This is a genomic window from Robertmurraya kyonggiensis, from assembly GCF_005116465.1.
Taxonomy (GTDB): domain Bacteria; phylum Bacillota; class Bacilli; order Bacillales; family Cytobacillaceae; genus Robertmurraya; species Robertmurraya kyonggiensis.
In genome coordinates this window covers 403,701-519,043 of record NZ_SWBM01000001.1, presented here as the reverse complement: position 1 = coordinate 519,043, position 115,343 = coordinate 403,701, and the positions used below count along the sequence as shown (strand labels likewise).

Annotated in this window: 108 protein-coding genes and 3 pseudogenes (2 of these 111 cut by a window edge); 18 read left to right on the top strand and 93 right to left on the bottom strand. The window is 38.7% G+C overall.

Annotation, left to right across the window (positions count from 1 at the left end):
* From FA727_RS02570 to FA727_RS02520, 11 genes are all read right to left on the bottom strand, one after another.
* Window positions 1–769: the 5' portion of an electron transfer flavoprotein subunit alpha/FixB family protein gene (locus FA727_RS02570; RefSeq protein ID WP_136829163.1), read on the bottom strand. Its footprint begins 257 nt before the window's first position; 769 of the gene's 1,026 nt are visible here — the first part of the coding sequence; its start codon is at window positions 767–769; its stop codon lies off the left edge, out of view.
* Between the two features lie 36 nt (window positions 770–805).
* Window positions 806–1,624, bottom strand: a complete 819-nt coding sequence (locus FA727_RS02565) for an electron transfer flavoprotein subunit beta/FixA family protein (protein WP_136829162.1) — start codon at window positions 1,622–1,624, stop codon at window positions 806–808.
* Between the two features lie 567 nt (window positions 1,625–2,191).
* Window positions 2,192–2,431, bottom strand: a complete 240-nt coding sequence (locus FA727_RS02560) for an aspartyl-phosphate phosphatase Spo0E family protein (RefSeq protein WP_136829161.1) — start codon at window positions 2,429–2,431, stop codon at window positions 2,192–2,194.
* A gap of 174 nt (window positions 2,432–2,605) precedes the next feature.
* Entirely contained in the window at window positions 2,606–3,097 is a 492-nt protein-coding gene (locus FA727_RS02555) for a methylated-DNA--[protein]-cysteine S-methyltransferase (protein ID WP_136829160.1), read from the bottom strand.
* Window positions 3,098–3,118: 21 nt separating this feature from the next.
* Window positions 3,119–4,588 (bottom strand): PAS domain-containing sensor histidine kinase, encoded by a 1,470-nt coding sequence (locus FA727_RS02550; RefSeq protein ID WP_136831001.1) that lies wholly within the window; start codon window positions 4,586–4,588, stop codon window positions 3,119–3,121.
* A 239-nt stretch (window positions 4,589–4,827) separates the two neighbouring features.
* Window positions 4,828–7,122, bottom strand: coding sequence for a thiamine pyrophosphate-dependent enzyme (locus tag FA727_RS02545; RefSeq protein ID WP_136829159.1), 2,295 nt, complete (start codon window positions 7,120–7,122; stop codon window positions 4,828–4,830).
* Window positions 7,122–8,135 (bottom strand): 2-oxoacid:acceptor oxidoreductase family protein, encoded by a 1,014-nt coding sequence (locus tag FA727_RS02540; protein WP_136829158.1) that lies wholly within the window; start codon window positions 8,133–8,135, stop codon window positions 7,122–7,124. Before FA727_RS02540 ends, FA727_RS02545 begins: the two co-directional genes overlap by 1 nt.
* A 328-nt stretch (window positions 8,136–8,463) precedes the next feature.
* On the bottom strand, window positions 8,464–9,180 hold the full coding sequence (locus FA727_RS02535; RefSeq protein ID WP_136829157.1) for a LutC/YkgG family protein: 717 nt from the start codon (window positions 9,178–9,180) through the stop codon (window positions 8,464–8,466).
* The gene (locus tag FA727_RS02530) at window positions 9,180–10,607 is read right to left on the bottom strand and encodes a LutB/LldF family L-lactate oxidation iron-sulfur protein (protein WP_136829156.1); all 1,428 of its coding nucleotides are present in this window, start codon (window positions 10,605–10,607) and stop codon (window positions 9,180–9,182) included. Before FA727_RS02530 ends, FA727_RS02535 begins: the two co-directional genes overlap by 1 nt.
* A gap of 33 nt (window positions 10,608–10,640) precedes the next feature.
* Window positions 10,641–11,357 carry a (Fe-S)-binding protein gene (locus FA727_RS02525; RefSeq protein ID WP_136829155.1) on the bottom strand — a complete coding sequence of 239 codons (717 nt, stop codon included), beginning with the start codon at window positions 11,355–11,357 and terminating at the stop codon, window positions 10,641–10,643.
* Between the two features lie 360 nt (window positions 11,358–11,717).
* Window positions 11,718–12,443 carry a FadR/GntR family transcriptional regulator gene (locus FA727_RS02520; protein ID WP_136829154.1) on the bottom strand — a complete coding sequence of 242 codons (726 nt, stop codon included), beginning with the start codon at window positions 12,441–12,443 and terminating at the stop codon, window positions 11,718–11,720.
* A 394-nt stretch (window positions 12,444–12,837) separates the two neighbouring features.
* Here FA727_RS02520 and FA727_RS02515 point away from each other — a divergent pair, with 394 nt between their 5' ends.
* Both FA727_RS02515 and FA727_RS02510 read left to right on the top strand, forming a co-directional pair.
* Complete coding sequence (locus tag FA727_RS02515) at window positions 12,838–14,529, top strand: L-lactate permease (RefSeq protein WP_136829153.1); 1,692 nt, start codon at window positions 12,838–12,840, stop codon at window positions 14,527–14,529.
* A 351-nt stretch (window positions 14,530–14,880) separates the two neighbouring features.
* Window positions 14,881–16,626 carry a B12-binding domain-containing radical SAM protein gene (locus tag FA727_RS02510; protein ID WP_136829152.1) on the top strand — a complete coding sequence of 582 codons (1,746 nt, stop codon included), beginning with the start codon at window positions 14,881–14,883 and terminating at the stop codon, window positions 16,624–16,626.
* A gap of 30 nt (window positions 16,627–16,656) precedes the next feature.
* On the opposite strand, the gene FA727_RS24320 is transcribed toward FA727_RS02510, so the two are convergent.
* The 3 genes from FA727_RS24320 to FA727_RS02505 form a co-directional block, all read right to left on the bottom strand.
* The gene (locus FA727_RS24320) at window positions 16,657–16,803 is read right to left on the bottom strand and encodes a hypothetical protein (protein WP_170209231.1); all 147 of its coding nucleotides are present in this window, start codon (window positions 16,801–16,803) and stop codon (window positions 16,657–16,659) included.
* Window positions 16,803–16,964 carry a protein YkzP gene (ykzP, locus tag FA727_RS24315; RefSeq protein WP_170209230.1) on the bottom strand — a complete coding sequence of 54 codons (162 nt, stop codon included), beginning with the start codon at window positions 16,962–16,964 and terminating at the stop codon, window positions 16,803–16,805. The genes FA727_RS24320 and ykzP overlap by 1 nt, the downstream gene beginning before the upstream one ends.
* Window positions 16,965–17,049: 85 nt before the next feature.
* Window positions 17,050–18,405, bottom strand: coding sequence for a TrkH family potassium uptake protein (locus FA727_RS02505; protein WP_136829151.1), 1,356 nt, complete (start codon window positions 18,403–18,405; stop codon window positions 17,050–17,052).
* Window positions 18,406–18,521: 116 nt separating this feature from the next.
* On the opposite strand from FA727_RS02505, the gene FA727_RS02500 reads away from it, so the two are divergent.
* The 4 genes from FA727_RS02500 (at window position 18,522) to FA727_RS02485 (ending at window position 23,071) form a co-directional block, all read left to right on the top strand.
* Window positions 18,522–19,622, top strand: a complete 1,101-nt coding sequence (locus tag FA727_RS02500) for a CdaR family transcriptional regulator (protein ID WP_136829150.1) — start codon at window positions 18,522–18,524, stop codon at window positions 19,620–19,622.
* 129 nt (window positions 19,623–19,751) lie between these two features.
* Complete coding sequence (gene glcD / locus FA727_RS02495; RefSeq protein ID WP_136829149.1) at window positions 19,752–21,164, top strand: glycolate oxidase subunit GlcD; 1,413 nt, start codon at window positions 19,752–19,754, stop codon at window positions 21,162–21,164.
* Window positions 21,161–22,486, top strand: coding sequence for a (Fe-S)-binding protein (locus FA727_RS02490; protein ID WP_136829148.1), 1,326 nt, complete (start codon window positions 21,161–21,163; stop codon window positions 22,484–22,486). The genes glcD and FA727_RS02490 overlap by 4 nt, the downstream gene beginning before the upstream one ends.
* Before the next feature lie 384 nt (window positions 22,487–22,870).
* On the top strand, window positions 22,871–23,071 hold the full coding sequence (locus tag FA727_RS02485; protein WP_136829147.1) for an alpha/beta-type small acid-soluble spore protein: 201 nt from the start codon (window positions 22,871–22,873) through the stop codon (window positions 23,069–23,071).
* A 52-nt stretch (window positions 23,072–23,123) separates the two neighbouring features.
* Here FA727_RS02485 and FA727_RS02480 read toward each other — a convergent pair whose 3' ends face one another.
* The 10 genes and pseudogenes from FA727_RS02480 to tgl form a co-directional block, all read right to left on the bottom strand.
* Window positions 23,124–24,230, bottom strand: coding sequence for an anti-sigma factor domain-containing protein (locus FA727_RS02480; protein ID WP_136829146.1), 1,107 nt, complete (start codon window positions 24,228–24,230; stop codon window positions 23,124–23,126).
* Entirely contained in the window at window positions 24,227–24,979 is a 753-nt protein-coding gene (gene sigI / locus FA727_RS02475) for an RNA polymerase sigma factor SigI (RefSeq protein WP_246041669.1), read from the bottom strand. Before sigI ends, FA727_RS02480 begins: the two co-directional genes overlap by 4 nt.
* A gap of 180 nt (window positions 24,980–25,159) precedes the next feature.
* On the bottom strand, window positions 25,160–26,335 hold the full coding sequence (locus tag FA727_RS02470; protein WP_136829144.1) for a DUF5667 domain-containing protein: 1,176 nt from the start codon (window positions 26,333–26,335) through the stop codon (window positions 25,160–25,162).
* Between the two features lie 234 nt (window positions 26,336–26,569).
* Window positions 26,570–27,040 carry a hypothetical protein gene (locus tag FA727_RS02465; protein ID WP_136829143.1) on the bottom strand — a complete coding sequence of 157 codons (471 nt, stop codon included), beginning with the start codon at window positions 27,038–27,040 and terminating at the stop codon, window positions 26,570–26,572.
* A gap of 117 nt (window positions 27,041–27,157) precedes the next feature.
* A complete protein-coding gene (nhaC, locus tag FA727_RS02460; RefSeq protein WP_136829142.1) occupies window positions 27,158–28,537 on the bottom strand; it encodes a Na+/H+ antiporter NhaC in 1,380 nt (459 codons plus the stop codon).
* 574 nt (window positions 28,538–29,111) lie between these two features.
* Window positions 29,112–30,692, bottom strand: a complete 1,581-nt coding sequence (locus FA727_RS02455; RefSeq protein ID WP_136829141.1) for a peptide chain release factor 3 — start codon at window positions 30,690–30,692, stop codon at window positions 29,112–29,114.
* 191 nt (window positions 30,693–30,883) lie between these two features.
* A pseudogene (locus tag FA727_RS24880) lies at window positions 30,884–30,967 on the bottom strand (YjcZ family sporulation protein); the annotation flags it as partial.
* A 75-nt stretch (window positions 30,968–31,042) separates the two neighbouring features.
* Entirely contained in the window at window positions 31,043–31,147 is a 105-nt protein-coding gene (locus FA727_RS02445) for a YjcZ family sporulation protein (RefSeq protein ID WP_136829139.1), read from the bottom strand.
* Between the two features lie 267 nt (window positions 31,148–31,414).
* Entirely contained in the window at window positions 31,415–31,630 is a 216-nt protein-coding gene (gene ymaG / locus FA727_RS02440) for an inner spore coat protein YmaG (protein ID WP_136829138.1), read from the bottom strand.
* 96 nt (window positions 31,631–31,726) lie between these two features.
* Entirely contained in the window at window positions 31,727–32,452 is a 726-nt protein-coding gene (gene tgl, locus FA727_RS02435) for a spore coat transglutaminase TGL (RefSeq protein WP_194138500.1), read from the bottom strand.
* 178 nt (window positions 32,453–32,630) lie between these two features.
* Here tgl and FA727_RS02430 point away from each other — a divergent pair, with 178 nt between their 5' ends.
* Complete coding sequence (locus FA727_RS02430; RefSeq protein ID WP_136829137.1) at window positions 32,631–32,906, top strand: YqhV family protein; 276 nt, start codon at window positions 32,631–32,633, stop codon at window positions 32,904–32,906.
* A 42-nt stretch (window positions 32,907–32,948) separates the two neighbouring features.
* Here the strand turns inward: FA727_RS02430 and FA727_RS02425 are convergent, their stop codons facing one another.
* The 3 genes from FA727_RS02425 to FA727_RS02415 form a co-directional block, all read right to left on the bottom strand.
* A complete protein-coding gene (locus FA727_RS02425; protein WP_194138499.1) occupies window positions 32,949–33,671 on the bottom strand; it encodes an exonuclease domain-containing protein in 723 nt (240 codons plus the stop codon).
* 6 nt (window positions 33,672–33,677) lie between these two features.
* Window positions 33,678–34,655, bottom strand: coding sequence for a DUF294 nucleotidyltransferase-like domain-containing protein (locus FA727_RS02420; protein ID WP_136829136.1), 978 nt, complete (start codon window positions 34,653–34,655; stop codon window positions 33,678–33,680).
* 110 nt (window positions 34,656–34,765) lie between these two features.
* Window positions 34,766–36,058, bottom strand: coding sequence for an ammonium transporter (locus FA727_RS02415; protein ID WP_136829135.1), 1,293 nt, complete (start codon window positions 36,056–36,058; stop codon window positions 34,766–34,768).
* 402 nt (window positions 36,059–36,460) lie between these two features.
* On the opposite strand from FA727_RS02415, the gene trhA (FA727_RS02410) reads away from it, so the two are divergent.
* Window positions 36,461–37,108, top strand: coding sequence for a PAQR family membrane homeostasis protein TrhA (gene trhA / locus FA727_RS02410; protein WP_136829134.1), 648 nt, complete (start codon window positions 36,461–36,463; stop codon window positions 37,106–37,108).
* 302 nt (window positions 37,109–37,410) lie between these two features.
* On the opposite strand, the gene FA727_RS02405 is transcribed toward trhA (FA727_RS02410), so the two are convergent.
* From FA727_RS02405 to FA727_RS02335, 15 genes are all read right to left on the bottom strand, one after another.
* Window positions 37,411–38,583: a toxic anion resistance protein gene (locus tag FA727_RS02405; RefSeq protein ID WP_136829133.1), complete on the bottom strand. Its 1,173-nt coding sequence runs from the start codon at window positions 38,581–38,583 to the stop codon at window positions 37,411–37,413.
* Window positions 38,580–39,221 (bottom strand): 5-bromo-4-chloroindolyl phosphate hydrolysis family protein, encoded by a 642-nt coding sequence (locus FA727_RS02400; protein WP_136829132.1) that lies wholly within the window; start codon window positions 39,219–39,221, stop codon window positions 38,580–38,582. The genes FA727_RS02405 and FA727_RS02400 overlap by 4 nt, the downstream gene beginning before the upstream one ends.
* A gap of 223 nt (window positions 39,222–39,444) precedes the next feature.
* The gene (locus tag FA727_RS02395) at window positions 39,445–39,969 is read right to left on the bottom strand and encodes an aromatic-ring-hydroxylating dioxygenase subunit beta (protein ID WP_136829131.1); all 525 of its coding nucleotides are present in this window, start codon (window positions 39,967–39,969) and stop codon (window positions 39,445–39,447) included.
* Window positions 39,966–41,315, bottom strand: a complete 1,350-nt coding sequence (locus FA727_RS02390; protein ID WP_136829130.1) for an aromatic ring-hydroxylating oxygenase subunit alpha — start codon at window positions 41,313–41,315, stop codon at window positions 39,966–39,968. The genes FA727_RS02395 and FA727_RS02390 overlap by 4 nt, the downstream gene beginning before the upstream one ends.
* 12 nt (window positions 41,316–41,327) lie before the next feature.
* On the bottom strand, window positions 41,328–42,632 hold the full coding sequence (locus FA727_RS02385) for a TRAP transporter large permease (RefSeq protein ID WP_136829129.1): 1,305 nt from the start codon (window positions 42,630–42,632) through the stop codon (window positions 41,328–41,330).
* Window positions 42,622–43,194: a TRAP transporter small permease gene (locus FA727_RS02380; protein ID WP_136829128.1), complete on the bottom strand. Its 573-nt coding sequence runs from the start codon at window positions 43,192–43,194 to the stop codon at window positions 42,622–42,624. The genes FA727_RS02385 and FA727_RS02380 overlap by 11 nt, the downstream gene beginning before the upstream one ends.
* A gap of 22 nt (window positions 43,195–43,216) precedes the next feature.
* Window positions 43,217–44,284: a TRAP transporter substrate-binding protein gene (locus tag FA727_RS02375; RefSeq protein WP_136829127.1), complete on the bottom strand. Its 1,068-nt coding sequence runs from the start codon at window positions 44,282–44,284 to the stop codon at window positions 43,217–43,219.
* A gap of 196 nt (window positions 44,285–44,480) precedes the next feature.
* A complete protein-coding gene (locus FA727_RS02370) occupies window positions 44,481–45,656 on the bottom strand; it encodes a 4-hydroxybenzoate 3-monooxygenase (protein ID WP_136829126.1) in 1,176 nt (391 codons plus the stop codon).
* A 69-nt stretch (window positions 45,657–45,725) separates the two neighbouring features.
* Window positions 45,726–46,574 (bottom strand): DODA-type extradiol aromatic ring-opening family dioxygenase, encoded by an 849-nt coding sequence (locus FA727_RS02365; protein WP_136829125.1) that lies wholly within the window; start codon window positions 46,572–46,574, stop codon window positions 45,726–45,728.
* A gap of 105 nt (window positions 46,575–46,679) precedes the next feature.
* On the bottom strand, window positions 46,680–46,865 hold the full coding sequence (locus FA727_RS02360; RefSeq protein ID WP_136829124.1) for a 4-oxalocrotonate tautomerase: 186 nt from the start codon (window positions 46,863–46,865) through the stop codon (window positions 46,680–46,682).
* A 26-nt stretch (window positions 46,866–46,891) separates the two neighbouring features.
* Window positions 46,892–47,680 carry a 2-keto-4-pentenoate hydratase gene (locus tag FA727_RS02355; protein ID WP_136829123.1) on the bottom strand — a complete coding sequence of 263 codons (789 nt, stop codon included), beginning with the start codon at window positions 47,678–47,680 and terminating at the stop codon, window positions 46,892–46,894.
* Between the two features lie 42 nt (window positions 47,681–47,722).
* Window positions 47,723–48,733, bottom strand: coding sequence for a 4-hydroxy-2-oxovalerate aldolase (gene dmpG / locus FA727_RS02350; RefSeq protein ID WP_136829122.1), 1,011 nt, complete (start codon window positions 48,731–48,733; stop codon window positions 47,723–47,725).
* 22 nt (window positions 48,734–48,755) lie between these two features.
* A complete protein-coding gene (locus FA727_RS02345; protein ID WP_136829121.1) occupies window positions 48,756–49,643 on the bottom strand; it encodes an acetaldehyde dehydrogenase (acetylating) in 888 nt (295 codons plus the stop codon).
* Between the two features lie 24 nt (window positions 49,644–49,667).
* Window positions 49,668–50,444, bottom strand: a complete 777-nt coding sequence (locus tag FA727_RS02340; protein WP_136829120.1) for a 2-keto-4-pentenoate hydratase — start codon at window positions 50,442–50,444, stop codon at window positions 49,668–49,670.
* 23 nt (window positions 50,445–50,467) lie between these two features.
* Window positions 50,468–51,931 (bottom strand): aldehyde dehydrogenase, encoded by a 1,464-nt coding sequence (locus tag FA727_RS02335; RefSeq protein ID WP_136829119.1) that lies wholly within the window; start codon window positions 51,929–51,931, stop codon window positions 50,468–50,470.
* A 262-nt stretch (window positions 51,932–52,193) separates the two neighbouring features.
* Here FA727_RS02335 and FA727_RS02330 point away from each other — a divergent pair, with 262 nt between their 5' ends.
* The 3 genes from FA727_RS02330 to FA727_RS02320 all read left to right on the top strand — a co-directional run bounded on the left by FA727_RS02330 (window position 52,194) and on the right by FA727_RS02320 (window position 55,532).
* Window positions 52,194–52,976 (top strand): IclR family transcriptional regulator, encoded by a 783-nt coding sequence (locus FA727_RS02330; RefSeq protein WP_136829118.1) that lies wholly within the window; start codon window positions 52,194–52,196, stop codon window positions 52,974–52,976.
* Window positions 52,977–52,996: 20 nt separating this feature from the next.
* Window positions 52,997–53,932: an amidohydrolase family protein gene (locus tag FA727_RS02325; protein WP_136829117.1), complete on the top strand. Its 936-nt coding sequence runs from the start codon at window positions 52,997–52,999 to the stop codon at window positions 53,930–53,932.
* 142 nt (window positions 53,933–54,074) lie between these two features.
* Window positions 54,075–55,532 carry an aldehyde dehydrogenase family protein gene (locus tag FA727_RS02320; protein WP_136829116.1) on the top strand — a complete coding sequence of 486 codons (1,458 nt, stop codon included), beginning with the start codon at window positions 54,075–54,077 and terminating at the stop codon, window positions 55,530–55,532.
* Between the two features lie 158 nt (window positions 55,533–55,690).
* Here FA727_RS02320 and FA727_RS02315 read toward each other — a convergent pair whose 3' ends face one another.
* From FA727_RS02315 to FA727_RS02300, 4 genes are all read right to left on the bottom strand, one after another.
* The gene (locus FA727_RS02315) at window positions 55,691–56,482 is read right to left on the bottom strand and encodes a GNAT family N-acetyltransferase (RefSeq protein WP_136829115.1); all 792 of its coding nucleotides are present in this window, start codon (window positions 56,480–56,482) and stop codon (window positions 55,691–55,693) included.
* 137 nt (window positions 56,483–56,619) lie between these two features.
* Window positions 56,620–56,922 carry an iron-sulfur cluster assembly accessory protein gene (locus FA727_RS02310; protein ID WP_126408360.1) on the bottom strand — a complete coding sequence of 101 codons (303 nt, stop codon included), beginning with the start codon at window positions 56,920–56,922 and terminating at the stop codon, window positions 56,620–56,622.
* A gap of 81 nt (window positions 56,923–57,003) precedes the next feature.
* A complete protein-coding gene (gene trhA, locus FA727_RS02305) occupies window positions 57,004–57,642 on the bottom strand; it encodes a PAQR family membrane homeostasis protein TrhA (protein WP_136829114.1) in 639 nt (212 codons plus the stop codon).
* Window positions 57,639–58,235: a DUF1836 domain-containing protein gene (locus tag FA727_RS02300; RefSeq protein WP_136829113.1), complete on the bottom strand. Its 597-nt coding sequence runs from the start codon at window positions 58,233–58,235 to the stop codon at window positions 57,639–57,641. The genes trhA (FA727_RS02305) and FA727_RS02300 overlap by 4 nt, the downstream gene beginning before the upstream one ends.
* 208 nt (window positions 58,236–58,443) lie before the next feature.
* Here FA727_RS02300 and ilvD point away from each other — a divergent pair, with 208 nt between their 5' ends.
* A complete protein-coding gene (gene ilvD, locus FA727_RS02295) occupies window positions 58,444–60,123 on the top strand; it encodes a dihydroxy-acid dehydratase (protein WP_194138498.1) in 1,680 nt (559 codons plus the stop codon).
* Window positions 60,124–60,233: 110 nt separating this feature from the next.
* On the opposite strand, the gene FA727_RS02290 is transcribed toward ilvD, so the two are convergent.
* The 3 genes from FA727_RS02290 to FA727_RS02280 all read right to left on the bottom strand — a co-directional run bounded on the left by FA727_RS02290 (window position 60,234) and on the right by FA727_RS02280 (window position 63,069).
* Complete coding sequence (locus tag FA727_RS02290) at window positions 60,234–61,934, bottom strand: methyl-accepting chemotaxis protein (protein WP_136829111.1); 1,701 nt, start codon at window positions 61,932–61,934, stop codon at window positions 60,234–60,236.
* 116 nt (window positions 61,935–62,050) lie between these two features.
* Window positions 62,051–62,605, bottom strand: a complete 555-nt coding sequence (locus FA727_RS02285) for a putative ABC transporter permease (protein WP_136829110.1) — start codon at window positions 62,603–62,605, stop codon at window positions 62,051–62,053.
* A gap of 113 nt (window positions 62,606–62,718) precedes the next feature.
* Window positions 62,719–63,069, bottom strand: a complete 351-nt coding sequence (locus tag FA727_RS02280) for an Rrf2 family transcriptional regulator (RefSeq protein WP_136829109.1) — start codon at window positions 63,067–63,069, stop codon at window positions 62,719–62,721.
* A gap of 13 nt (window positions 63,070–63,082) precedes the next feature.
* On the opposite strand from FA727_RS02280, the pseudogene hmpA reads away from it, so the two are divergent.
* Both hmpA and FA727_RS02270 read left to right on the top strand, forming a co-directional pair.
* Window positions 63,083–64,210, top strand: a pseudogene (gene hmpA / locus FA727_RS02275) (NO-inducible flavohemoprotein); the annotation flags it as partial.
* A 124-nt stretch (window positions 64,211–64,334) separates the two neighbouring features.
* Window positions 64,335–65,228 carry a DMT family transporter gene (locus tag FA727_RS02270; protein ID WP_136829107.1) on the top strand — a complete coding sequence of 298 codons (894 nt, stop codon included), beginning with the start codon at window positions 64,335–64,337 and terminating at the stop codon, window positions 65,226–65,228.
* A gap of 16 nt (window positions 65,229–65,244) precedes the next feature.
* Here the strand turns inward: FA727_RS02270 and FA727_RS02265 are convergent, their stop codons facing one another.
* The 6 genes from FA727_RS02265 to FA727_RS02240 form a co-directional block, all read right to left on the bottom strand.
* Window positions 65,245–66,264 (bottom strand): sulfate/molybdate ABC transporter ATP-binding protein, encoded by a 1,020-nt coding sequence (locus FA727_RS02265; RefSeq protein ID WP_136829106.1) that lies wholly within the window; start codon window positions 66,262–66,264, stop codon window positions 65,245–65,247.
* Between the two features lie 4 nt (window positions 66,265–66,268).
* On the bottom strand, window positions 66,269–67,108 hold the full coding sequence (gene cysW / locus FA727_RS02260; protein ID WP_136829105.1) for a sulfate ABC transporter permease subunit CysW: 840 nt from the start codon (window positions 67,106–67,108) through the stop codon (window positions 66,269–66,271).
* 12 nt (window positions 67,109–67,120) lie between these two features.
* A complete protein-coding gene (gene cysT, locus FA727_RS02255; protein WP_136829104.1) occupies window positions 67,121–67,957 on the bottom strand; it encodes a sulfate ABC transporter permease subunit CysT in 837 nt (278 codons plus the stop codon).
* A gap of 14 nt (window positions 67,958–67,971) precedes the next feature.
* Window positions 67,972–69,072 carry a sulfate ABC transporter substrate-binding protein gene (locus FA727_RS02250; protein WP_438646600.1) on the bottom strand — a complete coding sequence of 367 codons (1,101 nt, stop codon included), beginning with the start codon at window positions 69,070–69,072 and terminating at the stop codon, window positions 67,972–67,974.
* A gap of 93 nt (window positions 69,073–69,165) precedes the next feature.
* Complete coding sequence (locus FA727_RS02245; protein WP_136829102.1) at window positions 69,166–69,369, bottom strand: YezD family protein; 204 nt, start codon at window positions 69,367–69,369, stop codon at window positions 69,166–69,168.
* Window positions 69,338–69,793 carry an RrF2 family transcriptional regulator gene (locus FA727_RS02240; RefSeq protein WP_136829101.1) on the bottom strand — a complete coding sequence of 152 codons (456 nt, stop codon included), beginning with the start codon at window positions 69,791–69,793 and terminating at the stop codon, window positions 69,338–69,340. Before FA727_RS02240 ends, FA727_RS02245 begins: the two co-directional genes overlap by 32 nt.
* Window positions 69,794–70,109: 316 nt before the next feature.
* On the opposite strand from FA727_RS02240, the gene FA727_RS02235 reads away from it, so the two are divergent.
* Window positions 70,110–70,469 (top strand): Lin0512 family protein, encoded by a 360-nt coding sequence (locus FA727_RS02235; protein ID WP_136829100.1) that lies wholly within the window; start codon window positions 70,110–70,112, stop codon window positions 70,467–70,469.
* A gap of 228 nt (window positions 70,470–70,697) precedes the next feature.
* On the opposite strand, the gene xylF is transcribed toward FA727_RS02235, so the two are convergent.
* The 17 genes from xylF to dppA all read right to left on the bottom strand — a co-directional run bounded on the left by xylF (window position 70,698) and on the right by dppA (window position 90,754).
* Window positions 70,698–71,780 (bottom strand): D-xylose ABC transporter substrate-binding protein, encoded by a 1,083-nt coding sequence (xylF, locus tag FA727_RS02230; protein ID WP_136829099.1) that lies wholly within the window; start codon window positions 71,778–71,780, stop codon window positions 70,698–70,700.
* 10 nt (window positions 71,781–71,790) lie between these two features.
* Window positions 71,791–73,332, bottom strand: coding sequence for a response regulator (locus FA727_RS02225; RefSeq protein ID WP_136829098.1), 1,542 nt, complete (start codon window positions 73,330–73,332; stop codon window positions 71,791–71,793).
* Window position 73,333: 1 nt separating this feature from the next.
* Window positions 73,334–74,770 carry a sensor histidine kinase gene (locus tag FA727_RS02220; RefSeq protein WP_136829097.1) on the bottom strand — a complete coding sequence of 479 codons (1,437 nt, stop codon included), beginning with the start codon at window positions 74,768–74,770 and terminating at the stop codon, window positions 73,334–73,336.
* A complete protein-coding gene (locus FA727_RS02215; RefSeq protein ID WP_136829096.1) occupies window positions 74,767–75,744 on the bottom strand; it encodes a sugar ABC transporter substrate-binding protein in 978 nt (325 codons plus the stop codon). The genes FA727_RS02220 and FA727_RS02215 overlap by 4 nt, the downstream gene beginning before the upstream one ends.
* Window positions 75,745–76,070: 326 nt before the next feature.
* Window positions 76,071–77,243 carry a sugar ABC transporter permease gene (locus FA727_RS02210; RefSeq protein WP_136829095.1) on the bottom strand — a complete coding sequence of 391 codons (1,173 nt, stop codon included), beginning with the start codon at window positions 77,241–77,243 and terminating at the stop codon, window positions 76,071–76,073.
* Between the two features lie 12 nt (window positions 77,244–77,255).
* Window positions 77,256–78,776 carry an ATP-binding cassette domain-containing protein gene (locus FA727_RS02205; RefSeq protein WP_136829094.1) on the bottom strand — a complete coding sequence of 507 codons (1,521 nt, stop codon included), beginning with the start codon at window positions 78,774–78,776 and terminating at the stop codon, window positions 77,256–77,258.
* Between the two features lie 76 nt (window positions 78,777–78,852).
* The gene (locus FA727_RS02200; protein ID WP_136829093.1) at window positions 78,853–79,968 is read right to left on the bottom strand and encodes a sugar ABC transporter substrate-binding protein; all 1,116 of its coding nucleotides are present in this window, start codon (window positions 79,966–79,968) and stop codon (window positions 78,853–78,855) included.
* 541 nt (window positions 79,969–80,509) lie between these two features.
* Window positions 80,510–81,283, bottom strand: a complete 774-nt coding sequence (locus FA727_RS02195) for a serine hydrolase (RefSeq protein ID WP_136829092.1) — start codon at window positions 81,281–81,283, stop codon at window positions 80,510–80,512.
* Complete coding sequence (locus FA727_RS02190) at window positions 81,280–82,296, bottom strand: ABC transporter ATP-binding protein (protein WP_136829091.1); 1,017 nt, start codon at window positions 82,294–82,296, stop codon at window positions 81,280–81,282. Before FA727_RS02190 ends, FA727_RS02195 begins: the two co-directional genes overlap by 4 nt.
* A gap of 17 nt (window positions 82,297–82,313) precedes the next feature.
* Window positions 82,314–83,222 (bottom strand): C40 family peptidase, encoded by a 909-nt coding sequence (locus FA727_RS02185; RefSeq protein ID WP_136829090.1) that lies wholly within the window; start codon window positions 83,220–83,222, stop codon window positions 82,314–82,316.
* Entirely contained in the window at window positions 83,215–84,315 is a 1,101-nt protein-coding gene (locus tag FA727_RS02180; RefSeq protein ID WP_136829089.1) for a dipeptide epimerase, read from the bottom strand. The genes FA727_RS02185 and FA727_RS02180 overlap by 8 nt, the downstream gene beginning before the upstream one ends.
* Window positions 84,316–84,332: 17 nt before the next feature.
* Entirely contained in the window at window positions 84,333–85,250 is a 918-nt protein-coding gene (locus FA727_RS02175; RefSeq protein ID WP_136829088.1) for a S66 peptidase family protein, read from the bottom strand.
* A 70-nt stretch (window positions 85,251–85,320) separates the two neighbouring features.
* The gene (locus FA727_RS02170; RefSeq protein ID WP_136829087.1) at window positions 85,321–86,952 is read right to left on the bottom strand and encodes a peptide ABC transporter substrate-binding protein; all 1,632 of its coding nucleotides are present in this window, start codon (window positions 86,950–86,952) and stop codon (window positions 85,321–85,323) included.
* A gap of 71 nt (window positions 86,953–87,023) precedes the next feature.
* On the bottom strand, window positions 87,024–88,022 hold the full coding sequence (locus FA727_RS02165; protein WP_136829086.1) for an ABC transporter ATP-binding protein: 999 nt from the start codon (window positions 88,020–88,022) through the stop codon (window positions 87,024–87,026).
* A gap of 7 nt (window positions 88,023–88,029) precedes the next feature.
* Window positions 88,030–88,986, bottom strand: a complete 957-nt coding sequence (locus FA727_RS02160; protein ID WP_438646599.1) for an ABC transporter permease — start codon at window positions 88,984–88,986, stop codon at window positions 88,030–88,032.
* Window positions 88,986–89,918 (bottom strand): ABC transporter permease, encoded by a 933-nt coding sequence (locus FA727_RS02155; RefSeq protein WP_136829084.1) that lies wholly within the window; start codon window positions 89,916–89,918, stop codon window positions 88,986–88,988. Before FA727_RS02155 ends, FA727_RS02160 begins: the two co-directional genes overlap by 1 nt.
* 11 nt (window positions 89,919–89,929) lie before the next feature.
* On the bottom strand, window positions 89,930–90,754 hold the full coding sequence (dppA, locus tag FA727_RS02150) for a D-aminopeptidase DppA (protein WP_136829083.1): 825 nt from the start codon (window positions 90,752–90,754) through the stop codon (window positions 89,930–89,932).
* Window positions 90,755–90,996: 242 nt separating this feature from the next.
* On the opposite strand from dppA, the gene FA727_RS02145 reads away from it, so the two are divergent.
* Window positions 90,997–92,406, top strand: a complete 1,410-nt coding sequence (locus FA727_RS02145) for an amino acid permease (RefSeq protein ID WP_136829082.1) — start codon at window positions 90,997–90,999, stop codon at window positions 92,404–92,406.
* Window positions 92,407–92,434: 28 nt separating this feature from the next.
* Here the strand turns inward: FA727_RS02145 and FA727_RS02140 are convergent, their stop codons facing one another.
* Window positions 92,435–93,526: an AbrB family transcriptional regulator gene (locus tag FA727_RS02140; protein WP_246041664.1), complete on the bottom strand. Its 1,092-nt coding sequence runs from the start codon at window positions 93,524–93,526 to the stop codon at window positions 92,435–92,437.
* A gap of 226 nt (window positions 93,527–93,752) precedes the next feature.
* Here FA727_RS02140 and FA727_RS02135 point away from each other — a divergent pair, with 226 nt between their 5' ends.
* A complete protein-coding gene (locus tag FA727_RS02135; RefSeq protein ID WP_136829081.1) occupies window positions 93,753–95,006 on the top strand; it encodes an ATP-binding protein in 1,254 nt (417 codons plus the stop codon).
* A gap of 43 nt (window positions 95,007–95,049) precedes the next feature.
* Here the strand turns inward: FA727_RS02135 and tatA are convergent, their stop codons facing one another.
* Genes tatA through FA727_RS02120 form a run of 3 tightly spaced genes read right to left on the bottom strand, consistent with a single transcriptional unit; the run spans window position 95,050 to window position 97,739 of the window.
* A complete protein-coding gene (tatA, locus tag FA727_RS02130; RefSeq protein ID WP_136829080.1) occupies window positions 95,050–95,241 on the bottom strand; it encodes a twin-arginine translocase TatA/TatE family subunit in 192 nt (63 codons plus the stop codon).
* Window positions 95,242–95,252: 11 nt separating this feature from the next.
* Complete coding sequence (locus FA727_RS02125; protein ID WP_136829079.1) at window positions 95,253–96,968, bottom strand: GMC family oxidoreductase; 1,716 nt, start codon at window positions 96,966–96,968, stop codon at window positions 95,253–95,255.
* An 18-nt stretch (window positions 96,969–96,986) separates the two neighbouring features.
* Window positions 96,987–97,739, bottom strand: a complete 753-nt coding sequence (locus tag FA727_RS02120; RefSeq protein WP_136829078.1) for a gluconate 2-dehydrogenase subunit 3 family protein — start codon at window positions 97,737–97,739, stop codon at window positions 96,987–96,989.
* Window positions 97,740–97,849: 110 nt separating this feature from the next.
* On the opposite strand from FA727_RS02120, the gene FA727_RS02115 reads away from it, so the two are divergent.
* Window positions 97,850–98,572, top strand: coding sequence for a hypothetical protein (locus tag FA727_RS02115; RefSeq protein WP_136829077.1), 723 nt, complete (start codon window positions 97,850–97,852; stop codon window positions 98,570–98,572).
* Between the two features lie 44 nt (window positions 98,573–98,616).
* On the opposite strand, the gene FA727_RS02110 is transcribed toward FA727_RS02115, so the two are convergent.
* From FA727_RS02110 to FA727_RS02035, 17 genes and pseudogenes are all read right to left on the bottom strand, one after another.
* A complete protein-coding gene (locus FA727_RS02110; protein WP_136829076.1) occupies window positions 98,617–100,167 on the bottom strand; it encodes an acyl-CoA carboxylase subunit beta in 1,551 nt (516 codons plus the stop codon).
* A 3-nt stretch (window positions 100,168–100,170) separates the two neighbouring features.
* Complete coding sequence (locus FA727_RS02105; protein WP_136829075.1) at window positions 100,171–100,950, bottom strand: enoyl-CoA hydratase; 780 nt, start codon at window positions 100,948–100,950, stop codon at window positions 100,171–100,173.
* Between the two features lie 16 nt (window positions 100,951–100,966).
* Window positions 100,967–101,875: a hydroxymethylglutaryl-CoA lyase gene (locus tag FA727_RS02100; protein WP_194138497.1), complete on the bottom strand. Its 909-nt coding sequence runs from the start codon at window positions 101,873–101,875 to the stop codon at window positions 100,967–100,969.
* A gap of 22 nt (window positions 101,876–101,897) precedes the next feature.
* A complete protein-coding gene (locus FA727_RS02095) occupies window positions 101,898–102,110 on the bottom strand; it encodes an acetyl-CoA carboxylase biotin carboxyl carrier protein subunit (protein WP_136829073.1) in 213 nt (70 codons plus the stop codon).
* A gap of 11 nt (window positions 102,111–102,121) precedes the next feature.
* A complete protein-coding gene (gene accC / locus FA727_RS02090) occupies window positions 102,122–103,462 on the bottom strand; it encodes an acetyl-CoA carboxylase biotin carboxylase subunit (protein WP_136829072.1) in 1,341 nt (446 codons plus the stop codon).
* Window positions 103,463–103,501: 39 nt separating this feature from the next.
* Window positions 103,502–105,469 (bottom strand): acetate--CoA ligase, encoded by a 1,968-nt coding sequence (locus FA727_RS02085; protein WP_136829071.1) that lies wholly within the window; start codon window positions 105,467–105,469, stop codon window positions 103,502–103,504.
* A 35-nt stretch (window positions 105,470–105,504) separates the two neighbouring features.
* The gene (locus FA727_RS02080) at window positions 105,505–106,644 is read right to left on the bottom strand and encodes an acyl-CoA dehydrogenase family protein (RefSeq protein ID WP_136829070.1); all 1,140 of its coding nucleotides are present in this window, start codon (window positions 106,642–106,644) and stop codon (window positions 105,505–105,507) included.
* 150 nt (window positions 106,645–106,794) lie between these two features.
* A complete protein-coding gene (locus FA727_RS02075) occupies window positions 106,795–107,367 on the bottom strand; it encodes a TetR/AcrR family transcriptional regulator (protein WP_136829069.1) in 573 nt (190 codons plus the stop codon).
* A 218-nt stretch (window positions 107,368–107,585) separates the two neighbouring features.
* Entirely contained in the window at window positions 107,586–108,242 is a 657-nt protein-coding gene (gene phoU / locus FA727_RS02070; protein WP_136829068.1) for a phosphate signaling complex protein PhoU, read from the bottom strand.
* Window positions 108,243–108,257: 15 nt separating this feature from the next.
* The gene (gene pstB / locus FA727_RS02065; RefSeq protein ID WP_170209258.1) at window positions 108,258–109,061 is read right to left on the bottom strand and encodes a phosphate ABC transporter ATP-binding protein PstB; all 804 of its coding nucleotides are present in this window, start codon (window positions 109,059–109,061) and stop codon (window positions 108,258–108,260) included.
* A 23-nt stretch (window positions 109,062–109,084) separates the two neighbouring features.
* Window positions 109,085–109,909, bottom strand: coding sequence for a phosphate ABC transporter permease PstA (gene pstA, locus FA727_RS02060; RefSeq protein WP_136829067.1), 825 nt, complete (start codon window positions 109,907–109,909; stop codon window positions 109,085–109,087).
* 1 nt (window position 109,910) lies between these two features.
* Complete coding sequence (pstC, locus tag FA727_RS02055) at window positions 109,911–110,825, bottom strand: phosphate ABC transporter permease subunit PstC (RefSeq protein WP_136829066.1); 915 nt, start codon at window positions 110,823–110,825, stop codon at window positions 109,911–109,913.
* A 36-nt stretch (window positions 110,826–110,861) separates the two neighbouring features.
* Window positions 110,862–111,698 (bottom strand): phosphate ABC transporter substrate-binding protein, encoded by an 837-nt coding sequence (locus FA727_RS02050; protein ID WP_136829065.1) that lies wholly within the window; start codon window positions 111,696–111,698, stop codon window positions 110,862–110,864.
* Window positions 111,699–111,955: 257 nt separating this feature from the next.
* Window positions 111,956–113,866, bottom strand: coding sequence for a formate dehydrogenase subunit alpha (fdhF, locus tag FA727_RS25075; protein ID WP_368732005.1), 1,911 nt, complete (start codon window positions 113,864–113,866; stop codon window positions 111,956–111,958).
* A 3-nt stretch (window positions 113,867–113,869) separates the two neighbouring features.
* Window positions 113,870–114,034: pseudogene (locus FA727_RS25070) on the bottom strand (hypothetical protein); the annotation flags it as partial.
* A gap of 27 nt (window positions 114,035–114,061) precedes the next feature.
* Entirely contained in the window at window positions 114,062–114,853 is a 792-nt protein-coding gene (gene fdhD / locus FA727_RS02040) for a formate dehydrogenase accessory sulfurtransferase FdhD (protein WP_246041662.1), read from the bottom strand.
* 51 nt (window positions 114,854–114,904) lie between these two features.
* Window positions 114,905–115,343: the 3' portion of an L-lactate MFS transporter gene (locus tag FA727_RS02035; RefSeq protein WP_136829063.1), read on the bottom strand. Its footprint extends 833 nt past the window's final position; the window shows 439 of its 1,272 coding nt (coding positions 834–1,272); the start codon falls outside the window, past its right edge; it ends in the stop codon at window positions 114,905–114,907.

Genomic DNA, 115,343 nt, shown 5'->3' with positions numbered 1-115,343 from the left:
CATGTGGGAGCCACCCCGCTTCAATGACGTCCCGCGTACCTCCAACGCTAGCACCAATCGTATCTGCTAACTCGTGAATGAGTTCGAACCCTTCTAGGTCCCCCATTCCTTTTCCCCCACAGACAATAACATGAGCATCGGCCAAGCTAGCTGCTTTTGTTACATTCTTCACAATCTCAAGCACTTTTGTACGCATATCTTCTTCGCTTAGCTCAATCATTTCTTCTACCACTTCCCCAATACGAACTCCGTCAAAAGGAAGCGCCTTCATTACTTTCGGTCGAACAGTAGCCATTTGTGGTCGATTCTTCTTACAAAGAATTGTGGCCATGATATTTCCGCCAAATGCCGGACGACTAGCTTCTAGTAATCTTTTTTCCACGTCCACATCAAGCATAGTCGTATCAGCTGTTAGACCCGTACTCAAATCAGTTGCGACTGCACTTGCAAGGTCCTTTCCGTTCGGAGTTGCGCCATATAAGAAGATTTCCGGCCTATATTTAAGCGCCAAATTATTGACACACTTCATATACGATTCTGTACGATAATATTTTAATACTGGATCATCAATCAAATACACTATATCAGCACCATGTCCGATAACTTGTGTAGAAAGCTCTCGCACTTTCTCTCCTAATAATACGCCTGCCAATGGAACTTCTAACTTATCTGCAAGCTGTCGTCCAGCACCAAGCAATTCAAGGGATACGCCTGCAATTTCACCCTCAGATTGCTCAATGAATACCCACACGCCTTGGTATTCCTCCATCCTAGAAAACCTCCAATTTTATATCTAATATGTTACCTATTTCACATTTAAGAGCTCTTTTTGCTCTAAAAGCACTTCCATGAGCTGTGAAACTTGTTCATCACTAGTTCCATCTAGCATTTTTCCACCTTCAAGCTTCGGTGGTGTGAACATTTTTCCAACTACAGTTGGGGACCCTTTTAATCCTAATTGGGTGATATTAACTTCTCCTAAATCACTTACGGACCAAATATGAGATTTGTATCTAGCTGCCTTCAACATATTTGAGAGAGGCGAATATTCAATCTTATTAATTTCTTTCTCAACCGTTAATAAGCAAGGCATATTAGCTTGTACGAGCTCATATCCGTTCGAAAGCTTTCTCTTAATAACAATCGTCCTATCATTACTGTTGACTTCAGAAACCTCGATCACATTCGTAACAGGCGGAATATCTAACCTTCTCGCGATTCCAGGACCGACCTGTCCTGTGTCACCATCAATGGCGTGCTTACCGCAAATCACTAAATCGATTGGATCAACGCTTGCTATTTTCTCAAGCGCCTTAGATAATGCATAACTTGTTGCAAGTGTATCTGCTCCTGCAAAGGCACGGTCTGAAATTAGATATCCTTCATCAGCACCGATTTCTATACATTTCTTAATAACCTCGGTTGCTTGAGGTGGACCCATTGAAAGGACAGATATTTTACCTCTACCCAAAATGGATTTGAGTCTTACTGCTTCTTGTACAGCATGCGCGTCATACGGATTTAAGATGGCAGGTGCACTACGGCGGTCTAGGGTGTTCGTCTTAGGATTGATTTTGATGATTTTTGTGTCTGGGACCTGTTTGACACAAACAACTATGTGCATGCAATAAATCCCCCTTCTAGAATTGTTTTTATTTTGACATGCTCTATCAAAGTTTGATGAAAGCATAGTACAAACAAAATCATGGATGGTGGTGCAATTACTGCTGACTGTTCTGTAGTTGTTAGAAAATAAATAGTGGAGTCATATCTTTGGAGTAATAATTAATTTCGAGAAGATCTAGATAGAATTTGAATAGGTATTTAATTTATTTATATTAATAATAAAGAAAATTTCCATTTTTCCTCTATGATAAAAATCACAATGACACTTAATTTCGAAATATAAATGGCAAAAAAAAGAAGACCTCTTCAAGAGTCCTCATATAACATCATTCATCTAGTTGTCATTAAAAGCTAATGTCATAATATTATTGTTAAAATCCTAAATCCGATGGCCAGCGGCCGATTTTAACGTAATTAAATATGATTTGGTGCACTCTGACTATGTTTGCAAGCTCTTTTCTCATTGTTATAAGGAAAGATATCCCTGAAGAACATAGCTCAGTTCTTTAATTTTGTGGTTCTAAATACAACAAAATATGAGAAAAGAGCCTAATTAAACAATATATTAAACCAACATTTGTGCTTGTGGTAAAATCATTATCATTTGTTTAAAGGCAATTCTAATTTCATCTTGTTGTTGACCAGTTCTTTTAGAGTAGCATTGGTACTCATATATCAATTGATCAAGTTCCTGACTATATCGAATTGTATCATCACTGGTAAACCCTTTTTCTTGAGCTGATTCTATCATTTTTTCTCTCATTTTTCGAATTTCATTCAACTTTTCCCGACAATCGTACTGCACCGCTATCCCCCTAATCTACCTTAAATCCTTAAATCTATTAATGTATCCTTGATGAATTATGCCAAGAAAAAGTTCGAATGTAAATAGAATCGCAATATTAGACAAAACATTCTATAAAGACATGTTTTTTGATAAATCTCTTTTCTATATTCGACATTTTCCGTGATGAACCAACTATTTTTTAAAGAAAGCTCCTTCTAATTCTAGTAGCTTCTCTTTAATATGAACTTGTGTTCCAGCGTAGCCTGTTAATGATTGGTCCTTCCCAATTACTCGATGACAAGGAATGATGATCGGAAGTTTATTTGCTTTATTCGCCTGTCCAATTGCTCGAACAGCTTTTGTATTTCCAATCGCCGTAGCTACATCCTGATAGCTGATTGTTGTACCATAAGGAATCTTTTTTAGCTCATTCCATACTCTTGTTTGAAAAATAGTACCCTTCTCTTGTAAAGGTAAATCAAAGTCCTTCCGCTTACCAGAAAAATATTCATCCAATTGTTGGACAGCTTGCATTAAGAGTGGATGACTACTATTTTTCTGAACCTCTTCTTTTTCTGATTCCAAGAAATCCTCATTGCCGATATGCAGCGCGACAATATGATTTTCATCTGCCACAACATAAATTTCACCGATACTTGATTGATAGATAGTATAATATTTCAATTGTATTCGACCTTTCTACATTCAAACTCTTCTAATAGGAAGTTTTATATAAAAAACGGTTCCTTTCCCTTGCTCACTTTCCACATCTATTTGCCCTTGATGTTCACTAATGATTTTATAGGAAACCATTAGCCCTAATCCAGTCCCTTTTTCTTTTGTCGTAAAAAACGGTTCACCCAATCTTCTTAATTTCTCAGGGTCAATTCCTTCACCTTCATCTTGAATCGATACCAATACTTGATCGCCATCCACTTTTCTAATCGCAATCCGTATAAAACCTCCGTTACTCATTACTTCTATAGCATTCTTTATAATATTGATGAATACCTTTTTTAACTGATTAGGTTCACAATAAATATAAGGAATTTCGGTTTCAAGCGTTAGTTGAAATTGAACATTGTGTAGCACAGCTTGAGGCTTAAGTAATTCAATCGTTTCTTTCATCAATTGAACAATGTCTTTTTCTAAGTATTTCATCGCTTGCGGCTTTGCTAATACTAGAAATTCATTAATGATAGAATCAATTCGATTCAGTTCGTTTTTGATCACTCCGAAATACATCGAATGATCCTCTTTAATTGTATCTTCTAATAACTGAATGAAGCCTTTAAGCGCCGTCATCGGATTACGAATCTCATGAGCAATACCGGCTGCAAGCTGCCCAATTACACTCAATGTGTCTGACTTCCGCAAATGCTCTTCCATTTGCAGTTTGTCTGTAATATCCTTAAATGTAGTCATATTTAAATTCGAAAAGACATTTTTCTTTGTCGCGTACTCCACATGCGTCCTTTCACCTGTTTCCGATACAAACGTGATTACTCCGCATGAATGCTCCTTCGATTTAAAAAGATCGACATGCTCTGACATATCCTCTTCCTTGACATTATACTGTGCCAATATCGATAACAGAGAATGACCAATAATCTCTTCTTTATTTGCATGAAGTAATTTTTCACCAGAAGAGTTTACATCTACGATTTCAAATTTATCATTCCAAAGGATTAAACCTTCAACCGCTCCTTCGAAAATGCTTCGAAATTTACGCTCGCTTTCTCTTAACTCCTGTTCCATTTCATATCGTTCCGTAACATTACGAAAAATCGTCATACGATGACCATTAGCCGAGTGTAGCTTTGTGGTAAATTCCAATATTTTCTTCTGTCCATTCGGCATCAAAAATACAAGTTCATCTCGAACCGAACCTCTGCTATATAGGTCCTTTAATATTCGATTATAATTGCTCGGGTGGCTAAATACAAAGTCTTCTATTTTTTTGTGCTTTAGCTCAGATTCGCTGCTTTCAAAAATTTTGCAGGCCGATTCATTCGCTTCAATGATCCCATCCTCTACTGTCCAAAAGACAATCCCATCTAGCGCCTCAATAAATAAATCTCGATAAAATTCTTCATTTTTCTGTGCTTCTTGATGTACCAATAATTCTTCGGTTTGCATGGAAGATATTTCGTTTCCGGCACTTTTAAATTGCATTTCCTTCACCGTATTCCCACCTTTTATCGCTTTGTCTTGGACTTTGTTTATATAGGATTAACATATGAATAGACACTTGGAAATTTCAAATCAATTTCTTATTCTACAAAAAAGAAAAAAACACCTGCAATAAAAATGAGAAAAAATGGTTTTTTCGTGACAAAAAGACCGTCTCTATGAAACGGCCCCTCAAAATAGGAAAAAAGTTCTATTTCTTAGTAGAGAACTTGTACTATCATTTATAATAATGGATTCTCGTGCTGCGCTTTTAGTCTCTGCCATCTTCTTTCGATTTCCTCTTCAAAATCCGAAAGAATCGTGTTATTTTCTTCTTTTAATAAATGTTTTGTTTTTCCCATATATTTTAGCCAGTCTGAAAGTGGGATTTTCTTTTTCTTTGCTTCAGGATCATAAGTAATAGTTGTTTCCCCTTGTTCCACTTCATATAGTGGGAAAAAATTACAATTGACCGCAGCCTCCATAATCGTATTCCCATAGCGATCCTCTGATTTCCAGTTGAGTGGACAAGTAATGAGAATTTTTCCATAAACAGTTCCAACATTTTGGGCATACCACTGAGCTTTGGCCGCTTTTTTAACCAGATCCTGCGGGAATGCTTCTGTACCTGTAAAGACATAAGGAATATTAGTCGCCGCCATAATTTGCGGTGTATCCTTATGATGGAATGCTTTTCCCTGCTGAGACTTCCCAACATTGGTTGTACTAGTCATATTCCCAATCGGGGTTGAATAGGACATTTGTGAACCTGTATTCATATAGCCTTCATTATCATACTCAAGAATGATTAATTTATGGTTACGAAGAGCCGTGCCGATGGCAGAGCCCATTCCGATATCCATACCACCATCCCCAGTAATCATAACAAAGGTTGCATCGTCCGCTACCTCAATTTCCCCTCTACGTTTCTGTTCAAAAAATGCTTCGAGCGTACCTGATAATGTGGCTGCTCCATTTTGGAACAGATTGTGCATCATTGTTTGCTTATGGGATGTATGTGGATAAGAAGTAGTCGTTACGTAAGCACAGCCTGTTTGAAATAACACAACCACATCTCCTTCAATCCCTTTGAAAAACAACTCTAGTCCACCAAAGATTCCGCATCCTGGGCATGCCCCATGACCTGAAGCAATACGTTTGGGTTTTGAAGTCAATGCTCGCAATGGTGGCATTTTAACCTTCAATTTATTTGTTTCTTCATCCTCTGTGACTTGAATTAAACCTGTTCGATATACATCTCCATGTTGAGGAGTAATAACCGGCTGTATGACGTTTTCTGGGTGACCTGGTACATGCCCGTAATAATCAAAAGGTTTTTCTGCGTAACCCTTTTCTTGCGCATCAATCGCCATTTGGAAAAAGTTTTCCGCATCGTCTGCATAGAAATCCTTCCCACCGAGACCAAACACTCTACTTAACACAATCGTTTGATTTTCCTTATCTTCTTGTAAAACAGACTTTACCTCATGAGTAAGGTTTGGACCATTTGCTCCATAAGAATCAGCTCTCTCTCCTACTAAAAGAGACTTAACGTTCTTTAACGCCTTCCGAATCGCTTCAGCTGGGAAAGGACGAATGATATTTGGACTGATGACACCTGCTTTAATACCCTGTTCTCTAAACTTATCTACTACATCCTTCGACGATTCTGCCGCTGAATTTAATAAGAATAAAGCAACATCCGCATCTTCCATTTTGTATAGATCTAAGACTGGATACTCACGGCCAGACAGCTTTGCATATTCTTCTGACACCTCTTCAAACACTTTGCCTGCAGCATACATAGCTTCAGATTGTTGATAGTGATTATTCGTTAAATCGTCCCCATTCATGTGAGCACCAATTGTTACCGGATTTTTCGGATCACGGGCAAATTGATAATCAAGTGGACATTCTCCTACGAAATCCTGAACAATTTTTCGATCCTTGAAATATTGCACCTTCCGCTTTTGATGGGAAGTAAAGAATCCATCATAAGCCAATATGACGGGCAAGCGAACCTTTGAATGCTCAGCTATTTTTAACGCCATAATATTCATGTCATAGACAGCCTGTGGGGTTCTTGCTGTTAATATCACCCAACCAGTATTGAGTGCAAAATATAGGTCAGAATGGTCACCTCTAATATCTAGTGGTCCACTGATCGAACGTGTCACGAGATTCATCACCATCGGGAAACGAGTGCCAGATTGAACTGGTAGTTGCTCTAACATGTACATGAATCCATTCGCACTTGTCGCATTAAAAACACGTGCTCCTGTTGCAGCTGCTCCATAGCAAATTCCAGCAGAACCATGCTCCCCATCTGCCGCAATTAGTTTAATGTCATGTTCTCTACGAGCCTTCATTTGATCCAAATACTGGGCGACTTCGGTGGACGGAGTAATTGGAAAATAGCCCATAATATGATAGTTGATTTGAGCCGCCGCCATTGCCGCCATCTCGTTCCCAGATTCAAAGGTCATCAACTGCTCAGCTTCCATTCCAGCTGTTAATTCTTTTTCTTTTAATGCCATTAGGAAACACCCCCTGCGATTAACGGAAAGTTTTGCTTCACTTGATGGACTTCTGAATACCCGATGGTTTCACGCAATTCATTCAAAGCTGTTGTTGGACAAGCTTCCACACATTTCAAACAACCCTTACAGTATTGATAATCAATTCCTTGTAGAAACATTTGCTTTCTTCCGCGCTTATCTTCTCCCTCTTCCCATACAAAACAGAAATCAGGACATACGGTGTCACATGAAGCGCAATGAATGCAATCTTCCAGGTTTAAACCAGGTAAATAACCTTGGCGAGAACCACTTAAATCTTTTAAAATACTATTGCCTTGAGCTGTAATTACACCACCAAGTGCCTGAGTTTCATAGCCTAATAGTGGCTGTGGACGGCTAAAGCTCTTCCCAATTGCATCGGCTGGGGCTTCAAACGTTTTAAATTGAACTTCATTATATCCTCTATCAAAAGTGCGAATGTTCGGTTCTACTAAATGCGGATATTTTTTTTCAAAGGTCTTGCGAATGACATTTCGCATAGACTCAGGATCGAGAAAATCACAAATACGGAAAAGTGCTCCTAACATGGCCGTATTGACCTTTGTGCGCTCTTCCACTGCGATTCCTAAAGCATCGACGATGGCCAATGTGCCATATGATAATTGTAGGTCGCTCTTTACATCTTTGAAGTCCCGAGTAGAATTCACTAACACGATTCCATCTGGAATGAGTCCGCTTACAACATCAACTGTTTTATATAGTGCCTCATGAAAAATACCGATAATATGCGGTTGTTCAATTGGACTATGGTCACGAATTTCAACTTCTGCATCACAAAAACGAATGAAGCTTTTTACAGGTGAACCCTTTTTTTCTGATCCATAGGATGAAAAGTTCGAGCCATTCAAGCCCAATCCAAGTACTCCTGCTTCTGCTAACATTTTTCCTGCTAAATTTGCCCCTAATCCACCGATTGATTCAAGACGAATCTCAAAAAAACCTAGATCATTCTTTTTCGGTAAAATAGACATAATCTCCCTCCCTATATGTATGAATAGTGTATTGATACTAATCCCCACTTCATATTGTAGGTGAACTTTTTCATACAATCTGTGACATTTGTTAAACATATAGGAAGAAATTTTGAAACAGTTTATATAAAGGTTGTTGTGCAAGGTCTTGCAATTATATAACAGATGTATTTTTGTTTTATAACAGGAAATTTTCCTTCTATAATAAACACTCCTTTAAAAAGCTGTTCATTTTGACTATTAAATTCAGCCAGCTTCTAGGGTTGTATGAAAAAATTCAAAAAGAAGGTGCCTTTATATAGACACCTTCTTACTATATTTCTATTATTTACATATCTTCAATGACGATATAGGTTGCTTTGATTGGACCGTGAACACCAACGACTAAAATCATTTCGATATCCGCTGAGTTACTTGGACCCGTAATAAAGTTTACACAAGAAGCAACCTGCTCACCATTTGCAACTTTTTCTCGGATAATTTGAGCAGCCTGCGTCATTCTTGGAACGATACTACTTTTCGGAACAAGAATAATCGAAGTTGCTGGTAAGAAAGAAACCGTTCTTCCTTTGTTCTTCCCACTGAATAGCACAGCAGTTCCCGATTCTGCCAGGGTAATATCACTTATCGTAATTCCTACATTTGCATAATTAGCTTTATCAATGTTTTCTTTTCCTTTTGTATGATCCCATTCGTGTAATTCAATGCCTTTTTCTGGCCATTCCTCTTTCATCAGGCTTGTTAAACCATATTGTTCAAAGCGTTCATCCTTCCAAGAAACAATCGGACCGCCACCATAGTTATTTACAACTTCGTTGATAGAAGCGGGGAGCTCCCCAGAAGTTGTCAGCACGAAATTTGTATGAATGTTTTTACATTGTTCTCTTAACACATCTACTAACTCGTCCGGGGTCGCACCTCTTAGAACCTCAACTTGGGGATTATATTTCCAATCAGGTCTTTCAACCTCAGTTCTACGTTCTCTTCCCAATCGACCTGCTAATTTATTCAAAAAAGCTTCTCTATTTTGTATAGTTCCAATCATTACTGTTCCTCTCCCTTTGAACGATTCTTGAACCAATCCCGGAAACGTTCTTTATTTGGTGCTGGGAAGTCACGAACTTCTGTCCATGCTTTTAATGGACCAGGTCCTTTCGTGATTTTTTCCCCATCAGAAAATGGATTCATCGCAGCTGGTGCCATTTTTGAACCAATTTTATAAAGGGCAGGTGAGGAAGCACCAATACCAAATGCTTTCATCAACAGTTTCTCAGAAATCGGTGCACGTCCTTCTTTCTCAACAATTACTTGACGGTGCTTATGGAGAAGATCGTGCAATGGAATTTTCACTGGGCATGCTTCTGTACATGCACCGCATAATGTAGATGCGTATGGAAGCTCCTTATAATCATCATATCCTCCTAATAATGGAGAAAGAACAGCTCCTACAGGACCAGAATAAATGGAGCCATATGAATGACCTCCAACATGGCGATAGACAGGGCACACATTCACACATGCTGCACAACGGATACATTGGAGAATTGATTGGAATTCTCCGCCAAGGATGTCAGAACGACCATTATCTACTATGACAAGATGGAATTCTTCTGGTCCATCTACATCCCCTTCATCCTTTGTTCCTGTCAGTGTTGTGATGTAACTTGTTAGTTTTTGTCCTACTGCACTTCTTGTTAATAAGCTTACAAGTACCTCCATCTCTTCGAAGGTTGGTACAAGTCTCTCCATTCCCATAACAGTAATCTGAGTTTTCGGAAGTGCCGAAACTAAATCCGCATTTCCTTCATTTGTTACAAGGGTAACTGAACCTGTTTCTGCAATAGCAAAGTTACAACCGGTAATTCCCACGTCAGCAGATAAGTATTCTTGACGTAATTTTTCACGGGCATGTAAAGCTAATTCTTCCGGCTCATCAGAATGTTGGTAACCATGTTTTTTATGGAATACATCTCGAATTTGTTGTCTATTTTTATGCAATGCTGGAACAACAATATGAGAAGGTGGCTCATGGTCATCTACCTGAAGAATATATTCACCAAGATCTGTTTCAATAACTTCACAGCCAATATTCTCTAAGCAAGCATTTAAGTTAATTTCTTCTGTAACCATTGATTTTGATTTGACAACTTTTTTTGCGTTCTTTTTCTCAATAACTGCTTGAATATATTCTGTTGCTTCTTCTGGTGTATTTGCAAAAAAAACGTGTCCGCCTCGTTTAGAGACATTTTCGCTTAATTGATATAAGTAGTAATCAATATTATCAAGAACATGCTGACGAATTTCCTCACCATGTGAGCGCCATTCTTCCCAGTTTCCTAGCTCTTCTGCTGCATTTAAACGTCGCGTTTGAAAACGTTCCTGTGCACTGGAAACAGCTCCACGCATAAAGGCATCATTAAGATTTTTTTCAACACGATCATTAAACTTCTCATTGCTTGTTTTCATTCCCATCTGCTATTCCCCCTTTTGTCGATAGTTTCAATTTCATCGACTGTTCAGAACCTCTGCAATATGCATAACCTTAATCTGTTTCCCTTTTCGACCAATTCTTCCGCCAATATTCATTAAACAGCCAGCATCTGCTCCAATTAGAATATCCGCCTCTGTTTCTTCTACATGCTGAACCTTCTCATCAACCATTTGCTCAGAAATATGAGCCATTTTTACAGAGAATGTTCCTCCAAATCCACAGCATTTATCCTTTTCAGGAAGCTCAGTGAACTCTAATCCTTTTACGTTGCCTAATAGTTTCATAGGTGCTTCCTTCACACCTAGTAATCTCGTCATATGGCAGGATGTATGATAGGTTGCTTTACCTTCTAAAGAAGCACCTACATCCGTTACCCCTAATACTTCTACTATAAATTGCGTTAATTCATAAGTTTTATCAGCAAGAGCTTGTGCCTTTGACTCCCAAATTGGATCACCTTTAAAAATATGTGGATATTCCTTAAAGAAATAAGCACATGAACCAGATGGTGATACCACATATTCTGCATGTTCAAATGCCTCAATCATTTTTTTCATCGCTGGTTTTGTTTCTTCTACGTAGCCGCTATTATATGCAGGCTGACCACAGCAAATTTGTGATTCTGGAAAATCAATCTCACAACCAAGTCGTTCTAATAGTTCTACTGTGGCTTTCCCTACATCACCTTGAAACATATCTACTAAACAAGTAGCAAAAAGGGTTACTTTCATTTTCCCCGCTCCTTATGCACACAAAATTTTAGCCCTTCAATTCAATAGGTCACCCGGTCATCTGATGACTAAAATATGGAAGAACTTTATTAACTATTTTTATACTACTACAAACATTCCTACTTTTGAAAGAGTTTTCAAAAAAATAATTTGTATGGAATTAATATCCAAACTCGGTAATGCAACACGCCATTAAAACTATTTTCGAATAATTTATGACAAACTAAATGCGAATTAATACTTAAAATCTATCCTCGTACGTCTTAGGATTAAGCTATTTCGCTATTCTTTTTTCAAGAGAAAAGGACTCTCCCGCTAGGTCATAACACCTTTGCAAGGAAAGTCCTCTTATCAATTCATTTATTTCTGCACGTTTTCTTCGAAATACTTTCTTAGTATTTCCTCTACATTTTCAAGATGAGAAAGCATGGCTTTTCTTGCCTGCTCCTCGTCCCCAGCTTCTATCGCCTTATAGATTTCAACATGCTGTTCATATAATTTCTCACTGGTTGTTTGTTTTGAAAACAACCATAAGCGTCTTGTCTCTCTCTGTGTTTCAAACATGAGTTCAGAAACATGTTCCATGAGACTCGATAAGAGCGGATTTTGGGCTGCAGCAGATAAAGCCAAATGGAATTTAAAATCTGCCTTTTCCCCTAATTCACCATCACCTTGAACCGTCTTCATTTCCTCTAGTACAAGCTTCATCACTTCTAAATCTTCTTCAGTTCGGTTTCTTGCTGCTGCTGCTGATGTACCTGTTTCAATGATTTTTCTAACTTCTAGAAGATTCTCTATATCTTTTTTATTCATCAGAATTGCAGTGGATAATGGAAATGTGATTTGTTTTGCTTCGAACCCTTTGATAAAAGTTCCTTCCCCTTGTTTCATTTCCACCAGACCAATTGCCTTCAAGGCAGACAATGCTTCCCGTATTGCGGAGCGTCCCACTTGAAAGTTCTCCGCTAACTGTTGCACCGAATCTAGTCTATCACCTGGCTTAAGTTGCCCGGTACGAATCATCTCGTGAAGCGCTTCTGCTACTTCTTCATAAATCTTTTTTGGTTTTATTTGTTTATATTGCAAGTAATTTCACCCCATTTAATCCCTATGCCCATAGCAATATTATACATTAAAACCTTCATATCGCTTTGTCTATTATTTTGTTTTATTTAATTTATTTTCATATTAACAAAGACTATACCTTTTATTACTATAAAACTATTTTTCGAGACTTAGTCTGATAACAATCTGGAGTCTTCTAATTTTAGAAAAAAAATAATTTTTTCACAAAAGTGTTGAAATATCTTAATTAACAAAATATAATTTGAAACATCAAGTCATCAGATGACCATATCATCTTATGCTACGAAACAATGAAAACGATTTCTTTAGGGGTTTTGTTCAAAGGGGAGAATGGCTTAAGTGTTTTCAAAAAACATTTAGACCTACTAAATATTTTTCAAATGGGGGAAAAAACATGACATTCACTCAAAACTTTACCGCTGTGGGAGACAACCTAGCTCTCACTGCAATTGTCGCTCTAATTCCAATATTGTATTTTTTCTGGGCTTTAGCTATTAAAAAAATGAAAGGCTACATAGCGGGCTTAACTACTTTACTTGTTGCCCTTGTGCTTGCGGTTGTCGCTTTTAAGGTTCCAATTGGTACCGCATTCATGTCTGGTACTCAAGGGGCTGTATACGGATTATTACCTATTGGTTGGATCATTATTGCATCCGTATTTCTTTACAATCTAACTGTTAAAACGGGACAGTTTAATATTATTCGTCATTCCGTTTTAACGATTACAGAAGATAGACGTATTCAAGCATTGCTTGTTGCCTTCTCTTTCGGAGCTTTTCTAGAAGGAGCTGCAGGGTTCGGAGCACCGGTTGCCATTTCTGCTGCTTTATTAGTAGGACTTGGATTTAACCCATTGTATGCTGCTGGACTTTGTTTGATTGCAAATACAGCACCAGTTGCCTTCGGTGCTATCGGTGTTCCAATCACAGCTATGGAAGGTCCAACTGGAATTTCTGCATTAGAAATTTCTAAAATGGTTGGTCGTCAACTACCATTCCTATCAGTGTTCATTCCGTTTTTCCTAATTGTCATTATGGCTGGATTTAAAAAGGCATTTGAAGTAATGCCAGCTATTTTAGTATCAGGTGTTTCTTTTGCCGTAACACAATTTTTAACTTCTAACTACTTAGGACCTGAATTACCAGATATACTATCTGCATTAGTTTCTCTATTTGCTTTAGCTATTTTCATGAAGTTCTGGAAACCGAAAAACATTTATCGATTCCCTGCAGAACAGGAAATCGCAGCAACTGCAGCTGTAAAACTTACTACTAAACAAGAAACTTTTACAGGCGGCCAAATTTTCAAGGCTTGGTCTCCATTCATTATCTTAACTGGATTCATTTCACTTTGGGGTACACCGGTAATTAAGCAAGCTTTAACTGGTCACTATGAAGGTGCCAATGCGATTTTAAAAGTAGTAAATTCTATTGGACATGCCTTAACATTTATGCCGGAAGTGCCTTTCTTGCACAACCAAGTACTTGATGGTTCTACTGGTGCACCAATTGCTGCTGTTTACAAGCTAGAATTACTAGGCGCAGCAGGTACTGCAATTCTTTTAGCGGCGATAGTGACTAAATTCATTTTCAAAGTGTCCTGGAAAACATGGGCTGTTACTTTTATTGATACGATTAAGGAAATTAAATTCCCACTTATCACAATTTGTGCGGTAGTTGCCTATGCATATGTTGCAAACGTTGCTGGAATGACGACAACACTAGGTATGGTATTAGCGAAAACGGGCTCACTTTTCCCATTCTTCTCTCCTGTACTTGGATGGCTTGGAGTATTCGTCACCGGTTCCGATACATCCGCAAACGTATTATTTGCAAAACTACAGCAAGTAACGGCAACATCTGTTGGTATGGAACCAGTGTTAGCCCTTGCCGCTAACTCTTCTGGTGGGGTAACAGGAAAAATGATTTCTCCTCAATCCATTGCAGTTGCCTGTGCAGCGGTAGGATTAGCCGGTAGAGAATCAGAGTTATTACGTTTCACCCTTAAGTATAGTGTTTTCTTACTATTAATTCTTTGTGTAATCACATTACTACAAGGTACTGTTTTAAGTTGGATGATTCCTTAAGGATTAAAATGAATTGGGTTCACTCAAAAGGTATTTCTTTTGGTGGGCCCTTTTTTATATGCGTTTTTTAGTCAGTTTGGGCTTTTCGATTGACAAATTGATTTGGTTTTTACGTCAACTTGGCAACGACATATCATTTGGCTGACAAATTTACTCTGCTCCAGCTACTTTTTGTCAATGAAACCACTTTTCCCTGACAGAATTACCTCGCTTCAGCTACACTTTGTCACTAAAATCTCTTTTCCCCTCACTGTTACAACATCCCCACCATTTCTGTCCAAATTCCTTCCAATACGTTATAATAGTAAGGTTATTTAACCATCATTTTTGATGAAGGAGTTTTTTGAGAACATGAAGACCATTTGTACCACTTTAAACGCTAAGTACATTCACACGAATATAGCGATCCGCTACCTCAAGGCATATGCCGAACCTGAGTTTGATGTAGAAATAGTTGAATTCACCATTAAGGATCCAACCATGAACATTGTCACGGACCTTATCCAGAGAAAACCTACTATTATCGGGTTCAGTTGTTATATATGGAATATTGAAGAAACGATCAAAGTTGTGAAGATGATTAAAAAAATTGATGCCTCCATTCAAATCGTGATTGGTGGCCCTGAAGTGACCTATGATGTATACGAATGGATGGAACGCGTTCCTGAGTTCGATTTTATTGTTATGGGCGAAGGTGAAGAGACCTTTAAACAACTCCTCACACAACTTCAAGGGGAAAACGATTTTACGCAAGTGAAAGGGATTGCCTATCGTGAAGATGGAAAAATCAAATTCACGCCACAAGGAAATAAGATTGATCTAAGAGAGCTCCCTTCTCCGTTTCGCTTTGAAGAGGATATCCCTCATCTATCAAAACGAGTTATCTATGTTGAAACAAGCCGTGGCTGTCCTTTTAATTGTCAATTCTGCCTTTCTTCTATTGAAGTTGGAGTACGTTATTTTGACAGAGAAAAAATCAAAGACGATATCCGCTATTTAATGAAGAATGGCGCAAAAACAATTAAATTTGTCGACAGGACCTTCAATATTAGTCGTAGCTATGCGCTGGAAATGTTCCGCTTTTTGATTGATGAACATGTACCAGGTACTGTTTTTCAATTTGAGATTACTGCGGATATTATGAGGCCCGAAGTAATCGAGTTCTTGAACACCGAAGCGCCTGCGGGACTATTCCGTTTTGAAATTGGCGTACAATCAACCAATGACGACACCAATGAATTAGTGAAAAGAAGGCAGAATTTCGAAAAGCTAACGCGTACCGTTACAATGGTTAAGGAAGGTGGAAAAATTGATCAGCATTTAGACTTAATTGCCGGTCTACCTGAAGAAGATTACTTCTCTTTCCGTAAAACCTTTAATGATGTATTTGCCTTAAGACCTGAAGAGCTTCAGCTTGGATTTCTAAAAATGTTACGTGGAACTGGACTTAGAATTCGTGCAGACGAACACCAATATATCTATATGGACCATTCTCCTTATGAAATTCTTGGCAACAACGTATTGAGCTTCCAGGATATCATTAAGATTAAACAGGTCGAGGATGTACTAGAAAAGTATTGGAATGATCATCGTATGGATCATACAATCGAATATTTAGTAACCGAGGTCTTCCCTTCTCCGTTTGATTTCTTCCAGGAGTTCGGTGCGTTCTGGGAAAATCGTGGTTGGAGTAGAATTGGTCATCAATTAGAGGATCTATTTAAAAGACTTTATCAATTCCTACATTCGAAGGACATAAATGACCTTGAAGTCATTGACGGGTTAATGAAGCTGGATTATTTATCAAAAGCCAAATACAAGCCGAGAAAACCTTGGTGGGAACAATCTCTTGAGAAAAAAGAAAGATCTGTGATCTATCAAAGTATTTTACAAACACCAACCATCCTTGGCGAAGATTATGTGGAATTAAAATTAAATGAACGCGAACTATACAAGCATACTCTCGTGGAAGATATACATTTTGATCTGCAAGTATACTTGGAGACAGGTAAAGTCATACCACAAAAGGCAACCATGATCGTCTATTTTGATCCAATTAACGAAAAAGCAAACTTTTTCAGTACGAAAAACGCATAAAGAAACACGGTCCTAGGACCGTGTTTTCGTTTATTGTTTTCTTTTATTTTTGCCACCAACATCCTTCTTTTGTCGACTAGCAAATGGGATTTCAATATTTTTCGTATGATTAATTTCTAAAAACTCGGTTCCAAATTCAACTCTACTAGCGTTATCTTTCTGATCTTTTTTTGGCATTATGATTTACCCTTTCTGCCTTTTTTAGAATTGCGATTGAATCCTTTCATATCATTCTCACCGTTTGCAAATTCGCTTGAGAATTCTGTTTCCTCAATATTACGCTTTGGTGTTTTCGAGTGCTTTTCAACAGCATCAAACTGTGCTTTTCTTTTCGCCATTGTAAATTCCTCCTGTTAGGATGTTACGAGCTTATTATTTCCGTAAACGAAAAAAAAATCCAAGGAACCCCTTGGACTTTTTTTCTTATCCTATAATCACACGCTCTACTGGATAATGATAATTCGCCTTCTCTTCTTTTCCACCAATCATGAATAAGAAGGAGGTCATTCCAATACGACCGATGAACATTAGAATCATGATGACACATTTTCCAACTGAAGAGAGGTCAGCTGTAATCCCCATCGACAATCCTGTAGTTCCAAATGCAGAACAAACTTCAAACATGAGTGTAAGTAAAGAATGATCCTCTGTTATGGATAATACAACGAGAGAAATGGCACAAAGAGCAAATGCCAGCATCGTAACAGCTAATGACTTGCGAAGGTCATCTTCATGAAGTTCTCGTCGAAAAATCTTAATATGCCGATTCCCTTTTGCAAAATGATACAGATACAAGATGTTTAATGCAAAGGTTGTCGTACGAATCCCCCCACCAACAGAGCTTGGTGATGCCCCAATAAACATTAAACCGCTCATAATAATAAGGGTCGCTTGGGTAAAGGAACTCACATCCATCGTGTACAGTCCTCCGCTTCTAGTAGAGGCAGACTGAAAGAACGCGTAGAAAAACGATTCATGCCAATTGGCATTTTTTAATGCATGTCCAGATTCTAATAAGAGGATTATCACAGTACCAAAAACCAATAGTGCTAGAAACGTAACAGATGTCAGTTTCGTAAAAAGTGAAAATCGAAAAGCACGTTGATGTTCCCTCTTCATTAAAAACTGTTTGACCTCGATAAGAACCGGAAATCCAATGGCTCCAAGGGTAATTAAAATAATATTGATCAATTGAACAAAGTAATCTTTTGCATATGGTTGTAAGGAATTGCCCGTAATATCGAATCCACCATTTGTGGTTGCACTGACCGAAGCAAATAATGCATGGAAAAAAGCTTCTTTCCAATCTGGATAATAGTTAAGGAAATAAACTCCTAAAATAATTGTCCCCATTAACTCAATCAAAAGAATAATTTTCAGAATATCTTTAATCAAAAGAACAAGTCCAGAAAGATTCGTTTGGTTTTGGTCAATCATGATTAATTGACGTTCTTTCAGGCCGATTTTTCTACCTAACAAAAGCCAGAAAAATGTCCCTAATGTCATGACACCAATGCCGCCAAATTGCAAAATAAGAATTAACATAAAAATTCCAAACACACTATATGTATCAGAGATGTTCATAGTCGTTAAACCAGTTACACTCACTGCACTGATCGCAGTAAAAACCGAATCAATAAACGATACTTCTACTCCCGGTTTATGTACAGCCGGAATTCTAAGCAGCAGAACCGAAATCGTCGTTGCAATCGCATAATAGCCAACGATCACTTGAGCTGGCGTTAATTTTTTCAGAAATACTTTAAATTTTTTCCACATTGGCTTCTCCACACTTCTTTTTTCCTATTTTCCTATCATAAAGAATTCCCGCCAATTTTACAATCGATAATCCTAGGACATAACCGTTATAATGGAATTATTAGGAGGAAATGTTCATGCTAATTCAAGAACTTGCTGAAAAAATAATTACTGAAGTACGGAAATTATTAGATGAAGATATTATCGTTGTTGATACAAAAGGACAAATTATCGCAAGTACAGATCCTATAAGAGTGAACACTTTTCATGAAGGTGCCTTAATAGCTTCTCAAAAAAAGGAAAAACTTATTATCTCGGAAGCAGATCAACAGATATTAAAAGGCGTTAAGGCTGGAATTAATCTCCCTATCTTTTTTCAACGAGATGTTGTTGGGGTGATTGGAATTACAGGCAACCCAGATGCCGTCTCTCCTTTTGGAGAAATTATACGAAAAATGACTGAGCTCCTCATTAGCGAAAGCTACGTGACCGAGCAATTCGACTGGCAATCCCGCTCAATGGAGGCGTTTCTTCTTGACTGGATTCAATTAAAGGAATGGAATGAAGCTTTCTTAGAAAGAGCTAAGCTTTTACACATAGATTTAAATGTGCACCGCCAGGTTATGATTGCTGAAGTAGCAAAAGGCTCCTCCATTCTCCATCGTGATTTATGGCTATCTATTCTTTCATGGCAAGAACGCACAGATACAGATGTCATTACGAGATGGGGAAATAATCGAATCATTTATCTACTTACTTCGGACCAAAATTATCATGATAAAGCAAAGCGATTTCATCAGTTTTTATTAGATCGCTTGAAAATGGAAGTCAGTATGGGGGTTGGATTGAGTGTTCCTCCAAAAGACATCAATCAATCCTTCCATCAAGCAGAACGGGCGCTCCATGCGAAGAATTCAACCTGCGATCTTATATTTGATGAAGATTTAGCTTTAGAAATGATTTTAGACGATATCTCTCAGCAAACAAAAGATGATTTTATCAAAAGAACAATCGCTCCACTCTTAGAAGATGAGGAACTGATTGTGACACTAAAGAAATTAATCGAAAATCATTTTTCTTTGAAAAGAACATCTGAATCATTGCATGTTCACATAAACACCCTACATTATCGACTGAAAAAAATTACTGAAATGACCCATTTGAATCCTAGAAATATCGATGATTTATTCATCCTTTACTTATCTCTACAGTTTTTAGATAAACATCTAAAAATATAATATTTCATCATCAATATTTTGTATTATCATACATAGCGGGTTCCCCCGCTTTTTTTTATACTTAATATAATAAACTGTTTAAGTGTAAGCGCTTTAGACGAAAGATATTTAATTGGGGGAATGGCACTTATGATTACTGAAGAGATAAAGAAAAGGATGATCGCCATCATCGGTCCGGAAAATTATGATGATAGTAAAGTAGGTAGACTTTGTTATTCATATGACGCAACACCAGATTTACAGGCACTACCTGACGCAGTTGTGAGTCCACGTAATACAGAAGAAGTCTCTGAATTAGTGAAGATTTGTAACGAACATAAAATCCCAATCGTTCCAAGAGGTACCGGAACGAATCTATGCGGTGGAACTTGTCCGACAGAAGGCGGCATCGTCTTTTTATTTAAGCATATGAATCAAATTCTTGAATTGGATTTAGACAACTTAACGATGACGGTACAACCAGGTGTTATCACTCTTGATGTTATCAAGAAAGCAGAAGCAAATGGACTTTTCTATCCACCGGATCCAGGCTCCATGAAATCATCTACTATCGGTGGAAATATTAGCGAGAACTCCGGCGGTTTACGCGGATTAAAATACGGAGTTACAAGAGATTACGTCATGGGCTTAGAAATCGTTATGGCCAATGGCGATATTATCCGAACTGGTGGCAAACTTGCGAAAGACGTAGCCGGATACGATTTAACAAGATTGTATGTAGGAGCAGAAGGAACACTTGGAATTATTACAGAAGCGATACTAAAGCTCGTTCCAATTCCAGAAACAAAGAAAACGATTTTAGCACTTTACGAAGACCTTGAGGCTGCTGCAAGAACCGTTTCGAAAATTATCGCCAATAAAATCATTCCTGCAACCCTAGAGTTTTTAGACCAGCCAACGATTGCGGCAGTAGAAGATTATGTCAAAATCGGCTTACCTACTGAAGCAAAGGCAGTCCTTTTAATCGAACAAGACGGCTCACCAGAACAAGTGGAAAAAGATATGGCTAAAATCGCTGATATTTGTAAGTCAGAACAGGCTGTATCTGTACAAATGGCTAAGACAGTTGAGGAAGCAGAAGCTCTGACAACAGCAAGAAGAACTGCTTTATCTGCGATTGCACGAATTAAACCAACTACTATATTGGAAGATGCAACAGTACCGCGTTCTGAAATTGCTCGAATGGTTAAAGCGATTAATGAAATCGCTGAAAAATACAACTTACCAATTTGTACATTTGGTCATTCAGGTGACGGAAACCTTCATCCTACTGTACCAACAGATGCAAGAAACAAAGAAGAAATGGAACGTGTGGAGCAAGCCTTTGAAGAAATCTTTATTAAGGCGATTGAATTAGGTGGAACCATTACCGGGGAACATGGAGTTGGCGTCGTGAAAGCACCTTATCTTGAGTTAAAGCTAGGTGCAGCTGGTATTGAAGCGATGAAAGCAATTAAAAATGGACTTGATCCGAATAACATCATGAATCCTGGTAAGGTATTCGCGAAAGATAGTAGAAAACGTGTGGTGGTAGGACAATGACAACAGTACAGGAACAACAAACAATACAGAATGTTTTCCAAGATAGAATGGATCAAGATGAGCTCTTAAACTGTATGCGCTGTGGCTTTTGCTTACCTAGCTGCCCAACCTATATCACCTCTGGTTACAAGGAATCCCATTCGCCGAGAGGTCGTATTGCCCTTATGAAAGCGGTCGTTGACGGCTTAATTGAACCAGATGAAGATTTTGAACAATCATTAAATCAATGTCTTGGATGTCGAGCTTGTGAACCAGTTTGTCCATCAGGTGTTAACTATGGACATCTACTAGAAGAAGCTCGTGACATTATCAACCAAAATAAAAAACATTCTCTTCCCGTACGTACGGTGAGAAAAGCGGTTTTTGAAGGATTATTCCCTCATCAAAACCGGATGAGAACATTAACTGGATTATTAGGCTTTTACCAACGCTCCGGTCTGCAAAAGGTTGCAAGGTCAACTGGTGTCATGAAACTCTTCCCAGAAAGCTTAACAACAATGGAAAGAGTTCTGCCCAAGGTTCCAACAATGAAGGAAATGAAAAATCGCCCTGAATTTTTACCCGCGGTGGCTCCTAAAACAAACCGTGTTGCCTTTTTCACAGGATGTCTCATGGATACGATGTTTCTTGAAACCAATAATGCAACAATGAAGCTATTGCAATTAGCGGGTTGTGAAATCGTTATTCCGCAAGACCAAAACTGCTGTGGTGCACTTCATGGCCATAGCGGTGAAAAAGATGGTTCGAAGGCGTTAGCTAAGAAAAATATTAAGGCATTCGAGGATTTAAATGTCGATTACATTATTACGAATGCCGGTGGCTGCGGTGCTTTCCTTGTTGATTATGACCACTTATTAAAAGATGATCCTGAATGGAAAGACAGAGCGAAAGCCTTTAAGGATAAAATCAAAGATATCACACAAATCTTATATGAAGTGGATTTTCATAAAAAGGTGAAACTACAATTACCTTATCAAATCGTCACATATCAGGATTCCTGCCATTTACGAAATGTCATGAAAACGTCTGCTGCACCTCGAGCATTGCTTCAAGCCATTGGAGGAATTGACTATACAGAAATGAAAGATGCTGATCGTTGCTGTGGTTCAGCTGGTATTTACAACATTATCGAGTCCGAGATGTCAATGCAGATTCTCGATTACAAAATGGAACAGACAAAAGCGACTCATGCTTCTACAGTTGTAACTGCAAATCCTGGCTGCCTACTTCAAATGAAGCTCGGTATTGAACGAGAAGAACTCAGTGAAAAAATGCGAGCTGTTCACATTGTTGATCTATTAATGGAAGCAGTACAAGAATAATCTTTTAAAAAAACTATGCACCTTTCCTTCGGGAAAAGTTCATAGTTTTTTTATTCTCCGTTTCAAGTCTTTTCCACTCATGGAACCTACGATTTTTCAAATACTATTTTTACAGGGATATTTTATCTCTTATTATAAGGCTCTTTTCGCAAAAATTGTTGTTAGATAAAAATTGATTAAATGACAAACCATATTGCCTCTTAAAAACAATAAAAGTTAGCGAAAAGTGCCGTGCAAAAATAATTTGTAGCACTAAACCACGTAGGAGGTGTAAATGTCGGCTTTAGATTTTTTTCAAAGAAAAAAATTAGGACATTTACGAAAAAACGTCAATCAGTAAGAAAACAGCGTGTTTTTAAGACTATTCATTAGGAGTTGAGAGAAATGGCAAGAAGCAGTAACAAGCTATTAGTTCCTGGTATTGAACAATATATGGACCAGGTGAAATATGAAATCGCTCAAGAATTCGGTGTACAACTTGGTTCTGACACAGCATCAAGAGGAAACGGATCAGTAGGCGGAGAAATCACAAAGAGACTTGTGAAACAGGCTCAGGCAGGTCTTTCTGGTCAAAACCAACAATAATTCAAATTTAATATACCATGGAAAAAGTCCGGCATACTCTGCCGGACTTTTCTCATCTATGATGTTCATTGTTTTTGTAATTTTCGAATGGCTTGAAATAGTTATTGTTATTGAAGTGGTTATTTTGATTATTATTATAGTTATTGAAGTTGTTCTTTCTCTTCTCAATTTCATCGTTCAATTTGCGCTCGATTTCCTTAAGTTGATCATTCTTCTCCAATTCCTTTTGAAGCTTACTTGCTTTATCTTCAATAATCTTTTCGACTTCACCATGTTTTTCCTGAAGTTTATTCTTAACCTCATTCTTAAACTTTTCTTCATTCCATTCAGATTTTTCTATTTTCTTGTTTTGCGATTGATTCTCTTGTTTCTTTGCTTCATTAGTTGGAGTCTTATTAGTAACTCCATTTTGTTCTTTATTCACACTTGGATTTTGAGCCTTTGGAGTTACTTTCGGCGCCACATGTTTATCAGCTTGAGTCGGTTTTTCTGATTGATTGCTCTTCTGCTCAGAAATTAGCTTACCCGCTGTTAAGCCCTTTTCCTGAGCAAGTTCACGCTCTTTTTCAGTTGCTTCATAAGAAATCACTTTTGCCTTTTCATCCGAAATATTTTCTTCTATTTCTTTAAGCGCTTCCTCAAGTTTGCTTTCTATTTTTTCCTTTGATTCACCTGTATGAACAGTCCCGATGACGATTTCTTGTTCCGTTTTAAGATAACCTTTTCCCTTCAGGCTTGCCAAAATTTCTTCTGTCAATGCTTTAAGATCCTTTTTCTTCCAGTTGCCTAATTCTTCAATGAGTGTTCTTCCGCTTTCGTTATAAGGAATAAGCTCAATAACCTTTAAATCTTCATTGACTCCAAGCTCAATACTTGGATTTACGTCTATGCTCATATAAGCATAGACTTCATTTTGATTAAATGGAATAAAGGTAATAAGTGCTAGTATACTGGCAATAGCCACGGCCGCTAATGATTTTCCTTTTAATGAATGAAAAAAAGAAAAATTCGTAGCTTTCTGCTTCTCTGTAATGGGAATTGGTACCTCCTGGCCAATCTCATAATCGTACTTTTGTCGATTAATTTGGAGAAACTCACCATCAGGGGTTAATAATGTTAAAAAACGTTCATTCATATCCATAATAATGCCTTTTCTCACGTTTCCAACACCCCTTTAATATAATCTCTTAAATAAACATAGTCTCCCATCAAAATTAACGAGATGGCCATGATATACTTACGATTTCTTTCAATCGTTTTTCTACTTACCTTAACAGCTTCTTCTAGCTGCTTAATTGGCAGCTTTTTTTTCTCTACTAAGAACTGTTGAAGGGGTTCTTGCTCCACTAAAGCGAGGGCTACTTTCATCGCATTCAGTCTAGCATCTGCATGTTTCGGCGAATTTTTAACAAGTTCATCAAACGAAAGTTCATATTCTCGTAAGAGCTGAGAAAAATGAATGATTTCATTTTTTCGATGCTCAGCCTCTGTTTTCTTTTGGTATTCATCCATTGAAAGTTGCGATTCAATCGAAACCTGTGGACTTTCATCTTCCGTATCCTCGTGTATGTGAAGACTGACGTTTTTATGCTTTGATTGACTTCTAATGTAATCAATAACTCGACGCTTTATTAGCACGTCAGCAAAACTTAACAGAGAGCTTCCTTTAGTTGAATTATATTTTTGTATCGCTTCATTAAATGCAATCAAACCAATGCTAAATTCGTCATCGGCTTCAGTAATGTATCTCTTACAAACGGAAGAAACTGATTTTGCAATAAATGGTTTATAAGTTTCAATAAGTTCGTTTTGTAAAGTATGATCACCTTGCTGCACCAAGTGTACAGTTTCCTCTAGTGATTTTTTCTTTTTTCTTGCCATAAACAATAAACCAAGCAACAGTCTCACCCCTCTCGGATCACATATTATATATTACGCTATGTCTGTCCGTTTTTTAAGGGTAAGGATTTGGAAATGTGAAAATTTCTTGTTTATGAGAGGGATGGGTATTTTCTGGATTTTATAAAAATTGTTCCCAAAGGCTGTAAGGACAGCCTTTGAGTGTATAGACTTTTGATTCTTTTTTTCTTATCTTCCTTGATGGTTCCAATTATTTTCTTGGTGGAAGGAACCTTTGTTGTCAAAATTTTTCTTTTCAATTTTAACAGGGATATGTTTTTCTAGCTTGTTTTCAATCTTTTCCACTTTCTTGTCGATATTAACATCTTGCTTAACTTGCTTCTTAACTTCCTTAATTTCATTCTTTATTTGTTTGACATTTGATTTATGCTCATTTTTCATGTCTTTAATTTTTTGTTTTGTTTCTGTCTGTTTGTTTTTCAATGGTTGCACTTTTTGTGCTTCAACTACTACAGAAGCTTCTGCTTTTGCTTTAGCCTCTGCTATTGCTTTTGCTTCTGCCTTCGCTTTCATCTCAGCTTTTACTTTCTCTTTTGCTTCGACTTTTACATTGCTCTCAGCTTTTACTTCAACTGGAACAAAATCTTTTGAAGCTTCAAGCTCTTTTTTCTTTTCAGCGATTTTTTCCATCTTACGAGCAAGCTTCGCGTAGCTTTTTTCAATATTTCTTTGAAGAGCAACCTTTGCTGCTGGATTTTTCACTTTTTCAAGTGCTGCTTTTAACGCGATGATGTTTTGGGAGATTACCTTTTCTACATCATCAAGTTTTTCATCTTCAGTAATTTCCTCTGATTCAGTAGAATCTGTTTCTTTGTTTGTCTCATCATTAGTTGTTTCTTCTGTATCAGCAGGTTCTTGCGTATCCTGACTTTCTTCAGTTACAGGTTCAGCTGTTTCCCTTGATTCCTCGTCTGTTTTTTCTTCATCTACCATTTCGTCAGCATTCTCCAAATTTTTAAGAGCATCATAAATCGTTTGTAAAGCCTTGTCCTCTTGACCATCCTTAAATAGAGCTTCTGCCTCTTTTAATCTTTCCTGAGCATAAGTTGCAAGTAGCTCCGCTTCCTTTGCATCTTCAAATGTAAGGGCTAATCTAATTTTTTCAAAGGCTGTTTTTACAAAATAGAAAATGCTACCAGGTAATACTGCTGGCTCTTCAGTAGCCACTTCATTTTCTTCATTTGTAATGTTTTCAAGTTCCGTATCAACATTCGTGTTCGTTTCTGTAACCACTTCTAGACCCAAATCTTCAGAGCCTTCATTTGCAAATGCAGTTGTTGTAGAAAATACAATTAATCCTGCTGTAGCTAGTGCCATTACTTTTTTCTTTGTGTTATTCATCATATCTGCACCTCTTGTGTTTTTTAGCGGTAGCCGCCATTCACTAAGAAGGTACGAAATCGCACAAAAAAATGTGGGGGTGGAAAAAAATCGTTGATCATCTGTACAAAAATATTTGATTTCACGTACTTGATACATCAGGAAAATAGTTAGAGGATGATCGTCCTACATACGCTTCCCCCACTAGACCTGACCACTTGTAAAGAATGGGATCCGTCAATATAACCACAAATTCATCTAAGTCTTTCTTATCAATAAAAAAATTTTTCTAAGTATGTGACCAATCAGTAATCCAGGAATAAGTGCCATCATTGGAAAAAAAACTGGGCCTGGAATTACACCAAATATTTCAACCTTAGGTGAATACATTAATCCTACCGTAATAAAATAAGCCCCAAAAACAAAAGGTAAAAAAGTGAGGGTTTCAATTGGAGTTTCTGGAGAAGCACTTCGATAAGCATCCCACATGGCAAACATATATAAGCACGGGTAAAACATAAGCCATTGATAATCTACTATGCGTAAGGCCATTTCTGTTTCCCCTAGAAAGCTATACATAATAGCAGTGTTAAAATGACCCATAACGTTTATCAGAATTTCTAGAAATACAAATAAACTTCCTTTGAAGAGTTGGCCCATCAATAACTGGGCAAAGCCAGGCAAAGCAATACTCCAAAACACCGCTTCAAGCTTTCCAATTTTTTTCATATAATCACCTAGTCTGTATGTATACTACTAGGATTCGCGTTTTTATAAATATTATGTTGTAAAAGATTCTTTGAAGAAAAAAACAGCCTTAGCAAAAATAAGACTGTTTTTTCGCGATTATTTTTTTGTAATTGCAAAGCCTGAAAATCCATAAATTAATGTAATAATTGGACAAAGAAGGCAGAAAAATGTATATGGTAAGTAATCAAATGTTTCCACTCCAAGTACACCTGTTAAGAATATCCCACTAACCCCCCAAGGTACTAACGGATTTATGACAGTACCCGCATCCTCAAGTACCCTTGAAAGATTTTTCATTCGCAATCCTGCTTTTTCAAATGATGGCTTAAACGTATTCCCCGTCAAAAGGATGGATAAGTACTGCTCTCCCACTAAAAAATTGATGCCAATTGCTGTTGAAACGGTTGCTAGAAATAAGTAAGGTACCTTATACAAAAATTGTGAAATAGCATCTAATAAAGCAGGTATGATTCCGAGCGTAAACAATAATCCACCTAATCCTAACGCAAGGATAACTAATGACATGGAGAACATCATACTCTCCATTCCTCCACGATTAAGAAGACTGTCAATTACTGCTACCCCACTATTAATCTCGTAACCTGAAAATAACAGCTTCATCATCATTTGAAAACTAAATTCTTGCTGAACAAAAAAGGCCAGTATTAATGAAGAGAGAATACCAAACGATAAGGTTACAATCGCTGAGATTTTTTTGAAGGCTAAAATGAATAATAAAACAAATGGAATAAGTGAATACCAATGCACTAAATTTAGCGAATTCAACGTTCCCTTAAAACTAGAAAGCTGAGTGAAACTTGCAGATGCTTCTTTTGGCGACATTACAGCAAAAAGAATAAGTGCAACAATGAATGCAGGAATCGTCGTCCACATCATATTTTTGATATGCTCAAATAAATCGACCTTGACTACCATCGAGGCAAGATTTGTCGTATCTGACAATGGAGACATTTTATCTCCAAAAAATGCACCGGAAATAATAGCTCCCGCTGTAATCGGTAAAGAGAGTTCTAATGCACTACTCACACCGATAAAAGCAACCCCTATGGTCGCAGCAGTTGTTAAGGAACTGCCAATGCTTAATCCTACTATTGCCGTTACAACAAACACTATAGCATAGAAAAAATTCCCGTTCACAAATTCCAATGCAAGATAAATAAAAGTAGGAATTGTTCCACTCGCCATCCAGCTACTTATAAGCATCCCGATCAAGAAGAACAACATTATTGCGCCTAAACCCGATTTGGCTCCGTCTATCATCCCTTTTTCTAGTGCCTGAATGGAGACCTTTTTTAGCATTCCATATATTAGTAAAAGAAAAATCGCAAAGAAAATTGGAATATGTGGCACCGCTTCATACTTAATGATCGAAAAACTGACTCCACCCAGTATTATAACCGTAAGTAATAAAGCTTCCATGGTTGAAGGCTTGATTACAGCTTGTTGCTTGTTCATTATTCTGTCCTCACTAGTTGATTATTTTAATATTTTCGCACTTAAACGCTTTTGAGCGTTAAAGCAAAACATTACTATATCAATATATGATTATTTTGCGTAGCTGTCAACAAAAAATAAAAAACGACCAGAATAGGTCGCTTCAAACTGCCGACAAATAGCATTGTCGTTAGAATCCGTTGATTTCCGCTACGGGCACTTGCTTTCCGGGCGTGCGCCGAGCTGTAAGGCGCTAGCGCCAGTAAGTTGATAAATAGGCGAAAAATTCCTCCTAAATCAAAAAATTAACCTCGCTATAAATAGGCGGAAATTTTCCGGTTAAGCTATACATTTTTAGAAATTTGAATGTATTTTGGGTCATTTTAGCGGAAGATCTCCGCCTATTTCACCTAAGACCTATTAATTTTTCAAAATAAACGGAAATCCTTCGGTTAAGTGGGTATACCTGTCGAAAATCAAAAAGTCAACAATGAACAATAACAGGGCATTAAACAAAGAGCGTAGACAAACTCGAAGATTTTCCAGTTTGTCTACGCTCTGAAACGACTTAGAATAGGTCGTTTTAATTACGGGTCTATGAATAGTCATCCATCGGATTATATAATTTAACTTCAGGGTTTTTGTCTTGGAACCATCTTAATGCAAAGTCATTTTCAAATAAGAATGCTAACTTTCCATAGCGATCTTTTACTAGGATGCTTCGAGCAGCCGACAGGTTTTCATTGACCTGTTCATTTTCTACCCAGCGAGTAATCTTTGAACCAAGTCGTTCCATAATGACTTCCACATTGTACTCATTTTTCATACGATGTTCGAACACTTCAAATTGAAGCTGACCAACTGCACCTAGTAGATACTCCTCTGTTCTGACATTTCTGAAGAGCTGAATTGCCCCTTCTTGTACAAGTTGCTCTATTCCCTTATGGAAATGCTTTTGCTTCATGACGTTTTTCGCAGTAACGCGCACAAATAATTCAGGCGTGAACTGTGGCAATCTTTCAAATTGGAATTTATTTTTCCCAATTGTTAACGTATCACCTATTTGGTACGTACCTGAATCATATAGGCCGATGATGTCTCCACTAACCGCCTCGTCCACAGTGCTCCGGTCATCAGCCATGAACTGAGTTGATTGCGCAAGTTTGAGTTGTTTTCCAATTCTCGGAATGTTAACCGTCATGCCTCGTTCAAACTTTCCAGAACAGATTCGAAGAAACGCAATTCGGTCACGGTGAGCAGGGTTCATATTGGCTTGAATTTTAAAGATAAATCCAGAAAACTCTTCGTTTAAAGGATCAATTTTGCCTTCAGATGAGTTTCTCGCCTGTGGTGATGGAGCAAATTGTAAGTAGGTTTCTAAAAAGGTTTGTACACCAAAATTCGTCAATGCACTACCAAAAAAGACAGGAGTTAATTCTCCTTTTTCGATTCTTTCACGAGAGAACTCATTGCCTGCTTCATTCAAGAGCATAATTTCCTCAAGTGTTTGGTCATACAAGCCCGATGTTTTCAGCTGATGATCCCCTTCGATTTCGCCATCCTCATTTAATTCGATATAACGCTTATCTTCATCCACACGGAATTGTTCAATTCTCTTATAGAAACGGTCATAGATTCCTAAGAACTCTTTTCCCATCCCAATTGGCCAGTTCATTGGATACGATTCAATGCCCATAACTTCTTCAAGTTCAGCAAGAAGTTCTAATGGTGCTCTACCTTCGCGGTCAAGCTTATTGATGAAGGTAAAAATCGGAATTCCACGCATACGACAAACCTTGAAAAGCTTCAATGTTTGTTCCTCGATCCCTTTTGCTGAGTCGATAATCATTACAGCACTGTCTACAGCTGTAAGTGTACGGTAAGTATCTTCACTGAAATCTTGGTGCCCTGGTGTATCCAGGATGTTTACGCGACAATTTTGATATTCAAATTGCATCACACTCGATGTTACCGAGATACCACGTTGTTTCTCAATTTCCATCCAGTCACTTGTTGCAAATTTCCCCGTCTTTTTCCCTTTAACAGTCCCCGCATCACGTATAGCACCACCAAATAGCAAAAGCTGTTCAGTCAGCGTTGTTTTCCCGGCATCCGGGTGGGAGATAATTGCAAAGGTACGGCGAGATAAAACCTCATCCTTAAAGTTTTTTGCCATAAATGTTTGTATCCTTTCCATCAAATCAAATTCATATCATTATTTAAAAATCCATCTACACTAATTTAAAAAATACCTGCAACGATATATTATAGCAAATTTCCCACCTTTTATATAGTCCAAAGATCAATCGATTTTGCACGCACACAATAAAAGAAGGCTAGGTTTCCCCAGCCTCCCTTCATTATCTTTTACCATTTAAAGCAAGCTGCTCCAACAATAATCAAGAGAATGAATAGAACTACGATTAGAGCAAATCCGCCGCCGTAACCGCCTCCATAGCCACCACCGTAGCCATAGCCACCGTAACCAAATCCGTACATCATGTCTCCTCCTTTACCGACAAATCCTTAGTAAAAGCCGCCGTAACCCCAAGAAGCACCGATAATAATCAATAAAATAAACAGTACTACTAATAGGGCAAATCCGCCGCCATAGCCGTATTCTTCTGACATATTTTTAGACCTCCTTATCATAAGTCTATATATCCTATTCATCATGGATTAAATGTGGGAATAGACAAATGCACATTTTTAGGTGGTTGTCCGTGAGTCAAAAGTGGAGGGGAAGTATGTATTTGAACAAAACAAGAAGGAAAATCCATTCCTCATTAAATATTAGAAAAAAATCACAGACAATACTCAGCCTGTGATTTCCAATCGATTTATGTAAAGTCTGATACAGCCTTTGATAGGCTAGTATCAGAACTAAGAACTAGGTGGTTAATACCACCATCCTCCCCAATATGGTGGGTAAGGTGGATAAAACGGTGGGCGAATAAGAGATCCTGCAGCTAAACCACCGATAAATCCTAATGGGAAGCCGAATCCTCCGAATCCAAATCCAAAAGGACGCCCGAACGGCCTTCCAAATGGCCTTCTTCCAAGTCTTACATCATATTGTGGCGCATTATATATATAATTAGGTACTTGATGCATCTATTCTCCTCCTCATCTAAAAATGTGTTCCCAATCCTAGAATATGCATATCTCCCGAAAATTTTTGGGTTTATGTCCAGTTTTAGAAAAGAAAATTCAAATCGCAAATTGAGAAAGATAATTGAAATCCAGACGACTATACTGTGATAAAAGATAAGCAGATCTTGTAGCGAAAGGTTTTCGTAATGTATTTAGGGCTCTAATCATATCTTCCTTCGTCCTGATCCCCGTACCATGCCCGAAATACAGATTATCTCCCAAATAGACGGTATTCTCTCCAATCCATTGTGGCTCCTGATGATCAGGATTATGAAAATAAAGGACATCACCCGGAATAAATTCCGTCCCAGCTTTCGTTATAATGCGCAAATCCTCATCATAGCTCCAGTCCCAAACTAACAAATTTTGAAATAATCGATTAAATAGATTGCGGTTTATCGATCTCAATACAGCATAGTAATAAATAATCACAATGGCCGTGGAGCATTCAAAAGCATATTCATGGCCATTTGCATATATATCTTCAATTGCTTCTGAAGGAAGAACATTTGGATTAAGGCGGTAGCCATGAATCGTCTTTGTCCAAAAACGTGGATTGAATCTAGACTCTTCAAATATATTAAACTCAACTGGTACTCTCGCAAGTCGTCTTGCAGCATCTATAATATTTTTTCGCAACAATAATTCAAAATTCAACTGTTTCCGTGACGAATAATAATGAGGCAACTCACTTTTTTGTAGCTCCTCATATATCTTCTTCTCTATATCAGAAAGTGTTGATGCTGGTGGGTCTGAAAGCAAAGTACCCATCATTATAATCATCTTGGGCAGCACTCCTATACTTCTTTTGCTATAGTTTATGCGCCCCTATTTAAAAGGGTTTGTAGGCATCAATGGAAAAACCCACTGCTCCACCATGAAAAATAATTTCACGAACTTGTCCTTCTCTTCTGTTCTTATGCATACAATTAGAATGGAAAAAATACCGAGGGAGGTCATTATGTTTCAGTTTTTAGAAAAAGCAATTATAGGGATGGCTCTTCTCCGAATGTTATCAGGCAGTATTGAAATAATGGCAGCACTTCTTTTTCTAAAGGTTAATAACGTTGAGAAGGCCCTAATCATTAATAGTTCCCTTGCGTTAATCGGACCGATTGTATTAATCGTAACAACGACCATTGGATTAATTGGAATCGCGGAGAAAGTCTCCTTTGCAAAAATGCTGTGGATTTTTTGTGGGGTCGGACTTATTCTTTATGGAGTTAAAAGTTCATAATTAAGCAAAAGGTCAATTCGTTTATCGTTACGAATCGACCTTTTATTTTCTTGCTAGCCGCTCGTACACATCGCTCAACGTACGACAGCCTAATTGCTTCGTTTTCTCTATATACGCACACCACAATTTTGCAGCTAGCTTAGCATCTCCAAGCGCATGATGACGCTCTATAACTTCGATGTCATTGTGAATACATAAATCTTCTAATCTCGTTAATCCTAGGTCAGGATCTGCAATCCGATAAAGAAACGATGTATCTACGATTCGATGCTTAAAGGGGGTCCGAAAAAGCTTCCAGCTAGCATTCTGCAAAAAGTTCTTTTCATGGATGGCGTGATGAGCCACTAAAGTATCATTTTTAACAAAATCAAAAAAACGAAGCAGTATTTCAGATAATGGCTCAGCATTTTTTAAATCAGTCGAAGTAATGCCCGTTAGACTCGCAATTTCTTCAGGCAGTTCTTGTGTATATTGAACAAGTGAATAAAATACTTCATCTTCTACCATTTCGCCATTTCTTACTTTTACAGCTCCTATCGAAATAATTTCATCTCCATGTTCAGGATAAAATCCAGTTGTTTCAATATCGAAAACGACAGCACTCATTTTTTCTAAGGGCACATTCAAAGAGTTTTCCTGCTTTAACTCCTTCTGCATTTGACGCAAAAAGGCAATTTGCTGCGAGTTTTGTAAATTAGCACCTTCCGTTAAAGTAAATCTCCCTTGGATCCCTCTCATTAGTTGCCGAAAAGAATCTAAAGCCACTGCTCATCACCTCCATTCATGCAAAATAAGATCTGAGACATAATGATGAAGTCTTTTCCCATCCTTTAAAATCTGTTTTATTTCCTTTTTCTCCACCCTACTAAGCTTCTTAACTTTTAAAAAATGGGTATCATCATACGTCTTAGATTGATAAAGCGAGGTTCGATATTTCAACAGGTCTAGAAAATGTTTCTTACTTTCCCTCAAGCCTGCTCCATATCCATTTATACGTATTAATTGATCAATTCGGTCAAGTGTTGATGTTTCATAAATTCCCTCTTTGATCGCAAGTAAACGAACGGCATTCACATAAGGCAAAAAGGCTGTATACTTCAAGTTAATTGCCCCTTCGTTGGGACCGTGTTCTTCAACAATAAATTGTCCAAGTGGGCCAACTGCACTTTTAACATGCATGACATTTTCCTTGAACCGTTTTAAAAGGGAGGTATGCTCCTTTTGAAAAAGATAAATCACATCCTTTAGCTCGTGAACAAAGGATTTATTTCCTTGCAAATTACGCGCATCGTAAAAAATTTGCAGATTCCGAACCGTTTCCCATGATGCCTCTTCCATCCAGGCAAGCAGTTGCTGCTTCCAACTATCCAATGATTTGCACCATAACGGATTAGAACTCATTACGTTTCCTTGACAATACGGGTAACCGACTTCATTTAAACCGTATGCGAGTTCCTTCCCAAGTCTTATAAAATATTCGTCATATGCTTCATTCGAGACTTCATAAATCAACCCATGGTCTTGGTCACTAATGGGTCCTTGTTCAAATCTTCCACCACTACCTGTAATAAACCATGAAAACTCGCATGGTGGTTGTGTCTCAACTTGTTCAAGCGCCAATTCGAACACTTTTTTCATCGTTTGATCATGGAACTCATTTAGCTGAGCCGGATCTGAATAATGGAAAGATATATTTTCATCCTTCCATTCTTTTAAACTTGCATATGAGTTTTTTGCATGTATTGACACGATACCCACACCCTTTACATCCTAAGTGGGAAAAAGCCCATTGAAATAGAGGAAAGCCTCTTAAAAGAGGCCTTCTTTCTCGTTTATTTTACCATTTTCCTATAAAGAATTTAGCTTAAATTCACGGAAGGTGATTCAGTTTTTACACTTGTTGAAGCTTCAAATTGTTCTGGATATCCATAGCTTCCATGCTCACTCATATCAAGACCCATGATTTCTTCTTCTTCTGTAACACGAAGACCACCCATGACCTTATCCATGATTTTTAATAAAATGAATGCCACAACAAATGCATATGCACCAGAAGCAACAACACCTAATGCTTGAACGCCTAATTGGTGGAAGCCACCGCCGTAGAATAATCCAGCTTGGCCCCAATCGATATCCGTTGATAGCGCTGGTAGAGCAAACAATCCATTAGAAAGTGTACCCCAAACCCCAACAGTACCGTGAACAGATAATGCAGAAATCAGATCATCGATTTTCGCTTTATCAAACCATTTCATACTGAATACAACCATAATTCCACCTACAAGACCAATGACAACCGCCGCCCATGGAGCAACGAATCCGCAAGAAGCTGTAATTGCAACAAGACCAGCAAGGGCACCATTTAATGTAGTTGGAACATCAGCTTTACCCGTTACAACCCAAGAAGTAAACATCGCCGCAACCGCACCAGCAGCAGCTGCCAATTGTGTATTTAAGATAACGAATCCTAAAAATCCATCAGCTACTCCAAATGTACTAGCTCCGTTAAATCCGAACCAACCTACCCAAAGGATAAGGACACCTAATGCAGTATATACTTGGTTGTGTCCTGCAAGATTGTTTGAAGAACCGTCTTTATTATATTTCCCAATACGAGGTTTTAAGATCAACGTTGCAGCTAATGCTGCCATCGCACCTGTTAAGTGAACAACCGTTGAACCAGCAAAGTCTTGCTTTCCATGGTCTGCTAACCAACCGCCACCCCAAATCCAGTGTGCAACTACTGGGTAAACTAAAGCTGTGAAAAGAACTGCAAATATCACATATGCAGCTAATTTTGCTCGTTCAGCAAATCCACCAAATGCAATAGTCAATGAAACAACTGCAAACATTACCTGGAACGAAAAATCTACTGCAGGAGTTAACCCTTCTTCTACCGTAGAAGCATCTCCATAAAAGAAATTAGATAATCCGATAAATGCGTTCCCATCTCCGTAAGTAAAACCATAACCGACAGCCCAGAAAACCAGTGAACCAAGTCCCGCCGTAAAAACTGTTTTTCCAGCAATATGACCTGCGTTCTTCATTCTTGTGGAACCTGCTTCGAGTAGTATGAATCCACCAATCATAAAAAATACTAAAATTGCACCAATCGCTACCCACAGATTATCCATCAAAACGACAGCATCCATTAAACATTCTCCCCTTTCTATTATTCGTTATATTTCTTTACATCTTAATGTTAGGAAATATAACATCTTGTAATTAATACTAATTTTACTCTATAAATCCCATATGTCAATAACAATTTTAGAGTTTTTTGAATTTTATGTTATAAAACCTAACATGAAAAATTTAATATTGGTCATTGTTAATTTCCACTTCGTGCACTCGCCTTCAACAAGGAATTTCGAGTACGTCGCGGAATATCGCCCCATTAAGTTTCCTTTGTATTGCTACTCCCTCAACAGTTCATACTCTCCGCTCCAATCATCTATTGAAAATAACAAACAAGAATCTATTGACTATTTCGTGAAATATCTATATTATTTTAGGTAGTATTAATAACTACATATAAAAACATGGAGATGATTATGTTGAAGTATATTCGTGAACCTATTAATGGATTAACCCATCTTAGTGGGGCCATTCTATCGTTTGTCGCCTTATTAGCGATGGTTATTAAAGCAGCACTAACCACTTCGTCAGGACTTGCAATCGCAGCCGTGATTGTCTTTGGAATCAGCATGATTTTACTCTACTCTGCATCAGCCACTTACCACATGGTCATTGCTAAAGACAAGGTCATTGCCTTTCTACGAAAAATAGACCATTCTATGATCTTCGTTCTGATCGCAGGGACCTACACTCCGTTTTGCTTAATCAGCTTAAATGGAGTTACTGGATGGGTTCTCTTCTCGATAATTACCTTTTTTGCCTTATCTGGCGTACTGTTTAAAATGGTTTGGTTCAATTGTCCGAGATGGTTATCTACAATGATTTATATCGTAATGGGCTGGATGGTCATCTTCGCTGCCTCTCCTTTGTCAGATGCTTTAAGTTCAACCGGTTTATTCCTGTTGGTACTTGGAGGTATTTTTTATACAATCGGCGGGATTATTTATGGAGCAAAACCAAACTTCTTAAAATCTGAATATATGGGATTTCACGAGATTTTTCATATCTTTATTATGCTAGGGAGCACAGCTCATTTTCTTTGTGTCTATATGTATGTTCTGTAAACAGAAGAAGAAGCTGTCGATTTGACAACTTCTTCTTTATATTTGTTGGACTACTTTTCTTGTTTTCTATCACTATTGTCCTGCATATCACATTTGATAGAGGGCTTCAATAGATCCACTTCATCTTATTGCACAAATTAAACTTGTCGGTCAGCTCGGTCGGATTCTCTCTTATCTTGGCGTACAAATTTGATTTGCCGGTCAATTCGAACGGATTCTCTCTCAACTTGTCGGTCAAACTAGATTGGACGTCCAACTCGCATAGCTTCAGTCGATCCCCCCACACTGTCACGAAAAACCCATTACTCTCCCTTAATCATCAGGAGCTTTTGTTTTAAGTTATTCTCCATCGCCGCTAATTCGTATTCTGCTTGGCGACGTTTATGTCTGCCTTCCTCCTGAATTCGCATTGTTTCTTCAAGAGTCGAAATTAAGTTTTCTTGTGTCTTCTTTAACGTTTCGATATCCACAAGTCCTCGTTCATTTTCCTTTGCCGTTTCAATCGTATTCGTTTTTAGCATTTCAGCATTCTTTAATAAAAGCTCATTGGTTGTTTTCGAGACTTGCTTCTGAGCCTCCATCGCATGTCTTTGTCTAATTAAAGTCAAAGCAATGGCGACTTGATTTTTCCATAGCGGAATCGCTGTAAGGATTGATGACTGAATTTTTTCCACCAAAGCTTGATTCGTGTTTTGGATAAGACGAATTTGCGGCGCACTTTGAATCGTAATTTCTCTACTCAACTTTAAATCATACAAACGCTTATCTAGACGGTCAGCGAATTGAATCATATCATTGACTTCTTGGAATTTCATCTGATCCTGAGTAGCTTCAGCGTCTGCCCGCATGGCAGGTATTGTCTTTTCGTACAGCTCTTCTAGCTTAATTTCTCCAGCTGCAATATACACATTTAAGGCATTGAAATAATCCTTATTGTTTTCATAGAGCTTTTCCAAATAATGAATATCGCTTAAGAGCGTGTTTTTACTTCGATCCAACTGCACACTAATGCGATCAATTTGTGCGCCGGTTTTTTGATATCTCGATAACACCTCTTGAATCGAATCTGAAATTCGCCCAAACATTTTCGCAAAAAAAGAAGGCTTATCTGCTTTTAACTCATCGGGACTTACACTATTCAATTTCTTCATTAAGTTACTGATGATTTCTCCAATTTCCCCAACATCCTGCTTTTGAACATGCTCAAGCATCGTATGGGAGAATGACAAAAGCTTTCCCTGTGCCTGAGAACCATAGGAAATCATTGCTTCATGATTTTTTGGATCAATTTGCTCTGCCAGCTGATAAGCTTTTGCACGATTTTCTTCAGGGATAACATCAATCAATTTAACAGGCTTTTTCTCGGTTGCTTGAAAAACTTCATTCGTATCTTTTTGTTCACCAAATGGATTAGCTAACAAATCGTCGAAGACATTACTCGTATTTCCGTAAAGGGAATCGTTTTTACCACTCATTTTAGTCTCCTACTTTCATCCTGAATTGTATTGATATTTCGTTTCGCCACATCAAGTTCTAGGTGAAGCTGGTCAATATCGTTTGAAAGGACTTGGTCTAAATCCTTTTCCAATGAGTTCCGCATTTCTTCTATTGTTTTACGTGTTTCTTGTAAAGATAATCTTAAGTCAAGATTCTTCGTAGGTTGAGCAGAGAGAAATGAATATTTTTCCGCCAACTCAACAAAGGAATCTAAATGGTAAAAATAAAATCTCTCAGCAAGGTAAAATCTTTTCGGTTCTTTTTTCGTAATGCGATAGATCTTCCTCGTAATTCTGAGAATCTCAAGATTTTGTTTTAACATCGTCAATTGTTTTAATGAAAAAAGAGCTTTATTTAAGCGGTCAATCTTTCTTTTTGCTTCATTTAAATTTTTCTCAATATATTTATATTCACGTCTAGTAAGCCCTTGGCTCTTAAGAAAACGGTGCTTCATGATCGTTTTAGCAATGAGATAAATAATAAAACCTCCAGCTACCGCAAAAGTAGTTGATAACAAAATCGATTGATCGTATCCAAAAAAGCTGATTAGCCATACAATGCCCGCCGTTGGAATCGCAATTAACGTTCGTAACACAAACGAAAGAAATGGATTCATCTAATATCTACCCCTAACATTTAATCCTCTATATAATTACGATAAAATAATAAGAAAGTTTCAACCATAGTTATATATACACGATTTTTCTAACTTTTATCATATCAAACTTCCAACAGATTGACATAGACCCCATATGTAAATGATGCTAAGACCTAAGACTGATTTTATTAAAAATAAATAAAGAGCCAACCGAGTTCATCGATTCGCTCTTTTAAACAATTTATAAAAACATACTCATGTTCATCGTTGTAATAACAGATTGATCGGGATAAACAATGCGGGAGGCAATCTTCCATTGATTATTTTCAAGACGTACCTTATCAACACGCTCTCCAAACATCTCCTCGATGTCAATGGTTGATCCTCTGCTTCGTTTAAATAGAAAATAACTTCTTACCCTGAATTCATTTGGATTCTCTGTACTTTCAATGATGATATTGGTTATAAAATGCCTTTGTCTTGTCGCTGGATTTTCTACCCAGGCTGATTTTGTATACAAGCGATTTACCCGTGTCGACAAGGATTTTATTGTTTCTTCGAAATAGAAAGAGTCATCCGCAATATTTTCTACTCCCACTCCCTCAACTGTTTCCCGTAGCGGCATTTTGTAGCTAATATCGTCAGTGAATAACTCTAACCACTCTTTATATTTCCGATTGTCTAGAAAATAGGCCTCTTGATAATAGAGATTCGTAATTTCCATTTGTAATTCAGGAGTGATTTTCTTTTTCACGTCAGAACTCATCGTGACTCCTCCTTCACAAATAAGTCTTTTGAAATCAACTCTAACCATCTTTCATGCATGCTTCGAGCAATAGAATCGATATAAGTAGTAGGATAGGCAGTTCCTGGACCTGGGAAATTCTCGTCAGGCTCCACTCGTTTATAGCCCATTAAATAGTTACTTACACTATTGTAATTGAGCTCCTTATCCTTCATCATTAACCCTTTACTTACCTCGACGATACGTGCCCATGTTTCGGTATCATCCTGTTCTAGTGTGCCAGACGGACCAAAAGAACCTAAATAGCCCTTATAGGCAGCTTGTTTATACTCTTCAGGCATTGCTTTGTCGATTAAGAACCAACACCAAACTTCAACCTTTTCAGGTGATAACGGTCTCCACATTCTAAAATTCAAGTAGTTGTGGAGATCCCCTTCTGTTCCATGAATCGGACTAACAAAGGAAAGATTAGGATATACACCACCTACAAATACCGTTACTTTTGACTGTATATCTAATTGTTCAGGAGTTAAATGTTGTTCGAATAATGGCCACATCGAATCTGGCGTTCCTTGAAATGGCACTCTCGCCTTCCCTGTTTTGGAAGTTATAACATTTATCCCATGAGCATTTTTCATAACAACTTGATGCCCATATCCTGCATAGAGTGGATCCTCAGGACTAATTCCCATTTCTACTGTTGAGCGATGTGTCGTTTGAACATGATAAGGGTCAGCAGCAAAGTTTTCTGTTGTCGCTTTCCAATTTGCCTTTGCAACCCATCTTTGCGGAAGGCCAATAACTTCCATCCCTCCGCTTCTTCCTAGTAAAATATCAAGATACCATTTCATATCTCCTAAATAATCCTCAAGAGATTCCGCATTCGGGTCGAGATTACCGAAAATCATTCCTTGGTAAGATTCAACCTTTGGAATTGGACGAAGACCCCACTCAGATTTATCCATCTCTTCCCCATACACTTTATTTCCTGCGACAATTCCAATTAAATCCCCATCAAGGTTATAGCTCCAACCGTGATAAGGACATGTAAATGTTTTCTTATTTCCACGATCAGCTGTACATAATTGGGTTCCACGGTGGGTACAAGAATTTAAAAACGCCTTAATTTCACCATTACGGTTTCTCAAAAGAATGACTGGATCATAAACCATCCACCTGGTTACATAACTTCCTGGTTCTTTGATTTCTGTTTCATGACCTAAAAACTGCCATGAGTATCCGAAAATTTTTTCAATCTCCAATTCATAAATATCTGGATCCGTTAAAACCCACTGTGGTAATAGCCCTTCCTCCATTTTTTCTTTCAAATGCTTAAAAGCCTTTTCTTCAAGAGTCTTCTTGATCATACGGGACCTCCTCTACTTAATCATATTAGGTAAAAACGTAACGATTTCTGGAAAGATAACCAATATGATTGTAAATACTATCATTGTCACTATTGCCGGGATAACCCCTTTGAAAATTTTCTCAATCGGTACATCTCTGACAACTCCACTAATGATATAAACACTTAATCCAAGTGGTGGAGTCAACACCCCAATATTGAGAACCATGACCATGATAATGCCAAACCAAAGACCATCAAACCCAAGTTGAGTAATTAACGGGTAAACGATTGGCAAGGTTAACACCATAATCGCAATCCCTTCCATAAACATCCCTAATATAAAGTAAACAACAAGAATCATCGCCATGATCAAATAGGGTGAAACATCCAATGTTCCTACTGTAGAAGTTAAGTACATCGGAATTTGACTCAATGCTAGAAATTTTCCAAATAATGAAGCACCAATCAAGATTATAAAGAGCATAACTGTTAAGCGAATCGATTCATCTAGGGAAGATAATAGCTTTGACCAATTTAATTTTTTTGTAAAAAGGGTTAATAGAAATGCACCTACTGCCCCTATTCCACCAGCTTCACTCGGTGTAAAGACACCAAAATAAATGCCACCAATACTAATAAAGAAGATGACAAGAAATGGCCAAACTCCTCGTAAGGATAGAACCTTTTCTTTAAAAGATGAAACCTCTTTTTTTCTTGGAGCAATAGATGGATTTAGTCTTACTTGAATATTGATCATTAGCATAAAAAGAATTGTCATGATGATCCCTGGAATTAGCCCTCCAATTAACAGCGGACCAATCGGCTCGTTCGTTAAGGCCCCATACAAAATTAGAATTACACTTGGAGGTATCAATATTCCTAATGTACCTCCGGCAGCAACAGCTGCTGTTGAAAAAGTAGTTTTATAGTTATACTCCTTCATTTCAGGAATTGTAATTTTAGCAAGTGTTGCAGTTGTTGCATTGGATGACCCTGAAATTGCCGCAAAAATGGATGCTGCACCAATTGTTGCAATGGCTAAACCACCTCGAAAATGTCCAATCCATTTATCAACAGCTTGGAATAACTCTTTTCCTAAACCTGTATTTGACATAAACATTCCCATTAGGATGAATAACGGGATTACACTTAAGCTATAGTTTTTCGCAGTTCCAAAGGCAGATGTTCCTAGCTGCGAAAGTCCTACATTCCAATCTGACAACCAAGAGACACCTAGGAATCCAACGAGAAATAGAGAAAGCCCTACTGAAACTCTTAATAAAATGAGTACTAATAGTAGCGAGATACCTATGACACCTATAAGTTCAGGACTCATTCTTTTTCACCAACTTTTGTAAAGTTTTCAATACATCTAATAGATAGGTAAGTGTAAAACAAAACGCTCCAACTATAGTGAGACCTGAAAAGATATATAAAGGTAATCCTAAATCACCGCTCGTTTCATGACCAACTAAAATTCTCATCGTATATTCATATAGCTGCCAAGTGGTTAATGCCATGAGAACAGTTAGAATCAAAGAGCCTAGTAAAGCTAGAAAATGTTGTACCTTCAAAGGCATTTTATTCGTTAAGAAATCAATTTCGATATGATCCTTATGAATCTGAGCAGAACCCAAACTAAAGAAAATAATAATAGCAAGTGCCAACCCAGTAAGTTCATACGTTCCTGTTATAGGCTTATTGAAAAAATATCTTCCAATAACATCAGCCAATGTTAGAAACATTAGAATGAACAATACAAAACTAGAAATCTTATGCAAAACGTTATTCATAAACAACGTAATCTTTTCAAATCTCTCAGTCAGTTTTTGAGAAAAAGAGACATCGTTGAGAGCAGGAGCTCCCAACGATTGACTTTCTTGAACCTCTGGTTTCATAACATCACCTCAATTGTTCATACTATTTTCCTTTGATCAATTTCACCGTTTCATCATAAATCTTTTGTCCGTCGATTCCTTTTGCTTCCATATCAGTTAACCATTTTTCGGTTACACCCTCAGCATTATTTTTGAATTTATTTAACTCATCATCAGGCAAAGTAATAAATTCAACTCCAGCTGCCTTTGCATCTTGTTCTGCTTTTTCTTTCTGTTCATCAAATGCTTTACCAGCAAGTTCTGCCATTGGTAGTCCTAGCAATTCATCTTCAATCAACTTTTGATCATCAGCAGAAATCTTATTCCAGCTGTCTTTATTCATTACCACATAGAATAGACTCGTATTGAAGTTTCCTAATGTTACATAATCAACGATATCTGCTAGATTAAAATCTCTAATCGCCGCAACAGGAAGAACACCACCATCTATTACACCTTTTTGTAATGCATCATAAATTTCTGGGGCGGGCAGTGAGACTGGAGTAGCTCCCCAAGATTCAATCATATTCCCTGCTTCTACTGATGGAGTTCTAAGTTTTAAGCCTTTTACATCTTCAAAGCTTCTAACTGCTTTTCCTTTCGTAATGATCGCATAAGGATCAGCGGCGTGAATCCATAATGGCTTAACATCTGTGTATTCCTCCTGAATTTCCGGGAAGGTATCGTATAGCTTTTGAGCTACTACACTTAGTTCAGCCGCAGTTCCATCAGCTAAGAAAGGCAATTGCAAAACTGTATGGACAGTGAATTTCCCAGCATTATAACCATGCAACCCCCAACCGGCATCCATAATCCCCGTTACGATATTATCAAATGTATCAGTTGGTCCACCTAAAGCTCCACCTGGATAAACTTGAAATTTGACTCGACCATCTGTTAATTCTTCTACGTCCTTACTAAACGGCGTCATAGCACCCGTGTCCTGCACATGTTCTGGTGAATTCATATGACCTAGCTTTAATTCAACGGTTCCACCGTTCCCACTAGCGGAATCTCCGTCTCCACTAGAACTATTTGAACAAGCAGTAAAAATTAATATACTAAGTATGGTAAGACATAATAAGGATAATTTAGTACACGTTCTAAACATTTCTATTCCCCCCGATTTTTAAACTTCTTCACACTACAATAAAACGCTTTCATTTCGTAAAAGAATGCACCCTCCTCACTCCCCATTGATTATTTACCAATATTAAGTCTTAACTTTCTTGTATCATATAGAGTCAGTAACTCCAGGACAACAACACAGTTTCTATATATGCAACAGATGAAATTTTTTTATGCTTTTAATACTCTAGAGGTAAACCAACATATTGTTCAGCAAGACTTTTTGCTGCTGAAGCAGAGGATGTCACGAGGTCTAATTCTGCAAGTTGAAGACCATATTCAAAAGGAGAATGGTCAAAATTTCGATGGAGCATTCTGGTCATCCACGCAGAAAAGCGTTGTGCTTTCCACACGTGCCTTGTACAAATTTTAGAGTATTGAGTAAGAAGTTCTGTTTCTTGTTCATGGTAAAAATTCGTCAGTGCCTTTGATAATACTTGAACATCCGCCACGGCCAAATTAAGTCCTTTTGCCCCTGTTGGCGGAACGATATGTGCAGCATCACCCGCTAGATAGAGCCGTCCATATTGCATCGTTTCACAAATAAAACTCCTCATTGGAACGATATTTTTTTGTATAATAGGACCATCATTTAGCTTCCAATCATTTAGATCGACTCGTCTATGCAGCTCGGTCCAAATCCTGTCTTCCGACCAATTCTCGATTATGTCTGTTGGCTCCACCTGAAGATAATAACGTTGAATATCAGAAGACCTTGTGCTAATAAGGGCGAATCCAGTCTCGTGATTACTGTAAATCAATTCAGGATTTGAAGGTAGTGCTTCAGCTAAAATACCTAACCAACTAAATGGATACGTATGTTTAAATTCTTTCCGCACTTGTTCTGGAATCGCTTTTCGACTTGGGCCATGGTAGCCACCACAACCAGCGATAAAATCACACTCAATTTCTTCCTCTACCCCATCTTTTTGGAATCGAATCTTTGGTGAAGAAGTCTCAATATCTAGTAATCTAACATCCCTTACATCAAAAAGGATCTGTCCCCCATCTTGGAGACGTGTGGCAACTAAGTCCTTAATCACCTCATGTTGGGCATATACAGTGATGCTTTTTCCACCTGTAAGTTCATTCATATTGATTCGATGCCTTCTACCCCTAAATTGCAATTCGATTCCATGATGAAGAAAACCTTCCTTCAATAACCGATCAGCAACCCCTGTCTCCTTCAAGAGATCAACCGTCCCTTGTTCTAGGACACCAGCACGAATGGTTTCTTCTATTTCTTTCCTTGAACGGTTCTCCAAAACAATCGATTCAATTCCTTGAAGATGCAGAAGATGCGAAAGCATCAAACCCGCCGGTCCAGATCCAATTATCCCAACCTTTGTACGCATCTATCCACCCCCTTTTATTACTGTAAAAAGGTGATACAGCCATAATTTTATTAAGCGCTTTCAAGTTCTTTACTTCACAAATTCAACGTCTGCTTCTGTCACAAAACGTACCGTCTCTTTTGCTCCGAAGGCAATTAAAGCATTCCAGCTACCCGAGGACTGACCATCGGCAAAATAAGTTGGTTCCCATCCATCCTCAATCATGCTAAAAAGCATCGCTAAATGTCTGCCACCTGATTCAACCTTTGCAAGGCGTGCATATTGAGGAAGCATTTCATATGCTGACTGATAATCTTTTTTAATGATGAAATCTATAAATTCTTTATCCAACGCATGCTCAGATACCGTAGGTTTATTATGTCTGCCTCTTACTAAATTGTGAGAAAGGGCGCCACTTGAAACAAAAATGACTTTCTTATCGCTTTCTCTCAAAACCTTGGCGATCTCTTGCCCCCATTTATACGTCTCTTCTAAGCTAGCTGCTAACGTTACTGATAAATTAATAACAGGAATATCTTCATTTGGAACTAGATATCTCAAAGGAACAACTGTCCCGTAGTCCCAAATATAATAGGGATCATTTACACCTTGTACTTGAAGTCCAGCATCCTCACCTGCTTTAACAAGTTCATTTGCTAATTCTGAATCTCCTGGATAATGATAAGGGACGTCCTTAATCAAATCTGGTGCCTCAAATGCAGTTAAGATCCCTTTATGCTCTGGAGTACAGTCTACATAATGGAAAAAAGTTGACGGCCAATGACAAGAAACTAGTACCACTACATCAGGCTCAATGCTTGCGATTTTTTTCGCCAGTCCCTTCATGGAAGCGACCATATCCTTCTGAAACTCGGGTGCCTGATCTTCATGACAAATGCTTGGTACATGCGGGGCCAATAAACTTAACTCAATCGTCATTATTCATATCCCTCCCTTATAAATTTGAAAGATAAACCATTACAGTTATTATATGTTTCCACTTTGTCGGAGCTTGGCTATGGTTTATCTTTCATTGCTTGAAAATTACTTTTGTGACATTGGTTTACCAGCTTTTCCCCAATGCGTTTTCGGTATTTCTGTCACAATAACACGAATATTCTCTTTTGGTGAATCCAAAGTTTCTGAAACCGTATTCGTGATATTTTGAATTACTTCTGCAATTTTCTCTTCAGACCGACCTTCTAGTAACTGTACATTGATAATGGGCATATGCTCTTATTCCTTTCTTATGAAAGTTATTCAACTACAGTAAAAGAAACTTCACCTAAGCCATCAAATTTGGCACTTACAGAATCTCCATTCTGTAGCTTCACAGCTCCTGTAATTGCACCCGTTAAAATGATATCGCCCTTTTTCACTTTTTCACCTTTTCTTGCCAACATATTCGCAAGCCTCGCAATGGAATTAGCAGGATGTCCTAGCACAGCAGCTCCTGCTCCAAGATCTTTAATTTCTCCATTAATAGTTAAAACACCACCAACTACATCTAGCTCAAATAGTTCAGGCTTTTTTAACGATGTCCCAAACACAACTCTAGAGGTAGAGGCATTATCAGCTATGACATCGGGCAATGTAAAATTAAAATTTTCGTAGCGGCTGTCGATAATTTCGAGAGCTGGTAGCACATAATCCGTTTTCGCTAAAACTTGAGTACCTGTAACCCCCGGTCCCTCAATATCTTCACCAATTACAAAAGCAATCTCTGCTTCTGCTTTCGGATGGATTAAGTCTTTAAGTGAAACTTTCCCACCATCGTCAATTAACATATAGTCAAAGACGTATCCATAGATCGGTTCATTTACACCCATTTGTTGCATTTTCGCTTGACTTGTTAACCCCATTTTCGGTCCAATGATTCGTCTTCCATCTTCGAGCTTAAATTTCACAAGCTCCTCTTGGACAAAGTAAGCTTCCTCAACGGTAAGGTCTTGTTTCATCGTGGATGTGACCTTTTCAATTTCCCTCTTTTCGATTTCCGCTGAGACTAAATGTTTGGCAATATCCTTATAGAGAGCGTTATTCATCCTTTTCCTCCTTTAGGCAACGGTGTAAAAATCAAACTCTATTTATTTTGCATTTGCCAGCTCTGCAGCAACGTCTAAAATCATATCTTCCTGTCCGCCAACAACATTTCTTTTACCTAGTTCAATTAAAATATCCCTTGAATCAATGCCAAACCTTTCTGAAGCTCTTTGCGCATGTAATAGAAAACTAGAGTAGACTCCAGCATATCCTAAGACAAGGCTATCTTTCGTAATTTCCTGTGGCTTTTCAAGAATTGGCGCAACGATATTCTCAGCAATATCCATCATTTTATAAATATCAATTCCGGTTTGAATACCTAATTTATCAAGGACTGACACCAATACTTCTGTTTGTGTATTTCCCGCACCGGCTCCTAAGCAACGAATACTACCATCGATTCGAGTGGATCCCTCTTCAATCGCTGCTAGCGTATTAGCCATAGCTAGAGATAAATTATTGTGGGCATGAAATCCAACATTAATCGTTAAGGCATCCTTTAGTCCTCTAATCCTTTCCTTTACTTGATATGGCAAAAGAGCACCTGCAGAGTCGACGACGTAAACAGTATCTGCTCCATAGCTTTCCATCAATTTCGCTTGTTCTACTAATTTTGCAGTAGGAGCCATATGTGACATCATAAGAAATCCTACCGTTTCAAGACCAAGTTCTTTAGCAAGCGAAATATGCTGTGGAGAGACATCTGCTTCGGTTACATGGGTTGCAATTCTAGCCATTTTAGCTCCTAGACTAGCAGCTTCTTTTAGTTCGGGCATAGTGCCAATCCCAGGTAAAAGGAGTACAGCGATCTTAGCATTTTTTACAACTGAAGCAGCAGCTTCAATTAGTTCCATCTCGTTGGTCAAAGATAAACCGTATTGAAGAGAGGATCCGCCCAATCCATCACCATGTGATACTTCGATATACGGGACATTCGCTTCATCTAAACCCTTTGCAACAGCTACCACTTGGTCAACAGTAAATTGGTGACGAATGGCATGACTTCCATCCCGTAATGCTACTTCTGTAATAAGTACGTCCCTATGTGATTCCATTCCTGTTCAACAACTCCTCTCCTTAGATCAAAGTTACCTTTGAAATCTTATGCTTTGCCCATTCTTCTGCAACCTTTACTGAAGCAGCCGTCATAATATCTAAGTTTCCTGAGTACTTCGGCAAATAATCTCCAGCGCCTTCGACTTCGATGAATACAGTCACTCGATTCCCATCAAAAAATGGCCGTTGTCTTAAGCGATATCCTGGCACATACGATTGAACCTGAACAGCCATTTCATTGACAGATGTAATAATTCGCTCTTCATCAACTACTTGGTCTTCTAGCAATACGTGAATCGTATCCCGCATAATAATAGGAGGTTCTGCAGGATTTAGAATAATGATCGCTTTCCCTTTTTTGGCCCGGCCTATTTTTTCAATTCCACGCGCAGTCGTTTGTGTAAATTCATCAATATTTGCTCTAGTTCCGGGGCCAGCACTTTTGCTCGAAATAGTCGCCACAATTTCCGCATATTCAACTTGTTGAACTCGATTGATGGCATGAACAATTGGAATCGTCGCTTGACCTCCACAAGTAATTAAATTGATATTGTCAGCATCAAGATGCTCGCTTATATTCACCGAAGGAACCACAAAAGGTCCAACAGCAGCTGGCGTCAAATCAAGCACTTTCTTTCCAGCATCACGAAGCAACTTTGCATGGCGAATATGTGCCTTTGCTGAAGTTGCATCAAAAACAATATCAGCGAGTTCCGGTTTTTCTAAAAATCCTTTGATACCTGTATCAATCGTTTCAAAACCAAATTCTCTCGCCATTTTCAAACCATCAGAATTTGGGTCAATCCCGATGACAGTCGTCAATTCCAATATTTCTGAACGTCTAAGTTTAAGCATCAAATCTGTTCCGATATTCCCCGATCCTAGTACAGCTACCTTTACTTTGTTCATAAGCCTCCCCTTTCTACGTATCTATCAAAAACGAACGCTCACTTCCCCAAGATGAGCAAATTTGGCTGTAAAGGCGTCTCCTGCCCTTGCTTCCACAGCGGCTGATAGCGCACCTGATAAAATCACTTCTCCCGCTCGTAAAGAAATATCAAATTCGGATAATTTATTGGCTAGCCACGCAACACAACTCGCAGGATTTCCCAAGGCTGCAGCCCCGACTCCAGTGTTTACGATTTCCCCATTCTTAGATAGGACCATTCCAATTAATCTAAGGTCAACCTCATCAATTTTTGAAGGCTTTCCTCCAAGTACATAAAAGCCAGAAGATGCATTATCTGCAACAGTATCAGATAATTTAATTTTCCAATCTTGAATACGACTGTCGACTATCTCGAGTGCGGGTATGACGTATTCAGTTGCTTGAAGGACATCTAATGTGGTAACATTAGGTCCCTTTAAATCATTCTTGAGAATAAAAGCAATTTCCCCTTCGACTTTCGGTTGCATGACCTTATCAAGGGAAATCTTCCCTCCGTTTTCCACAACCATTCTATCTAACAAATGACCATAGTCTGGCTCGCTTACACCAAGTAAGTTTTGCATAGCTAGTGAGGTTAGGCCTATTTTCTTCCCAACAACCTTTTGTCCCTGCTCAAGCTTCCGATGGATATTCTCAAGTTGAATGGCATATGCTTCCTGAATTGATAATTCCGCATCCATCTCAGAAATAGGAGAAATCCCGATTTTCGTTTCTTCTGCTTCAGCTAGTTGCTTGGCGTATTGAAAAATTTTTTCAGACAATATTCATCCATCCCTTCTGAAACCTATAATTTAATCGTGATATTCGAAAGTTCTGAATAAAAATCAAGACTATGCATACCGCCTGTTCTGCCAATACCACTGTGTTTCATACCACCAAACGGAGTTCTGAGATCACGTAAAAACCAAGTATTGACCCAAATAATTCCTGCTTCGATTTGATGGGCCACCCGATGTGCCTTCTTTAAATTGGTCGTCCAGATTGTTGCACTTAGCCCATAATGGGTATCATTCGCTTGCATGATTACCTCTTCCTCCATATCAAACGGAGAAATCGTAACCACTGGACCAAAAATTTCTTCTCGTACACAACGGGAATTTCGATCTAATCCTGTAATAATCGTTGGCTCAAGGAAGTAACCTTTTTCAAGACCTTCTGGGCGCTTTCCTCCAGTGTGGATGGTTCCACCTTCTTTCTTCGCAATCTCAACATAGCTCATAACACGGTCATAATGCTCCTTGCTCACTAATGCACCTACGTTTGAATCCTTTTTCAATGGATCTCCAACCTTCAACTCTTTTGTTGCCTCTACAAATCTTTGAACAAATTCGTCAAATATTGGACGCTCTACGTATAATCGAGAACCACAAAGACAAACCTCTCCTTGATTAATAAAGCTAGAGCGAAGCGTCGTTTCGATGACATCATCCAAATCACTGTCTGCAAAAATGATATTAGGATTCTTACCGCCTAACTCATAGGAAAGCTTTTTCAAAGAATCAGCCGCCGATTTCATAATCGCTGTACCTGTACTAGGTTCACCGATAAAAGAAATCGCATCAATATCTGGATGCTCAGAAATAGCTCCTCCTGCTGAACTTGGACCAAATCCATGAACAAGATTTACAACACCGTCTGGAACTCCTGCTTCTTTACAAATTTCCATTAAGACGGTTGCAGTCATTGGAGTCCATTCTGCCGGTTTGATAACCGCAGTATTTCCCATCGCCAAACATGGTGCAAGCTTCCATGTAAGAAGCAGTAGTGGTAAATTCCAAGGTTTAATAATTCCTACTACACCAACAGGACGTCGGTAGGAATAGTGCAGCGCCTGATCATCCTGCTGGTAAGCTTCTGTTCCAACCGAAATCATATAATCTGCAAAAAAATGAAAATTGTAAGCTGCTCTTGGTATATCAATTTTATTGGCTAACCACTCTGGTTTACCTGTATCTAGTGATTCTAATCTGGCTAATTCTTCTTGCCTTTCAAGAATCAGGTCACCAATCTTACGGATAATTTTAGAACGCTCCGTTAGGGTCATTGTTTTCCATGGACCATTTAGTGCTCTTCTCGCTGCTCTTACAGCAAAATCAACTTCCTCTTTGCCACCTTCTGCAACTGTGCCCAATACTTCTTCTGTGGCAGGATTGATATTTTCAAAGATTTTTTTATTCTGAGAATCTACAAAATGTCCATTAATAAAATGTAAACAATTGATTGCTTGTACTTTAGTTTCTACTTTCATGAAGATAGTCCTCCTTAACATTGTGGTTTTTTCTGCATTTTCTAAAGATTATGTTAACGTTTGCAAAATTCTTATTCAATGTACTAGTTGCTCTATATGCAACGTAGAATATTTTTTTTAAAAGGTAAAAAATGCTGTACCGTAGGCATGTTGATATAAATATCATAATATTTAAAAAGTTCTTTATTTTATTTTTAATCTCTGCTATATTTCCACTATAGAAACAAAGGTTACTATATAGCGCCAAAAAGGAGGAATGTTTATGACCTTAATGGAGCGAGATGACAATCATCTTTCCTCTGTTAAAAATGCACTACGAATTTTAAAAAGCTTTACCATGGATGAACCAGAAAAAAAGATATCTGACCTATCAGCCACTCTCGGACTAAATAAAAGTACCGTTAGTCGCACGATGAGCACCCTTGCTAGTGAAGGCTTTGTATTCAAAGACCCGGAAACGAAAAAATATCGATTGGGGCTCTCTATCCTTTCTTTAAGTGGAATTGTTAATAGTCATATGGATGTGTACCGTGAATCACAGCCAGTTTTAAATAGACTGGTAGAAAACATCGGGGAAACAGCTCATATTTCCGTATTGGATAATCTTGAGGTCATCTACTTAAATAAAGTTGAGTGTAACCACCCTGTCAGGTTCTTAACACATGTAGGAAAACGGAACCCACCATACTGCACGAGCTCTGGAAAAGTATTACTTGCCTTCTCAAATGATAAAATAGTTGAAAGTGTTATCAGCAAAGGTTTAAAGAAATTTAACAAAAATACAATTACAGAACCCGAGAATCTCCTCCTTCACCTCAAAAAAATTAGACATGATGGATATGCTCACAGCATTGAAGAATTTCTCGAGGGTGTGAATTCAATAGCTGCTCCTATTTATGACTACAAAGGAAAAGTGATTGCCGCTCTTTCTGTCGTAGGACCAAAACAAAGAATTCAAGCCAATAAAATTCCAAGCCTTTCAAAAAGAGTTATTCAAGCTGCAATGGATGTCTCTGAACGCATGGGATATTATCCACGAAAATAACAAATGAAGGGAATGTTGTTATGTACGATTTCCACACTCATTTTATCCCTGAAGATGTTCTTACATGGATAAAGGAACATCAACAAAAAGTGAATACCAAATGGGTTAAAAAAGAGGAAGGCAATAATGAGTTTCTTGTAGTAAATGGAAAATGGGGATTTGAACTAAAGCAAACCTTTATTGACAAACTACTTTTTTTACAAGAACAAGAAACTGTAGGTGTCACACATTCAATGATTTCACCCATCCCTCAATTGTTCATGTATGAATTCTCCTTAGATATTACAACCGATCTATCAAAGGTTTACAATCAATCTTTGGCAAACTTATCCCACACATATTCTGACAATATCTCAGCATTAGGAACTGTTCCATTTACAAATCCAGACAGAGCCGCACAAATCTTAAACGAAGCCATGAATTTAGGACTAAAAGGTGTAATCATCGGTCCGGGACTTAAGGGACATATGTTATCGGATGACTTTTTCATACCATTTTTCGAGGAAGCAAACCGATTAGAAGCAATCGTGTTCATTCACCCTCTCCTTTGTGAGGATCCACGCTTAAAAAGAAGAATGATGCCAAATTTAATCGGTGTGCCATGGGAAACGACTGTTTGTGCAACTGATCTCATATTAAGTGGACTTATTGACCGCTTCCCGAAGGTTAAGATTCTATTTGCTCACGGCGGCGGACTCCTCCCCTACCAAATTGGCAGACTAGATAAAGGATTTGAACAATGGGAACTTGTATCTGCGAATTTACAGGCACGGCCTTCTGAATACTTAAATCGTTTTTGGTACGACTCAGTATTATGGAATAAAGATAGCCTCGATTTTCTGATAAAAATTGTTGGTGAAGAAAGAGTCGTTCCTGGTTCGGACTATCCATTTGATCTTTGCGTATGGCCACCAGAGAATATGGGGGAAAAGGGAGCTCTTACCCTATTAAAATAAATACAATAGATTTTTTAGTCGTTTCATATAATGCAACAGCTAGGTTTACGGTAAATATTCACCCTTGATATGATTTGGGGTAATCAGATAATTGCTAGGCATACTTGAAAGCGTTACCATTTCATTAGAAGGGAGTTTTGTTATGCAAGCAGTTGGAGTTATGAACAAAAGCTTTATTAACGGAGAGTGGACTAAGGGAAAAAGCACGAGGACATATGATATCTTAAATCCATATGATCGTTCTGTTGTTACTTCTGTCCGTCTGGCCACTAGCGAACAACTCGAAGTAGCCTTTAAAATTGCAGAAGCGGCTCAGAAAAAATGGGCCAACTCTACAGTGGTAGAAAGAAAGGAAGTTCTCCACAAAGTTACTCAGTATTTAAAGGACAATCAGGAGGAAATTATACAAACACTAATCCGTGAAACTGGTGGTACCGTCTTAAAATGTCATGTCGAACATCATCTCGCCTTAGAAATTCTTGAAGAATCTTTTAAATACGTTGATGAAATTTACAAGGTTCGTGAAGTAGCGGGGACAGATGAAAAACTGAATCATATTTATCGTTTGCCATTGGGCGTTATTTCATCGATTTCACCTTTTAACTTTCCATTAAACTTATCATTGAGAACCATCGTACCGGCCATTGCCCTTGGAAATAGCGTTGTTCATAAACCAGATATTCAAGTCGGACTTTCGGGTGGTTCTATTATCGCCAAAGCGTTTGAAGCAGCGGGATTACCAAAAGGTGTCTTAAATGTTGTTCTTACCGATATCGAGGAAATTGGCGATGGCATGCTAATAAATCCGATTCCTAAGCTCATTAGCTTTACTGGGTCTTCGGCTGTAGGACGCCATATTGGTGGTATCGCAGGACAGAATTTAAAACGTGTTTCTCTTGAGCTTGGTGGCAACAGCCCATTCGTCGTCTTATCAGACGCTGACGTAGACCAAGCTGTAAACGCTGCTATTTTTGGCAAATTTATTCACCAAGGACAAATTTGCATGATCATCAATCGTTTCATTGTCCATCAAGACAAATACGAGCTTTTTGTTGAAAAATTTGTAGAACGAGCAAAATCTCTCCCGTACGGTGATCCAAGTGACCCGTCAACTGTCATTGGACCTCTAATTAATGAACATCAGCTGGAAAAAGCCTTATTTAATGTGGAAGAAGCAAAACGCGAAGGAGCAACGGTTGCTCTTGAAGGAAAACGTGTTGGGAACGTCCTTACTCCGTGTGTGCTTACCAATGTTGATAACTCTAGCAAACTTGCACAAACAGAGTTATTTGCTCCGATTGCGACAATCATTAAGGCCGCTACAGACGAAGAGGCGATTGCTCTAGCAAGCGATACTGATTATGGTTTAAGCTCATCCATTTTCACGTGCGACTTGAAAAAAGGTGAAGAGTTAGCTCTACAAATCGATGCTGGAATGACTCATATCAATGATCAAACTGTAAATGATGCTCCACATATCCCTTTTGGAGGAAATAAAGCAAGTGGTTTAGGACGCTTCGGAAATCCTTGGGTAGTAGAGGAATTCACTGTAACAAAATGGGTGTCTGTTCAAATGAAGGAACGGCAATTTCCATTTTAATAACGATATGACAATGGTGGTAAGTAAATGAAATAAGGGCTCACCCTTACATCGGGGTGGCCCTTTTTGTGTTTATGGTACTTTCAAAGAGATTGTTGTAACTCTCATCTTCTAAGCCGTATAATTCAATCCCCTCAAATACATCACCAGAATATTCATCAATGTTCAAATGTATACATCATCCAAAACCCGATATCTTGGAAGCCAATTCTCTTATAAATTGCTCCCGCTGATGGATTATCATAAAACAAGCAGAGCTCTTTTCCTTCATTCAAAAGGACCCCGCAAAGCTTCAACATACATGCTGATGCATAGCCTTTTTTCTTGTAATTATCCAATGTTGCAACACCCACAACCATCGCAGATGTAGAATTCTCAGCTCCAGTTGACGCAGTTGAAACCATTTTCCCATCCTCTTCTACAAAAAACGTTCTCGATGTGCCGTCCTCTAATCCCCTACGCTTTCTTTCCACAGTAATAGTGGAATCACTAAATTCAGGAATGCTGTTAAGAATTTCCACAAGAGCTTCAGCATCGTCTGGGATGGCTTGCTTTACAAACGATACATTCACGTCATGTGCCGAAAGGTTCGTACACTTTGCGTAGTACGTCTGTCTTTTTCGAACCATAGCCTTTTTAACAAATGGCTCGATTTTACCGGTAATGTCTTTTAAACCTGACATAAAATAAAAATCAGAATCCGCATCCATAATTTCTGCAAACCCTTTTGCATTGAAATCTCCAGTCGCAAATGGGATATAGTTATTTTCATATTTTAATAGAACTGCAATTAATTCTCCGGCCTCATTAAAATCTCCCCATACTTTTTGAAAATCCTTATCATACCCGTAAGCCTCTATATCTCCAATGATAAAAAGGTTTTCAGCAGGCTGAGAGTTTACTAGTGCAAAGCATTGTTCATGGTCTCTATTCGTTAATCTTCTAATCATGAAAAATCTCCTCCCCTTAATTTTTCTATTTTACCAAAATTTCAAAATAAATGGGTGGAAAATTTTCACAAAACACACAAAGACCCCTTTTAAAAAGACAATAAAAGCCCCTGCAACATGCAAGGGCTCGTCCATTCTTAGTGATGGTGGTGATGATCCTTAGAAGGATTCGTAATTTCAAATTGTTCTTGTGGAACATAGAAATATTTAATCCATACGCCGTCTAAAAACTCTTCGCGCTTATCAACAAGGATTTCAACATCCTTATCTGTCTTAACAATTTCATCGTGCTCTGTTGGAGTATCAAGCTTTAGATCATAATGAGCATGGTCGCCATGCATATGCGTAATGTAGACGCGAATCATTTTACCTTCTGCTTCTTCAGATGCTAGCATTTCCTTCAGAACTTTTGCTGCATTTTTATTGATTTTAACGTTCATGAAAAATTCCTCCATACGTAAAATTCCTAACCTCTATTATTATACAGCAAACAGATGACAAACCTAAAAACTTGCTCAAACTTAAATTAAATAGAGGTACACACAGAAGAAATGAGCCATGCTTCCACCGATCACAAATAAATGCCAAAGGGTGTGATGGAATTTAAAACCTCTCCATACGTAAAAAACAGAACCCAAGGTATACAGTAGGCCGCCAACTACAAGAAGGGCAATGCCATTTGAATGAAGATTATGATAGATCGGTTTCCATGCAAATACGATCAACCATCCCATTAAGACATAGAGAAGGGTCGAATAGAAAACAAATTTTTTCGCAAAAAAGGACTTGAAAACCGTCCCTGCTATCGCAAGTCCCCACACAATTCCAAAAATCGTCCAACCTAACCATCCTTGGATGATGAGAAATAAGAATGGAGTATACGTTCCAGCAATAAAGTAGTAGATGGACGAATGATCAAGGATTTCAAAAATATCCTTCGCTTTTCCCGCTGGCAGACTATGCAACATCGTTGAGCATGTGTACATTAACAGCATCGAACATCCAAAAAGAGTAAAGCTAACTATATGCCATGATGTACCGTGTATCGCTGAAGTGACAATCAATAATACAAGAGCAACAATGCTAAGTATCGCCCCAATTCCATGGGTTATCGCATTAGCAATTTCTTCACCTTTTGTAAACGTATGTGTTTCGCTCAATTCTTCTCCTTCCTTCCATCTTCAATTTCTATAATTTCATCAACCAACTGTTCAGCAGCCCTTCGGTATAGGTTACTCACATTAACAAGTGACGAAATTAATAATACCTTTTCGAGATATTCCGGTTCATTCGTCTCCAAATCCATCACTTCCGAATTTGCCTCTTTCACTCTTTCCTTTATATCTTCCTTGAAATTAGCGACGTTACTATTACAAAGCTCTAAATAGCTACTATAGAAGCGATCAAGTTTAAAGCTTTCGTCCTCAGCCATCATTCTATTTATACCCTTAAAGGTCTCCTTAATATCATGAATCGATAGCGCACCCTTTAATTGATAAATAAGACTAATAAGCAATAAATGTTCCTTCGAGTACTTCTTATTTTTAATCGGGAAAAATAATTTTGACTTCGCATAATTATTAATCATTGTTTTAGTCAGTATTTTTTCATCATCATTGCGAATGGAGTCTTTAAATTTATTTTCAAACAATTGAATAACCTGGTCCATATATAAATCAATTTCTGGAACATCTATAAGCGAAATCTGATTTTGTAAATTTAAACTTTCAATAAACTTTTCTAACTTTTCCATCAAAAAACCTCATTTCATTTAGCTTCAACCTTATATTACCCTATAAACCACCTTATGTAAATGTGAAGAATGTAATATGTAGTTTCCAAAACCATGTAAAACTTTTATGAATAAAAGCATTGAAGCAAAAATCCTATCACTTTCCTCTAAATAATGTTAAAATATGAAAAAGTTTAAAAATTTGCACAAAAAGAGAGAGGGAGTTAAGTTGGCTGAATTAAGAAGTAATATGATTAAAAGTGGATTTGATCGTGCGCCTCACCGAAGCTTACTCCGAGCTGCTGGCGTTTCTGAAGAGGATTTTGATAAACCATTTATTGCAGTAGTAAATTCATATATTGATATTGTTCCAGGACATGTACACTTGCAAGAGTTCGGAAAGATTGTCAAAGACGCCATACGTGAAGCTGGTGGCGTACCTTTTGAAATGAATACAATCGGTGTCGATGACGGAATCGCAATGGGACATATCGGAATGCGATACTCTCTTCCAAGTCGTGAAATCATTGCTGACTCGGTAGAAACCGTTGTAGCTGCCCACTGGTTCGATGGTATGGTATGTATCCCGAACTGTGACAAGATTACACCTGGAATGTTAATGGCTGCCCTTCGCGTTAATATTCCTACTATCGTTGTCAGCGGCGGTCCGATGAAGGCTGGTGTAGATAGTCAGGGCAATGCACTAGATTTAACATCTGTATTCGAAGGTGTTGGTGCATTCCAAGCTGGTAAAATTGATGAAGCTAGATTAACAGAAATAGAGCAAGTAGCCTGCCCTTCCTGTGGTTCATGTTCAGGTATGTTCACAGCGAACTCGATGAACTGCTTAGCTGAAGGTCTTGGACTGGCCCTACCAGGTAACGGTACAATTTTAGCGGTCGCAGAAGAACGCAAGGAATTTGTGAAGAAATCAGCAAAACAATTAATGACACTAATCGAAAAAGACATCAAACCACGGGATATAGTTACGATTGACGCAATTGACAATGCTTTCGCATTGGACATGGCAATGGGTGGTTCAACGAATACAGTTTTACACACACTAGCCTTAGCTCATGAAGCTGAAATTGAATATTCACTTGAGCGCATTAATGAAATCGCCGCTCGCGTGCCTCATTTGGCCAAAATTGCTCCTGCATCCAGCTATCATATCGAGGATGTTCATAATGCGGGTGGCGTAAGTGCCATCATCAATGAAGTATTGAAAAAACCAGGCGCAATGAATGGAGATTGTTTAACAGTAACCGGGAAAACGTTAAAAGAAAATGTAGCAGGATGCGACATTCTTGATCAGGATGTCATTCGCCCATTAGATAATCCTCACTCTGAAAAAGGGGGGCTTGCTGTTTTATTTGGCAACCTTGCTCCAGAAGGTTCTGTTATTAAAGTCGGAGCAGTTGATCCAGTCGTTGGCGGTTACCATCGCGGACCAGCTATCTGCTTTGATTCCCAAGAGGACGCATTGTCTGGCATTATCACTGGCAAAGTAAAAGAAGGCGATGTTGTTGTTATCCGTTACGAAGGACCAAAAGGCGGACCAGGTATGCCTGAGATGCTTGCCCCAACATCTCAAATCGTAGGACGAGGTCTAGGCGCAAAGGTCGGACTTATTACAGATGGTCGTTTCTCTGGTGCATCACGAGGAATTTCTATCGGACATATCTCCCCTGAAGCAGCCGAAGGTGGTCCAATTGCCTTCGTAGAAAACGGAGACATTATCGAGCTTGATTTGAATAACCGTAAGATCACATTAGAGGTTTCTGATGAAGAATTGGAAAAACGCAGAGCAAATTGGCAAGGTTTTGAGCCAAAAGTGAAAAAAGGTTATTTAGCTCGCTATTCTAAGCTTGTTACAAATGCAAGTACTGGTGGCGTAATGAAGGTTTAATTCTTAGTATGGAGGCGAACTTAGTTCGTCTCTTTTCTTGTTTGAAGAGCTTCTTTGTAGATATGTCATTAAAAACGGTCCAAGAGCACCACACTCTCGGACCGTTGTTATTATATTCTAAACTTACCGACCGATTTTTGAAGCTCATCTGCCATCGAAGCCAACGAATTCGCTGACGCAAGTACTTCTTCCATCGATGCAAGCTGTTCCTCAGTTGCCGCAGATACCGTCTGTGTATGTGCCGTCGATTGCTTGGTAATTTCTGCAATTCCGTTTACGGTAGCAGAAACTTCCTCAGCACTAGCTGACATTTGTTCAGATGTTGCAGCTGCTTCAGAAACTTGAATTTCCATAGATTCCATAGCTTTCATAATGCCAACAAAGTTCTCTTCTGTTTTTTCAACAATTCCAATTCCTTTGTCCACATTCACTTTAACCTGTTCCATCGATTGATACGTATCGATCATATCCTTCTTAATCGCGTTGATTAATTCTGAGATTTGCGTTGAAGATTCTTGTGACTGTACTGCTAATTTTTGTACCTCTTCTGCTACTACAGCAAATCCTCGACCATGTTCACCAGCTCTGGCAGCCTCGATAGCCGCATTCAAAGCTAATAGATTCGTTTGATTCGCAATTTCTGAAATTGTATTTGTGATATTGCCTATTTGCTTAGAGCGTTCATCAAGCAATTGTATCGCTGCGCTACTATCATTTACGGATTGGTGGATAGCTCCCATTTGCTGTACTGTATCTCCGACCATAATTCCACCTTGTTTTGCGTGTTCACGTGTATTTTGTGCAGACTCTGCAATGACTGAAGAACTCTCTGCCAAATTATAGATACCTACAGTCACCTCTTCCATTGCCCGTGCCGTATCATCCAAACTATTAGCTTGTTTGTCCGCTCCTTCAACAACCACTTGAATCGATAATGTAATTTGCTCGGTTGCTTTTGCCGTTTGTTCCGCCCCTAATGTTAACTCCTGAGAAGAAGCAACTAGTTGATCAGAAGTCTCTATTACTTGTTGAATCATGTTTTTGAGATTTTCCTTCATAGAATTGTAGCTTTCAGCAAGATGACTTAATTCATCCCCTTTTGTATCTATAACTTCTTTTGTAAAATCCCCTTCTCTCGCATCATTCATAGCATTGGAAATTGAAGAAAGTCGTTTCGTTAAACCTCTTGTAAACCAATACACAATAGCAAAAGAGAAAATAATCACGATCACAAGCACAATAATAAATATTTTCATAAAGGATGCAATTGTATCATCAATAATACTTTGTGGTGCACCAACATAGAAAATTCCGATTACTTCCCCAGTATTATCTGCGATCGGGGTATATCCAGACATATACTTATTCCCCACCACGTTTGCTTCTCCAAAGAAATCCTTATGATCGTTCAAAACAACTTGGGCTACCTCTTCAGAAACTTGAGTTCCTACCGCACGTTTTCCATCAATCATAACATTCGTTGCAACTCGTGTATCACCTTGAAAAATCGTAATGGTATCACCTGTTTTTTCCCCTAATTCATCAACAAGTTCAAAGTTATCTGTGATTTTTTCTGAACCCTTGTATAAATCTCCGCCCTTGATTTCCCAATCACCTGGGTACTTTGCATCCAAATAGCTCTTGCCTAGATTTAAGTCCCCTTTTGCCTTCTCCGTAGCAAATTTTTTAATTCCGTCTGTAACTTGCTCAACAACAACAAATCCAACCACTACAGATAAAAATAGAATGATTCCTAATACAATAAAATTAATTTTCTGTCCAAGCTTCAAACTCCATTTTCTCCTCTTCATGCCAATCTCCTCTTTGTTCCTTAGTGAAATACTTCAATATTATAAGGGGTAAAATTATATCCATCAATGGAAAAAAATGCACAATTCATCAAACTTCGATAAAAATTCACAAAATTTTAACCAATCGTTTCTAAAGATTCATTTTTTCCTATATGTCTTCTAATAGCTAAAAGAATTTCTGCTAGAAAATAAACGAGAATAATCGGCCAAATATAAAGTAAAACGGGCTCCATTTTTTGAAATAAACTCTCTATAGCGGGATGTAGATAATAAACGCATATAATAGAAAGCAAAATCCAACATAACGAGTAAGTAACACAAATATGTCCTTGGATATTAAAACTTATCTCTGAATAATCCCACCATTTTTTTTGCGTTAATTTTTCAAGTAATAAACCACTTACGTATTCAATTAATGTAGGAATAAGGAAGCAAAGAAATAGAGCAATTGGCCAATTGGTTTGTGGTGAAATGAAAGTTATGAGAAGCACAGGTGCAAACCCATACATCGGTTTAAATGGTCCTAGTAAAAAGTTTGGTTTTAAGAAGATTCCTCTAGTAAAAAAACTATGAACATTCTCTAACAACCAACCAAATAAAGAATAAACAGTAAAAAAATATATGATAGGGGCTATCGTATTGGATACTGTCATTAATAATTCGTCTATCATCTTGCATCCACCTTTCGTAGTTTCTCAGAATAGGTTTAGCAGAACCAGGGAATTTATTCCAAACAAAAAGAATCCCCAAACCATTGGTTTTGAGATTCCTTATTTTTCAAAAGCTAATAGTCGTACTTTTGTAATTCTTCTTTGTTCACAACGAGTTCTTCTAATGTATAGCTTGATAGCACGTTTATAAAAGCTTGAAGGGCTTCATGTAACGCATGTTTTAACTTACATGCTGGTGTGAGAACGCAATAGCTTCCCCCTTCTTTAAAACAATCAACCATATAAAAGTCCTCTTCTGTTTTCGAGACCACTTCACCAATATTAATCTCTTTCGGGTCTTTTCCTAAACGGATTCCCCCGTTTCGACCTCTGATTGTTTCTACGTAACCTAACTGTCCGAGCTGATGAATAATCTTCATCAAATGATTTTTTGATATATGATAGGTATCCGCAATTTCCTGGATCGTGCTTAACTCTCAAATGATGTTCACGAATCATCCTGAACTATTGAATATTTTTAACCATGCAAATCAACGTCAAGGAAGACAGCAAACTGCTTTAGCTAATACTGTTTATGCAGCAGCTGCACATATCGACAATCTTGGATCTATTATACCTGTTGTAAAACAAATCGGTGAAAAACACCGCGCATTAGGAATTCTTCCAGAACATTATCCAACCGTCGGTCAAAACTTATTAGCTGCTATTAAAGATGTTCTTGGAGATGCTGCAACAGACGAAATTATTATTGCTTGGGCAGAGGCTTATGGTGTAATCGCTGATGCATTTATCGGCATTGAAAAAGAAATGTACAGGGAAGCAAAAGAACAGCCAGGTGGCTGGGAAGGCTTTAGAAACTTTGTTGTAGCGAAAAAAATGGAAGAAAGTAATGTTATTACTTCCTTCTATTTAAAACCGGAAGATGGTAAAGAGATTGCATCTTATACAGCAGGACAATACCTTACTTTGAAGGTTCAACCTGAGGGCGAAGAGTATACGCACATTAGACACTACAGTCTATCTGATGCTTCTGGTAAAGACTACTATCGCATTAGCGTGAAACGCGAAAATTTAGGTGTTGTTTCAAGCTTCTTACATGATGAATTCAAAGAAGGCGATATTTTAAGAGCGAGCGCTCCTGCAGGAGATTTCTACCTTGAGCAAAAATCAACTCCAGCTGTTTTAATCAGTGGTGGTGTTGGCTTAACACCTATGCTTAGCATGCTACATACGATTGTTGAGCAAGAACCAGAACGTGAAGTATTCCTCATTCATGGCGCATTAAATAGTAACTTCCATGCATTGAAAGACGAGGTAGCTACTCTTGTTGCGAAGCATGATAAAGCTCATAGCTTTGTTGCTTATTCTGAACCAACTGAACAAGACAAAGCAGACATGAATTTTGATAAAGAAGGATTTATCGAAGCAGACTGGTTAAAATCCATCGTGGCTGACAATCAAGCTAATTTCTATTTCTGTGGCCCAGTTCCATTTATGAAATTGGTGTACCGCTCCCTTAAAGACTGGGGTGTACCAGCCGAAAACATCCACTTCGAATTCTTCGGTCCAGCTGGCGAACTAGAAGATGAAGCAGTAACTGCATAATTTTACGAAGAACATTCTACCCTCGTTTTGGGTAGAATGTTTTTCTTTTACAATCAGCAAATTTGTATTTCTCCCTCAAATTGTATAAAATTTCTAATAATTAGAAATTGACAGGAGAATAATTATGAATAGGTGGCTTTATGCAGGATTAATCGTGTTAGCGACAAGTTTAATGGGATCATCGTTTGCGATTGGTAAAATGGGGCTAGCTTATTCATCACCCATTCTACTCGTTGCCTTCCGCTTCACAATCGCAGGATTAATCATGGGTCTATTAGTAAAATTATTAAAACGGCCGCATCCGAAAAAAATCTCAGCATGGAGCAAAATCGCTTTAGTCGGACTGTTTCAAACAGCTGGAGTTATGGCTTGCATCTTTTTAAGCTTAAAAACAATCAATGCTGGAGAGTCGTCCATTTTAACATTTACAAACCCTTTCCTCGTCGTTCTCTTTGGAACCATTTTCGTTAAAGCAAGATATCGAGTACTTCAATGGTTTGGAGTAACAATTGGATTTATAGGAGTGTTTATAACTTTAGGAATGAGCCTGCAATTTGAAATTGGGACCATTTTAGGAATGGCTTCTGCTGTCAGCTGGGCGATTGCCACATTGCTCATAAAAAAATGGGAGCCTGAATTTGATATTTGGGTGTTAACCGCGTATCAAATGCTATTTGGAGGAATCATCCTCTTTGTCTTTAGCTTTATTTTTGAAAAACCAACTTTTACTTTCACTAGTGAATCATTATTTATATTACTTTGGCTAGCAATTATGGCATCGATTGTACAGTTCGGCAGTTGGTTTACTGTTTTGCGAAAAGGTGACCCAGGTAAAACAAGTGCCTTTCTTTTTTTAGCTCCTTTCTTTGGCGTCTTATCCGGCTGGCTTTTGTTAGACGAAGCCTTAAGCTTAAATGTACTAATTGGAGGATGTTTTATCTTTGTCGGGATTTTCTTTGTGAATTGGAATCCATATCTAAAAAAAGAAAAAGATTTAAAGAAGTCTGCCTATATTTGAAGGCAGACTTTTTTGATTATAGAATAGCAGTTAATGGCTCTTTTTGTTCGTTTCCAAAAACGACTAAATTAGAGAATGAGGCGTAGAGAAGGTCTCCCTTTTTCAGAGGACCGATTTCTTGATATTTCTCTGTATTAATTTCTGCTTCAAAAAGAGCATTCGTGTCAAGACGATTTAGTTGGATTCGGACCAACGAACCGACAGAATGAACGTGAAGAACTTTAGCCGGGACGCTATTTCCTTGGGCACTTTTCTTCAATGCAATCTCATGTGGTCGAATGTAACTGATTTCGTTATCTGAATCGCAAAATTCATTTACTCTTCCCAAGAATCGGTAAACAAATGCATTGACAGGGTGATGATACACTTGATCTGGTGAGCCGATTTGCTCAATTTGTCCTTGATTCATCACAACAATTGTATCCGCCATTTCTAGAGCTTCCTCTTGATCATGCGTCACAAAGATAGTTGTTATGTTCAACTTTTCATGAATTTCTCTGAGCCAGTGGCGTAGCTCTTGTCTTACCTTTGCATCCAGTGCTCCAAAAGGCTCGTCAAGAAGTAGCACCTCAGGTTCAACAGCTAATGCTCTCGCCAAGGCAATCCTTTGCTTTTGCCCGCCAGAAAGTTGGGAAGGATAGCGCTCAGCCAAATGCTCCAGCTGGACGAATTTTAATAAATCGTAGACTCTTTCCTTGATTTCTTGCTTGGATGGTCGAATCTTAAATGGTCTAACCTTTAATCCAAATGCAATGTTTTCAAAAATGGTCATATGTTTAAATAATGCATAGTGTTGAAAAACAAAGCCGACTTTCCGTTCTTTTACTGGCTTATTTGAGTAATCAACGCCATTGAAATGAATTTTTCCAGAATCCAAGCTTTCTAGACCTGCAATCATTCTTAGCAAAGTGGTTTTACCAGAACCAGATGGGCCTAATAGAGCGATGAAATCTCCCGATGGAATTTCTAATTGAACATCTTTAATAGCTAGGTATTCACCAAATGATTTTGAAACATTCTCAATTGTAATGCCCATTTTCTCACTCCTTTCTCGACTTCCATTCCACTACGCTCTTCAGCACTAAGGTGAAGAGGGCGAGAATGGCAAGCAATGATGCAACTGCGAAGGCCGCAGTAAAATTGTATTCGTTATACAAAATTTCCACATGAAGTGGAATCGTGTTCGTCATACCACGAATATGACCAGAAACTACTGAGACTGCACCGAACTCCCCCATAGCACGGGCGTTACAAAGAATAACACCATATAGCAAACCCCATTTAATGTTAGGTAGAGTAATGCGGAAAAACATTTGCCAGCCATTTGCTCCTAGTATTCTCCCCGCTTGCTCTTCGTCTGTCCCTTGCTCTTGCATGATCGGAATTAACTCGCGGGCAACAAATGGGAACGTTACAAAAAGAGTAGCAAGAATAATTCCTGGAACTGCAAAAACGATTTTAATATCATTCGCCTCTAGGAATGGCCCTAGCAAACCTTGTGAACCAAACAAGAGAACAAAAACTAGTCCAGCAATAACTGGTGATACTGCAAAAGGAATATCAATCAAGGTAACCAAGATATTTTTACCCCTGAAGGAGAACTTCGCAATGGCATAAGCGGCAATGACTCCAAAAACCGTATTAACTGGTACGGCTATTGCGGCTGTAATTAAAGTTAGTTTAATAGCTGAAAGCGCGTCGGGTTCAGTAAGTGCTGCAAAATAGAGTTCAATTCCTTTCTTGAGAGCCTCTGAAAAAACGGCAATAAGTGGAATGACAATAAATAAGCCTAAGAATGCAAGAGCTATCCCAATAAGTACCCATTTTTTCAACCCTTGCAGGCTGACTGTATTTGCTTGCGCAATTGTTTTAGTATTCATTTTCTATCTCCTCTAAGCTACTTGATGCTTTTTCGCGATTCGCCACTGCCAAAAATTAATCACGAATAAAAGAATGAATGAAAATATAAGCATGACTGAAGCAATGGCTGCTGCCCCTGCATAGTCAAATTGCTCTAGCTTAGTCACGATAAGCAATGGAACAATTTCCGTTTTCATAGGCATATTCCCTGAGATGAATACGACAGACCCATACTCCCCTAGCGCTCTAGCAAATGCGAGTGCAAAGCCTGTTAAAATGGCCGGAAATAACGTCGGTAAAATAATTTTGAAAAAGATCTGAGTCGAGTTTGCTCCAAGTGTGGAAGCCGCCTCTTCAAATTGACGGTCAAAATCTTGTAAAACAGGCTGAACCGTTCGTACAACAAACGGCAGCCCAATAAATGTTAATGCAATCATAATGCCAATAGGGGTAAAGGCAATTCTTACCCCTATCGGTTCAAAAAGTTGACCAATCCAGCCATTTGGAGCGTAAATCGTTGTTAATGCAATTCCAGCTACGGCCGTTGGCAAGGCAAAAGGTAAATCGACAAGCGCGTCTACGATTTTTTTACCAGGAAATTGATATTTTACGAGAACCCATGCAATCAAAGTTCCAAATATAGCATTGACCACCGCTGCAACAAATGATGTGTAAAATGTTAATTTAAAGGAAGCGATGACTCTATCATTCGTTACGGTTTGCCATATATCAGAGAAGCTTAGCGTGGTTGCTTTTAGAAAAAGTACAGCAACCGGAATTAAGATAATGAGACTCAAATAAATGATCGTATACCCCATTGATAGGCCAAAGGCTGGTAATACTCGATGAGGTTTTGACTTATTAAACACGTGATAGCTCCCCTTTAAGGTTGATAAATTTGGTCGAAGACTCCTCCATCAGCAAAATGTGTCTTCTGTGCTATTGTCCAGCCCCCAAACACTTCATCAATCGTGAATAGATTAATTTCAGGGAATTGATCAGCGTATTTCTTTGCAATCTCTTCTGAACGTGGACGGTAATAGTTTTTAGCTGCAATTTCCTGACCTACATCAGTATATAGATACTCAAGATAAGCCTTTGCTACTTCTTCTGTCCCATTTTTTTCAACGGCACTGTCAACAATCGTTACTGGTGGTTCTGCGAGAATACTGACAGAAGGAATGACAATTTCAAATTCATCTTCACCTAGCTCATTTAATGCTAAGAAAGCTTCATTTTCCCAAGCAAGTAATACATCTCCAATTTCTCTTTCAACAAAAGTCGTTGTTGCACCACGTGCACCTGAATCTAATACTGGTACATTTTTAAAGAGACTAGCAACAAACTCTTTCGCCTTTTCTTCATCGTTGTTATTTTGTTGAAGTGCATATCCCCATGCAGCTAGATAATTCCATCTTGCACCGCCAGATGTTTTTGGATTTGGTGTAATAACGGAAACACCTTTCTTCACTAAGTCATCCCAATCCTTGATTTCTTTTGGATTTCCTTTACGAACTAGAAAAACAATTGTGGATGTGTACGGTGAGCTATTATTTTCAAGTCTTGTTTGCCAATCCTTTGCAATCTTGCCTGTTTCTGCAATGGCATCAATGTCATAAGCAAGGGCCAAAGTTACAACGTCTGCATCGAGTCCATCAATAACGGAACGTGACTGAGTTCCAGATCCTCCATGTGATTGGTTGATGGTCACTTTTTGTCCTTTTTCTTTCTCCCAATATTCAGCAAAGCTTTTGTTGTATTCTTCATAAAGTTCACGTGTAGGATCGTAGGAAACATTTAATAGTTCAATTTCTTTTGGATCTTCTGCTTTTTCTCCTTCTTTGTCGTTAGAACCTTCCGTACTTGCCTCTTGGTTGGAGCACCCCGCAACCCATACGAGTAAAAGTGCTGAGAATAATATCAATAATTTCTTTTTCATTTTGGTTGATCCCCTTTTATAATTTTTGATATGGGCTTTTTTCATAAAAAAAACCCAATAGATTTTCACAACGTTACATATCACGTGTTGAAAACTAAAGGGCCTTCGGGCGTCCGATCGGCGGATTATTCATACTTTTTATCTTCTCTTCTGCTGATTTGGTATCTGTTGTCTCACCTTTGCTTGTGCAGGAAAACGATATTTCTCTAAACGATCGATTTGCGTGATTTGGGAATCATGAACTGTGATTTGCACAGTTCCGAATTCCAATCCTTCTAGCAAACTAACAATTTTTTCAAGAACTTGCTGGTCAAGGCGTCCTTTTAGCGACAACAAAATCATCCCCTTCTAGCTTTGTAATTCGATTTTGAAGCAAGTCTTCGAGCGTTGTTCGCTCTAATACATAGGCAATCGTATCTCTAACCAATGTCCAAAGCGGCTTAAGCTGACATCCCCCCTCTAATGCACAAGGTTCATATTTTGTTATAGAGGCACACCCCATCGGTGACAACGGTCCCTCTAAATCCCTGATTACCTCACCAATATTGATATCTTCCGCTTTCAAATGAAGTGTATAACCACCTCTTGCTCCCCTTTTACTCGTTACATAACCCAGCTTTTTTAGCTGTAGAAGCAATTGCTCCAGATAATGAACGCTAACCAAAGTTTTCTCTGAAATCTCTTGTATCCCAAGCACTTTCCCTGGATTATTCCCTAGTAAAATCAATGCTCTTAAAGCATATTCTCCTTTACTTGATACCTTCACGTTCACACCCTCCTCTAATGTTGAGTGTTTCAGTCAACATTCATAGCTAGAAATCCAATTATTTTTTATGTATATGCTTTTACGATCAAAAGGGCACTTATCCCTATATAAAAAAGATAAGCGCCCTTCAGTTCGTCTGATCAGACACGATTTATTTATAATCCCGATTAAAACTATTGGATTAGTTATTTTTTATTATCATAATATGAGTCTCTTTTAAAATCAATAAGTTTTTTAAAAATTTTTATATTTTGTTGGGAGAACGAAAAAGAGATAAAATGGTAGGTGAATGATAACAGATAGGAGATGTTCAATAATGGATCAAATTATGTTTATTGAAACGGGCATGGGTATTGATGTTCATGGTCAAGATATTACGACTGCAGCTGTTCGCGCTATTAAAAATGCAATTCATTTTAATTCCATGCCGGGGATTCGCACAGTCTTAAAAGATAATAACTTGGACAATATGAGAGTAAATGTTAAACTTGCTGTACCTTGTGATAAGGATAAATTAGATATCGATACTGTAAAAAAAGCATTGCCATACGGTGTTGTGACGGTCGAAGTGATGGACGGAGGCATGTTAACAACAAGCGGCATTGTTCTTGAGGAAAAAGGCGACAAAAATGATTTAATGTATATCGTTGTAGCTTCAGTTGAGGTTGGGTATTAAAGGTTCGTACATATAATTTAAATAGCTTCCCGTCAAAGGTTAGTTAAACCACCTAAGACGGGAAGCTTTACTTTTTCTTTAAGTGACTTAGCTCTCAAGTTACTTTTGATTGGCAACTTTTTCTTCTCACTTTTTGGCTTCTTCTTGGCTTTCAAACCATATTTGCAAGTCAACTTGACCCTCCAATAACATCATCTTGGCGGACGAATTTTTCAAAAAACACCTTCCTTATTCCACATTCCGATAAACTTCTTCTCTTAAATGAAATCCATCAACAATAATTGTTTCATCGATATTAGCTTTGTCGACTGAAATAGGAGATAGCAAAATTGAAGGTACCTCAATTTTTCCGTTACTAATTTTAGTATCGGTCTCGATTTTTTCACCTTTCGCTAATCGCACTGCCGCTTTAGCAGCTTCCATTGTTAATGTTTGAATCGGCTTATATACAGTCATCGTTTGAGTTCCCTCAACAATACGCTGAGCCGCTGCAAGCTCTGCATCCTGTCCTGCTACAGGGATTTTTCCTGCAAGCCCCTGCACCTCAAGTGCCTTAATGACCTCTTCGGCTGTTGCATCATTGGCAGCGATGACAGCATCAATATCGTTATTATTTGCTTTTAGAGCTTCTTCCATATTCAAAAAGGCATTAGCAGGGAGCCAATCTTTTGTCCACTGATCATATACGACAGTAATGTCGCCTCGATTTATTAATGGCTGCAGAATGTTAAATACCCCTTTCTTAAATAAATGGGCATTATTATCCGTGTCGGCTCCACCTATATAAACATATTTTCCTTTTGGCACTAGTTTCGTTAGCGCCTCAGCTTGCAATTCCCCTACTCTTTCATTATCAAAAGAAATGTATAAATCAATCTCCGAATTCTTGATTAATCGATCATATGAGATAACCTTAATTCCTGCAGAATGTGCTTTTTGTACAATGGATGCGGCAGCCTCAGCGTTATAAGGTACAACTACTAAGACATCGACTCCCTCATTTATAAGCGTTTCAGCTTGTGAAATCTGCAGTGCTTCGTCCCCATTTGCCTCCATAATTTCTACGCGTGCCCCTAACTCTTCCACCGCATCCAGGAACATCCATCTATCCCTTAACCAACGTTCTTCTTCTAACGTATCCATTGAGAAACCAATTTTGATCTTCTTCTCAATCATTACGTCTTCAACTTCCGCTTCTTCGGACACTGCCTGCTTAGAATAATTCTTCTGAACTACTCCACCTTTACAAGCTGTGACTGCAAGAACAAGAGTGATGACAAAGATTATTAGCTTTATCCATTTTTTCATCATCAACTCTCCCCTAACTATTACTACCAAGTAGCTCTTTTCGGAACTCCTTCGGTGATACATTACAGACTTTTCTAAATACCTTACTAAAATAATTCGGATCGTGATAACCAACTTCAAAAGTAATTTCCTTAATGCTTTTTTCGGGGTTGCATAAAAGAGCCTTTGCTTTTTCAATTCTGCACTCTGTCAAGAAATCTATATAGTTGATCCCCAACTTTTCTTTAAACATTTTACTTATGTAAATTGGACTTAATCCTACTCGGCTGCTCAGTGTATCTAACGAAATGTCTTCATGAGAGTGCTCATATATAAATTGCTTTATATGTTTCATTGTATTAACTTCAAATTGATTATAATGCTCTATGTATGCCTGCTTCATTTTTTCTAATAGATGCGCTGCTTCGACTCGCAGTTGCCGATAATCCTGAGCTTGAAAAGAGTAAAGTGGTGTAATCGTCTCAATTCCCATTTCACTCATTACCCTAGAGATGATCCAAAGTACTTCTAATAATCTTTGCTGTGATTGGATGATGCCTGCTCCTTCCTTCTCAAAGCGCTGGATCAAATCAACGACATTTGTATGGACTTGCTCCCAATTTCCCAGTCGAATTACATCAGAAAACTCTTTTTCACGGAATCTACTTAACTGTTCATTGCCCATATCTTCAAGAACAGGCACATCTGAATAAAACCGATATTTCACAGGCAGCGTTATGTCGATCGTAGCAATCAATGAATCATAATATGATTGTCTTATTTGATCCAATGAACTGCACAGACTTCCAACCCCAATAAACCATTCTTCAGCTTGATTTGATTTCGATATGGAAAGAATATCACGTGCTAGGGACAATGCCTGTAAGCGAAATGATTTATCAGGATCCCGAAAAACGATTATCGGAAGTTGGTTTCCATATAGAGCACCTAGCCAAGCATCCCCACCTTGCCGGGTTTTTTCTTTAATGACCGAGTATAAATTTTCTTGACCCCTTGGGATTAAAACACTCATGACAAACATCTCATTCGTTGAGCTAATGTCTAGCATCTCAACTAACATATCGACATGCACTTCATGGACATGATCGAACAACAGCTGTGTGACGACGTCTGTCTCAACGAGTGCTAAAGCTTTTTGTAAAGCCTCTTGTTGTTGCCTGCTCGTCTCAAGTAATTTTTTTTCTTCCTCAATTTGCTTAATTACTTTCCCTACAGTTAAAAGAATATCACTTACTTTACTCGGTTTAAGCAAATAATCTTTTACTCCTAGCTTAATCGCTGTGCGTAAATATTCAAACGTATCATAGGCTGTCACCATGATAAATTTGATGCTAGAATACTTGGTACTAATTCGCTCAACAGCTTCAAGACCGGTTATTCCAGGCATTTTAATATCCATTAATATTAGATCTGGTTTAAAAATATCAGTCATTTCTATCGCCATTTTTCCATTATTGGCCTGTTCAATCATGATATCTGGATATCCCTTTTGTAAAATGGCTTGCATACCTTCACGTTCAATTTGTTCATCATCTACGATTAGGAGCTTGAGCATTTTATGTACTCCTTTTCTTCAATATTTTAATGATAACCTTCGTCCCTTTCCCCTCTGTGCTCTCAATCATGAGTACATCTTCATAACCATAGAAAAGACGAAGTCGCTTAATAACATTACTAAATCCAATTCCCGTTGAATGTCCTTCCGTTTGAACAGTTCGTTCATTCAAGATCTGCTCGATTTTTTCCTTTGGCATTCCCGTACCATCATCTTCAATTTCGAGCGTTATCCATTCGGCCTGATTGAAGATTCGGAACCAAATTGTTCCACCTTCCTCTTTTGGTTCAACTGCATGTATGACAGCATTCTCAATAATTGGTTGTAATGTTAAGGCTGGAATCTTCAGATCTAGGCATGATTCATCAATTTCTATAAAAAATTTTAAGCGTTGTGTAAATCTTGCCTTTTGAATATCCATATATTGACGTAATACGGCAACTTCCTCTGCAAGGGTAACTGCCCGGTCAATCCGCTTTAAGTTGTAGCGCAGCAAGCTCGCCACACTTACCAATAAATCACTAGTTTCTTCCGACCCTTCCAAATAAGCTTTTTTGGATAGTGTATTCAACGTGTTAAACAAAAAATGAGGATTGATTTGACTTTGTAAACTACGAAACTGACTTTCTTGTAAAAGAAGTTTATTTTGTTGCAGCTCGTGTTCCAGCTGAGCCTTTTGCTTAATTTCAGAAATTAGATTATTAATATTAATTCTCATCCGATCAAACGTTTTGGCGAGAAAGGAAATTTCGTCATTGGTTTCAACCTTGATTTGAATATCAAATTTACCTTGTGAAAGTTCATTTGCTGCTTGAGTCAGCTTATAAACAGGTCGCGTAATACTTAATGAGAACCAATAAGAAATAAAAAGTAAAATAAATGTAATAAGTAAGATAAGCCAAACACCGAGCTTGATTAATTCTTCAGATTGAACAATGATATTTCGATAAAATCGATCATAGGTTTTAAGTTCAGTATCTAGTATAGTAAGCTTCATTTCGGCTATGTAATTCGAAATTCTAGTTGCTTCAGAGAACTCTATTGCTGCAGCCTCCATATCCTTACCAGAGATAAACATAATTAGTCTATCAGTTGTTTCAAGTAAACTATCAATTAAATTAATATAGTTCGTCAAAGCAAAATCATTTTCTTCGTTTCGAAGTGGAAAAATCTCGTATTTTGCCTCTTGAATCTTGTCTTTACTTAAATTCAGCTGTCTTAAATTGCCGGATGACGGAGTAAGCATATAGTTATTTAAGTCGGTAATCACCTGTTGGCTAGCACTGGTCACTTCATTCAAACTTATATACCTTTGTAAAATATCATTGTATTGATTTTGTGTTTTGTAGTTATAGTAAGTGAGTGCTATCCAAATCGTCACCATGATGGCTAGGATGACGGAGGTAAGGATTAAAATTTTTTTTTGAATACTTGTCATTGAACTTCCTTCGCTTTCAAAATACGAATATCTGTAAAATAGCCCTTAAGGTCTAGTGGCACTGTCTCCCCATTCAGCCATTCCATAATCAATTGAACACTTGTTTTTCCCATCATTTCAGGAGATTGCTCGATAATGCCATCAATTTTACCTTGTCTGAGCAATGTAAGGGATTCTGGTCCGTCATCAAAGGAATATATAAAGTACGGCTCTACTTGATAGCGCTTACTTATTTCTTGCACCAAAGCTCCAACAATATTAGCATTCACTGCAATGATTCCATCAACTTCTGGGGTTTTATTCAGCACATCCCTTGTAGCTGTGATAATCTGTTCCCGATCACTTGAGGTTTCCGAATAGATCGTTTTGATATTTGGGTAATTCTTCAATACATCCTGAATCCCATTCAACCTTTGCTTCTGATAATACTCTTGATTAGAATTATATGTCAGAAGAACACTTCCGGAATTTCCCATATCATATAATAATTGCTTTGCTATCATACTTCCAGCCTTGTATTGGTCAGAACCTACATAAGTTCTTCTCAAGCTTTCTTCCACCGGCACATCGTTGGCAACTGTAATGATCGGGATCCCATAGAAAGATGCCTTGACCTTGGACAAATATTTGAATTCTTCTGTATCAAGTCCTTGTACGATGATTCCATCTACCTTAGAATGAATAGCAATTTCTAGCTTTTTCAAAAAATCTTCGTGGTTATTACCGTAGCTTCCCCATATCTCTAGAGAAGCACCTTCCTTTTCTGCCTGCTCGATCGCACCCTTACCGAGATTGTCCCAAAAAGTGGTTTCTGCATCTTGAGTAATGAGAACGAGACGTAGCTGGGCATTCTCATCTTCAATCGTTTTTGGAGCTTGCCAATCGGAGCGGAAAACTCCCTCTGCTGATACGAAAGTAAGATAACAAAGAGCGAAGAATATTATAAATAGCAAAATGAGGCCAGTTTTTCGCAAGAGTTGTATCCCCTTTCCCCATATAACTAGTTCCATCATACCATCTATTGGGATTTCTTCAATGTATTTAGTAAGGGCTGTTTTAATGAAGATGTTTTTGTGTAGTGTTGATGTTTTTCGTAAAAGTCCTGTTTTTATTTTATAAAAAGACTTTAATCCGACCTTTGTACGTGTATATAAAATTTTTGAAATTCCATTAATCTTTTCTCAAATCTATTAGCTGATCATCACTATAAAAAAAGAGGAGCAATGAAGAACTTAAAGAAAATTCTTAAACTGCTCTAAAAAATACAAGTAGGGACTACTTTAGCCCCTACTTGTATTTTTTATCTCTTCATTCTAGTCAAGACGTCAAAGATAACAGCTAGTGCCAGGACACCGCCCCTAATCATATATTGATAGGAAATTCCAACACCTAGTAAATTCATACCGTTTGTTAAGGATGCCATTACAATGGCACCAATTACTGCTCCCGTTACTTTTCCGACACCACCGGCCGCGGACACCCCTCCAACATATGCAGCTGCGATTGCATCGAGTTCAAATAATGTTCCGGCAGTTGTAGTAGCCGATTGCAAACGAGCTGTAAAAAGGATACCAGAGAGAGCGGACATCATACCCATTGAACCAAATACAATGTAAGTAATCTTTTTTACGTTAATTCCAGTTAGATGGGCAGCTTCTGGATTACTTCCTACTGCATAAATATGTCTTCCAAGCACCGTTTTTGTTGAAATAAAATGATAAATCACAACGACCAATAACATGATAATAATCGTCCAAGAAAACCCGTTATAACCTGCTAGTATCCATGTAATATAAGCAATAATCGCCGAAATAAACACTAATTTTAAAACAAAAATACCAGTAGAAACTACATCAAATTGATATTTCATTTTGTTCCTACGATTAGAGATTTCACTGTAAATGTAAAAACCAATCCCCACTAAACCGACTATGAGGGTTAGTAAATGCAATCCATTGAATTGTAAAAGGGAGGGAATATAACCGTTACCGATTGCATTAAATGTATCATTCTGAATAATAATTGTTCCTGTTTTTTCGGTAACTTGTAGCAATGCTCCTCTAAAGATAAGCATTGCCGCTAACGTAGCAACAAAGGCAGGAATTCCGATGCTTGCTACAAGAAAGCCACTAAATAGACCGATAACGATTCCTAGTATTAAAATAATGGGAATTGTTATATAAACTGGCATTCCTGCTTGAGTCATCAATATAGCTGCAATGGCACCCATAAATCCAGCAGCATAACCAACCGATAAATCGATATGGCGAATGACAATGACTAAAGTCATAGCTACGGCTAAAACAGCAATATATCCTGCAGAATCTATTAAATTACTGATATTTCGTGAAGACATGAATAGTCCATCTGTCATGATTGTAAATGTTAGGATAATCACAAATAAGGCAATATACATGCCATAGTCACGAATATTTTCTTGAATTAGCGTTTTTGCTTCCTTTAACGTGTTCATTGGTCTAACCTCCTATTGCGTTGCAAGTTGCATTATATTTTCCTGAGTGGCTTCTTCAGCAGACAACTCACCTTTTATTTCACCTTGTGCCATGACGTAGATGCGATCACTCATTCCAAGAACTTCTCCTAGTTCCGACGAGATCATAACGATGCTCATTCCCTCGCTGATTAATTTATTCATAACTGTGTAAATTTCAAATTTTGCTCCTACATCTATGCCTCGGGTCGGTTCATCTAAAATTAACAACTTTGGACCGACGAACAACCATTTTCCTAACGATACTTTTTGTTGGTTTCCACCGCTTAAGTTCCCAACGATTTGCTCTAAGGAAGGAGCTTTCACAGAAAGAGAATTTTTATACCCATCTGCAATCTTGATTTCTTCGTTTTGATTGATAACACCATTTTGTGATATGCTCTTAAGATTTGCAGCAGAGATATTGTTCTTTATATCTTGACCTAAGAAAAGCCCATCTCCTTTTCGGTCTTCTGTTACGTATGCTATGCCAGCCTCAATCGCCTCACTAGGGTGTTTAAATACGATAGATTTGCCATCCCACACTAAATCTCCCTGAAGCTTATAGCCTTTTGCATTCCCAAAAATACTGAGGGCAAGTTCTGTCCGACCAGAGCCCATCAATCCTGATATTCCGACAATTTCTCCTTGGTTTACATGAAAAGAAACATCTTTTATTACATTGCGACTCAATTGAGGATCATAAGCAGACCAATTGTGAAGTTCTAGAATTTTTCCCCCGATTGTCTTGTTTTCTCTCTTAGGATAAATATCATCTATCTCTCGGCCAACCATATTTTTAATAATAATGTTTTCTTTAATTTCTCCCCTAGAGCCTTCTAGCGTACAAATCGTTTCTCCATCACGAAGAATAGTAGCCTTATCAGCAATCGAAATAACTTCCTTTAATTTATGGGAAATCATGATACAAGTAATACCCTGTTTCTTTAAATCTCCTAATAGCTTCAATAAGTTTTCACTATCATCTTCATTTAAAGCAGCTGTTGGTTCATCTAATATGAGCAGCTTCACATCTTTGCTTAATGCCTTAGCTATCTCAATTAACTGTCTTTTCCCTACTCCTAAATCTTTCACAAGCATTTCAGGATTTACATCCAAATTAACCTTTTTCAACATTTCTTTTGCCTGAACAATGGTTTGGTTCCAGTCAATTACCCCACCACGTTTCACTTCGTTCCCAGCAAAAATATTTTCATATACAGAAAGGTCCGGAAAAAGGGCCAATTCCTGATAAATAATCGCGATACCGGTCTCAACACTATCAGTGATTTTATTAAACTTCTGTATGATACCTTCGAATACAATATCGCCCTCGTAAGTTCCATAAGGGTATACACCGCTGAGTACTTTCATGAGCGTAGATTTCCCAGCTCCATTTTCACCAATCAAACAGTGAATTTCTCCTTTTTCCACTTTGAAGTTTACATTACTGAGTGCCTTCACACCTGTAAACTCCTTGGAAATCTGGTTCATCTCTAAAATATATTCGCTCATCCTGATCCCCCCATCAAAACAACTTTATAATGGAGAAAAGTGATAGACGAATCTATCACTAATGCTCCATATTTGCTTACAGTCCTGTAAACTCACTTGCCTCATAATACCCAGAATCAATTAATTCTTGCTTAACATTTTCTTGGTTAACAACGATAACATCCGTTTGTTTTGCTTTTACTTCAACTTCGCCGTTGTCGTAAGTTCCTGTTGTTTCAGGTGTTTTTCCGTCAAGAATATCTACGGCCATACCCATTGCGTCCTTAACAAGAGTACGCACATCCTTAAATACAGTCATTGACTGTTTACCATCGATAATGTATTGGATAGAAGCCTTCTCCGCATCTTGACCAGTAATAACGTAACTTGTAATAGCGCTATCAGCTGCAAAAGTATCGGCAATAGAACGAGCTGTTCCGTCATTTGGAGCAAGGATGGCTACATCACCTTTCATATCTGCTGCTGCAGCTGTAAGATGTGTTTGAGCTTTATTGATCGCTTCATTTGGTTCCCAGTTTGTTGTCACCTGACCAAGAATTTTACTCATCTCATCGCGAGATAATTCTGCTTTGTCCTTTAAGGTAATTGCTTCACTTGAATTAGCAATCTTGAAAGTACCATCAGCAATTTTTGGTTGAAGAACGCTCCATGCACCTTCGAAGAACAAGAATGCGTTGTTATCTGATGCTGCACCTGCATACAGATACAATGGAATACCTGTACCTTTTGCATTATCCACTAAGTATTGAGCTTGTGCAGCCCCAACAGCAAGACTATCAAATGTTACATAATAATCAACCGCATCTGTACTTGTAATTAGACGGTCGTAAGCAATAACTGTAACACCATCTTTTTTAGCAGCTTCTACCGCTGCACCTGCTGCTTCTCCATCATGAGGACTGATGATTAAAACATCAATTCCCTTGTTAAGCAGTGTTTCTACATTTTCTTTCTCTTTCGCAGAAGAACCTTGACTGAACAAAATTTCTGTAGTGTATTCAGAATCTTTTAATGCATCCTTAAATCTTTGTTCGTCCTGTACCCATCTTGGTTCATCCTTTGTTGGTAATACGATACCAACACTTACTTCTTTACTACCTCCACCTGTACTACTGCTATTACAAGCAGCAAGTACTCCGACGAATAGAATTGCAACAAAAAACAAAGAAATCGCTTTCAATCCATTTCTCATTTGACTACCCCTTTCATATGTGTAAGAAATTTATTACAAATTTATTATAAATTTATTAATCTATAATGTAAGCGTTAACAAATAGTATTCTTTTATTCTTTTCTATACTTTTTTATCCTAAGGTTTTTAGGCAACAAAAGTTGTCCATTGGGTAATTCATGTTCTTATCTTTCAAATTTCGTTTGATTGACAACTATTTCTTTTCATAGGGTCATCTTGTCAACCAAACCAATATTGATTGACAACTTTCCATCATCACAGCACCATTCTGTCATTCAAACCATTTTTCATTGACAACTTTCCCTCCTCACAGCACCATTCTGTCATTCAAACCATTTTTCATTGACAACTTTCCCTCCTCACAGTTCATTCTGTCATTCAAACCACTTTTCATTGACAACTTTCCCTCCTCACAGCACCATTCTGTCATTCAAACCAATTTTCATTGACAACTTTTCCTCCTCACAGGACAATTCTGTCACTCAAATCACTTTGTCTTTCAACTTAAATCAATGTACGCAAAAAAACCACAGCTCCAAAACTAAACTGTGGTCATTGCATCATATACAGCCCTGCCGATTTCCTGCATCGTCAAAGTACCGCTTTTTCCTTCCGGTATTTGGTCAATAAGAATCGCTACATAAGCTGTCTTTCCTTGAACACCGATGATCGCGCAATCATGTTCAACACCTGGCAGACTACCAGACTTACTCCCCATATACCCTTGTTCCTGATCGAGAAGCCCTAGGATCTTATGAAACTGTTGATGTCGTAAAATCAATTTTGCCTCACGACAGCTTTCTTCCTTTAAAAAGCCACTCTCATCAATTACTTTTAAACATCGAATCATATCAGCAGCACACGTATAGTTATCCTTCCCTTCCTGCACCGCAGAAAAATCCATCATTTTACGCTGTAGCTTAGTCTTTTTCAATCCCAATAATTCGATGCTATCATTCACTGAATCTATTCCTAATAACTCAATAAGCATATTAGTAGCTGTATTATCCGATACGGTGATCATTAACGTCTTTAGATCTTTAATCATCCAAGAAGATTGTTCTAGTGCTTGTATGACCCCTGAACCACCTACACGCAGGTCCTTTCTAATCTCCACAAAATCACCTAAAGAAAATACACCATTCTCATACTGTCGAAACGCTTCAATCAAAATAGGTACTTTAATAAGACTAGCCGATGAATACATACGCTCACTATCATGCTCATAGGACCAATCGCCAATTTCTCCCTGAAGACTAATACGTCCCGGACACAACCTTATTAGCTCATCAATACGCTCAACTAAATGTTTCATATTTTCGCCATCATGTTTATTTTTGGACCCACCGATTCAGACGTTTCAACCCCATTGTACAAATGACAAGCAACAAAATGCTCCTTAACGATTTCCTGCCATTCAGGCTTCACCCTTGCACATACATCCATCGCATGTGCACACCTTGTTCTAAAGACACATCCACTCGGTGGATCAATCGGACTTGGAATATCCCCTTCCAAAATAATGCGTTCCCGCTTATCTTCAATATCCGGATCTGGAATCGGGATTGCCGATAACAATGCTTTCGTATACGGATGTAACGGATTTTTGTATAATTGGCTACTTGACGTTAATTCCACAAGATGCCCTAAATACATAACTCCGATACGATTGCTTATTTGCTTCACCATCGAAAGATCATGGGCAATGAAAAGATATGTTAACCCTTTTTCATCCTGCAATTTTTTCAAAAGATTCACAACCTGCGCTTGAACAGATACATCAAGAGCAGAAATTGGCTCGTCAGCAATGATAAAATCAGGATCTAACGCTAATGCTCTAGCAATCCCGATTCTTTGCCGTTGCCCCCCACTAAATTCATGAGGATAACGATTAGCATGCTCTCGATTCAAACCAACATCCTCTAATAATTGGTACACGCGTTCCAAACGTTCTAACTTATTCGGATATAAACCATGAACCTCCATTGGTTCAGATATAATTTCGCGAACGGTCGACCTCGGGTTTAATGAGGCATACGGGTCTTGAAAGATCATCTGCATTTTTTTCTGCATTTGGAATTTTTCATGCTTATTTAATGAATGGACATCTTTCCCGTTAAAAATAACCTCACCCTCTGTTTGATCATACAGTCCGATAATGGTTCGACCTGCTGTTGATTTTCCACAGCCTGATTCGCCAACAATTCCAAACGTTTCTCCTTGATAAATTTGAAACGAGACTCCATCAACAGCTTTCAGAGTAGTTTTGCGGCTAAGGGAAAAGTGTTTCTTCAAGTTTTTCACTTCTAATAATACCTGTTTTTCCATTTTATCTTCCTCCGAATCTACCAATAACGGCTTGCTGCGCATAATTCTTTTTCGTAGATGGTTCCTTTTAGGTCAATGATTTCAATCGTCTTTCCCGTTTTCGGTGAATGGAGAAGTTTCCCATCCCCATAATAAATCCCCACATGATGAATGCTTCCTTTTCCTTCTTCATAGGCGAAAAAAAGGAGATCTCCTGGCTCGATTTCACTCAAAGGAATAGATTTCCCAGCGTCCGCTTGATCTCCAGCATCTCTCGGGATAATATAGCCATTTGCTTTACACATGCTATAGCTAAACCCAGAGCAATCGTATCCAAAGCTGCTCGTTCCTGCCCAAAGATAAGGCAAATTTAGAAATTGCTCACCTGCTGCAACAATCTCCTGTCCATTTCCTTTTTTACGTTCAGCGAAGGAAGGAGCAATCTCAACATCCTTATTTCTCAAATACCCAAAACCTGTTGGTGTTTGTACCTTCACCGACTCTTCAACCTGTTCCAATACTGGTAGAGTCGTCTGGTAGCTTAATAGAAATAGAAGAGCTTTCTCCTCGTCAAAAATCTCAGCTTTTTTACTAGTGACGACAGCAATCGGTACAGTCTTAACATTCCATTCGGCTACATTCGTTAATTGCGCATTCGGAATCCAACCAGGGTACCCTCGTTCATCCTTTTTAGATGCTTGCTCAGGTAAAAGAACCTTTGACCAGCCATCCTTTTCTTCTACCACCAATACTTCTTCACCAAATAGGACTTGAGTTTGGACAAGATTAGAATTACAGAGGTCCAGGGATTCTTCATAGGACAAACTGTCGATCCAATCTTGAATAATGACTGGGTTGGAAATCGCCTTTTGGTCAAACTCCCGAGGTGAATCGAATGAAGTCCAAACTGTAGCCACTGGAACATTAACAATTTTAGCGTTAACCATGAACAACCTCACCCTCCACATGAATTTGACTAATTCCTAAACCCGCACGATCTGAAAAAGTAATTTTTCTCCCATTATATTGAATGCCACCATCGACAATATCTTTCGCTAACATAAGTGGTGCATCAAAATCAAAACGCGTAATATTTTTCTTACTAGCCGCAAAGTGAGCTGCCGCTGTGATTCCCAGGCGAGTCTCAATCATACTTCCAACCATACATTCCATTCCGCTTACCTCAGCGAGCTGATTGATAATCGTAGCTTGATAGATTCCCCCGGCCTTCATCAATTTAATGTTGATTAAATCAGCACTTCTAGATTTCACAACCTCTAACGCCTGTTTCGGCGTAAACACACTTTCATCGGCCATAATCAATGTCTCGACAGCATCAGTTACTTGTTTTAACCCCTCGAGATCATGTGCTTTAACAGGCTGTTCTACTAGTTCAATATTTAAATTTAATTCTTCCATTTTCCGAATGATGCGAATCGCTTCTTTTGGTTGCCAGCCTTGGTTCGCATCAAGCCTAATTTTAATCTCGTTACCAATACGCTTTCGGATTTCAGTAATCCTCTTCAAATCCGTAGCAACATCATCTTTCCCGACTTTCACTTTTAGCACATCAAAGCCTTGCTGGACATAGCGAACAGCATCCTCTCCCATTTCTTCTGGACCATTCACACTAACCGTAAAATCTGTTTCAATTTCGTCCTTATCTCCGCCAAGAAACTGGTAAAGAGGCAGACGACAATTTTGCGCTAGACAATCATATAAAGCCATATCAACTGCAGCTTTGGCGCTTGGATTCCCCACCAAAACCGCCGACAATTCATGAAAAAGAGCTTCATAGTTTAACAGACTTTTTCCAAGCAATGCAGGTTTGATCACTTGGTGAATGGCCGCCTCGATGCTCGCAAGACTTTCTCCTGTAATCACATGTGTTGGCGGTGCTTCTCCCCAGCCAATAATCCCATTGTCACAGGTGACTTTTACTATCACCGACTCTGCTACAACAACGGTACGCAAAGCCGTCTTAAAAGGTTTAATCAACGGTACAGATGCTTTATAAGTATCAATATTCGTAATGTTCATCCTGATCCACCTCTTCTCTACTGGACCCCATTTTCAAATACAACTTTCTTTTCGTATGTGTTTAGCCTAACCTTTACGCCAAGTGGTACAGCAATATTGGGCGAGCAATGGCCAATGTTAAAGCCCTTCATAGTAGGCTTATTGATTTTCTTTATGTAATAATCGAAGACTTCTTCTAGTAAAAGCGTTTTTTCACGATGAGGGGTACAATTTTTAAAATCCCCAACTAACACACCTTTAAGATTTTGTAGCTTTCCTGCCATCCACAATTGATTTAGCATTCGATCCACAGACCGAGGCTCTTCATTGACATCCTCGATGAAAAGAATCTTATCCTCTGTATCAACCTCGAACTTTGTTCCTAATGTATTTGTTAATAAACTAAGATTCCCTCCGACGAGAATTCCCGTCACATCACCTTCTATTAATATATGCAAAGGTGATATTTGTTCTGAATAAGTAATTGTCGTTGGATCAAATAGTTGTGAGAAAGTTTTCATTGTTAACTCATGAACGTCCTCTTGCCCAACATCACTTGCTAACATTGGCCCATGAAAGGTCACCAATCCAGTTTGCTGCCGAATCGCGGTATGGAGAAAGGTGATATCACTATAGCCCCAAAAGATTTTTGGATTATTACGGATGACTTCATAATCGATTGCTTCAGCAAGTCTTGCTGTTCCATAGCCTCCACAAGCACAGAAGACGGCTTTGACCTCATCATCCGCGAACATCTCATGCAAATCCTCTAATCTTTCCTCATCTTGTCCGGCTAAATAACCAAACTCTTTTTCAAGATTCTTCCCGATTTTCACGTTCAAACCTAACCCATATAGAAAAGTAATCGCCCTCTCAAGTTTCTCTAAATTTGGAGGGCTAGCAGGAGCAATAATCCCAACCGTATCTCCTCTTTTTAAACGGTCTGGCAACATCATCGACAATACGCCTCCAAATCGTTAGTGGAAAAGGGATGTCCGATTGAACACCCCTTTCATATCAAAAAAATTACTCCGCTTTATCTGCCCATTTAAACTCAACGTAGCCCACCGGATGACGAACGACGCCTGTTACAGCTTCATTTTGTAAGAATGTTTGATTATAGAAATGAACAGTGAAAATTGGTGCTTCGTCCATTAAAATTTTCTCTGCTTGATACAACATCTCAAATCGTTTTGCTTCATCAGACTCTTTCTTAGCATCCTGGATTAACTTGTCATACTCTGCGTTGCTCCATCCAGTCCGGTTCATCGAATGTCCTGTTTGGAAGCTTTCCAGAGAGTTAATCGGATCAGCAAAGTCATTTAAAAATGAGCTACGAGATAATTGATACTTCAATTCTGTTTGTTCCTCTGAAAACACACTGGATTCAACACTTTGTAATTTCACATCGACACCTAAAACTTCTTTAAACATAGGTTGAATTGCCTCTGCCATTACTTTATGTGTTTCAGTTGAGCTATAAGTTAAAGTAACTTCTGGAAGTGTCTCATAGCCTTCTTCTTCCATCCCTTTTTTCAGCAATTCTTTTGCTTCTTCAACATTGGTTTTTAAAAGGTCTCCACTTGTTTCACGGAAATCTTGCCCATTGGCATCAGAAAACCCTGGAGAAACAAAGCCATATGCAGGCTCTTCATGACCTTTCGTTACATAATCAACGATTTGCTGTTGATCAACGGCTAAAGCAAATGCTTTACGAATATTTTTATTTTGGAACGGTTCTTTCGTGACATTGAAACGGTAGAAATATAGTCCAGCTTGGTCAACAATTTCCACATCACCTTCTTCAAATAGCTGTTCACTTAACTCTGGTGGAATATTAGATGAATCTAACTCACCAGCTTGATACATTTGGTACTCTGTATTCGGGTCATCAACCATTGCCCAATGAATTTTATCAATCTTTACATTTTCAGCATCCCAATACTGATCGTTTTTCTCCATCACAAAGTGGCTGTCGTGTTCCCATTCTGTTAAATTAAATGGACCATTTCCGACAAATGATTCTGCTTCTGCAAACCACTCTGGATTTTCTGTTGCTACCTTTTCATTAATTGGGAAAAAAGTAGGTAACGAAATAATGTTTAAGAAGTAGGCTTGTGGACTTGTGAGTGTTACTTCAAACGTCTTATCGTCAACTGCTTTTACTGCTACTGCATCGGCAGACCCTGTGCCACTGTTGTAGGCCTCTGCCCCTTCAATCAAATAACCTAAGAATGCAGATGAAGCTGCAAGTTCTGGATCGAGGGCACGTTTCCATGCAAAGACAAAATCAGAAGCTTTCAAATCTTCTCCATTTGACCATTTCGCATTTTCGCGGATATGGAAGGTATACGTTTTTCCATCTTCAGAAACATCCCAGTCTTCTGCAATAGCTGGCTGCGGCGTGTGGGACTCGTCTAGACGTGTTAATCCCTCCATTAGGTTGTTTAACCCACTCCAAGAAACTGCATCAAATCCAACCGGAGGGTCAAATGATGTTGGTTCAATACTATTGTTCCAATAAAGAACTTTCTCGCTCGCTTCTTCTGTTGCTCCATCTCCATCCTTAGGCTCTTCGCCTGCATCCTCATTCGCCGTACACGCAGCTAATACAAAGATTAATAGAGTTGCTAAAAAAATCGATAAATACTTCCTCATTCTGTTTCCCCCTAACGTTTTGGTATGTAACTAGGTATTTAATTAACTTCTAGAGTTATCTCTAAAAGAAGTTACCATTTAGTAGCAAAACTTGTCTTAGCTCGGACATCTTGAAGCCAACAGTAAACTTGATGCTCATTCCCTTTCAGCGTTTGAGTCGGATAGATTCTGTCACAAACCTCCATTGCGTACTCACATCTAGCCACAAATGGACAACCAGCTGGAGGTGCAAATAAATCAGGAGGTGTCCCAGCAATTGGTACAAGCTCAGCATCTTCTATATCTATACGAGGAACAGAATTAAGCAATCCTTTTGTATAAGGATGCTGAGGCTCATAAAAGATCTCCCTTTTTGTTCCTGTCTCAATAATTTTTCCCCCGTACATAACCGCGACCCTATCAGCCACTTGGGCAACTACACCTAAGTCATGGGTGATAAGAATGATAGATACGCCGGTTTTCTTTTGGATATCACGGAATAAATCTAATATTTGCGCCTGTATGGTCACATCTAATGCGGTTGTTGGCTCATCAGCAATCATCACTTCTGGTTCACAGATTAGTGCTAAGGCAATTACAATCCTTTGTCTCATTCCACCGCTAAACTGATGAGGATATTGCTTAAGTCTACTTTTCGGGCTCGGGATCCCGACTAACTCCAAAATTTCCAGCGCTTTTTTTCGAGCATCTGACCTAGCAATCTTATGATGCTGAATGATCCCTTCCATAATTTGCTCGCCAATCGTTAACGTTGGATTCAGAGCGGTCATTGGATCTTGGAAAATCATTGATATATCTGCGCCACGTATTTTCCGCAGTTCCCTATCCGGTAATTTTGCTAAATCCTTTCCTTTAAAAAGAATTTTCCCATCGGTAATTTTTCCTGGTGGGTTAGGAATAAGGCCCATAATACTTTTCGCCGTTACACTTTTCCCACAACCTGATTCCCCGACAATAGCAATCGTTTCTCCCTTATGTAAATCAAAAGTCACTCCACGAACCGCCTTTACTTCTCCCCCATAGGTTCGAAAGGAAACATGGAGATTCTTTACTTGCAGTATTTTTTCCATAGCTCTGTTACCTCCTTAACTTCGGATCAAGCGCGTCTTGTAATCCATCCCCTAAAACATTAAAGGAAAACATCGTTAAGGAAATGAAGAAGGCTGGAAAGAATAATCGCCACCAATCTCCTGACAAGATTACAGGTAATGCATCATTTGCCATCGAGCCCCAGCTTGCATAAGGAGGCTGAATACCGATCCCAAGAAAGCTTAGAAAAGCTTCGGCAAAAATGGCAGATGGTACGGTTAATGTCATTTGAACAATAATGGGTCCCATTGTATTTGGAAGCAAGTTTTTGCGAATAATTCGTGAGGTTTTTGTTCCGAATGTTTGAGATGCTAGCACAAATTCATAGTTTTTAATCTGCAGAACTTGCCCCCTAACCATTCTAGCCATCCCAACCCATCCGGTAATTGAAAGGGCAATAATGATAGAAAATAAGCCTGGTTCAAGCACAACACTTATTAAAATAACGACTAACAAATAGGGAAGGCCATAGAGTATCTCAACAAAACGCATCATATAATGATCCGTTCTTCCTCCCTTGTACCCAGCAATCCCACCATAGGTAACACCAATGATAAAGTCGATAAGGGCAGCCATTACCCCGACAAATAGAGAAATACGTGCACCTTCCCATGTCCGTGTGAACACATCTCGGCCAAGCTCATCTGTTCCGAACCAGTGTTCGAAGGATGGAGGCTGATTTTGATTTTGAAGAACTGTTGTTTTGGCCGAATCAGGCGCGATGATTGGTCCAAATGCTGCCATCAAGACTAGTAATACCAAACACACGAGCCCTAACATTGCTAGTTTATTTTTCAATAGACGATGCCATGCATCTTTCCAATAAGAGACACTCGGTCTAACTACTGCTTCCGCGTCGTCCTTATTAGCCTTCTTAGGCACAAACCATTCATCGAGAATATTGGGTTGAGTATAGGATGTATCCTGCTGCTTTGGTGCCTCCATCATCTTCCCTCCTTTTTATGTAGCTTGATTCTTGGGTCGAGAATCCCGTAAGCTACATCGACTAAGAATAATAAAAAGATTAATAGAGCACTATAAAAGATGGTCGTGCCCATGATGACTGGATAATCACGATTATTAATACTATCTACGAAATACTTTCCCATACCGGGAATAGCAAAGATTTTTTCAATAACGAAAGTTCCTGTCAAAATCCCAGCAGCCAATGCACCGAGAACGGTCACAACCGGTAATAATGCATTTTTCAATGCATGTTTGAAGACAATTTTAAAAGGAGTTAAGCCTTTGGCTTTCGCTGTTAGGATGTAATCCTGTGTGAGCACCTCTAGCATACTGGAACGAGTAAGTCGGGCAATAATCGCCATAGGACCGGTTGCAAGAGCTAAGGTTGGTAGCACCATATGCCTCCAACTCTTCCATGTTGCGACGGGCAACAGCTCCCAATTCACTGCCACCTGCTGGATCAGCAGGGTAGCAAGCACAAAGTTCGGCACGGATATCCCTAACACAGCGATAGTCATAGCAAGATAATCAATTACCCCGTTATGCTTGAGTGCCGCAAGCACTCCTAACAGAATTCCTGATAGAATCGCGACCACAAGCGTGACCATTCCTAATTCAAAGGAAACAGGAAATCCCCTTCCTAGTAAGTCATTTACAGTTTGTGAAGATTTCTTAATTGAAGGGCCAAAATCAAATTGAACGATGGATTTAAGATATTCTATGTATTGAACGGAAACCGGCTGGTCGAGATTGAAATGGGCAATTAAGTTTTTCTGAACAGCCTCGCTCGTATTCCGTTCATCATTAAAGGGTGAGCCAGGAAGAGCATGCATGAGAAAGAAGGTTAATGTAATAATGAGCCATAATGTCACAATCATGGCGAAGAATCGTTTAATCAAATATGTTGCCATTTACTCACTCCCTAACAAAAATCGGTATGCATGGCTAATTCTGTCATAACTAACATTGCTTGATAGGCTTCGAGAATATTCTTGGCTTGGAATCGAACTGTTGTTGTACCTGGTTCAATCTCCGTTCCAGGCATGAGGTTAGCCCATTCAGCCTGTCCGTAATTGGCGAATTCAATTCTAAGTACTGGGTTTTCTGGTGGAATGAGTGGCTTCACGAGATGTCTATTGTTAAGTGCAATCGCCGTTTTTTCTTGTAAAAGCTGTCCGGCTTTTGTAGGGGTAAGAGATTTAATGGCAGAGCGTGTAATCGTTTCCTTGACAATTGCCGTTGTCACATTCGGAATGAGTTCCTCTGCTTCTTTTGCTGCTTGGTCATCCCCAGCTACCATGATAACGGGAACACCATAATATCCAGCTACATAAGCATTGAACCCTAATTCTCCAACAACAACATCGTTTATGTAGAAATTGCGGACTCCAAAAATCATCGAATGACTCATGACACCTTTCATAGAAGCACGTGCATGGTATCCAACAAAAATAGCTCCTGAAAAGCTTTCATCAAGGCCCTCTACCATCGAAAACGGTTTTACGCCTCCATTTATAAGCTGGGTTTCAGGATGGAGCTTTTCAATTAATAAATTATTCATTTTCGAATGACTATCGTTCACAATTACTTCTTTACAGCTTTGTTCAAAAGCTGTATTGATCACGTAATTTGCTTCATCGGTCATGATTTGACGAGAGCGTTCATAATTGTGCTGCCAAGAATCAACATGGGTATAATCTACTAAACCTGTGATTCCTTCCATGTCTACTGACATATAGAGTTTCATTCGCGTGCCCTCCTTTGGTATGATAAATTTTCGTAATATTTCTAATTATTATAAAATACTAACTTATGTTTATCAATGAAAATTATTAGAGCATCGAAAGTATTTTTGTTAAGCTCATCTATTTATTGGATATATTAAATAAGTAGAAAAAGGATTAGCTATTGACGATTTTTGTCGAAATGGTTATTATGAATTTCTGTGCATAAAAAATCATTTACACATTGAAGGGAGAATAACCTTTTATGGCTGAAAATAAATTAGGCTTCTGGGTTTTAACAGCTTTGGTCGTAGGGAACATGGTTGGTTCTGGTATATTTATGCTCCCACGAGTATTAGCAGAATCAGCAAGCCCAGCAGGAGTATTATTAGGTTGGGGATTGACTGGATTTGGAGTTCTTATGGTTGCCCTCGTGTTTGGAAACCTCGCTATTAGAAAACCTGAATTAAATGGTGGACCGCAAATATATGCGAAAGAATTGTTTAAAAAGGATTCAAATGTTTCCATTCTTTCAGGCTTTATGTCTTCATGGGGCTATTGGATTGGAAATTTCGCAGGGAATGTGGCTATTATCACCACTTTTACAAGTTACCTATCAACTTTCTTTCCAATTATTAATAGTGATGCCACTGTAACTCAAATTGGCAACTTTACGCTTCAATTAGGGAATCTTGTCACGTTTATTATTTGTACGGTTCTATTATGGGGCATGCATTTCATCATATTAAAAGGAATTGAAGGAGCAGGAACCCTCAACTTTATCGCTACATTTGCGAAGGTTATAGGTTTTTTCATCTTTATCGTCATTGCATTATTTGCTTTTCAAAAAAGCTATTTGTTACCATTTGACGCACCAAGATATGATGACGCTGGAAATACGGTTGGATTGCTAGGTCAAATTAACAATGCTGCCGTTTCTACCCTGTGGGCATTTATCGGAGTCGAATCCGCGATCGTATTCGCTGGAAGAGCAAGAAAACAGCAAGATGTAAAAAAAGCTACGATTCTTGGACTTATAATCGCTTTAGCCATTTATATTGGCATTAGTGTTCTTGTGATGGGGATTCTCCCTCAGGAACAATTGATACAATCTGAGAAGCCTTTAGTGGATGCAATTGAGTCGATTTTAGGACCAGTCGGAGCCTATTTAATTGCTGGTCTTGGATTAATTAGCTTATTAGGTTCCACATTAGGTTGGATTTTATTAAGTGCAGAGGTTCCTTATCAGGCAGCAAAGCAAGGGTTATTCATGCCGGCCTTTTTAAAGGAAAACAAAAAGGGAATGCCTATCTTTTCCCTTATTCTTTCAAACGGATTAGCTCAGATTTTTATTTTTTCAACAATTTCAAGTTCAATCGCAAGTGCATTTGATTTCGTCATTTATATTGCGACACTCGCGTATCTCGTACCCTATTTAATTTCTTCTTTGTACCAATTAAAGCTTGTGACAACAGGAGAAACTTACTTAACTGGTAAAAGTAGAGTTCCTGATGGAATCATTGCTACACTAGCAACGATCTATTCAATTTGGGTGATTTATACAGGAACTTCCGATTTTAAGACCTTCCTATTAGGAGTCGCACTACTCGCAAGCGGAATTTTCTTTTACCCACTCGTTCGGAATTTCCGGAAGAGAGAAAAAATGTCTTCTTAGTAAATATGAAAAGGCTGCACCCGAATGTTTACTTGGGTACAGCCTTTTTCATTTCTTTCATAGAAGCCGCAATTTCCTTTTTCCGATATAAATATTGAATAAATATCCTTAAGACTGGCGGAACAACAAAAAAGATAAAAAACAATCGAAACAACTGATAACCCGCTACCATCGAGAGGTCTGCATGGATCTCAGCTGCCATAATCCCCATTTGGTCCATACCACCTGGTGCCAAGCTAAGTACACTAGTAGCAATGGACATATCTTTCATATGTGCAAAAAGCCAGCTTAATCCCCCAGAGCCAAGCAGAAGCATAATTCCTGAACCAATAGCCACACCAAACATTTTCGCTTTATTCTCAATTTCTTCAAATTGAATTAATAACCCCACATATACACCAATCATCAATTGCGAAACATCTAATACACTTGATGGAAGTGTTGGCCCAACAAATCCCATCAAGCCAACAATTGCTGTGCTAAAAATGGGTCCCACTAGATATGGAGTTGGGAACTTCAATTTTTTTGCAAGAAAAATAGATAAGACCACTATCGGGATAAACACGAGAATACTTGGAAATAGATCCACTAAACCAATTGTTGGAGAATGAATGGTTATGGAAGAACTTGATGGTTCATGCGCAACGAATGGACTAAACACAAACAATGGAACAAAAACGACAATTAAAATCAATCTCGAAACCTGTAGAAACGTTACAATGGACAGATTAATTCCTTTTATCTCTTCCCCCAAAAGAAGCATTTGTGATAATCCACCTGGTATACTCCCAATCAGAACCGATGGGTAATCCAATCTTGTCATTTTTGAAATGATAAAAGCTAAGCCTATACAAAATCCGATAATGATAATCGTCGCTAGGAAAATCGATGGAAGCTGAGCAAAAATTAATTTTAGCGCCTCTTTTGTAAAGGACAATCCAATGGAATAACCGACAATGACCGTTCCAAGATCTCTCATATATTTGGACCAGTATAATTTCAAACCGAGCCTCGAAGCAATTAATACAGCCCCCATTGAACCGAGCAACCAAGGGACTGGAAGATGGATAAGATTTGCTATAAGAGCTCCAGCTACCGCAATAGCCACTGTTATTATCATTAATAAAATTATGTGAGAATTCATTTTAGACAAACTTTCTTCACCTCTTCTACAATTCCAAGTATATGGGAAATATGTAATTGTTACCACATAAACAGCTTTGAGGTAAAAATTCCCACCGCAAAATTTGTAGGATATACAAATCCTTTGAAGGATTATATCTATTGTTGTAGAAATTAAGAAAATGGGAGAATAAATTGGGCGTTTTTTAGGGGGATTCTGTGTTTTGCTAGAAAATATTGGTCACATACTATATCATGTTCTAATTGTCATCTTTCCTATTCTTGTATTCTATTTTTTAGCCATACTAAAAAATATCTATTCTAGTAAATCTCACAGAGGAAAGCTATTAGGAATGGTTATTATCATTCTCCTATTAACAATGTCCTTTCCAGTTAGTTATGCAAATGGGTTTGTTTATGATTTTAGGTTAATTCCCATTATCGTCGCTTTCATGTATATCGGGATGGTTCCAGGAATCATCACTGTTATCATTATGCTTATTTATTTGAATTTTTTAGATGAATTGAACCTCTTGGTATTTTTTATCAACTATTCTATTATTACAGTCATTTTTTATTATCTTAGAAAAAAATTCAAACTGCTCAGCTTGAAAAAAAAGCTTCTTTCCATTAGTGGCGTCTATTGGCTCATAACGTTAACTAGAAGTATTACTATGATTAAAAGAGAGCAACTTGACTACATTTTAACGGTTTTTATTTTCTCATTAATCACTTGGTTCACGTTAATGCTTGTCTTCCTTCTTATTGAAAATCTGAAACAACAATTATTTTTACAACGGGAGTTAAAACGTTCTGAAAAACTGAATGTAATTAGCCAGCTTGCTGCATCGGTTGCTCACGAGGTAAGAAATCCAATGACGACGATTAACGGTTTTTTACAGTTGATCAAGAGGGATGAAAATATTACCGATACACAACGGAATTATATCGAAATTTCTTTGGGAGAATTGACTCGTGCTCAGGATATTATTAATGATTATCTATCTTTAGCAAGGCCGAATAACTCATCGTTTCAAGTGGTCAACATTAGCGAAGAATTAACGAAAACAATCGAGCTTATGACTTCTTATACAAATTTCCAAAATATTGAAGTGGTTTCAAGAATTGAAGATAACCTCTATATAAATGGGAATACTGATGAAGTTAAACAGGTCTTTATTAATATCTTGAAAAATGGAATCGAGGCAATGGAGAGTAACGGAATACTAGAAATACACGCTTATGAGGCTAACAAAAAAGTAGTCATTAAAATTGCCGATAACGGTGAGGGCATGACTAAATCACAACTTTCACGGATTGGTACACCCTTTTATTCCACAAAAGAAAAAGGAACTGGAATTGGCTTGACGATATCTTTTCAAATCATTGAACAGTTAAAGGGAAAAATTAATATTAAAAGTGAATATGGGATGGGAACTACCTTTATTATTGAGTTGCCTTTTTATGAGGGGAAATAAATAAAAGAAGCTGGTTAATTATGATCAGCTTCTTTCCATTTAATTATGGTTGCTTCTTCTCAACCATATCTATTCCTTCCTCGTCTTCATCAATGATCGATGTGGCTGTTCGTTTAAACTCTGATAAGGTCTTTCCCACTGCAGAACCGATTTCCGGAAGTTTTTTCGGTCCAAATATTATTAACGCGATGATTAAAATAAGGATTAATCCCGGAATACCAATATTCGATAGCATACTTCCACCTCTTAAGCTAAAATTCCACCTTTTTCTCTGTAAGACATAATCCCTTCAGCTGCTCGATAAGCTAACGCCCCGACCGTACCAGTAGGATTATAGCCGCTATTATGCGGGAACGCAGTCGCACCAACAGCAAAAACATTTTCAGCATCCCACATTTGCATATAATTATTAACGGCTGATGTATCTGGTTCTGCTCCCATAATAATACCGCCAGTATTGTGGGTAGATTGGTAGGTCGTAATGTCATATGGACCTAACTCTTCAAACGGATCAATAAGATCTGCCCCCATTTCCTTCATAATTTCGATACAGCGTTCATTTAAATACTTAGCCAATTGTCGGTCCTGTTCTTCAAAATCAAAGGTTATCCGCACTAATGGGTCACCGAACTCATCCTTATAGGTCGGATCGAGATCAAGATAATGATGCTTAAACGGCATACTGGCCCCTTGTCCCCCAACGGATAACATCCGATTAGCATATTTAACCGAATTTGCTTTAAACTCTTTTCCCCATGTAGGTGTTCCTTTTGGTACTTTGTTGTTAGATATCGGACGAAGTCCTGTTTGCGAAATGGCAATCGATCCGCCATGAATGAAATCTAGCTTGGTATGATCAAAATTATCGCCATTATAATCATCGAGTACCATCCCGAGTGCACCTGCACCCGCATACGTATTGAACTCTTCTTTTTCAAAAAAGCCTGTGGCACTCCCTTTTTGAACCTGATAAGCATAATTTTTCCCGATAACGCCAGTCCCCGTGTTAGGATCATATGGACGACCAATGCCTGATTGCAGCAAAAGTCTTACATTATTAAAAACATAGCTTGTTAGCACTACAATATCTGCAGGCTGTTCAATCTCTTCACCTGTTGTTGTGTCGATATACATAACTCCTGTGGCCTTGTTACCTGATTTCAACACCCGTCTCACATTCGAATGAGTACGTATTTCAAACTTTCCTGTCTTTTTCGCCACTGGAATTACCGTAACAACTGGGTCAGCTTTCGCCCCATATTCACAACCAAATCGCTCACAATACGCACAATATTGACAAGCTGCTCGAGAAACCCCGTCAGGATTTGTATACGCCTCTGATAGATTTCCAGAAGGGCGATTATATGGATGGAGCTTTAAGTTTGTTGCTGCTTTTCGGAATTTTTCCAGTGCCGGTGTTGTTTTCATCGGCGGAGTAGGATATGGGCTGGATCTTTTTGGCCCAAGAGGATTTTCTTCTCCAGAAATACCAGCCATTTTTTCAAATTTATCGAAATACGGCTCCAGTTCATCATAGGTGATACCCCAATCCTGAATCGTCATGTCCTTCGGAATCTTTTTCTTCCCATATCTCTCGATTGTTTGGCTACGAATTTCAAAATCGTAAGGAAGAAAACGATAGGTTTGACCATTCCAATGAACTCCTGAACCTCCTAAATTATCTCCCAATATAAAAGATCCATATTGGCGCATCGGTAATGCTCGAAGCTTTTCGTTGCCTCTGAATGTAATTGTCTCCTTAGAAAGATCCTGCATAAGTTCATATCTAAGGGCATAGCGAAGCTCATCATGGACCATGAAATAATCCTCAGTTTTTCGCTCTTTTCCTCTTTCTAACCCGACGCAATTTAGGCCCTGTTTGGTTAACTCAGCAGCGATAATCCCCCCTGCCCAGCCAACACCAACAATGACCACATCTACCTTTGGTAATTTCTTTGCCACGCTCATCACCTCATTCTATTAATGTCCTAAATGATCCTTAAGACTTTTTGGTGCAATTACCTTAAACTCTTGATCAATCACATCCGTATAGGCCATTTGACTGCCTGGATAATTGCGCATTTTCCAGCCATCCATATTGCGATTTCCACTATATAAAGGATCGCTATAAGCTCCTTCTAATGTAGCGGTTCTCAACATATTGAAAAATCCGCTTGGTGAAATCGTAGTCAACTGGACCTTATCCTCAGCAAAATCCGTTAGAACATCAATTTGTTGTTCTTCGTCTAAATCAATAAAGTTCTTTTCGAATTTTGTTAAGCTATGATTTTGCAGTTCTCGAAGTCCAATATCAAAAATTTCACGACGTCTAAGTCGACCTTGATACCCTTGCACTTTTTCACCTTTAAAAAACGGTGGATGCATGTATTCCCTTGCATTAAAGCCCCAGTCTCCACTTAATTGGTGATCAATAAAATAGGCAACTCCTAAATCCTTCGCCCCTGGACCATTGTCATCGGCTGGAAAAATCCGTTCTGTCGCCGCTTCGACCATTCGAAATTGTTGTTGGGTAAAAAACATTAGGGCGAGATTGTAATTTTCAACATGTTGTTCAGTTTTGACATCTTCATTCGTCGTTTTATCTTTAAAAGGAATTAAACTACCTAAGGCTCCACCTACAGCTAAACCACCAATAGCAATTCCAGAATTCTTAAGAAATCTACGACGGGTAAGAGATTCATTTTTTTCCTGTTGATTAGCATTATCTGCCATAAAATCCACCTCCTACATTTTACCGATAGAATGCCCCAATAAAATCCATTCATACACAGAAATAATTTGGGCAAGATAACATAAAATCTAACTTTTAGAGGTGGAAAAATATGAAAAAAACTTGGAAAATAGCGGTTCCTATAGGAATTATTTTGACTCTTTCAGCATGCGCCGGCCAACAAAATGCAGTCGATGAAACGGTACAAGCAGAGGAAGGACAGCATATCGACACCCACAGTCCTCACGCAACCAACGTATATGACAAAAACGTATCTACCGAAAATTTGAATGACGGCTTAATTATCCCAAGTGAAAATGGCGAAAAAAGACAAACTACCGATGAACACGGTGGAACGACTCATGGGGCCGGAACAGATGTCTATAGTATGATTGGAAGCTCCGGCCTACATGATGGAGGCATTTCTTCTCATCTAGAATCCAGATTAGGTAGCGAAGGTATTAGCGGGGTAAAGGTATTCGTTTTAGATGACACAGTTATTCTTGCAAGAGCAGCAGCTGAGACGACTTCCAATCAATATGATTCGATGCAGAACCATGTTCTAAACAGTGCCAACGGAATGACAAATCCTAATGGAAATAATCAGGACACATCACAAGAGACAGCAGCTCCAGATGTGGATGACAATCTTGATAAAGCAAAAAATTACATGAACAAGGTTTTTAATGGGAATGTTCAAACCCTAACCGTTACCAATCCGAAAGCAGTGGCGCTTATTGAAAAGATTAAAAATGATTTGAAGAAAGATGACGTACCGTATGAGGCTGTTTCACAAGATATTATTACGTTGGTTAAGATGACACGGGAAAAGTAAGAAAAACGCAGGTAATTTTTCCTGCGTTTTTCTTATGAGTTTCTCTAAACCGGATAAACCCCATGCTTCCGATCAGTAAACACTTGATACTTCGACTTATACACTTCAAACCGATTCACAAGTTCATCGCGAAGGCTGTTCGGTTCAACGATTTCATCAATAATCATTTCAGAGGCTAGGCGATAAATATCGATGTCCTGATCGTATTCATGCCGCTTCTGCTGAATGAATTCCTGACGTTCCTCTTCTGGAAGTGCCGCGATTTTATTAGCGTACACCGCATTCACTGCCGCCTCTGGCCCCATAACCGCAATTTTTGCGGATGGAAGAGCTAGGCAGCAATCTGGCTCAAAAGCAGGACCAGCCATCGCATAGAGTCCTGCACCATAAGCTTTTCGGACAATGACCGAAACTTTCGGCACAGTAGCCTCGCTCATGGCGAAAATCATTTTTGCTCCATGACGGATAATACCGACTCGTTCGACTTTCGTTCCAATCATGAAGCCTGGAACATCTGTTAAGAACAATAGCGGAATATGGTAAGCATCACACAAGGTAATGAACTTCGCTGCTTTATCTGCTGAGTCATGGAATAGCACTCCACCTTTTACGCGTGGCTGGTTTGCAAGTATCCCAATCGACTGACCGTTCAATCGTGCAAAGCCTGTTATCAATTCAGGTGCAAATAACTTTTTAATTTCACAAAAAGAATCTTCATCGATGATTCGGTCAATCAATTCATACATATTAAAAGATGCATTCTGATTTTTCGGAAGCAATTCTTCAATCGATTTTTCAAATTGCTTAGCCGTACCAGGCTGCACTACTTCTGGCTTTTCTTTATAACTTTGTGGAAAATAGGATAAATAACGGCGAGCGAACGTTAATGCCTCTTCTTCCGTTTTAACCAATACATCACCACAGCCTGAAACCGAGCAATGCATTTTTGCTCCACCCATTTCTTCAAGCGTCACCTTTTCGCCAATGACCATTTCCGCCATCCTTGGTGAGCCTAAATACATCGATGCATTTCCTTCGACCATCACGACAATATCGCAAAATGCTGGGATATAGGCACCACCAGCAGCTGATGGACCAAATAACAAGCATATTTGCGGAACCTTTCCAGACAGTTTTACTTGATTGTAAAATATTCGACCAGCACCTCGCCTGCCTGGGAACATTTCGATTTGATCGGTAATTCGTGCACCTGCCGAATCGACTAAATACAGCATCGGAACTTGCAATTTCTCCGCCGTCTCTTGAATTCGGATAATTTTTTCCACTGTACGAGCACCCCATGAACCTGCTTTGACTGTTGAATCATTGGCCATCACACAGACCGTGCGACCATGAATTTTTCCAATACCTGTGACCACACCATCTGCTGGAAGTCCGTCCTCTTTACAGTTTGCAAAGAAGGCATCTTCTACTTTTATTCCCTCATCAAAAAGTAGCTCAAGCCGCTTACGAACAAATAACTTTCCTTTTTCCGCATTTTTTTCATGGTAGCCTTTAGCGCCGCCCTGTTTAATCTTTTCAACGAGTTCATGATATTGTTCCATTTTTTCTTCCCCCTGTGTTTGAACAGTCATCCCTTATTCCCCCTTATACTGCGGCTTTCTTTTCTCTTTAAAAGCTGTCAGTCCTTCGATACGATCTTTTGTTGGGATGGTCACGGCATATGCCATCTGTTCAATTTCTAAACCAGTCTGTAAATCAGCATCCATTCCTTTATTGATAGCGTTTTTTGCTTGAGCTACGGCAATAGGCCCATTACTAGCAATTCTATCAGCAAGTTCTTTCGCTTTTTGTAAAAGCTCCTCTTTTGAAACGACATATTCTACCAGTCCTATTTCCTTTGCTTCGTATGCTTCCACTCTCTGTGCCGTGTAAATTAGTTCCTTCGCTTTCCCTAGACCTATGAGTCGAGGTAGACGTTGCGTCCCACCTGCTCCCGGTATAATCGCTAAGGACGTTTCAGTCAAACCAATCTTTGCCGTTTCGGTCGCTACCCGGATATCACAGGCTAAAGAGAGTTCAAGCCCTCCCCCGAATGCTGCTCCGTTGATGGCTGCAATAACTGGCATTGGGAGCTGTTCAACAGAATTGATAACCTGACGAATCAAGGCTACTGTCTGTTTTACTTCGACAGGCGTCATTCCCGCTCGTTCCTTTAAATCAGCCCCTGCGCAAAATACTTTTTCACCAGCACCTGTGATGATCACAGTACGGATCGATGCGTTATACTTTAATTCTCCAATGGTCTCTTTAAATTCAGTGAGCATTTGCCTCGAAAAAGCATTAGCTGCTTCAGGACGATTCAATGTAATTGTGGCGATATTTTTTTCGATATTTAGTAAAACAGTAGTCGTCAAAACGGCGCCCACCTTTCTAATTAGAAATCTTGCTTCGCTCCGTCTGCATCGTATGACTCGGGAGCGCCTTCCCCAATTTTTCTTCTAAAAATCGTGCGGAATGGATAAGTTCTTTCCGCTTGAGTCCAGTCTCAATTCCCATACCCTCAAGCATATAATGCAAGTCATCGGTTGCTAGATTTCCAGATGCACCAGGTGCGTATGGACAGCCGCCAAGCCCTCCTAGTGCGCTATCAAAATTTGTAATTCCAAGATTCAGTGCAACTAGCACATTTGCTAGTGCCGTCCCTCTCGTATTATGAAAATGCATCGCGATTCTTTCTTTAGGGAATCGCTTCAAAACTTCTGTTAAAACCACTTCCACCTGCTTCGGATTGGCAACCCCGATTGTATCTCCAAAAGAAAGCTCCTCAATTCCATATGAAAATAATTTATCGGAAACAGCCAAAACCGAATCGATGGAAACATTCCCTTCATAAGGGCAACCAAATACAGTAGAAACATAGCCTCTAACTGATTTTCCTGCAGCAATTCCTTCTTGTATGACAGGTTTTAGCACAGGATAAGTATCGGATATAGATTTATTGATATTTTTCAGATTGTGAGTTTCAGAGGCGGACATAAACACCGCCACTTCATCCATATTGGCTGCAAGCGCACCTTCAAGCCCTCTTTCGTTCGGAACAAGCGCTGCATACGTAATGTCACTTTTCCGTTTTATCGATTTTGCCACTTGAATCGCATCCGCTAATTGAGGTATCCATTTAGGATTCACAAAGGACGTGATTTCGATATAAGATAACCCTGTTTCAGATAACATATTGATCCATTCAATCTTGTCTTCTGTCTTGATCATTTGTTTTTCGTTTTGCAGACCGTCACGTGGCCCAACTTCTTTTATCGTTACTTTCTTCGGAAGGCTCATCACTCACATTCCTTTCCAGGAATTATTCTAATATCACTAATTCATCTTCCTCGTTAACAAAATCTCCTTCGCTTACTTTAATGTCCTTTACAATACCACTTGCTTCGGCAGCAATCGGGATTTCCATTTTCATTGATTCTAAAATCACAACATCCTGTCCTTCGGTCACTTCGTCCCCTATATTCACAAGTATTTTCCATACGCTGCCTGCCATATTGGATTGAATAGTTGCCATGATGATTCCTCCTATTTTTGAATATATTTCTCTACGAAACTAGTCGTCGTATCTCCGTTATGATATGCCTTATGAACAACGACCTCTCGAAGCATTGGAATGTTTGTTTTAATGCCGTCGATTTGATACTGCTCCAGTGCCTCTGTCAAACGTTGAATAGCCATTTCACGGGTCGAGGCAGATACAATTAATTTCCCAATCATCGGATCATAAAATGGTGTTACTGTTGACGCTTCGTGTACTGCTAGCTCATGACGAATTCCCTCACCAGAAGGAAGGACAAGGGCTGTGATTTTCCCTGGAGAAGGAAGGAATGTTTTTGGATCTTCTGCGTAAATTCGGACCTCAATCGCATGCCCTTCCAATTTGATTGCCTCCTGAGACCAGCGTAGCTTTTCCTCAACTGCCACTCGTAGTTGTTCCTCTACTAAATCAAGCCCCGTAATTTCTTCTGTTACTGGATGTTCAACTTGTAATCTGGTATTCATTTCTAAGAAGTAGAAGTTTTTCTCTTCATCTACTAAAAACTCAATCGTCCCGGTATTTTCGTAGCCAATCGCTAACGCGGCTTTGACAGCCACTTCCCCCATATTTTTCCGTGTAACTTCATCTAGGAATGGAGATGGAGCTTCCTCGACGACTTTCTGGTGACGTCTCTGGATCGAGCATTCCCTTTCCCATAGGTACACACAGTTCCCGAACTTATCAGCCAATAACTGAATTTCAATGTGACGAGGGTTTTCAATATACTTCTCTATATACATTTCACCATTCCCGAAAAACATTTGTGCTCTTTTTTGATTTCCCTCAAATGCTTTTAGCAATTCTTCATCATTTTGCACAATTTGCATGCCAATCCCGCCACCACCAGCACTTGCCTTTAGCATGACTGGATAACCAATTTGCTCTGAAGCCGCAATCGCTTCGTTCACATCTGCAACTGCCTTTTCGGTACCTGGTACCACCGGGACACCCGCTTCCTTCATGGCGTTTCTGGCTGCGATTTTACTGCCCATTTTTTCAATCACATCTGGCCTAGGACCTATAAACACGATGCCAGCTTCCTCACATTTTCGGGGAAACTCAGCATTTTCACTTAAAAGACCGTAGCCAGGATGAATAGCTTCTGCACCCGAAGCTTTTGCTGTTTCAATAATTTTATCGATTTGCAAATAGCTTTCATGTACGCGAGGTTTTCCGATACAATAGGCTTCATCTGCCAAATTTACATATGGGGCATCTGCATCTGCTTCGGAATAAATCCCAACTGTTTGAATTCCTATTTTTTTACATGTACGGATAATACGTGCCGCAATTTCCCCACGATTAGCAATTAAAATTTTCGAAAACAACAGACACACCTCCCAATGATGCAACGACAAGTCTTAGGCTCATTTCACAGTCGTTTTTCGGCTTATGATTTCTTGAATTTGTGACACGGTACCTGGATCTTCTAGCCCCGTAATATCACCTGAAACCTTGCCTGCTGTAACGATTTCCTTTAACAATCGGCGCATAATTTTCCCACTCACTGTTTTAGGCAACGCCTCTGTAAAAATAATTGTTTTTGGCACCGCTATTTTTCCAATCTGTTCAACAATCCGTTCATTAATCTTTTCCTTCAATTCACCTGTCCCAAGCGATAGGTTGCTTACTCGAGCAAATACAAGAGGGACCTCTCCTTTTATGTCATCAGGCACGCCAATCACTGCGGCTTCTGCAACACCTTCGCATTCCAACACAGCGCTTTCAATTTCCATCGTACTTAAGCGGTGACCAGCCACATTAAAGGCATCATCCGAGCGACCCACTACCCACACATAGCCATCCTCATCAATTAGGGCCAAGTCGCTAGCAAAATAGCTACCTTCCACCTGACTAAAATAAGAGGCTAAATAGCGTTCCGGCTCCTTCCAAAGTGTGCGACAAAGCATCGGGAATGGTTTCCGAATAACTAGATTTCCTAAAGTTCCTTGCTGAACTGGTTTGCCTGTCTCATCGACAACCGCTACATCTGCTCCTAAAAATTGTATCCCTGCTGAACCAGGTTTCATTGGTGTTAACCAAGCTGCCCCTGCTATTGGGCATCCCGCCGTTTCCGTCTGTCCCCAGGTATTATTAACACATATGTTTTTCTTCCCTAATACTTCATATGTCCAAAGCCATGATTCAGGATCAAATGGTTCACCAACAAGAGAAATGACTTCAAGGCAGGATAAATCAAATTGTTCTAGCACTTTTTCTCCCAAGCTCTTTAACATTCGTAACGCGGTTGGAGCTGTGAACAATTTATTGACTCGATACTTTTCGATCATCTGATAAAACCGGTCTTTTCTCGGGAAATCAATAGAACCTTCGTATACCACAGTAGTGACACCATTTGACAATGCTCCAGCAATCCCCCAAATGTGCATCGTTAACCAGCCAATATCTGCTGTACACCAGAACACATCGTCATCATGATGGTCCATATGATATTTGCTATAAAAGTAATTTTGTACGACAAAAGCCATTCCAGAATGTACAACACCCTTTGGCTTTCCTGTCGTCCCGCTTGTATAGAATACGATTCCATAATCATTTGCTTCTAGCCTCTCCGGTTCACAATGGATGCTTGCTTTCTCCGTTAGTTCATGCCACCAGAAATCACGACCTTCTTTCATGTTGACTTCTGTTCCTAACCGATTGACAACAATCACCGCTTCAATAGACTGAATATCTGGAACGACCTTGTCAACTTTTTCCTTCAAGTAAACTGCGTTCCCCCGTCGTGGTGTTGCATCGGTTGTTACGATAACCTTCGGCTCAAAACTAACGAGGCGATCCTTCAATGATTTCTCTGAATAGCCAGAGAAAATGGTATTATAAATGGCTCCAATTCGGAAGCAAGCAAGAACAGCGATAATCGCCTCAACTAGATTCGGTAAAAATATCGCAACGCAATCTCCTTTTTTCACACCAAAGGAACGGAGCACGTTGGAAAAACGGTTTACTTCAGCTAACAGCATGTTGTAGGTAAAAAAATTTGTGTCTCCATTTTCACCTTCCCAAATGAGAGCAGTCCGATTGCCAGCTCCATTTTCCACATGACGGTCAAGCATGTTCACACACGGGTTGCTAATACCACCTTCAAAAAATCGAAAATCAGGAAGACTTCCACTAATTGTTTGTTGCCATGGTTCATACCAAAACAATTCTTTTGCGACATCATTCCAAAAGGATGCGGGATCTTGTTGGGATTTTTGAAGTAGTTCTTGAAAAGCCTGACTGCTTCCAATGGAGGTTTTTGCCTGTCTTTCTTCAGTTGGATAAACGAGCTTACTTTCGGAAACGACTTTTAAAATTCCACTAACGTCCATGTGAATCCCCCTCGAATAAAAAATATTTGTTTCTATTAGACTAACTGTCTCGCAATGACGAGCCGTTGAATTTCCGATGTTCCTTCTCCAATTTCCATGAGCTTGATGTCACGCAAATAGCGTTCCACCTCATATTCACGCATATAACCGTAACCTCCATGGATTTGGACCGCTTGGTTACACGCTCGGAATCCTGCTTCTGAGGCAAATAATTTGGCGTAGGCTGATTCCTTTGTAAAAGGTTTTCCGTTATCCTTTAACCAAGCCGCTTTGTAAACCATATTCCTTGCTAACTCAATTTCCATTGCCATGTCAGCTAACTTAAATTGAATCGCTTGAAACTTTGCAATCGGTTGACCAAATTGAGTCCTTTCCTTGGCATAGTTAATCGCTTTTTCTAAAGCAGCCTGAGCAATCCCAACAGACAGTGCGGCAATGGAAATTCTCCCACCATCTAATGTATATAAGAATTGTTTAAAGCCTCCAGTAGGGTCACCAAGTAAGTTCTCCTTTGGTACACGGACATTTTCTAGGATGATTTCAGATGTATTAGAACCACGAACACCAAGCTTTTCATAGTTGCTATTAATCGTTAATCCTGCTGTATCAGTTGGAACAAGAATTGCAGAAATAATATTTTTTCCCCGCTCATCCTTTCCTGTCACAGCAGTTACGGTAATGGTTTTGGCATATTCAGCATTGGTGATAAAACATTTTTCCCCATTGATCACATACTCGTCACCTTCAAGAACTGCTTTTGTTCTTGTTCCGCCAGCATCTGAACCGGCATTTGGCTCTGTTAAACCGAAGGCGCCTAGTCCCTTTCCACTGGCTAATGGGACTAGAAAATGTTGTTTCTGCTCTTCTGTTCCAAAATAATAAATGGGGCTCGCACCAAGGGAAACAGCTGCGGCATAGCTTAATCCAGTGCTTCCACATGCCTTCCCAATTTCTTCAACGGCTATGGCATACGAGATGGTGTCTCCGCCTGAACCACCATACTTTTCCGGAAAAGGAATTCCTAATAATCCCAATTGACCCATTTTCTCAAATGTCTGTACTGGAAACTCACCTGTCTTATCAACATGGACCGCTTTTGGAGCCACCTCTTTTTCCGCAAATTCTTTCACCATGTCTTTTACCATTTGCTGTTCTTTCGTTAATTCAAAATTCATTCCTCGTTCCTCCTTCATTCAAATATATTCATAGATGGGACAAGTTATAAACAAAACCAGATCTCTGAATCTAACATCCCTTGAGACCGACTAGTTGGTCGGTGTTGGGCTCAAAAAATGAAAGCGCTTAAATTTAATAGAATATAAATGTTACTTTACTAACACAGACTGCAAAATAAGATCAATAAAATGATGGGCTATTTCCTCAATCGTTTTTTCTCTGTCCGTTTTATACCATTTATACATCCAATTAAGCATGCCTAAAATGGCCATACCTGTCATTTCGACTGACAGTTCAGAACGAAACTCTCCAGAATGAATCCCATCCTGAATAACTCGAAAAACAATATCTCGATATTCATCTCTTTTTCGCTTAATAATCTCTTCATACTCGGGTTTTAAATACTTGCTCTCTTGATAAAAGACGGAAATGTGTGGTTTGTAAAGCTCAAATACTTGTACATGATAGTAAATGATCGCTTGAAGTCGCTCAGTGGATGTTGTGTAGGTTTGAATGGCATGCTTAGCTTTATCTAATGCATATTGAATAAAATAATCATGAATTAAAAAAAGAAGTTCGTCTTTTGATGTAAAATGATGATAAAACCCTCCTTTTGAAGTACCACTTTCTTCAACAATTTGATTTACGGTGACACCATGGTACCCATTTTTCTCGAACAATTGCAGTGCGGTCGTAATGATCTTATCTTTTAATTGCGACATATAGATATCACCCTTCTGTGAGAAAGTGTAGCAGAAATATTTAGAATTTTCAATAACTAAGTTGAATTTGCGCTTTTACTCATTTTCTACACAAATTTGTTCACTGTTGATTATAAAAAGGGTTGAGCTATCTTGCTCAAATCCCCACAATCTAATGAAACTACGCTATTTTACAAAAAAAGCTGAAACCTTTGTTCCACAAAGATTCCAGCCTTTTCTTAATTCAAATCATATTTCCGACCTTTTATTAAATATGCTGCGCTTTCCGCTATATTCGTGATATGGTCTGCAGTCCGTTCCAAATAACGATTCACAAACAATAATTGTACCAATTGGTTTGTTTCTTCTTGTTTCTCACATAAGTGGCTAGTCAGTTGCTTATAGGTAACATCACTATATTCATCAACCTCGTCATCCATATCGCCAACTTCTTTTGCCAGGGCCATATTCTCATCGAAAAATGATATTAGAGCCTTGTTCAGCATAGTAATACATACATTTTTCATCGCTTCAAGACTTGTTATGTTCATTAAGGAATTCCCGCTGCCAATCTTAATCGTTGCTTTGGCGATATTGACTCCAAAGTCTGCGATTCGTTCAACCTCAGAGGAAATCTTAATAGCACCAATGATTTTACGTAAATCTCTTGCGACAGGCTGCTCTTTTACCATTAGCCAGATAGCCAATTGATTAATTTCTTCTTCTAGATCATCTATTTCATTGTCTTCTTCTATAACTCTGAGAGCTAATTCGACATCCTGAGTTTTAAGTGCATTAAATGCTTTTTCTAAAGACTCCACCGTCAATTGAGTCATTTCTTCCATTTTTACTTGCAATTCCTGCAAACTATTTTCGAAATTCTCGCGAACAACCATTGTTTTCTCCTCCGCTTAACCGAAACGACCAGTAACGTAATCTTCGGTTCTTTGATCAGATGGCATTGAAAAGATTTTATTTGTTTCATCAAATTCGATAATCTCACCATTTAAGAAAAAGGCTGTTTTATCAGATACACGTGCTGCCTGTTGCATATTGTGAGTCACAATAACTATCGTATATTCCTTCTTCATCGAAGCAATCAATTCTTCTACCTTTAGGGTTGAAATGGGGTCAAGTGCGGATGTTGGTTCATCCATTAGAATTACTTCTGGTTTCATCGCAATCGCACGTGCAATACAAACCCTTTGCTGTTGACCACCTGAGAGGCCTAGAGCAGAACTCTTTAAGCGATCCTTTACTTCATCCCAAATTGCTGCTCCTCGCAGACTTTCCTCAACAATTTTATTTAACTCAGCTTTATTTTTAATCCCTTGCATCCGTGGCCCATACGCCACGTTATCATAAATACTCATTGGAAAAAGGTTTGGTTTTTGAAATACCATGCCCACTTTTGTTCGAAGCTTGATCACATCATTGGTCTGATATATATCCTCACCATCAATAACCATTTTCCCATTAATTTTGACACCGTCAATTAGGTCATTCATACGATTGAGAGTTCGTAAAAAAGTAGATTTCCCGCAACCAGAGGGACCAATTAATGCCGTCACTTCTTTTTCCTTAATATCAATCGAAACATCAAATAGTGCTTGTTTCTCTCCATAGAAGAGATTTAAATCTTTCACTGCAATTTTCTTCTGTTGCTCTGTTGTATTGACTGACTTATCTGTCACCGTTTTACGATCTATTACTATTGTATTCAAGTCATTCACCTCGTTTAATAGTTGGCTTTATTTAACTTTTTCGATATGAAGGTAGCAGTTAAATTTAAAATTAAAATGAGTACGATAAGTACGATCCCAACAGCTGCTGCAAGTTCGATATCTCCCGCCTCCTGTGTGACGAGATATGAGTGCACTGTCAACGTTCGTGCAGATGAGAAAATACTTGCTGGCATTGCCGCCACTGTTCCTGCTGTTAAGAAAATCGCTGCTGATTCCCCAATAATCCTACCCATTGAGAGAATGAGCCCAGACAAGATCCCCGGCATAGCACTTGGCAAAATTACTTTGTACAAAGTCTGGAGTTTCGTTGTTCCTAGAGCGAGTGAACCTTCACGGTATGTTCTCGGTACTGTCTTTAAAGACTCTTCAGTTGTCCGAATAATAACTGGTAAGACAATAATCGTTAAAGTTAGTGAAGCTGCAATGATCGACATACCTAATTTCAAGGTTGTCACAAAAAACACGGCACCAAATAATCCATAAATAATAGAAGGAATACCTGTTAAGCTTTCCGTTGCAAAACGAATTGTATTTACTAATCTTCCTTGTTTAGCGTACTCCTGCAAATAGACTGCAGCTAGAATTCCAATTGGAGTGGCAATTAATAGTGAGATAGCAATCGTATAAATAGTTGTAACGATCATAGGTAATATTCCGCCTCCACCAGATGGAGAATAATCACCAAAAATAAAATCAAAGCTGATTAAGCCGATTCCTTTGTAGAAAATATAACCTACAATCATGACAAGTACTGCAACTGTTAAGAAGGCTGCAAACCAAAGTAAACCAAGGAGAATATTATCTTTTAGCTTCCTCAACTTAATTGCCACCTTTCGAGCTAATTCTTGCTAGAACAAAATTCAATATTAAAATAAACGAGAACAATACAATTCCAGTCGCAAACAACATTTCTTGATGCGTACCGAACGCATATCCCATTTCTAAAGCGATATTTGTCGTTAAAGGCCGGATACTATCCGTTAAGCTTGTAGGGATGATCAAGCTGTTCCCCGCTACTAAGATAACTGCCATTGTTTCACCTATAGCTCTACCCATCCCAAGAACGATGGCCGTCATAATTCCCGACTTAGCTGCCGGAACTACCACTTTAAAGATCGTTCCGATTGGTGAAACACCTAATGCCAACGAACCTTCTCTATATGTTTTTGGCACTGCCCGAATCGCTGTTTCTGCCACTGTTACAACTGTCGGTAGCATCATGATTGCTAAAACGATGATCACAGCTATTAAACTTTGACCCTTAATTAAACCTAAGTTATTTTGTAAAAAAGGAACAATGATAGCAAGTCCAAATACTCCATATAATACAGATGGAATTCCTGCTAGTAGCTGTACTGCTGGTGAAATGATTTTTGCTACGCTTCTCGGTGCAATTTCTGCTAAGAAAATAGCAGTGAATAAACCAATCGGAACACCAATTATTAAGGCACCAATTGTAGCGTAAATTGAAGCTACGATCATCGGTAGGATCCCGAATTTGTCCTCACTTGGAACCCAATCACTTCCTAACAAGAAATCAATAAAACTGTACCCCTCTGCAATAAATGGATGAGAGCCTTTATAAAAAACAAATCCTATGATAAGCAATAAACTGACAACCGAAAGAAGTGCACAAAATAAGAATACTCTCCCTGAAACTTTTTCTAACAAATACTTCCTTTTATTTGCCTTGCCAATTTCTCCTGCATCCTTTTTTATCGGTATGCTTGACATTCTGCATTCCCCCAAGATTGCTTTTACTTATTCTAATTATTGAACTGGAATAGCTCCTGATTCAGCCGCTATCGCTTGTCCTTCTGGACTCAAAATATAATCGATAAATTTTTGTCCTTCATTTGTAAGATTGTCCTCTACATGAACAAATAGGAACGGACGAGATAAAACATATTTATGATTTAGAACATTTTCTGCAGTTGCATCTACTCCATTAATGCTTACTGGAGAAACCGAATCATCGATATACTCAAAAGAAATAAAACCGACGGCATGCTTATTCGTTGCAACTGTGGTTTTAATGTTCCCGTTACCACTTGCTACAATCGCACTTTTAATTAGTTCACCTGAAGAGTAACCCACAATTTCTTGAAAAGCATCCCTAGAGCCTGAACCGTCTTCACGGGAAACAACTACAATTTCTAAATCATCTCCACCAAGGTCTTTCCAGTTGGTAACCTTTCCTGTGAATATGTCTTTGACTTGGTCCATTGTCAGATTTTTAACTTTGTTGCTTGGATGTGTTACAACAACAATGCCATCATAAGCAATGACTGTTTCCTGTAAACTCTCTTTCTCTTCATCCTTTAATTCTCGTGATGACATGCCAATCTCTGAAACCCCATTGATAGCATTCGTTATACCGGCGGAAGAACCAATTTGGTTAATTTCTATTTTGATATTATTATTTTTCTCATATTTTTCAGCCAATTTCTCAGCTAAGGGTCCGACGGAAGTAGAACCTGAAATAGCTAAGGTATGTATATTTCCTTCTAAATCTCCTGTTTTATCTCCCGCGCTACTATTTCCACAGGCAGCTAATATCATTGATGAACAGAGTATTAGTAACCCTATCTTTAATTTTTTTTTCATATGTTAAACCTCCAAAATTCGACTGACTATGTCCTATTTCGCAGTTTGCCTATTGTAAACAATAAGGATTGTTTGTAAATGTTTCATTAACGAATTGTAAAGGTTTTGTAAAGATTATTAACTGAAAATTAACTATATTGAGGATGGGTAAATTTTAGTATGCTTATCTCACTCAATTTTTACAAAAAAATAACAAAAAGAAGCTAGAATTCTTGATAAACCAAGATTTCCAGCTTCCTCATTAAATTTCTACTAGATTACTGCCCCTCTGTTAACACAGTACCTTTCTCATGTTTCTCAATCTTCACCGCACATGCCTTAAACTCTGCTGTTCCTGCAAGCGGGTCCGTAGCATGATTGGTTAATAGATTTGTATTAGCTTGTTCTGGGAAATGGAAGGACATAAAGACTAAGCCTCGTGGCTGTTTGTTGCTTATCTTTATTTTTGTCTCCACATTTCCTCTTCTGGATCTAACTCGAACCACTTCACCGTCTTCAAAACCAAAATGAGCTGCATCATCTGGGTGTATTTCGATGGCCTCCTCCGCATTTTTCACCTTTTTATAATTACTCGTTTGGACACCAGTATTATAAAATTGGAGACGACGTCCAGTTGTTAGCATCAACGGATATTCCTCATCTGGTACCTCAGCTGGCGGCTGATAATCAGTAGGCACAAACGTCGCTCTTTTACCTACGTCGTTTGACCAAAGACGGGTATGAAGGAATGGTGTACCCGGATGGTTTTCATCTGGACATGGCCATTGTAAACCACCTTCTTCATCAATTCGTTTATACGTTACCCCAGCAAAATTAGGTGCCAGTAATCGAATTTCCTCCCAAACTTCTTCTGCAGACTGATAGTTCCAGTTAGCTCCCATACTGTTGGCAATATCCTGGACAATCTCATGATCATGACGCGATATACCTGGCCCTTTTAATGCTGGACGAACACGTTGGATGCGACGTTCAGAATTGACGAGAGTACCATCGTTTTCAGCCCAACCTTTCGCAGGAAGAACCACATCAGCCATCATGGCTGTTTTCGTCATCAAGATATCTTGGACAACGAGAAAATCAAGATTCTCGAACAGCTTCTCTACATGGTGTCCATCTGCATCTGATTGCACTGGATTCTCACCAATTACATAAAGTGCTTTTATTTCCTTCGTTTCCATCGCATCTAGCATTAATGTCTGATGTTTGCCCATCTTTTTAGGAACCGATACACCCCACACTTGCTCATGAAGCCTTCTTCCTTCTGGGTCATCGTAATTCCAACCACCAACTAAGCGATTAGGCAACGCTCCCATATCTCCTCCGCCCTGAACATTATTTTGTCCACGGAGTGGATTGAGACCAGAGCCATATTTCCCAATGTGACCAGTTAGTAGAGCTAGGTTAACCAAAGAAAAAACATTTTCCGTTCCATTATGATGTTCTGTAATCCCTAATGTCCAACAAATCGTTGCCTTCTCTGCAGTAGCATAGAGACGGGCAATTTCCCGAATATCCTCTGCTGGTATTCCAGTAATTTTCTCGGCATATTCTGGCGAGTATTGTTGTACCTTCTCTTTATAAAGTTCAAACTGTTCTGTCGCATTTTGAATAAAATCTACATGAGCCAAGCCCTCTTCAATAATGACATGCCCCATCGCATTTGCTAGAGCAATATCAGTTCCCACACGTACCGGTAAATACTTATGGGCTAACTTCGTTTGATCAATCCGTCTTGGATCAATGACAACCATTTTGGCTCCATTCTTAATACCACGACGCATGTGATTAAAAATAATCGGGTGACATTCCTGGGTGTTGCTTCCCCAAACAAGAATAACATCGGTATTTTCTAATTCATCATAAGAGCCAGTTGCTGCACCTGTTCCAAACACAGTCACCAGACCGGTGACGCTAGGAGCATGTCAGGTTCGGTTACAGCTATCAATATTATTCGTGCCGATGACCGTACGCATAAACTTTCCAACAAGATAGTTTAGCTCATTTGTAGAACGAGAAGAACTAAAGCATCCAAACGCATCCGGACCATGAGACTCCTTAATCGCTGAAAAGTTATGAGCGATTAGTTGTAGTGCCTCATCCCAACTAGCAGGTACAAGCTTTCCATTTTTACGAATGAGTGGATCAGTTAATCTTCTGTCACTATTGATATATCCCCATCCAAGAGCTCCCTTAACACAGGTTTCTCCATGGCTCGAAGGATTTTCTTTATGTCCTTTAACTTTCACAATTTGTTCATTTTCTACCTCAACATCAAGACCACAACCAGTTCCGCAAAAACTACAAATGGTTTCGACTTGTTTAGCTTGAGTTTCCATGTTCACCACTCCTCTCCTGAGAGATTGTTATAAACCAACAATTCTATCTAATCGTGTGTACACATTGAGCGCATCATTTCGGATAAAGCCGACGGTTGTGATCCCTAATTCTTCAGCAAGCTCAAGTGCTAGTTCGGTAGGGGCTGATTTGGATAAAATAACCTCACAACCAATCTTCGCTACTTTTGATAAAATCTCAGAGGATATACGCCCACTAAAAACGATGACCTTATCTTTTAATGAAATTTGATTCCGAAGACAGTACCCATATATTTTATCCAATGCATTATGTCGACCAATATCTAATCGAGAAATAATCATGCCATCTTTGCTACATAACGCAGCATTGTGCACACCGCCTGTTTCAATAAATACACTCGAACTTTTTTGCATTTCTTCCATTAGGCGAAAGCATTCCTCAAAGGTTAACTTTACGTTCACATCTTTAAAATAATGTGACATTTTTGCATCATTAAAAAATACAAAACCCTGTCTACTTTTTCCACAACAAGAAGAAATATAGCGTTTCGAGTGAAATTTTTCATAAAAATGATTCACGTAATTTGTTTTAACATGAGCAAATCCTTCTTTTTCTTGAATCCAAATATCATCGATATCCTCATACCCTCTGATGACACCTTCTGAAGCCAAAAAACCGATTACCATATCCTCAATATATTCTGGTGTACAAACAAGAGTTGCGAATTCATTTTGATTCAATTTGATCGTAATTGGATGCTCAGTAACAATGGAATCTTCCTCTTCAATAATGTTTCCTTGTGCATAACGGGTGACGGTTCGTTTAACCGTGTTCTTCAAGAAATCTGTTCCCTCCTCCCGATGCACTTGCACTCGACATGCCATATTCATTTAGGCCGTCACTCCAGTTTCTGTTTCTGTCTCTTTTTGCTTTCGAAGCTTCGATATGTCAACTCGAATTAATAATGATACGACGAGAGCAACAACAAATAATCCTGCAAAGAAGGTTAAGCTACCTGCGTAAGTTCCCGTTGTATCCTTAATATATGCAGCAAACATCGGGCCTACGAGCCCAGCTGCGGCCCATGCTGTTAAAATATAGCCGTGAATTGCACCAAGTTGTTTCGTCCCAAATAGATCCCCAATATACGCTGGTATGGAAGCGAAACCTCCACCGTAACATGTATAAATAATGGCCAACATAACTTGGAATAAAAGTGAATTTGTCGTATGCGGCAACATGAAAAACAATCCAATCTGTAGAACAAAAAATGTCGTGTACGTATTCGGACGACCAATATAATCAGAAATTGACGCCCAGCCAATACGC

Excerpts from the sequence above, each read along its gene's own strand:
- FA727_RS02565 (WP_136829162.1), bottom strand. The coding sequence starts at position 1,624 with ATGCACATAGTTGTTTGTGTCAAACAGGTCCCAGACACAAAAATCATC.
- FA727_RS02550 (WP_136831001.1), bottom strand. The coding sequence starts at position 4,588 with ATGCAATTTAAAAGTGCCGGAAACGAAATATCTTCCATGCAAACCGAA.
- FA727_RS02545 (WP_136829159.1), bottom strand. The coding sequence starts at position 7,122 with ATGGCATTAAAAGAAAAAGAATTAACAGCTGGAATGGAAGCTGAGCAG.
- FA727_RS02540 (WP_136829158.1), bottom strand. The coding sequence starts at position 8,135 with ATGTCTATTTTACCGAAAAAGAATGATCTAGGTTTTTTTGAGATTCGT.
- FA727_RS02535 (WP_136829157.1), bottom strand. The coding sequence starts at position 9,180 with ATGATTGGAACTATACAAAATAGAGAAGCTTTTTTGAATAAATTAGCA.
- FA727_RS02530 (WP_136829156.1), bottom strand. The coding sequence starts at position 10,607 with ATGGGAATGAAAACAAGCAATGAGAAGTTTAATGATCGTGTTGAAAAA.
- FA727_RS02525 (WP_136829155.1), bottom strand. The coding sequence starts at position 11,357 with ATGAAAGTAACCCTTTTTGCTACTTGTTTAGTAGATATGTTTCAAGGT.
- FA727_RS02515 (WP_136829153.1), top strand. The coding sequence starts at position 12,838 with ATGACATTCACTCAAAACTTTACCGCTGTGGGAGACAACCTAGCTCTC.
- FA727_RS02510 (WP_136829152.1), top strand. The coding sequence starts at position 14,881 with ATGAAGACCATTTGTACCACTTTAAACGCTAAGTACATTCACACGAAT.
- FA727_RS24320 (WP_170209231.1), bottom strand. The coding sequence starts at position 16,803 with ATGCCAAAAAAAGATCAGAAAGATAACGCTAGTAGAGTTGAATTTGGA.
- ykzP (WP_170209230.1), bottom strand. The coding sequence starts at position 16,964 with ATGGCGAAAAGAAAAGCACAGTTTGATGCTGTTGAAAAGCACTCGAAA.
- FA727_RS02505 (WP_136829151.1), bottom strand. The coding sequence starts at position 18,405 with ATGTGGAAAAAATTTAAAGTATTTCTGAAAAAATTAACGCCAGCTCAA.
- FA727_RS02500 (WP_136829150.1), top strand. The coding sequence starts at position 18,522 with ATGCTAATTCAAGAACTTGCTGAAAAAATAATTACTGAAGTACGGAAA.
- glcD (WP_136829149.1), top strand. The coding sequence starts at position 19,752 with ATGATTACTGAAGAGATAAAGAAAAGGATGATCGCCATCATCGGTCCG.
- FA727_RS02490 (WP_136829148.1), top strand. The coding sequence starts at position 21,161 with ATGACAACAGTACAGGAACAACAAACAATACAGAATGTTTTCCAAGAT.
- FA727_RS02485 (WP_136829147.1), top strand. The coding sequence starts at position 22,871 with ATGGCAAGAAGCAGTAACAAGCTATTAGTTCCTGGTATTGAACAATAT.
- FA727_RS02470 (WP_136829144.1), bottom strand. The coding sequence starts at position 26,335 with ATGATGAATAACACAAAGAAAAAAGTAATGGCACTAGCTACAGCAGGA.
- FA727_RS02465 (WP_136829143.1), bottom strand. The coding sequence starts at position 27,040 with ATGAAAAAAATTGGAAAGCTTGAAGCGGTGTTTTGGAGTATTGCTTTG.
- nhaC (WP_136829142.1), bottom strand. The coding sequence starts at position 28,537 with ATGAACAAGCAACAAGCTGTAATCAAGCCTTCAACCATGGAAGCTTTA.
- FA727_RS02455 (WP_136829141.1), bottom strand. The coding sequence starts at position 30,692 with ATGGCAAAAAACTTTAAGGATGAGGTTTTATCTCGCCGTACCTTTGCA.
- FA727_RS02445 (WP_136829139.1), bottom strand. The coding sequence starts at position 31,147 with ATGTCAGAAGAATACGGCTATGGCGGCGGATTTGCCCTATTAGTAGTA.
- ymaG (WP_136829138.1), bottom strand. The coding sequence starts at position 31,630 with ATGCATCAAGTACCTAATTATATATATAATGCGCCACAATATGATGTA.
- tgl (WP_194138500.1), bottom strand. The coding sequence starts at position 32,452 with ATGATTATAATGATGGGTACTTTGCTTTCAGACCCACCAGCATCAACA.
- FA727_RS02430 (WP_136829137.1), top strand. The coding sequence starts at position 32,631 with ATGTTTCAGTTTTTAGAAAAAGCAATTATAGGGATGGCTCTTCTCCGA.
- FA727_RS02415 (WP_136829135.1), bottom strand. The coding sequence starts at position 36,058 with ATGGATGCTGTCGTTTTGATGGATAATCTGTGGGTAGCGATTGGTGCA.
- trhA (WP_136829134.1), top strand. The coding sequence starts at position 36,461 with ATGTTGAAGTATATTCGTGAACCTATTAATGGATTAACCCATCTTAGT.
- FA727_RS02405 (WP_136829133.1), bottom strand. The coding sequence starts at position 38,583 with ATGAGTGGTAAAAACGATTCCCTTTACGGAAATACGAGTAATGTCTTC.
- FA727_RS02400 (WP_136829132.1), bottom strand. The coding sequence starts at position 39,221 with ATGAATCCATTTCTTTCGTTTGTGTTACGAACGTTAATTGCGATTCCA.
- FA727_RS02395 (WP_136829131.1), bottom strand. The coding sequence starts at position 39,969 with ATGAGTTCTGACGTGAAAAAGAAAATCACTCCTGAATTACAAATGGAA.
- FA727_RS02390 (WP_136829130.1), bottom strand. The coding sequence starts at position 41,315 with ATGATCAAGAAGACTCTTGAAGAAAAGGCTTTTAAGCATTTGAAAGAA.
- FA727_RS02385 (WP_136829129.1), bottom strand. The coding sequence starts at position 42,632 with ATGAGTCCTGAACTTATAGGTGTCATAGGTATCTCGCTACTATTAGTA.
- FA727_RS02380 (WP_136829128.1), bottom strand. The coding sequence starts at position 43,194 with ATGAAACCAGAGGTTCAAGAAAGTCAATCGTTGGGAGCTCCTGCTCTC.
- FA727_RS02375 (WP_136829127.1), bottom strand. The coding sequence starts at position 44,284 with ATGTTTAGAACGTGTACTAAATTATCCTTATTATGTCTTACCATACTT.
- FA727_RS02370 (WP_136829126.1), bottom strand. The coding sequence starts at position 45,656 with ATGCGTACAAAGGTTGGGATAATTGGATCTGGACCGGCGGGTTTGATG.
- FA727_RS02365 (WP_136829125.1), bottom strand. The coding sequence starts at position 46,574 with ATGACGATTGAGTTAAGTTTATTGGCCCCGCATGTACCAAGCATTTGT.
- FA727_RS02360 (WP_136829124.1), bottom strand. The coding sequence starts at position 46,865 with ATGCCCATTATCAATGTACAGTTACTAGAAGGTCGGTCTGAAGAGAAA.
- FA727_RS02355 (WP_136829123.1), bottom strand. The coding sequence starts at position 47,680 with ATGAATAACGCTCTCTATAAGGATATTGCCAAACATTTAGTCTCAGCG.
- dmpG (WP_136829122.1), bottom strand. The coding sequence starts at position 48,733 with ATGGAATCACATAGGGACGTACTTATTACAGAAGTAGCATTACGGGAT.
- FA727_RS02345 (WP_136829121.1), bottom strand. The coding sequence starts at position 49,643 with ATGAACAAAGTAAAGGTAGCTGTACTAGGATCGGGGAATATCGGAACA.
- FA727_RS02335 (WP_136829119.1), bottom strand. The coding sequence starts at position 51,931 with ATGAAAGTAGAAACTAAAGTACAAGCAATCAATTGTTTACATTTTATT.
- FA727_RS02330 (WP_136829118.1), top strand. The coding sequence starts at position 52,194 with ATGACCTTAATGGAGCGAGATGACAATCATCTTTCCTCTGTTAAAAAT.
- FA727_RS02325 (WP_136829117.1), top strand. The coding sequence starts at position 52,997 with ATGTACGATTTCCACACTCATTTTATCCCTGAAGATGTTCTTACATGG.
- FA727_RS02320 (WP_136829116.1), top strand. The coding sequence starts at position 54,075 with ATGCAAGCAGTTGGAGTTATGAACAAAAGCTTTATTAACGGAGAGTGG.
- FA727_RS02315 (WP_136829115.1), bottom strand. The coding sequence starts at position 56,482 with ATGATTAGAAGATTAACGAATAGAGACCATGAACAATGCTTTGCACTA.
- FA727_RS02310 (WP_126408360.1), bottom strand. The coding sequence starts at position 56,922 with ATGAACGTTAAAATCAATAAAAATGCAGCAAAAGTTCTGAAGGAAATG.
- FA727_RS02300 (WP_136829113.1), bottom strand. The coding sequence starts at position 58,235 with ATGGAAAAGTTAGAAAAGTTTATTGAAAGTTTAAATTTACAAAATCAG.
- FA727_RS02290 (WP_136829111.1), bottom strand. The coding sequence starts at position 61,934 with ATGAAGAGGAGAAAATGGAGTTTGAAGCTTGGACAGAAAATTAATTTT.
- FA727_RS02285 (WP_136829110.1), bottom strand. The coding sequence starts at position 62,605 with ATGATAGACGAATTATTAATGACAGTATCCAATACGATAGCCCCTATC.
- FA727_RS02270 (WP_136829107.1), top strand. The coding sequence starts at position 64,335 with ATGAATAGGTGGCTTTATGCAGGATTAATCGTGTTAGCGACAAGTTTA.
- FA727_RS02265 (WP_136829106.1), bottom strand. The coding sequence starts at position 66,264 with ATGGGCATTACAATTGAGAATGTTTCAAAATCATTTGGTGAATACCTA.
- cysW (WP_136829105.1), bottom strand. The coding sequence starts at position 67,108 with ATGAATACTAAAACAATTGCGCAAGCAAATACAGTCAGCCTGCAAGGG.
- FA727_RS02250 (WP_438646600.1), bottom strand. The coding sequence starts at position 69,072 with ATGAAAAAAGCCCATATCAAAAATTATAAAAGGGGATCAACCAAAATG.
- FA727_RS02245 (WP_136829102.1), bottom strand. The coding sequence starts at position 69,369 with ATGATTTTGTTGTCGCTAAAAGGACGCCTTGACCAGCAAGTTCTTGAA.
- FA727_RS02235 (WP_136829100.1), top strand. The coding sequence starts at position 70,110 with ATGGATCAAATTATGTTTATTGAAACGGGCATGGGTATTGATGTTCAT.
- xylF (WP_136829099.1), bottom strand. The coding sequence starts at position 71,780 with ATGATGAAAAAATGGATAAAGCTAATAATCTTTGTCATCACTCTTGTT.
- FA727_RS02225 (WP_136829098.1), bottom strand. The coding sequence starts at position 73,332 with ATGCTCAAGCTCCTAATCGTAGATGATGAACAAATTGAACGTGAAGGT.
- FA727_RS02220 (WP_136829097.1), bottom strand. The coding sequence starts at position 74,770 with ATGACAAGTATTCAAAAAAAAATTTTAATCCTTACCTCCGTCATCCTA.
- FA727_RS02210 (WP_136829095.1), bottom strand. The coding sequence starts at position 77,243 with ATGAACACGTTAAAGGAAGCAAAAACGCTAATTCAAGAAAATATTCGT.
- FA727_RS02205 (WP_136829094.1), bottom strand. The coding sequence starts at position 78,776 with ATGAGCGAATATATTTTAGAGATGAACCAGATTTCCAAGGAGTTTACA.
- FA727_RS02200 (WP_136829093.1), bottom strand. The coding sequence starts at position 79,968 with ATGAGAAATGGATTGAAAGCGATTTCTTTGTTTTTTGTTGCAATTCTA.
- FA727_RS02195 (WP_136829092.1), bottom strand. The coding sequence starts at position 81,283 with ATGAAACATTTAGTTGAGCGTATTGATGAGCTAATAAGGTTGTGTCCG.
- FA727_RS02190 (WP_136829091.1), bottom strand. The coding sequence starts at position 82,296 with ATGGAAAAACAGGTATTATTAGAAGTGAAAAACTTGAAGAAACACTTT.
- FA727_RS02185 (WP_136829090.1), bottom strand. The coding sequence starts at position 83,222 with ATGGTTAACGCTAAAATTGTTAATGTTCCAGTGGCTACAGTTTGGACT.
- FA727_RS02180 (WP_136829089.1), bottom strand. The coding sequence starts at position 84,315 with ATGAACATTACGAATATTGATACTTATAAAGCATCTGTACCGTTGATT.
- FA727_RS02175 (WP_136829088.1), bottom strand. The coding sequence starts at position 85,250 with ATGATGTTGCCAGACCGTTTAAAAAGAGGAGATACGGTTGGGATTATT.
- FA727_RS02170 (WP_136829087.1), bottom strand. The coding sequence starts at position 86,952 with ATGAGGAAGTATTTATCGATTTTTTTAGCAACTCTATTAATCTTTGTA.
- FA727_RS02165 (WP_136829086.1), bottom strand. The coding sequence starts at position 88,022 with ATGGAAAAAATACTGCAAGTAAAGAATCTCCATGTTTCCTTTCGAACC.
- FA727_RS02160 (WP_438646599.1), bottom strand. The coding sequence starts at position 88,986 with ATGGAGGCACCAAAGCAGCAGGATACATCCTATACTCAACCCAATATT.
- FA727_RS02155 (WP_136829084.1), bottom strand. The coding sequence starts at position 89,918 with ATGGCAACATATTTGATTAAACGATTCTTCGCCATGATTGTGACATTA.
- dppA (WP_136829083.1), bottom strand. The coding sequence starts at position 90,754 with ATGAAACTCTATATGTCAGTAGACATGGAAGGAATCACAGGTTTAGTA.
- FA727_RS02145 (WP_136829082.1), top strand. The coding sequence starts at position 90,997 with ATGGCTGAAAATAAATTAGGCTTCTGGGTTTTAACAGCTTTGGTCGTA.
- FA727_RS02140 (WP_246041664.1), bottom strand. The coding sequence starts at position 93,526 with ATGATAATAACAGTGGCTATTGCGGTAGCTGGAGCTCTTATAGCAAAT.
- tatA (WP_136829080.1), bottom strand. The coding sequence starts at position 95,241 with ATGCTATCGAATATTGGTATTCCGGGATTAATCCTTATTTTAATCATC.
- FA727_RS02120 (WP_136829078.1), bottom strand. The coding sequence starts at position 97,739 with ATGGCAGATAATGCTAATCAACAGGAAAAAAATGAATCTCTTACCCGT.
- FA727_RS02115 (WP_136829077.1), top strand. The coding sequence starts at position 97,850 with ATGAAAAAAACTTGGAAAATAGCGGTTCCTATAGGAATTATTTTGACT.
- FA727_RS02110 (WP_136829076.1), bottom strand. The coding sequence starts at position 100,167 with ATGACTGTTCAAACACAGGGGGAAGAAAAAATGGAACAATATCATGAA.
- FA727_RS02100 (WP_194138497.1), bottom strand. The coding sequence starts at position 101,875 with ATGAGCCTTCCGAAGAAAGTAACGATAAAAGAAGTTGGGCCACGTGAC.
- FA727_RS02095 (WP_136829073.1), bottom strand. The coding sequence starts at position 102,110 with ATGGCAACTATTCAATCCAATATGGCAGGCAGCGTATGGAAAATACTT.
- FA727_RS02085 (WP_136829071.1), bottom strand. The coding sequence starts at position 105,469 with ATGGACGTTAGTGGAATTTTAAAAGTCGTTTCCGAAAGTAAGCTCGTT.
- FA727_RS02080 (WP_136829070.1), bottom strand. The coding sequence starts at position 106,644 with ATGAATTTTGAATTAACGAAAGAACAGCAAATGGTAAAAGACATGGTG.
- FA727_RS02075 (WP_136829069.1), bottom strand. The coding sequence starts at position 107,367 with ATGTCGCAATTAAAAGATAAGATCATTACGACCGCACTGCAATTGTTC.
- phoU (WP_136829068.1), bottom strand. The coding sequence starts at position 108,242 with ATGGTTGTTCGCGAGAATTTCGAAAATAGTTTGCAGGAATTGCAAGTA.
- pstC (WP_136829066.1), bottom strand. The coding sequence starts at position 110,825 with ATGTCAAGCATACCGATAAAAAAGGATGCAGGAGAAATTGGCAAGGCA.
- FA727_RS02050 (WP_136829065.1), bottom strand. The coding sequence starts at position 111,698 with ATGAAAAAAAAATTAAAGATAGGGTTACTAATACTCTGTTCATCAATG.